We start from the raw sequence: 108,926 nt of genomic DNA on the forward strand, positions 1-108,926 counted from the left end.
CTATGTCGCGCTGTCGGCCGCAGACGCGTCGGCGGCGACGGCCTTCCTGTCCGGCGGCATCGAATCACCGCAAGTGCGTGGGCAATATCAACAGGCACTCGCCGATGCCGCGGCGGCACTCGCCGAGGCGACCGCCGGGGCCGCCGATCAGCAGACCAGGAATATCGTCGCCAAGATCGCCGCCGACCTGCCCGCCTATACCGGCCTGGTCGAAACGGCGCGGTCGAACAACCGGCAGGGCTTTCCGGTCGGTTCGTCCTATCTGCGCGAGGCCTCACTGTTGATGCAGAATTCGTTGCTGCCCAACGCCGAAACGCTCAGCAAGGACCGCATGGCCGCGCTGCGTCAGGATCAGCACGATATCGGCGCGCTGCCGTGGACGACCACCGTGTTGCTGACGCTGGTGCTGATCAGTTGTGGCGGTGGCACTTTGGTCCTGCTGCGCCGCACCAATCGCCGGATGAACCTCGGTCTGGCGGTCGCCGCCAGCGCGACGGCCCTCGCGCTGTTGTGGGTGGTCGCCGCGACGGTCATCGCCGCGGCCGCACTCGATACCGGCAAATCCGGGGCGACCAGTCGCTTCGAAACCCTGACCCGGGCCCGGATCCTGGCCCAGCAAGCGCGCACCGACGAAACCCTGGAGTTGATCACCCGCGGCGATATCACGACCAGCGAAACCGATTTCCGCAAGCACACCAGCGAACTGGCGGATCGATTGACGACGGTAGCGGGACCGGACTCCGCTGCCTCGCGCAGCGTGCTCGGCTGGACCGCCGGACATGCCAAACAGCGCGAGGCCTACGAGGCGGCGAACTATCCCGCGGCCGTGGCGCAGGCCATCGGCACCGGTCCGGATTCCTCGGCGACATTGTTCGCCCAGCTCGATCAGCTGTTGCGCGACAACCTCATCCAGGAACGCGGCGAGTTGCGCGACGGAGCCGACTCGGCGGGTGCGACGTTGACACTCAGCCCCGCGGGAACACTGGTGCTCCTGTTCGGTGCCGCGGCATCGACGGTCACCGGTTTGTGGCCACGGCTGAAGGAGTTCCTGTGAGACGGCGAATCGTCCTGCGGCGGTCCGGTTTCGGATGGATGGCGCTGGTCGCGGTGAGCGCGCTGGTGACCGCATGCGGTTCTGGCATCCAGCCCCCGGCGTCCACGAATGTGGCCGCGGTCAACCCCAAGCCCGATCTCGTCGAGATCACGACGCCACCGCAGAGCGAATCCAGCGGCAATTGCGATCCGGAGGCCACCCTGCGCCCCGGTCCGTTGCCGAGTCCCGGTGCGATGCCGTCGGGTTCGGCGATGGCGGCCATCGTCGCCAATGGCAAGCTGCGGGTCGGGGTGGATCAGAACACCTACCTGTTCGGTTTCCGCAATCCCAGCACCGGACAACTCGAGGGCTTCGATATCGATATCGCCCGCGAAATCGCGCGATCCCTCTTCGGTGATCCGGACCGGATCGAATTGCGTTCGGTCACCGCGGCCGAGCGGATACCCGCCCTGCAGAACAAGCAGGTCGACCTGATTGTGCGCACCTTCTCGGCGACCTGTGAGCGGCGTCGCGATGTCGACTTCTCGGGTGTCTATTACCGTGCGACGCAACGCCTTCTGGCCGTCCGCAACTCCGGCATCCGGACCGGTGCGGATCTGGGTGGTAAGCGGGTGTGCGTCACTCGAGGCACCACCTCACCCGGACCACTGTTCAGCCTGCCCAAGCGGCCCGTCGTCCTGGGCGCGTCCAACTGGACCGACTGTCTGGCCGCGCTGCAACAGGGCCATGTGGACGCGATCAGCGGCGACGATCCGATCCTGGTCGGTCTGGTCGCGCAGGACCGGAATCTGCAGATCGTCGGCGAGGTAATCGGCACCGGCGCGTACGCGGTCGGCATCGCGCAGGGACATCCGGATCTGGTCCGCTTCGTCAATGGTGTGCTGGAACGCATCCGCGGCGATGGCACCTGGCAGCAGCTCTACAACGCCAGACTCAGCGCCCTCGGCCCGTCACCCGGTCCGCCGGACCTGCGCTACAAAGAGTGAGACCATGCAGATACTCACTCTCGCCGAAATCGACGCTGAATTAGCCACCCGCACAAACGAATTCGATGCCATCACCGCCACCCTACTGGAATTGGACAAACATCCCGGCCACACACTGCTACAGCGCTATCCGCCGACCGGTGTTACCGAACAGCGTTGGCTGCCGGTCCGTGCCGCGCTCGCGCTGATGTGGGAGGACTACAGCCGCCTGCAGATCATCCTGGATTCGACGCACAAGGTGCGCGGCGCTCGCACGCGCCTCGACGACGGTGAGCGTGCCGAACTCACCCGGCTGCTGCGCGGGCGCCCCTATGAAGCCGCGCGCACGCCTATACCGATGGCGCAACGTTCGCTCACCGGACCCGCCGAAGAGGTTCTGTTCGTCGGACTCGTCGATACCGTTGATCGAATGCGGGCCACCTTCCCGGAAATCGCCGAATTCTTCGACGCGGTCGATGCGGTGAACAGTCGGGTGATGTCGGGCCTCGCGCCGCTGCAGGACACCCTGGACAAGGCGGGCGCGGGCGGGGGCGAGACCGCGCAGCTGCGCGTGATCGGTGACGGCATCGCCGAATTGCTGAGCCTTTCGGCGACCGATCCGCTAGCACTGACGGTGCCGGAGATCGATGCGCGCCTCGCGGAGTTGTCGGGAGAATTGCGACACCTGGCCACCATCCTCGCCGAACTCGATGCGGTGGGTGCGGATTGGGCCGCGGCGGTCGCCGAGACGCGTAGGCGCTTGGCGGCGCTGCGGGCGACTCGAGCCAGCGCGGCGGAGGCGAGGGCGCAAGTCGAGGCGAAGATTCTGGCGGGTCCGCTGCCGGTGTACGAGGACGACACCGCCGCGCTCGAAGCGGAACTCGATGCGTTATCGGCGAAAACGGGTGCGGCAGCGGATTTGGTGCGGTTGCGGACGCGAGTCGCCGACGCGATCGCCGGGGCGGCCACCGTGGAGGAGTTGGCTCAGGGCCTGCTCGATCGGCGTAGCGAGCTGCGTGGACGGCTGGCCGCCTATCAGGCGAAGGCAGCTCGACTCGGCGTCAGCGAGGACCGAGATGTCCTGGCCTCCAATCAGATCGCGGCGGGTCTGCTCGCGCGGCGACCGTGCGATCTGGCGGCCGTCACCCGGGCGGTCGCCGACTTCCAGCAGATCATCGGGGAGAAATCGGGGCGGGGCAGATGACCTGTAATGAGCCGGATTGCGGCGGCACCATCGAAGACGGATATTGCGTGGTATGCGGCACCGCACCCGCCGAGGCGATCACGGTCTCGGCGGAAATACCCATCCCGCAGAGGGTTTCCAGCGATGGGCGCGCCTGCGCCGAACCGGGCTGCACTGGAGCGATTGTCGGCGGGTATTGCGATGCCTGCGGTACGGCGCCGGCTGAATCACAGCTGGCTACCTGCGCCGAACCAGGCTGTCGCGGAACCATTGTCGACGGCTACTGCGATGCCTGCGGCACCGCTCCGGCCGGGACTTCCGCACTATCGGTGCGCTCCGGAAACACCCGCGCCTCTGGGCGCTCGGTGCGCACCGGCCGGACCTCATCGAAATCCACCGCCCGCGGTCGACTCGGCGCTGGCATGGTGGAGGTGCCGCGAATGCCGCGCATCGACCCCGCCACCGCGGTCCTAACCGATCCGCAGGTCGCCGAGGGAAAACGGTTCTGCGGCAAATGCGAACGACCGGTCGGACGCGGCCATGACGGTACGCCCGGCCGCAGCGAGGGCTTCTGCCCCAGCTGCGGCACCCGGTTCTCCTTCACGCCGAAGCTGAGCAAAGGCGATCTGGTCGGCGGACAGTACGACGTCGTCGGCTGTCTGGCGCACGGCGGGCTCGGCTGGATCTATCTGGCCACCGACCGCAATGTCGCCAACCGCTGGGTGGTGCTGAAAGGCCTACTCAATTCAGGGGACCTGGACGCGATGGCCGCGGCGGTCGCCGAGAAGCGGTTCCTGGCCGAGGTCGAGCATCCGAGCATCGTCAAGATCTACAACTTCGTCGAGCACCGCGGCGCCGACGGTGTCGCGGTCGGCTATATCGTCATGGAGTACGTCGGCGGGACGTCGCTCAAACAGATCCTGCGCGCCCGCCGCGATACCGACGGCAGCTATCTGCCACCGCCGCAGGCCATCGCCTACATCCTGGAGATGTTGCCCGCGCTCGGCTATCTGCATTCCCTCGGCCTGGCCTACTGCGATTTCAAGCCGGACAATGTGATGCAGACTGACGAGCAGCTCAAGCTCATCGATATGGGCGCGGTGATCGCAATGGACGATCAGGACAGCCCCATCTACGGCACCATCGGCTATCAGGCGCCGGAGATCTCCGAAACCGGGCCGACCGTCGCCACCGAGGTCTACACCGTCGGGCGCACTCTCGCGGTATTGCTGATGAATGTGCCGCAGCAGGGCGGACATTTCGGCGCACTGCCCGGCCCGCAGGTCGAACCGCTGCTGGCGAAATACGATTCGCTGCACCGATTCATCCTGCGCGCCACCGACGCCGATCCGGACGCGCGCTTCTCCTCGATGGAGGAGATGACCGATCAGCTGACCGGCGTGCTGCGTGAGGTGCTGAGCATCGATGACGGTGTGCCGCGTCCCGGTATGTCGGCCTACTTCGGACCGCCACGCGGCGTATTCGGCATTCAGGAAGCACCGACGCCGACGAGTATTGTTGCGGCACTGCCGGTTCCGCTGGTCGACCCGAATGACAGCGGTGCTGCGCTCCTGGCGACAACCGGCGGCACCTCACCCGCCGAACTGGAACCAGCTTTCGAGGCGGGACTGCGCTCGGTGCTCACGAACCACGTTGCTTCCGTGGAGATTCCGCTGCGGATTGTGCGCGCCGCTCTAGAAGTCGGCGACCCGACCGATGCGCTGCGCCGACTCGACGAACTCGCCGACACTCTGCCGGGTGACTGGCGACTGGCCTGGTACCGCGGTCAAGCCGAACTGCTCGCGGGCAATATCGATGCTGCCCATGCCGAATTCGATGCCGTGTATGCCGCGTTGCCCGGCGAGGCCGCACCCAAGGTGGCCCAGGCGGCCGTCGCCGAACTCACCGGCGCACAGCCGGATCGGCGACAGGCCGCGCGCTACTACGACACGATCTGGCGCACCGACCACGGCTTCGTCAGCGCCGCCTTCGGACTGGCCCGGCTGCGCAACGCGGACGGCGATCGCGACGGCGCGGTTGCCGTACTCGATCAGGTGGATTCGGCCTCGGCGCTCTACACCGAGGCACGCCTGACGGCCGTGGAGATCATGCTGGCCGACCGCACCCCCGACGAGTTGTCCGAATCGCTGTTACGCGATGCGGGCGGGCGGGTCGAGGCATTGCGGATCGAATCGAAAAGCCGTAGTGCACAAGTGCGGATGCGTGTGCTGGATGCCGCATGGAACTGGCTGCGCGCGGGTAAAGCACCGACGACACATGGGGCGCTGCTCGGCGCCAACCTCGATCAGGACGGAGTACGAACCGGTTTGGAGCGCTGCTATCGCGACCTCGCCCGCGAAACCGAAGATATGTGGACCCGATTCGAGCTCGTGGATCGTGCCAATGCGATCCGGCCGAGGACGACGCTATGACCGCGCCCGAGACCGACCTACAGCCGCGCTGCCCGGAATGCGCGGCGCGGGTCGGGGTGGCCGACCGGTTCTGCGAGGCCTGCGGCCGCCAACTCGGCTCGCGCCGAATCGCGCTGCCTCGGTCGGATCCGAATGCGGCACCGACGTGTGAGGGCTGTGGCGGCACCCGCTACGACGCTGACGGCTATTGCGGCGGCTGCGGTCAATTGCGGCCCCAACCGGATCGGTTCGAGGCCGATCTCGGCGCGGTATATGTGATGACCGATCGCGGTATCGCGCACGCGCGCAACGAGGATGCGGTCGCCGCCGCGGTACTGGAAGACGGGGCCGAGCGCCCGGTCGTCACGGTGATCGTGGTCAGCGACGGCGTCTCCACCTCCGACAATCCGCAGGCGGCCTCGGGCGCGGCGGTGCGGGCTGGCGTCGATGCCTGCCTCACCGCACTGGCCGAAGCACGCTCCGGCACGGCCGTGGTCATGGCCGGGCTCACGGCCGCATCGCAGGCCGTCCGCGATATCGCGACACACGAAGGCCACGCTCCGTCGTGCACCTACGTTTCGGCCATCGTGCGCGGATACGGCGGCGACGGCCTGGAGATCACCGTAGCGAATGTCGGTGACAGCCGGGCATATTGGTTGCAGGGCACCGGCATCGAGCCGATCGCGGGCGGAAATTTGCCATCGACGCGGCTGACCGTCGACGACTCGTGGGCGCAGGCACTCGTCGATGCCGGTGCAATGGACGAGCAGTCCGCGATGCAGGATCCGCGGGCACACACCTTGCTGCGCTGGCTCGGCGCCGACAGCGAGGACAAACCGTGGTCGGACCGATGTGTGAAAACCTTTCACACCACGGGCCCCGGGGTGCTCTTGCTCTGCACTGACGGACTCTGGAACTACATATCCGATCCGGTGGCGCTCGCGCGAATGATCAGCGGGTTACCGCGCGAGGAGGCGGCGCGGACGCTTGTCGAATTTGCACTACGGTCCGGGGGGAGCGACAACATCACCGTCGCGCTGGTGCCGATCGGGCCATCGGTCGATGCAGGAGTTGCACAGTGAGTCCCATTGCGAATACGGGTATTTCGGTAGCGATAGACCAGAACGAATATCTGGCCGAGGGCGCGGGCACGGTCGATGCGGTGGTGACCGTGGAGACGGGTGCGGATTTCGTGGCGGCCGGACCGGAGCCGGAGCGGCTGGAGGTACTGATCATCGACTGCTCCGGATCAATGGCCACCGGTAAGAAGTTCGAAGGTGCACGCCGAGCGACCCTGGCCGCACTCGATGTGCTTAAGGACGGCACCCGGTTCGCGATCATCGAGGGCACATCAGTGGCGCGGCTGACCTATCCGAGCGATAAACCATCGGTGCCCGTCAACCGTGACACCAGGGCAGCGGCGCGCCGCGCACTGGACAAGTTGCGCCCCAACGGCGGCACCGCCATGGGCACCTGGCTCGGGCTCACCCGACAGTTGGCCAAGAAGCATCCGGATGCGATGGTGCACGCCATTCTGCTCACCGACGGCAAGAACGAACACGAGGAACCCGCGACGCTGGCCGCTGAGATCGAACAGTCCGAGGGAATCTTCACCTGCGACTGCCGCGGCGTCGGAACGGACTGGCAGGTGGACGAATTGCGCACCATCGCCTCGGCGCTGCACGGCACGGTCGATATCGTCGCGGACCCGGCTAATCTGGCCGCGGACTTCGCCGCGATGACGCAGACGTCGATGGCCAAGGCGATTCCGGAACTCACCCTGCGGGTGTGGACACCGGCCGGAGCCACCGTCCAGTTCGTCAAGCAGGTCGCGCCGACCATCGAGGATCTGACCGCACGCCGCACCGATGCCGGACCGCAGCTGGGGGAGTACCCGCTCGGAGCCTGGGGGGCGGAGGACCGCGACTATCACGTGCAGGTGCGAGTCGAGCCCGCCGCGCCTGGACGGGAGAAGCTCGCGGCCCGCATCAGTGTGGTCTCCGGCGACGAAGTGGTCGGGCAGGGATTGGTGCGCGCGGTGTGGACCACCGAGACCGAGCTGTCGGCCCGGATCAGCAGGCGCGTCGCGCATTACACCGGACAGGCCGAACTCGCCCAGGTCGTGCAGGAAGGGTTGAGCGCGCGTAAGAACGGTGATGTGGAGACGGCGACGGCGAAGCTGCGGCGCGCGGTCGAGCTCGCTGCCGAATCCGGCAACGAGGGCACCGCGAAGCTGTTGCGCGGTGTGGTCGAGGTCGACGAGCGCAATGGCACCGTGCGATTGCGTGCCAGGGTCGAGGCCGCGGACGAAATGGCCTTGGACGCACGCTCGACCAAGACGGCGCGGGTACGCAAGGAGGGGTAATGGCGATCGCCACCTGTCCGGACGGGCATCAGTCCGTCGCGATGGACTACTGCGATGTCTGTGGTTCGCCGATCGGTGCACCCGCGCCGACGACCGCGGCCGCGCTGTGCCCGTCGTGTGGGTCGCCGAGCACCGGTCGCTTCTGTGAAGTCTGCGGCGCTGATTCCGCGCTGCCGACGCCCGTGCCGCGTGCGGCCGCGCCCACCGAAATCGCCACCGCGGTTTCCGCCGCCGGTGTGCTGACGTGGGTCGCCACGATCACCGCCGATCGCGAGTTCTACGACCGCGTGCAAGCCCGCAAGGGCCCCGACGCCGATCAGGTCGAGTTCCCGGCATTCTATCCCGAACGCCGAATCACCTTGCGCGGCACCGATATCCTGATCGGCAAACACAGCGTCTCACAGGGGCTGCAACCCGCGATCGATCTGGGCATCGCCCCCATCGATGCCGGTGTCTCCCGCGCCCACGCAATTCTGCGCATCGCCGAAAGCGGCATAACCATCACCGATCTCGGCTCGACCAACGGCACCAGCCTCAATGGCAGCGAAGAACTGATCCCCGCCGAGGTGCCGGTCCCACTCCGAAGCGGTGACCGCATCCACCTCGGCGGCTGGACCACAATCATCGTGACCGCCGAAAGCCCCTGAGCGAATACGGCGCGTCCCCATCGGCACACCCGTCATCACCAGCTCACGCCCGGCATAGAGGCTGTTGCCGATCAGGCTCGACAGGCGTCCAGCAGGCGATGGTGATGTCACAGCGGGGACCAAAGCGAGCATGATTGTGCGGCATCAGTCCATCCAGATAGGTGCCTGTGTCACGGCCGAAATCCGCGTTGATTCGGCTGCAGGCTCTATACAACGTTTGCGGTTGCACCGGCAGCGCAACGCGGCGCGACTCAGCGCCCGAGGTTCGGTTCGAGCTCCTGCAGTACCTCGTCGATGCGTCGCATGACATGGGAGCGCCAACCGGCGTCCATGATCGTGCGGGCCCTCTGCTGGAGCGGGTGGTCCGGATCGAATCCGGCGTGTGCCAAGAACAGTCGGGTGCCCTTGCCCTCGGGCTCCAGCGTCCAGGTGATCGTCCAGTTGGCAGCATGCTCGGCATTCGGCTCGGCATCGCGCCAGCCGACGCGCAGCATCCGCTCCGATTCGAAGGCCAGCACCTCGGCCGCGATCACGCCGGAAAAGCCGGTCGCCGGAACAGCTTTCGCGTCGATGGTGTAGCGGTGCCCGACCTCGAGCCGGAAGTCGGATGGCATGAACCACCGTGCGAGCAACTCCGGTTCGGTCAGCGCGCGCCACACCTTCGCCGGTGGGTGCGCAAGGAATTCGTCCACGTGAATAGTGGTCGGATCGTCGGTCATTCTCTCTCCTGTTCCATGGTGTCCAGCAGTTCACGCAGCCCGGTCAACTTCTCGCGCCAGAACCGCTCGAACGGGTGCAACCACTCTTGGATCTCGTACAGCGGGGCCGCCTCGAGCCGGTACAGCCGTTGCCGCCCGACCTTGTTCTCGCTGACCAATTCGGCCTCCCGCAGCACCCGCAGATGTTCGGAGAAGCTCGGCCGCGCCATGTCGAAATGCGCGGCCAGATCGGTCACCGGTTGCGGTCCGCCCTCGCGTAGCAGCCGCAGCACCTCGCGCCGAACCGGACTGGCCAACGCCGCGAAGACCCGCCCCTCGGGCGCCTCGACGGTCACCGGCCCGCGGCGGCCAGAACGAAGCGGTTGCCATCGGGATCGGTCAGCGTGGCCTGACGTCCCCAGGGCAGGTCGGTCGGTCCCTCGACCGCCACACCTGCCTCGGCCAGCGCCGCACAGTCCGCATCGAGGTCGGCGGTTTCGAGGATGACGCCGGTAGAACTGCCGGGCGTGAATCCCTGCTCCGTACTGGCCAGCGTGAACGCGGTCTGGGCGCCCTTTGGTGCGACCTGTAGCCAGCGCACCGGCCCCATCTGCTGATCCACCAGCACCTCGAATCCGAGGGTGTCGACATAGAAGTCCTTGGCCCGTTCCTGATCGGCGACGGGCACGGTAACGACCTTGGCATGGGTGATGTTCACGATCCCGACTATAGGTAGGAAAAATCCTACGCGTCAAATGGTGGCGACTAGGACCGATCGGTCGGTTACTATGCGCGTAGTATGTGGCCATGGGGTTCGAGTGGCCGGACTGGGCGTTCGCGCATTTGATCGGCATCGGACCCCGGGAGGTACGCCAAGTCCTCGAAAGCGCACGGCGCTGGCCGCGGAACGCCGATGACGGGCACGTGATGGTGTTGTCGGTCTGGGGTCGCACGGGCACCGGGCGGCCGCTGATCGTGGCGACGCGCCAACAGGACCAGTGGACCTGGCTGATCATCGGCGCCCGGGAAATGCGCGCCGACGAACTGAAAATGTTCGAGGAGTGGGAACAGGAGAACCGGTGATGAGCGATAAGGATTTCCCGTCCACCCCGGACGAAGTCGCGGCGTTCATGGATCGGCTGACCTTCAGCGACGACCCGGTCCCGCCGGAGAAGGCGCCGCCGCCACTCGCCCCCGGAGACGACATTGTGGTGACCAGCTCCATTCGCATGCCGCTGGAGCTGCACACCCGAGTCAAGCAGCTCGCCGACAGCCGTGGCATCGGCATGTCGACACTGATCCGGGAGTGGATGGAGGCGGCCATCGCCGAACTCGATGGCGACCAGCTCATCTCGCGCGCCGACGCCGTGCGCGCACTATCGCGACTGCATCCGATCCACCGCGCGAGCTGAGTCGGCGCTACGGCGGCCGAAAATAAGTGGCGCTCGGCTGCGATCATGGCGGATATGGAATCCGCCGTCTATCTGATAACCGGCATCCAGGCCGCCGGCAAGTCCACGGTCGCCCAGGCATTGGCGCAGCGGCTGCCGCGCTCGGCGCATGTGCGCGGGGATGCGTTCCGGCGCTTCATCATCGGCGGCCGAGCGGATATGAGTCCGGAGCCGTCGACGGAAGCACTGGACCAACTGCGGCTGCGGCACGCACTGGCCGCGCACACCGCCGATGCGTATGCCGCGGCCGGATTCACCGCCATCATCCAGGATGTCGTGCTCGGGGAGTTCCTGCCCTACACCCTCGACCGCATCCGGACCAGGCCGCGATATGTGGTGGTGCTCGCGCCGAAACCGGCCGTGGTCGCTGCGCGCGAGGCGGGCCGGGCCAAGGTCGCCTACGACGGCTTCACCGTCGACAGCCTGGACGAGGCGCTGCGGGCGCAGACTCCGCGCATCGGATTATGGTTGGACACTTCCGATCTCACCGTGGAGCAGACCGTCGACGAGATTCTCGAGCGGGCCCGACCATTGGAGAGCGAAGTCCCTGCTCGGTGATTGTGTCCAACACCTTGGCGCCTCGTATTCCGACAGCTCGGTGCGCAGCCGCGAACACGCTGTAGCCGAATAGCGATGTCCAGGACATCGACCGGTTGGGGTGCTGTCGAGGAAGGCTGAGACCGCATTCGGACCAGGCCACGATAAAGTATGCACAACAACACGTTTGGACTGGTTCTGGCTTCAACTATCCGGTTCCGGTTGTATGCTTCCCCATCAAGCGAATGGCCTAAACGGGGGGCGGGGGCACAGGGGAACACTGACTTAGCGCCGAATCATCTTGCGAGCAGACCGATCTCGTGACGCGTGCCGCATCTTGCCTTTGAATTCCTCCACACATGCCGTCCTGCGGCGTGCGGACGGGATCCCTTGTCGTGCAACACAAGTGGAAGGAAAATGGTGCGACACGCGCGTCGAATCGGCATGCGATGCTGCGCTGAGGAAGTCCCTGCCTGTCCAACCGGCGATACCCAGCCGTCAAAGAGGACAGGACAATCATGACGCGGTTGATCGATTTCTCCGCAGCTCTCATCGAGCCCGGCAACATCCAGACCGCAGGGTTTGCCGGGGTCGTCGGATACTTCTCCGAGTCGAGACCCGGAACGAATTTCGCCGCCAAACCACTGCGGCGCGACTACTGCGACCGGTTGCGCGCGGCGGGCCTCGAGATCGTCACCAACTACCAGTACGGCAAAGCGGACACGGCCGACTGGCGTGGCGGCTACGACGGTGGCGCCCGGCATGCCGAGACGGCGTTGCGCCTGCACTTCGAGGCGGGCGGCCCCGGCGACCGTCCGCTCTACGCTCCCGTCGACGACAACCCGGGCCTCGACGACTGGAACAATCTCATCGCTCCGTTCCTGCGTGGCTGGGCCTCGGTGGTCGGCGCCGAGTGGACCGGCGTCTACTGCAATGCCCGCTGCATCGACTGGGCTTTGGAAGACGGTGTCGCCCAATGGTTCTGGCAGCACAACTGGTCCGGCGATCCCGCCATCAACGGTGATCACCCCAAGGCGCACCTGCACCAGATCGAGATCGACCACCGCGAGATCGCCGGCGTCGGGATCGACGTCAGCGATGTCCTTAAACCCGACTACGGACAGTGGTCGGCCGCCACCAACACCCGATAACCCGAGGGGGTACATCATGGCGACATCACCTATCACCAAGCAAGACGACCAGACCGGCGTCAGTCCCAACTGCGACTCCCGCGACGGCGAGCAGGTTATCTGGTTCCTGCTGCACACCCAGGAAGGCGACGGCGATGCCCAGTCGCTGGCGCACTACCTGCAGAATGCCAATTCGGGCGTGTCCTACCACTACACCGTGGACAACTCCGGGACAGTGATCGACGTGGTTGATACCGACAATTCCGCGTGGGCCGTGATCAGCGGTAATCCTCGCTCGATCAATCTGTGCTTCGCGGGCTCGCGCGTGGCCTGGACGCGGGATGAGTGGTTCTCGAACATGCGGGCCGGAATCGACTGTGCCGCATGGATCGCCGTGCAGGACGCTCGCAAGTACGGTATTCCGATTCGCACGATCACACCCGAACAACTCGGCAACGACGAGGCCGGGATCGCCGACCACAACGCCTATACCATCGGCAAGCGCGAAGGCACACACACCGATGTCGGCCCCAATTTCCCGTGGGACTACCTGAACTCGAAGCTGGCCGAGTACAGCGAGGCCTGAGCGAGACCTTGCCCGGCCCGGCGCCGTTGCTCGCGGCCGCCCGAGCCAGGCCTGGTGTGCTCGACATCGTTGACCTCGGGTATGACCGTGCCGTCGGACAACCCGCAGATGCCCGCGCCAGCACGATCCCGCCAGCACATCGGTTTGTGTCCGATATCGATGACCAATGCGCAATTGGCGATCCTCGAGCCGGTGCTGCCACTGCCGCACAGCTGGCACGGAACGTGGTCAGCCTGAATTACTCTGCCGCCGTGCGGTGGTGGACTCCGCGGGAACAGGCTGATTTGCCCATTTGCGGACCGCTTCCGCGAACCGCTCGACCACATCGGCTGGGGCGCCGCTGTAGATGGCCGATGGCCCGATGAACGGATCACGTTGCGGCAGTGGTGGATTGCAATCTGTGGCCGGCGATTGGCGGCGGTTCGGCTTTCTGGCGGTCATCGGCCCGCCTGACCGGTGTTCTCCGCGCCCGGATCGGCGTGCAGTTTCCGCACCGGCCACACCCTGTAAGGGAGGGGAATGAGCGGGATCATCAGAGCGGGGATCTGAGCGAGCATTGGGCAGCACCTCTTGGTTGTTCCGTATTGGCAATCTGTTGTCAGGCAGACGATCGGGTGCAGGTGGGGCAGTCGGCGGACGAATCGGTGGGGTGCGGATGTCCCGTCTCGATCAGGCGTATCCAACAGCCGCGCAACATCTCACACGTCCGCACCGTGCAGTCGGCGTGTAAGGCGCGGGATATCTCCCGATGCATCTGGGCCGGTGACATCGCATGGCTCGGATACTGGTGCCGGACGGCATCGGCAGCCATATCAGAATCCCAGATGCGGAACATCGGCCGGGACGAACCGGCCGGCCTCGATGAGCCGCTTCTTCGCCTGCGCCTTGACCGGGCATATCGACGCCTGGCAGTCCAAGTGGCTCTGCATGATTACATGCGCGTATTCGATTGTCATCACGGGCAATTCGCTGTGGTTCGCTACCGGCAGGCCGTGCATGCGGATACTCCGAATGTGAGTGTGGGTATTTGGAATGCCCGGTAGCCGAGGCCGAAACTGCCTGTGCTACAAAGTGGTTCGCTTAGGCAGTGGGTTCATCCCGGCTACCGGGGTGATGCAAGTAGACACCCGGCCTTCGGAAAACGGCATCCCCAATCGCCCGCTTCCGTCGTATTATCGCCAAACTTTCTCCGCGGATACCGCCACGTGAGCGCCACCTGCTGACGGCTTCCAAAAGTCCGGTCACTACATAGTGAGGCTAACGATATGAGCGTTACCGGCAGTACCCTCGCGCGCCGTGCCCTCGGTCGTGAACTGCGCCGATTGCGGACAGTCAAGGGCATGTATCAAGCCGAGGCGGCCAGGCTGGCCGAAACCTCCCCCCAATCGATCGGCCGTATAGAGGAGGGGCGATCGACCCGGATCACCAGCTTTCAGATCAACGCCCTGTGCGATGCCTATGGAGCCACCGACGACGAACGGCGAATCCTGTTGGGCTGGTGCAGGAGGTGCGGGCCGCGCGGGAGCGGGGCGGCGGCTGGTGGCGTTCGTATGCCGATCAGATCACTGGGGACTTCGACCATTACCTGGCTTTGGAGGAGGCTGCGAGTCGATTGACGGCGTGGAAGGTAGCCATTGTTCCGGGGTTGCTCCAGACTCCGGACTATCGCCGTGCGATAGCTTGGGCTGAATCCCCCCGAGCTGCCAACTGAGCAGATCGAGAGGCGAATCGAGTGGTTAATACGGAGGCAGAGACGTCTCGAAGACCCAAGTCTGACTGTGGAGGTCTTGTTGTCGGAGGCCGTCCTCCGCGAAGAGGTCGGAGGCCCAGCAGTTTTGGCGGAACAACTGCATCGACTTGCCGAAGTTGGCGCCTTGCCGAATGTTTCGATACGAGTCGTCCCATTCAACGCCCGCAACCATCTCGGCGTGTTGGTCGGATCGTGCTTCCTAATGGAATTTCCGCCCTTGCCGCAGTCCAAGTTGGTCGAACCGCCGATCGTCTACGTCGAGGGGTACGCCGGTGACTTGTACTTAGAGCGTGAGGAAGAAGTGGGACATTATCGAACTGCGCTCGCCGAGATCGGGCGTGTAGCGTTGGACGAGAGCGAGTCCAGGCGAAAAATCCTGGCGATAGCGAAGGAGTACAGGACGTGAGCGTCGATCTGTCCGGGGCGAACTGGTACAAGAGCAGCCGCAGCAGCTCGACGAAGGAATGCGTGGAGGTCGCACACCTCGATGGGGGCATGGTCGGGGTGCGGGACTCGAAGAACCCCACGGGCCCGGCTCTGGTGTTCAGGCCCGCCGAGTGGGATGCGTTCACGGAGGGTGTGCAGGGCGGGGAGTTCAAGCCGTCCTGAGTAGCGTGTGCATGTGAAATCGTAGGAACCCCAGATGCTTTCGGCATCTGGGGTTCTTCCGATTCAGCGTTCCTCCGCGATCGAAACCGCGATGATCGCTTTGCATGGTGGTGACCTGGCCGGTACCGTCTAGACGAGCTTGCGGGGGCGGGGAAGCCGGTCCGACCCCGGGTCTGGGATGGCACCGGTGCGAGAGGACGAGATGGCTAGCTGCAGCGGTGTGGTCCGGGGTGTGGTTCTCGGTGCGGGGGTGGTTGTACTGGTCTCGGCGTGCAACTCCGGTGGGGACTCGAAGGGCAGCGTGAACAGTGCGTCGTCGACGGCAACCATCGCGGCGGATGTGCCAGCGGGGTTCGATGCGTGTAAAGACATCCCGCAGTCGGTGATTCAGCAGGAACAGCTGATCAAGCCGACGCCGGACATCACAGATAGGCCCGGCGGCTACAAGTGGCGCGGCTGCGACTGGGTTCAGCGTGGTGGCGATGGATACGCTGTCACGATCGACACCACCAATATCACCTTGGCGATGGTGCGTGCGAACAGTCAGTTCACTGTCACCGAAGAGTCCAATGTGGCTGGGCGGGCGGCACTTACCTATCGCCCAAGCGATGATAAGACGGATCAACATGAGAACTGCATACTGATTGTCGATATGAGGGGCGGCAGCCTGGAGGTCAGTATCACCAACCCGCCTTCGGCCAAACTGACTGCCTCCCAGCACTCCTGCGACATCGCCAAGCGTCTCGGGAAAGGGATCGTTCCAGCGATACCTGCCACTCTCTAGACTTGAACGAACTCCGGTCGATCACTGTCGGAAACCCTGGGGGAGGACCACGAACTATGAGCGACTCCACGACATCATCATCGTCGGGCCCGCTGGCCAGCGCGATCAAGGACGCTCAGGACGGCAAACTGACTGTCAGTTTCAGCGACAAAGTGCGTGTCAACGCCGACGAGTTCGTCTACATCGAGCGCGACTGCGAGGCTTTCAAAGAAGAGATCCGCCGACTTCAGCGGATCGCTGAAAGGATCTCGAACCGAAAGAACTGGGGTCTCGGTGAGTCGACGGACGGTATGATCTCGGCCGCCACGCTGGTGGCTCGCTTCCGTGGTAAGGCCAAGATTGTCAATCCAGCCACGGACTCGAACAACAACGTCTACGACATGCTGGAGCAGCACTACCAGATCGTTGACGACATCCAAACCCTGCATCGCACAATCGCCCAGAAATACGTCGAGCAGGACCAAGAATTCGCCGCTGAGTACAACGCGTTGATGGCGAATAAGGAAGCCAGCCAGATCGGTACCCTAAACCAACCAGGCGTGATCTCAGCCCCGGCTGTCGGAGCCTCGAAATGACCGATTCGAACGAGCCCTCGAAGATTGCTGGTGGCGGTGAGCATGTCGATAGTTGGAACCATTGGGAGATTTACAACGCGTTCACTCCGCTGAACACGACCGAGGCTCACGATGGCTCCGGCGAGTATGCGCAGATCGCCACGTCGTGGGCCTCGGCGGCAGAACTTTTCGCCAACCGGATCAATCATTCGAGCTCGGCCGCCTGGGACGGCAATGCCGCGAAGAGTTCGCGGGAAGCGATCAGCAAATACGCCAAGGCCGCATTGGACCTGACAACACCGCTGCAGAACCTCGCAGACCGAGTGTCAGCAGCGGCCAAGGGCGTCAACGATACTCAGAATGCCGTGGACAAGCCGCCGGACGGGGGAACGTGGTACAACCCGAAGAGCTGGAACCTGGGCATTTACCATGGTCCGAATTCCGCTGCGGTGCGCAACGATTGCGAGAGTTCCGCACGGGAAGCCATGCGCAGTCACTACGTAAACACATTCGTTTCGGCGGATAAGCAGATTCCAGTGCTCCCGGTACCGAACAGCCCAACCGATCCGTTGTACAAGCCACCGGAAACCAAGAACGATGGCTACACCCCGGGGACCAGTGGAAACGGTGGCGGTAACCCGACGTCCGGGACCGGTAACCAGGGCAAGGGCGACCAGAACGAAAATTCGCAGCCCGCAACCGATCCGACGACGAACAGTTCGCAGGATCCGTCGTCGACCACTCCCACAAGTACCGATTCGTCGCAGACCCCGTCGAGCACCTCCGGTACCCAACCGAGTTCGGTGACTCCCACGACGAGTACTTCGACGACGCCGAGCAGCTACCCGGGCGGAACGGGCAGCAACGGCAGCGGGCTGGGCGGCACCTCCGGCACCACCTCGGGCAAGCCCGGCAGCAGCGTTCCCGGTACACCGACCGCCACCGGCACGGCAGCCAACGCGGCACGTGCGGCGACCACCAGCACCGGCACCTCAGGAATGTCGGGCATGGGCGGGATGGGCGGTGGTCGTGGCCAATCCAAGGGCGACGACGAGTCCCATCAGCTCCCCGAGTGGCTTCGGAATATGGAGAACACCGAAGAGTTGCTCGGTCCTGCCCCGAAATCTGTTCCCGGCGGCGTGATCGGCGGTGACCACGCCGAACCCGGATCGACACCGAGCTGATCTCCGGCCGCCGGTCGAAGCATCGGTGGCCGGGGCGTTTCCTGCCTGAATTTCGTTGGCTCGCCGCCTGTCCCGAGGTACTTACGCAGTACCCGGGCGGCGCCGAGTCCGCCGCATGATGTTGATTGGATGACCACGATGGCCGAATGGAGTTGGGAACCGGACGATTTCGCGGCGCTCTGGTACAGCGACGCGAACGACCGGTTCCCGGACCCGCTGCGCTATGTCAGCCGTTTGGCCACCAACGATGAGGTCGCCGCGCATCGGGTCGCCGTGCGCACCCGCTACGGTGTCGAGGAAACCGAGCAGATCAACCTCGCCCTGCACACTCTCACCACCTCCGAGCTGCGTATCGAAATCGGCGGTGAATCAACGGTTCTCGGCAAGGGCGAACCCCGTGAATACCGCGTCCTCGGGGCCCGGACCCCATATCACGCGGTGATGCTGACCCAGACCGCCACGGGCGGTGTCGACAGCCCTATCCGCTGTCGGCTGTTCCGCACCGAACAGCTGGCTGCGCGCTTGGCCGGCATTCTGCCCTCGGTTCCTCCGGGCAGCGCTAAACCGGACACCTTCCATGTCGAGGACCTGCGTTCCAGTAACAACGGTCATGGCCGCAATAGTCCGCTGGAACGTTTCGATCGTCTCACTCAGCACCGCTCCGGCGCGGGCGTCGCCGGCCTGCTCGCGGGATACCTGCACAGCCGCCCGGCCCCCTGGTATGCCCTCGGATGGTTCGATGCCGAGGGCGATGGCCGATACGTTCAGCAGCAAACCCGCGAGCACATCACCATCCGCCCCGCCACCACCGGCGATCTCACCAATTACTTCGAAACCTGGATCGACCTGGCCCTGAAACGACTCCACGGCGACGACCCCGACAGCTGGTGATGCGATCGTCGCCGGATTCGGGGTCGCCGTAGTATCGGCCGAAAATCGGGCGGATATGCCCGGGCGCAGATACCGAGGCCCGGTTCCCGCACGCCGGCCCGCTGATGACCCGCCGCGCCATCCTCGGCCTGATCGCCGAGCGCTGAGACGACCTGCTGCGGCTTTCCGGGTCGCTGAAGTGCGGGCACGCCACCGCCTCGCTGCTGGTCGGCAAGCTGTCGGCCTCGGACCGGCAGAACACCCTCGCGGCCGCGCTCGAGGAGCACAGGCGCTGCGCCGCACGAATCGCCTGAACCACAGAGTATTACGGGCTCGCCGTTGAACAGACGCGCCGGGCAGGCCGACACGTCGACGACGAAGTCTTGGCGCACATCAGCCCTGCGCACAGCGAGAATCAACTTCTTCGGCGCCATCGACGCCGAGCTGACCGAGCTCGGCCCCACCGGCTACCGGCTGCTGGAAACCGCTGTCAGCTACGGCAACGAGGAAGCCGTCGGTCGCGCGATCGCGGCCTCTGGGATCGCGCGTGAAGACCTGTTCGTCACCACGAAACTGTGGATCCAGGACTCGCGCAACGGCTCGGCTCGGCCGAGGAAGCCACGAAACGCTCCTTCGACGCCTCTCTGCAGCGCTTCGGCCTGGACTACCTCGATCTGTATCTGATCCACCAGCCCCTCGGCGACTACTACGGCGAATGGCGGGCCATGCTGCACCGCCAAGGCCCCCCACCGACGAGGAAATGAACCGCATCGCCGCCCTCGATACCGGCTCATCCCTGTTCTTCGACCACCATGACACCGACACGGTGCGCTGGCTCACCAGCCGCGAATACAACTGACGAGCCGATACCGTGCGCGCTATCGCGACTGCATCCGATCCAATGCGCGAGCTGATTCCAGCGCCGTCGCTGTCTGCGACACATCGCCGGACGCCGTGGCAATTGCGTGCCGAGTTGCGGCCAGCCGTGCGAGTGCGGCCTCGGTGAAGACCGACAATCCGAGGTCGGGGTTGTATCCGTGAATTTCCTTGACATCGAGTTCGGCCAGGAAATACAGGATCTCCGTCGAGATCACCTGCCCCGGAACCAGCACCGGGAAGCCGGGCGGATAGGGGACCACGAATGTGGTGGACACCAGAGTCTTACCCTTGGCGATCCGTCGCCCGGCGTCACCGAGCAGGATGTGTTCGCGGTCGGAATCCTCATACCCGGCATAGAAGGCCGATCGCATGTCGCCGAACGAGCGGGCGCCGTCGGGACGAAATACGCTATCGAACTCGCTGAAGTCGGGTAGCGCGGGCAGATCCTTGGTGATCTCGTCGACCCGGCGCTGCTGCAGGGCGCGATCAGCCTTTCCGGCCGCACCCTGGCTGCGCTCGAAGTCGGTGGCCACTCGGCGCAGCACGTCGAGCAGGTAGTGCACGCTCGACCAGGTGACGCCGATCGTGAAGATCAGCAGCACACTGTTGATCGAGGTCTTGTTGATCTGGATACCGAACCGGTCCATCAGAACTTTCTCGCGGAACTCGAACCCGTTCATGCCGGTCTTGCCGATGAACAGGGTGACCCGAGTCGGATCGAGCACGAACTGATCGGACCGCCACGCCTCGTTCCACTCCGCCAAGCCACCCTGCCTGACCTGTCGGTAAGAGCTGACTTCGGAGGGCCGGAATTCGTCGGGCACCAGGTCGTCCTCGTCGAGGATGCGGAACCACTTGCCGATCAGCCGGTCTTTGCGGACGCGGTGGCGGAAGACCAGCGCCATGTCGTAGACGTGCCGGACCAGCTGAAAGCCCTCGATGTCGACCTGCCGACGCGCCAAGTCCAACGACGCCAGCAGTTGTTGGTTCGGCGACGTCGAGGTGTGGGTCAAAAACGCCTCACCGAACGCTTCTCGGGCGAGAGCTTTGAAATCCTGGTCGCGGACATGGATCATCGACGCCTGCCGAAGCGCCGACAGCGACTTGTGGGTGGAATGCGTCGCATACACGCGTACCCGCGCGCGCCCGGGGTCGGGAAGCAGACGACGGTTGCTCCACTGGGTGCGGTCGACTCCCTCCATCGACGCACGCCACGCGCGGTATTCCTCGGCGTACCCGGGCGAGGACAGTGTCGACTCGAGTTGTGCGGCGGCAACCATCGCGGTCCGCTGCCGGGCCCACGGCACCGCGGTTGCGAACGCGTACCACGCCTCATCCCACAGGAAGCAAATGTCCGGCTTGATAGCCAGGACCTCCTCCATCACGCGCCGGGGGTTGTAGACGATGCCGTCGAAAGTGCAGTTGGTGAGCAGCAGCATGCGCACTCGGTCCAGCTGTCCGGCCGCCTCGAGGTCCAACAGCGCCTTCTTGATGGTCTGCAGGGATACGGCTCCATAGATCGCGAACGGCTCGAGCGGGTAGGCCTCCAGGTACATCGGGTATGCCCCGGCGAGCACCAGGCCATAGTGGTGCGACTTGTGGCAATTGCGGTCGATCAGAACAATGTCGCCCGGCCGGGTCAGGGCCTGCACAACGATCTTGTTCGCGGTGGACGTTCCGTTGGTGACGAAGTACGTCTGATCGGCACACCATGTCCTCGCGGCTTTGTCCATCGCCGCCCTGATCGTGCCGTGTGGGTCCAGCAGCGAGTCGAGCCCGCCGGAGGTGGACGACGTCTCGGCCATGAAAATGTTGCGACCGTAGAATTCGCCCATATCCTGCAGCGTTTTGGAGTTGAAGATGCTGGCGCCACGCGCGACGGGAAGGGCGTGGAATTGGCCGACCGGCGCGGCCGCATAGGCACGCAGGGCGTCGAAAAACGGTGTGGCGTACCGGCTCCGGAAGCCGGCGAGCACCGTGCTGTACAGGTCGGTGACATCGTTGAGCCGATAGAACGTGCGGTCGTAGACGTTCGGCTCGTCCTGGGTCTCCGCGGCGATCGACTTGTCGGTGAGCAGGTACAGATCGATATGAGGCCGCAACTGCCTGATCCACTCGCCACATTCGACCCAGTTCTGGGTGCGGTCGGTCACGACCACGTCGTCGTTGACGCCGAGCAATGTGGTCATCAACGGCACTCTGTCGCGTGAACGAAGTGGCAGGTCATGCCGGATGATCGCGGCCTGAATCTCGCCGTTCAAGGCGACGGCGGTGATGGCGTCCTCGATGCTCGACACGACAAGCAACTCGAACTGCACATCGTCGGATGCGTCGCGAAGCGCCCGCAGGCTCTGCGCCAGGCTCTCGGGAACCTCGGGCGGGGAATCGTCGCCGAGCAGGACAGTGAAGAACTGCTGGTGTTTGGCCCGCGCCACGAGTTCCTGATCGGCCAAGGGCGCGGACGTGTCGAACACGGCTGTACCGTCGCCGTACTCGGAGAGCAGGCGCACAGCCAGCGACACCTCCTCGGTGAGCCGCACCGTCGCAAGATCGGCGAGATATCCGCGAAACGCCGCCAGTCTCGCCGCGCCTGGGTACAGCCAATACCGCTCGAAGGCGCCGAGACGCTCGAGCAGGCGCCGCACCTGGGCGGCTTCGTGGGTGGTGTCCAGCCCGGCACGGTTGACGTCGGCGAGCCGACGGCACGCGTCGTCGAGCAGATTCCATGTGTCGATTCGCGAGTACGACGGGTTCGCTACCGCCGCCAACGCGGAAACACTGAGCCCTTTCGGGCGCTCGCCGTTTCGGTGCATGTCGTCAGTTTTCGCCGCTCAATCGGTGGGCGAAGCGATTTGTCGAACACGAACGATCAGCCTGGAACATTCCTCGCTGCGAATATTGTCCTCCGCCGTCGATCAAATTCCTAGCTTGCGCTCAGGGTGCCGTGGTGTCGGCGCTGTGTGGGACGCGCTCAGTCCTGAGTCACGGGGCCGGGGAACGGGCCGGAAATCGGCGTCAGCGAGTCGGTGGCCGGCCCCTCGAGCAGGGTGCCGTCGGCGGCGAATCGGGATCCGTGCAGCGGGCAGTCCCAGGATTGCTCGGCATCGTTCCAGCGCACGATGCCACCCAGATGTGGGCAGACCGCGGAGACCTCGGTGGTGGCGCCGTCGACAGTGCATACGGCGGTCGGGCGCAGCCCGTGGCGTTCGACGCGGCCGCTGCCCTCGGCAGGCGCTGCACCGAGGCCGGTGCCGAGCATGCGCAGCCAGCCGAAGGAAAGTTGTTGGGCCACAGAGCTATTGGCGAATACAGCGGCGGGTATCGACTTCAGCTCGCTCGGGCGCCAGCTGGCGAAGGTATCGGCCCACTGCGGTGGTTTGCCGTTGATCCGGCCGGCGAGCGCCAAGGCCGCGGCAATACCGTTCGTCAAACCCCACTTGGCGTAACCGGTGGCGAGCAGGATGTGATTCTGCCCGGGCAGCAGCGGTCCGACGTACGGCAGTTCGTCGACCGGGTGATAGTCCTGAGCGGACCAGCTCTGCAGCGGTTCGGCGGTGGGGAAGCAGCGCCGTGTCCATGCGATCAACTCCTCGACCCGGCGGCTCGCCGCATCCGTGCGCCCCACTACGTGGCCGTTGCCGCCGACCAGCAGCAGATCCGCGCCATCGGGACCCGGGGTATACCGCAGCGACCGGGTCGGCTCGCCCGCGCTGATGAACATTTCGTGCGGAATCGGCTCGGCTACCCGGAAGGCGCTCAGATAGGAGCGCTCGGCAGTGAGCCGGGCGAAGAAACCGCCGCGGTCGAGTATCGGGGTGCCGGTGGCCAGGATGATCGTGCGCGCAACCAGATCGCCGTGCTCGGTTTCGACGACCAACTGGTCGTGTTCGCCGCTGTGCACGCCCTTGGCCCGGGTGGATTCGAAGATCGGCGCGCCGCGCGATTCGATATCGGCAGCCAAACTGGCCAGCAGCGCCATCGGATCGAGCTGGGCCTGGTTGTCTAGCCGGACCGCACCGTGCGCCGGGAAAGGCACCTCCAGTTCCTCGACGAGTGTTGTGGCCAGGCCGGCGGCCCGTGTCGCCTCGTATTCCCTTCGCACAGCGGCCATTTCAGACTTGGACTGAGCGTAGGTAAGCGCCGGGACGCGCTGGATGGGCACGGAATGCTCGGCGCAATACCGCAATAACCATTGCTGCCCTTCGCGATTGGCCTCGACATAGTCGGTCACCGCCCGATCGCCGTGTCGAGCGCGGATCCGCTGCGCTCGAATCCCTTGCAGCAGACTGATCTTCGCCGTGCTGGCACCGGTCGTGCCCGCACCGACGCGCTTACTCTCCAGTACCGCCACGTCGACCCCGCTCTCGGCCAACAGTAGGGCGGTCACCAAGCCGGTGAGCCCGGCGCCGATCACGACGGTGTCGAACCGCAGCCCCGGCGTGAGCCGCAGGCGCGCCGGCACTTCGGCATCGTTCAACCACAGGGACCTCATGCTCCGGCGATAACCGTTGCCGCGCCGCCGAAACATCCCGATACGCGGGCGAGAATTTCCGGAATCCACAAAGAAAATGCGCAGTTCCGATTCAACCGAGAGATCCCGGGTATGCGGCGAATGTCCACCTGAAAACCGATATTTCGGAGGTAGATATCGTGTCCGAGCACAAGAGTGGTCCCCGTGAAGGTGTCGAAGGCGTCGTCGAAGACGCCAAGGGCAAGGTCAAGGAGGCCGCCGGCGCAGTCTTCGGAAAGGACGACCTGCGGGACGAAGGCAAGGCCCAGCAGGATAAGGCGGAATCACAGCGTGAAGCAGCCAGCAAGGAAGCGGCCGCCGAGAAGCAGCGCGCCGAAGCCAAGCTCGACGAACAGCGCCAGCGCGCTTACCAGCAGGGGCAGTGATTATCGATAATCGCTGCACATGAAAGTAATGGGTTGTCGGACAATATGTCCGGCAACCCATTACTTCGTCACCAGAATTACTTCGGCACCAGGATGCCGGTCAAGTCGGCTTTGCGGATAGGGGTGTCCGGATTGGCCTGCGCCCGGCACATAAGTTCGATGGCCGCGATCGAGGCGTCGACGGACTGATCATTGGTCGCCGGCGCATTACCGTTGCGTTCCTGCTCGAGGAATTTGGTCACCGTGACGCGCTGTTTGTCCTTGTCCTGCGCGACGAATTCGTTACAGGGCGTGTCACCGCCCTTGTTCACGGCCTTCTCGGCCTCCTCGCAGCCGCTCGCCAAGACCGCCAGCGCGGCCGCGGCGGCCACCGCGGCGATGCGACCTCGGCCGTTTCCGGTGATTCTCATGATGGATCGCTCCTCCTCGAAACGACGCCGCCGATCGCATCGGCGTCATCCTTCGCATACCCGCCCGTCGAACACCGAATCAGCGGTGCTGGCGATCACCGATCGCGGGGTGTACGCCGACCCGGCGCGGGTACGCCGCCAACACGGAGCGCGAACCCAGGAGCAGCCATGGCGACGACATCGAAAGGCGATGACACTGCCGTGACCATCGATGATCAGGAATGGGATCGCAAAGCCAGGCACGAGACCGAAGCCCAACGGCTGGACCGCAATTGGTCCAATCTGGTGCAGGAACTGCGCGTCGTGCAGACCGGTGTGCAGTTCTTGATCAGCGCCCTGCTGATCCTTCCGTTCCAGGCCGGATTCACCACCTTGTCCGAGCCGATGCGACTGCTATATCTGGGCACCGTCTCCGCGGCGATGGGGGCGACGGTATTCCTGGTCGCGCCGGTATCGTGGCATCGGATCCTGTTCCGGCGACATCGGCTGGGCAATGTGGTGGCCGCGGCCCATCGCTGTGCGATGGCCGGGATCGCGCTGCTCGGCGTCGCGTTGACCGGTGCGACGATTCTGGTGATGGCCACCGTCGCGGGCGCCATCGCCGGTGCGGTGGCGGGTGTGGTGGTCGCGATGCTGTTCGCGTTGGCTTGGGTGATGTTGCCCTGGCGCTGGCGCGACCGCCGCGCTGGCTCGGATGGTTGATTATGGTTGATCTGGGGCACGCCGGCGTGCCAGACTTGTACCGGTTGAGAATTACAGCCGAACCCGGGTTCGAAGCGGTACACCACGCGGGACTCGGCCAGCGGGAGCGCTCAGCGACACGCGACAGTGTGGCGACTACCGACGCAGCGTAGTGATACTCCTCCAACCGTCGCCCTCCTGCCGATCCGATCCTGCCGCCCAGGACCGGTATCTCCGTTGGGAGGTTTGACATGTCAGCCGCTCTTCAGCACCGATCAAACGGTCGGCATCCGGCCGGTGAACGACCACGCAACCGGTTCTGGGCACAGCGGGTCGACCGCCGGAAACAGTGTGTGGTGGTGCGGGCCGAGGGTGAACTCGACGCGGCCGCACTCCCAGAATTCCGCGCGATGCTCGAACGTGCCGTCGCGACCCGGTGCCATGCGGTCGTCCTGGATTTGCGCGCCACCAAATTCCTGAGCATCCGGGTCGCGGCCGCCATCGGCGCGATCAAACAGCACGCCGCGCACGGCGGCCCCGATGTGCGGATCGTCGCGGGTCGCCGGGAGATCGAGCGGGTGCTCGCCATTACCGGAGTACGCGCCGTGTGCTGTGATTTCCCCACCATGCGTGCCGCACTCGACACATAATGAGGTCTTAAGTCCCTGGTCGGGCCGATATCCCGGCACCGAGCATGATCACGCTCCATACTTGCGCTGTGATGGAGAGTGGATCGGTTTCGCCCGAGCAGGCGAAAGCGTTGGGCCGGGTCATCGGCATGGGTAAGGTGCAGAACGTCGGCACCTTTTACTTCTGGTTTGCCGACCAACGGTGGGAGTGGTCCGACGAGGTCGCGCTGTTGCACGGATACGAGCCGGGGACGGTGACACCGACCACCGAACTGCTGTTGTCGCATAAGCATCCCGAGGACCGGGCGCAGGTCGCGGACACTCTGGCCAACTCCATCGAGAATGCGCAGCCGTTCTCCAGTCGGCACCGGATCATCGATACGACCGGTCGCGTGCACCATGTGATTGTGGTGGCCGATCAGATGCTCGACGAGGCGGAAACGGTGATCGGGACGTCGGGGTACTACATCGATGTTACCGAGGCACTCGAGGAGCGGCAGCAGGAAACCCTCGACGGCACGCTGCCCGAGCTGTATGCGGCGCGGGCGGTGATCGAGCAAGCCAAGGGCGCGTTGATGCTGGTCTACGGCGTCAGTGCCGAACAGGCGTTCCGGGTGCTGAGCTGGCGCTCCCAGGAGACCAATATCAAACTGCGGGCACTGGCCGCACGGTTGGTCGCCGATCTCGGCTCGCTGGCCGATTCGATGGCCGATATGCGCACGCGGTTCGACCATCTGCTGTTGACTGCGCATGAACGGATCGAGGCCGACTGAGTCGAATCCACACCGGTTGTGATGTTTCGATCGTGACCGGCCGGGTAAGTCGCGAATGGCCCCCGACCCGAAGGCAGGTTCCGGTCGGCTCGGAGGAAAAGAGGTGGTGATGGGCATGGGGGATTGGAGTTCCCAGTCCGCGGCGGAGAAGACGACGACGATCGGGGTACGCATCCCTGCCGAGTTGGAGCAGCTGACCATGCTGCGCGCGCTCGCCGAAACCGTTGCGCTCATCGCGGATTTCGCGATCGATGAAGTGGTCGATATCCGGCTCGCGCTCGATGAGGTGGCCACTTCGTTGATCCTGGAGGCAACACCAGGCTCGACCTTGCACTGCGATTTCACCTACAACGATCACGAAATGTTCGTGCGCGTCGCCGCGGTCGCGGTGTCGGAGAAGGTGGTCGGTCAGGCCGGATTCGGCTGGCACATCGTCCGCACGCTGACACAGTCGATCTCGGCGGCGCAGGAGCCGTTCGACAGCGCGGTCTCCGGATTCCCGACCGTCGTCGACTTCAGCTGGGCACGGAGTGGTGATGGCGGCTGATTCGAGAGCGCACCGCGACAGTTACGACAATATAGAGCCGCTCTTCGAAAAGATCGCCGCCATCGACCCGGCCGATCACCGTCGAGAACTGTTGCGCGAGGAGTTGATCGGCCGGTGCCTGCCGCTGGCCGAACACATCGCGCGCAAATTCTCCGGGCGCGGGGAGAACTTCGACGATCTGCTGCAGGTGGCCCGATTGGGTCTGGTGCAGGCCGTGGACCGCTTCGATGTGTCGCGTGGTTCCTCGTTCCTGTCGTTCGCGGTGCCGACGATCATGGGCGAGGTGCGCAGGCATTTCCGGGACAACACCTGGGCGGTTCGGGTGCCACGGCGCACCAAGGAGATCCAGCTGAGCATCGGTCCGACCATCGAGGCGTTATCGCAGCGGCTCGGTCGGCTGCCCAAGGCCCGCGAGATCGCCGCGGAACTGAGTGTGGATCTGGTCGAGGTCACCCAGGCGCTCATCGCGGGCAATGCCTATCAGTCGAGTTCGATCGACGCGGTGGCCGGTGACGACATCGAGAACGCGCCGCAACCGCTGCTGGACAGCCTGGGTGAGGAAGAGCCCAGCTACCAGTATGTGGAGGACTATCTGGCGGTTCGGCCGCTGATCGAGGAACTGCCCGACCGCGAACGCGAGGTGCTGGTCATGCGGTTCTTCGAGTCCAAGACCCAGTCCCAGATCGCTGAACAGCTCGGCGTTTCGCAGATGCACGTCTCGCGCATACTGTCCAGAACGCTCGGTAAGTTGCGCGACGACGCACTGCGCGACTGATAGCGACGGTAATACATTGTCGCGCAACGTCTTTCGTAGTGATCGGAGCCACGGTTTGCCCGGCGTCGCACGCGGGTACGCGAAGAGGAACCGGACTATTGATGCCGACGCGCAAGGAGGTCGTCATGAACGATCAGCGACGACCGGCCACCCGAGATCCGTACAGCGGACCGGGGGCTTCGAGGTCGCTGAAGAAACCGCCGGAATCAGTCGTTCGTGGCGAGGGCCCGCAGCAGCCCGGGCGCTTCCTCGTCACCCGCAATCATGAAGTGATCCGGCGGTGGGCCGAGCAGCGCGGTGCGCGCCCGGCCACCATGCCAGGCAGCGAATACGGTGGTCGCCTCGGCGTCCTGCGCTTCGATTTCCCCGGGTATGGCGGCGCGGTGCTGCGCGCGGTGGGTTGGGACGAATGGTTCGCCACCTTCGATGCGCGTCGGCTGATGTTCCGCTATCAGGAGCGCAGGGCCGATGGCGGGCCGAGCAACTTCAACCGGCTGGAACAATCCCATCGCGACGAGTGGTGACACTGGCCGAAATGTGTCGCATGTCACGTTCAATTTGCACAAATCGGGTCCTCATGCGCAGGGTGGAGGTAGCCGGACGCTAACCGACTTCCCGTGACCTGCCGTTTACCAATTGGTCGGCCGGGGTATTCAAGCAGTTGGCAAAGGTGCTCGAAGGCGGACTTTCGCGTCGGTTCTGGGTACGCGAGTCTCCGCGTCGCGTCGCGTCCGCGTGGTTGCAAGGGATGAGGGCTTGACCGCAAACCTGATGATCGTTGACGACGACGAAGTGGTACGTGGCGCACTGCGCACGGCCATGGAAGATGAGGGTTACGACGTTGCCGAGGCACAGGAGGCCGAGGACGCGCTGACGTATCTGCGCAACAATGGTGCTCCCGATGTGATGATCGTCGAACTGATGCTCGGGGACATGGACGGCTTCGATTGCATCAGGGAGATCCGCCGCGAGCACGACGTGCCGATCATTGTGGTCAGCTCGCGTGATGACACCCATGATGTGGTGGCCGCACTGGAGGCCGGTGCCGACGACTACGTCACCAAGCCGTTCGAGATCAAGGAGATCTCCGCGCGCATGCGGGCGCTGCGCCGGCGCGCGCGCCTGACTATGGAGCGCGAAGCGCCGCGCGAGGCGGTACTCGACGCACACCCCGACGGGCCGCTGGTGCTGGATCGCGACGGTGGTGCGGTGCGCCGCGGTGAGGATGAAATCCGGCTCACCATCACCGAATTCAAATTGCTCTGCGAGCTCGCCGAATCGCCCGGGCGGGTGCTCAGCCGCACCGTTCTGCTCGAAAGAGTATGGGACGACGGCTTTTTCGGCGATGAACGGATCGTCGATGTTCATATGCGCCGCCTGCGCACCAAAATCGAGCTCGACGCCTCCGATCCGCGCGTCGTAGTCACCGTGCGCGGTCTCGGCTACCGACTCGATCTGCAGCGGTGAGCAGTGTGACCGACGCCGCAATGGCACCGAAGTATGACGCTGCCTGCGGTTGTTTTCTTTTCGTAATACAACCGCAAAGAGATCGACAGGTTCACCTCAAAGTTGCTTCGTAAGCCTGGATAAGTAATGCAGACCGGACCAGGGAGACGTATGTCACTGCACACCTTGTCCACCACGACAATCGAACCATCGGTCACCGAATATCCTTCGGCCGTACCGATTGCCGGAGCGCACACCCAGCCGGTGCTGCGCCCGCCGAGAGTCGGTGACGCGGCCGAGATCTGGCGGATCGCCAAGGATTCGCAGGTCCTCGACACCAATTCCAGCTACGCCTACCTGCTGTGGTGTCGTGATTTCGCGAGCACCTCGGTGGTTGCCGAAGTCGGTGGCCGGGTCGTCGGATTCGTGATCGGCTACCTGCGTCCGCAGGCCCCGCAGACGGTGTTCGTCTGGCAGGTCGCGGTGGAGCACGAACAGCGGGGACGCGGCCTCGGCGTCGCGCTGCTGGAAACGCTGCTCGACACCGTGGCCGGCGCCGGTGTTTCGGCACTGGAGACCACGATCGCACCGGACAATCCGGCCTCGATCGCGATGTTCGCCTCGGTGGCGCGTCGCCGATCGGCCGAGCTGACCAAGCAGCCCTTATTCGATTCCGAACTCTTCCCGGACAGCCACGCTGCCGAAGACCTCTATTTGATCGCCCCCACCGCCCGAAAGCAGGAGGATCGACGTTGATTACCGCCGAGACGACCATTTTCGAGGAGCTCGAATCCAATGTTCGTGGCTATTGCCGCGCCTGGCCGACGGTGTTCACCACCGCGTCCGGGAGTTGGTTGCGCGCCGAGGACGGGAAGGAGTACCTCGACTTCTTCGCCGGAGCGGGAGCGTTGAACTACGGCCACAACAATCCGGTGCTCAAGCAGCCGCTGCTGGACTACATCGCCGGTGACGGGATCACCCACGGCCTGGATATGTCGACCGTGGCCAAGCGCGGGCTGCTGGAAACCCTGCGCGATACCGTGTTCGCGCCGCGCGGCCTGGAATACAAGGTCCAGTTCCCCGGCCCGACCGGCGCGAACGCCGTCGAAGCCGCGCTGAAGTTGGCCCGTAAGGTCACCGGACGCGAGACGATCATCAGCTTCACCAACGCCTTCCACGGCATGTCGCTGGGTGCGCTGTCGGTGACCGGCAATGCCGCCAAGCGGGCCGGCGCCGGTGTGCCGCTGGTGCATGCCGCGCATATGCCCTATGACGGCTACTTCGACAACACCACCGCCGACTTCCAGTGGATGGAGCGGGTGCTCGACGACACCTCCTCCGGTTTCGATCGGCCCGCCGCGGTGATCGTGGAAACGGTGCAGGGTGAGGGCGGAGTGAATATCGCACGCCCGGAATGGCTGCGGCATCTGTCCGAATTGTGCACTGCGCGCGGAATTTTGCTGATCGTCGACGATGTGCAGATGGGCTGCGGCCGGACCGGGCCGTTCTTCTCCTTCGAGGTCGCCGGCATCACCCCCGATATCGTGACGCTCTCGAAGTCCATCGGCGGCTACGGTTTGCCGCTGGCGCTGGTGCTGTTCAAGCCGGAGCTCGACGTCTGGGCGCCGGGTGAGCACAACGGCACTTTCCGCGGTAACAACCCGGCCTTCATCACCGCACAGGCCGCGTTGGAGCACTTCTGGTCCGACGGCACTCTGCAGGCCTCGACCGAGGCGAAGGGGCAGCGTATCGGTGCGGCCCTGACCCAGGCGGCCGAGTACTTCCCGGGCATTTCGACGCGGGGTCGCGGACTGGTGCACGGTGTGGTTTTCGACGATCCATCCCAGGCGGGCAAGGTCTGCCAGGTGGCCTTCGAGCGTGGGCTGCTGGTGGAGACGTCCGGTTCGCTGGACGAAGTGGTGAAGTTGTTGCCGCCGTTGACGGTCACCGACGAGGAGGTCGAGCATGGTCTACGGGTGCTGACCGGCGCGATCGGCACCGTCTGTGGACAGGAGCGTTGAGATGATCGTGCGCAGCACCGCGGAGATCACCGGCACCGAACGCGATGTCGCGGGTCAGGGCTGGCGCAGTAAGCGCATTGTCCTCGGCGGCGACGGCGTCGGATTCTCCTTCCACGAGACCAGCATCGAGGCCGGGACCGTGCACGAGTTCCACTACCGCTACCACGTGGAGGCGGTGTGGCTCATCGAAGGTGAAGGGACGCTGACGGATCTGGATAACGGCGTCAGCTACGAATTGGCGCCGGGCTCGATGTACCTGCTCGACGGAAACGAGCGCCACCGCCTCGAGGTGCGTACCGCAATGCGGATGATGTGCGTGTTCAACCCGCCGGTCACCGGGCAGGAGATCCATGACAGCGATGGCGTCTACCCGCTGGTCGCGGCCCAGGTAAGCGGATAGGAGGAGCAATGACGTTGGTGCAGACCGACGATCGCTACCCGACTCGGCTCGTCACGGCGGGCGGGCACCGAGACCGGACCGATCCCACGGTCTGGGGCGCGGTCGATTCCGAGGAGTTGGCCACCTTCGATGCCAATGGTTTCGGAATCGTCGAAGAGCTGTTGACACCCGCCGAGGTCGCCGAGTTCAGTGCCGAAATCGACCGTCTCGCCGGTGATCCGGCGTTACAGGGTGATGACCGGGTGATCGTGGAGAAGGCCTCGAACCGGGTGCGTTCGGTCTTCGAGGTGCACCGGCTCAGCAGCGCGATCGCCGATCTGGTGCGCGAATCCCGGGTGGCGGGATTGGCCAGGCAGGTGCTCGGCTCGGATGTCTACATCCATCAGAGCCGGGTGAACTACATGCCCGGCTTCCGCGGCACCGGTTTCTACTGGCATTCGGATTTCGAGACCTGGCATGCCGAGGACGGTATGCCCGCACCGCGTGCGGTCAGCCTGTCCATCGCACTGACCAACAACTACCCGATCAACGGCAGCCTCATGGTGATGCCCGGCTCGCACCGCACCTTTGTACCGTGCACCGGCAGCACTCCGGCCGAGCATTATCGGGAGTCGTTGCAGGAGCAGGAGATCGGCGTACCGACGCACGCGGATATCGGTGCGCTGGCGAACCGGTACGGCATCACCCAGTTCACCGGCAGCGCCGGATCGGCCCTGCTGTTCGATTCGAACATCATGCACGGTTCGTCGAACAACATCACGCCGTTCCCGCGGTCGAATATCTTCCTGGTGTTCAACAGCGTGGAGAACGCGCTGGTGCAGCCGTTCGCCGCGCCGGCGCCGCGACCGACGTATATCGCGAGTCGGGACTTCACGCCGGTCTAGTTCCGCCTGCGACGCAACCGGTCTCGGGCCGCCTCACCCGAGACCGTTTGCGCGCGTATGTCTTTGGATGCACGTACTGCTGGTGTCAGCCATAGATGTCCAGCGTGACGGTCAGCGTCGCCAAGCGGGTCGCGAGTCCTAGATCGCGGGCACGTCCCTGGATGTCCGTGCGATCCTCGGCGGGCAGCTCGGCCCACAGCTCGCCGAGACGGGCCTGGGTGTCGGCATCGGCCTCGGACAAGATCCGCAGCAGTGTCGACCACAATCGGCCCTTGGTCGCGATGCCGGGTATCGCGGTCAGGGTTGATTCGGGCAATTCCAGTAGCTGTGTACCGACTCGACGTTGGATCTCGGTATCGGTGCGCTCGACCAGGTCGAGCAGGCCGCGCCACAGAATCGGATCGCTGCATCCCGCGAGCGCGGCGACCAGCGCCGCCATCGCCGCTGGGTCCGCGGTGATCGGGTTGGCCGCCAGCGTATCCAGGGCCGATGGGCTCAGGTAGGCGGTGAAGCGGAGCATGTCATTGATCGCGCCGTGCTCGATAAAGGTCGCGGCGAGTTCGGTAATGGCTGCGGGCGGGCCGATATCGAGCAGGATGTCGCCGAGTGCTTCGATCACATCCTCGTCGCAGCGGGCGAAAACCGATACCGCCGCCAAACGCAGCTCGGTGGAACCGGCGAGGACGGCACGGAGGATATGCGGTACCCGATTCAGCGGCCCGGACAGCAGTTGGCGCACGATCGCGCTGATATTCGCGCCCGAGTACGCATAGGCCGCCGAGAGGATCAGGCCCTCGTCATCGGATACGCCCGCCTCGATCGCACGGACGAGTTCTGTCGTCGCGAAGCCGAGGAACGGACCGGCCGTGACATAGTCCTTGCGGCGCAACAGTTCGTTGGCGACCTGCACGACCGGTTCCGGCGGCGCGACCTGGGCGAGCCGGCCGATGGTGCGCGGGTCGATATACGGCGCGCAATCGGCGGCATATTTCGGGTCCAGCATGCGGAGGGCTTCCGCGGCCTTCTTGGGATGTTCGATTCCCACCGCACCAGCAGCGCGTCCGCCAATCATCGGCGGAACGACCCGCTGCACCAGCGGTATCGAAACGCTCAGCGGGATGATCGGTACCAGCTTGCTGAGCCGCCCGAAGGTCGCGGAATGGTCGTCGAAGAGGACGCGCGCGATGCGTTGTTGCAGTTCGTGCAGTTGTCCCGCGCCGAGTTTCTCCAAATGCGACAGGCGTTCGGCGGGGACGTGCAGTGTACGGGCCAGCAGCACCAGCTGCGCCCTGGTCACCAGGTCCGTCATCAGCCGAGCCGATTCCCGAACATGACCTTTTTGGCCGCGGTGCTCAGCGGCCAGGGCAGTGCACCGACCAGTCCGTCGACGGCCTCGGCGAGTCCGGCCGTCTCGGCCCTGCGCGTGTCGCGGAACATGGTCAGCAATTCCGCCGATTCCGCCTCGGAGAGTTGATCGAGGGCCGCGACGGGGCCGCCCAGTTCGTGTTCGAGATCTGCTCTGGCGGTCATATTCGCTCCCGGTTCCCCAGGCCTCGCGCAATGACAGTGCACGAAGCACCTCTAGATCACATTCTGCAGTGCCACCTGGCCCACCGGACCCGCTTCGCTGGTATCGCCCGCCTGGCAGTCTTCCGGCAAGCGCACCGCCGGTCCGGCTGGTCGACGGTCGGAGCCGTGGCGCGATCGGATACGACAATGCCGCGGTGGTCGAGTGGATCTATGCCAGATTGGACCGGTGACCGAGGCATGGACCGGTGACCGAGGCTATTCGGGGCACCGACCTTGGTCATCGTCAATGGCGAGGATTCGCCGACGGTCATCACGTCGTGCACGCTCACGCTCTTCGACGGCTACACCGACGCCACGCCGCCGATCGAATCGGCGGGCATGCTCATCCAGCCGGGCTGATCACCGAGCGACAATGTGCTCCAAAGCGGCGAGGTCCTGTTCGAGCATCCGGAACAACCAATAGATGGCGATGAAGGCCAGCGCGCTGCCCACACACAGCACACGCAGCGGCACAATGACCGCCGGAATATCCCCGGCGGGAATGAAAGTCGCGCCCGCGACGCCGAGCAGCGGGACCGCGGCAGCGATGGCGAGGAAGTAGGTACTGGTGCGGTCGAGTTGGCGCAGCTGGGTGTCATCGGCGGCACCGAGTCTGCCGTGCGGCAAGAACATCGGGTAGACGCTGCGCACCGCATAGAAACTCACCAGGAAATACGGGTAGGCCATGGCGATCGCGCCGCACACGATCTGGGTGATGAAGAAATGCACATACGCTTCGGCGGTGAGGTGATTGCCGGAGACCTGCACCGAGACCGGGACGACGACACCGGACAATACCCATAATGCGAAGCAGATCAACACATTTCGGCGACCGAGTTGCAGAGTATCGCAGCGGGCGCGCGCCAGCGTAGGCGCATCGTAGGACTTGCCCTTGCGTAGCCCGCGCGAGATGGACCACAGATCGGCCAGCAGCACATTGGTGAGGATGATCCCGACCAGGAAGCAGATGCCGTAGGTGGTGACGGCGAACTGGTCGAATCGGTGCTGCGCCTGCGCGTCCAGTTTGGCGATGATGAGCGTGCGATTGTGGTTGTAGCTGTACAGGATTGCCAGCGCGTTCGGACCGGCGATGGCCAGCGCCATGATCGGGTGCATGAGCACTCGGGCGCGCAGTCGCCAACTGTGCGGCGGCGGGTCGACCAGGTCACGGGCGCGCGCGTGCAGGCAGACATCGAATTGCTGGGCCATATCCGCACCGCGCGCCCACCGCTTATCCGGATCCGGGTCGAGCGCACGCACCAGTGCGCGGCACAGCGCTGCGGGGCAATCGGCCGGAAGGTCCTGATACGGCAGCGATTTCGGACTGCCCGAGCGGCGGTTCAACATGCCGTCGAGTGCGGTGCGATCGCCGCCGGTCACCGTATCGTCGTCGAAAGGTTTACGGCCGGTAAGCAATTCCCACAGCATGACGGCCAGGGCGTAGAGGTCGCTGCGGGTATCGAGGTCGGCGGCAGTCGTCGATTTGTCCGGATGCACGGCGGCCAACTGCTCCGGTGACATATAGGCCAGCGAGCCGCCGAAATACGCGACCGGGCTGTCACCGGAGACATTGCCGCTGAAGCTGATATTGAAATCGGCGAGTTTCGGGATGCCCTCGGCGGTCAGCAGCACATTGGCCGGTTTGATATCGCGGTGCAGCACCCCGCAGCGTCCGGCGTAGTCCAGCGCCTGGGCCAGCCTGCGGCCGAGCCAGGCAATGGTCTCCGGCCAGGACAATTCGGCCAGTTCGGCACGCACGGGCGATTCGCTGGGGCGGATCTCACCCTTGTCGGCGAGTACGGAGTCGATGACATCGAGCAGCAGTGCGCCCGACCGCTCGGCCGCCGGGGTATTGCGCACCCGCTCGAGCACGGTGAATAACGTGCCGCCCGGCACGTACTGCATATACAGCAGGCGCAGGCGGCGACTCTCCAGGACGCGCTGGTCGAAGACCCGCACGATGTAGTCGTGGTCGAGCTGGGCCAGGGTCTGTGGTTCGGCGCTCTTGTCCTGGGAGATCTTGACCGCGACGAGTCGCTGCATGGAGCGCTGTCTGGCCAGGAACACCCGCGCGAACGCGCCACGCCCCAGTCCGGTCATCAGGTCGAAGTCGTCTATTTTCTGGCCGACGTCGATCTCGTCGAGGTTCACCGGATCGGTGTAGACGGACATCAGAGTGCTGCGGTAATCGTCGGTGGCCAGCATCTGCGAGAGTTGCTCGGCCTGTTCGGGATAGGCCGCGGTGTATTCCTCGACATCCACCGAAGTACCCGCGCGCCTGCGGACGTGGAACTCTTCGTAGATGAGATCCGGCGGCAGTGGCCAGGTACGCAATTCCGGCAGATCTTCGACGTACTCGGCGAGACGCTTCGGCTCGGTGCCGCGCATCCAGCGGTTCGCCAGATCGACCTTGATCAGCTCGATCAGCGACACCCGGCGGATGGCGGGGGAGTCCGGTAGATACGCGGGCAGATCCGGCGGTGTATCGGCCGCCCGCCAGGCATCCGCGAATCGCTCGACGACCTCGGCGACTCCGGTGCCACGTGAACCACCCGGCGAGCGGTCCGCAGCGACCGTCGCCCCCGGAACCGGCGGAGCGGGGTGCGCCATCTGCGCATCGTAGCTCCGCCGATACCCCGATGGCGGCCGAGTTGGGCAACTGATTTGCTAGCTCAATGCCTGGTAGAGGGTGAGCCAGCGGTCAGGGGAGACGAGGCCGACCGGTTCGTCGAGCGCGATTCCGGCAATGGTGCAGGCCGCTCGGACCTGGCGGGTGGGATAGGCCAGGCGCAGTGTGGTCGCGAGGCAGCCACCGAGGCCGGAGAAGCCGAGTTCCACGAGTTGGCGGTAGCCGCGGAGTTCCCTTGGCGCGAGTAGTGGTTGCTCACGTCTGCGCAGCCGCAGGGCGGCGGCATCTACCCGGGGGATCGGACGGAAGCGGTCGCGGTGCACGCTGATGCCCATTTCCATTGTCACGGTGGGCCATTGGGTGACAGTCAGTTTGGTCCAGCGGCCGTAGTCCCCGGCGTATTTGCGGGTGAACTCGCGTTGGGTCAGTAGTGTCGCCGAGGTGAGCTCCGGTGCCGCGAGACACCAGCGCAGAATATCGGTGCTGGCGGCGAACGGGATATTGGCGACAACAATGAATCGAACGCGAGGCGGGGTGATTTGGCGAATATCGGCGTGGTGCACCTGAATTCGACGGTCGCGTGCATAGCGTGCACGGAGTTTCTCGGCGTAATGGCGGTCCTTTTCGTAAGCCAGGATGTGGTGTGCGTAGTGCAGGAGATGACCGGTGAGCATGCCGTCGCCGGGGCCGATCTCCACGACGAGATCATCGGCACGGATACCGGCGGCGCGTACCAGCCTTCGGGCGACGTGGGTGTCGGTGAGGAAGTTCTGCGACAGCTGTTTGCGGGTGCTGTCGGAGCGGATTCGGGCATGCGGCAGCGAACGATTGCGGGACATGGGTGTCCTCCGAACGGAGTGGTCGAATCAGGAATGTGTGATTCGCCCGGACCCGTGCCGGAACACTATGGGGCGCAGCCCATCTCAGCGCCGTGAGAAATCGATCAGATCGATCCGGCGAGGGGAGCAGCGCAGCGCGCGGGCAGAGGCCGGGCCGCCGCGCGGGGCCGCACGTAGTACGCGCAGACCACGCGCGCTCCGTTCAAGCCAGGACTGCCTCCCATACGGGCAAACATAGAGCACGCCGGGGTTGTCCGCGACTGATTTATCGCGCCCGTCGCTGCGATTCCGAGGCCATCAGCCACAGCGCGACGGCAGTGTCGGCCCCGGATACCCGAGCCGATGGAATTGGTCTGGTCGCCGAGCCGCGCGCTGAGAATCCCGTCGCCTGACGTGGACTCAACGCGCCGATGGCCGCCAGGGGACCAACTGGCGGCATCGAATCCCGCTGACACTCAGCCCGAAGTTACCGATTGATCGTGTTCGTCGGTCTTCTCCTCGGCTGCGCAGGCTCGCCACATTTCGGCTTCGGCGTGGTTGCCCTGACGTTGGAGGAGCTCGGCGAGTCCGGTCATGGCCCGTGATTCGCGGCGATCGGCCGCAGTGCGCCACCAGCGCTCGGCATCGCCGAGTTCGCCACGATTGAACAGGACGACGCCGAGGTCATAGGCCGCCCCGGCGTGCCCCGCCTCGGCGGCTTGCGCCCACAGACCGCACGCCTGTTCCTCCTCGCCGCGTCCGAACATGGCGACGCCGAGATCGTAGAGGGCGGCGCGATAGCCGCGGTCGCCGTCCTTGGTGCGCTGCCGCGAGTTCGGCTGCTCGGGCTTCGGCTGCTCGGGCTTCGGTGGTTCGGGCTTCGGTGGTTCCGAGAGCGGGGCGTGGTCGGAATCCGCTACCCGTTCCCGCACCACCGGAGCCTGCTCGGCAACCGATGGTTGCATCAACCCGGTACGCGCGGGATGCAACGGCGTGGTCTGCTCGGCTGCTGGGAGCTCGGGGCGGGCGAAAGCCGTTTGCGGTGATTCCGGGAACCGCACCGATTCGAGGTCGGGCGGTGTCGGCTGCGGCTCAGGGGGTCTCGTCTGCTCTTGGGTAGCGGATACGGCTCGCTGCGGCTGAATCGGTGCCGTCGGCTGCGCGGATCCGTCCTGTCGCTGTTGCGCGGGCTGCGACGGTTGGGACGCTGGCACGGGGGCAGCGGCCGCCGGGGTCGGGACGGAGGCAGCGGGCGAACTCGCGGTGTCCACCTCGAGCACCAGGTTGGCGAAATTGGGCGGTCCCTCGCCGACGCTGCACCATAGGACGATCCGCCCGGTCGGTGGTTGTTCGATGAGGATGCCGTAGTTGCCCGACCAGGATTTTTGTGCGCCGAATCCGTCGACCCAGACCGGAGTCAGCGAGAACAGCGCGCCCGGATCGGTCGGAACCACCTCGAAAGTGACGCCGGCGGCGAGGGCATCGCTCCACACGTCCACCCCGGCCAGGCGTCTGCCTTCGATGCCGATGTGCCCGTCGACCACTGACAGCCCGATGCCGTGTCCGCGCAGACCCGCGGGCGGTGCCGCGGACAGTAACTTCATGGTGACCAGGATCGGCGCAGCCCCGACCTGCTCGGTATACATCGGGTAGATCAGGCTGCCGTTCCAGGTGATCGGGTCGGCGGATTGATACCGGGCGGCCAGCGGTAGGTTTTCCGGCGAATTCTGGGCATACCAGTGCGAATACGGCTGATTCATATCGCGCCCCGACCTTTCACCGATGCTTCCTCGCCCCTGTCTACGCGGTCCGGCCGCTAACACCGTACCTGCCTCTGATCTGGTGGCTATCTCAGTCCCGATCCGATCGCATGCGATCGAGCGCGAACGTAGCGCCGAGAAGTTCCTCGCCCGTCCTGGTACCCATTTCGAGTCCGTCGAAAGCTTGCACGAGTCTGCGTTCCTCCCAGTGGAAGTGCGATTCCAGGATGGCGGCCAGCCCGTCGAATTCGCGCCGGAGGGTATCGGCATTGTCCGGCCTGATCGAGTCGAGCAGTTCGGTCAGTCTGCGCAGGATATCTGCGACCAGTTGGTGGTCGGTGCGCAGTTCGGCCAAAACCGGTGCCAATTCGGGGAACTGGTCGGCTAGTGCCGGAAAACCCGCAGTGTCCTCGCCGGTGTGATGCCTGGTCAGCGCGGCGCAGAATGCCGTGCAGTGCGCGCGAAGTCGCATCGGCCGCAGTTCCGAACCGGTTGCATAGGCGGTGACATCCGCGCGGATTCTGCTCAGTTCGGTTCGCAGCCAGTCGTGTATCGCCACCAGTTCCTGTCCGAGGGCACGCGCCCGGTTTGCGTCGAGGTCGGTTGATGCCATGAATCGTCTCTCGCTCGAGGAAGACGCACAGGCCGTGCGGCTCCGCGAAGGGGGTTGGAATGCGGCGGGGCCTCGATGGCCCGCTCGACCTCAGTGCGAGCGCGAAAGTGGATGCACGGCGGACTCCTCGATCACGGTGCCTCCATGCCGATCGCCGTCCACCCGGCGCCGCCACGCGACACATCCACTGATCTTGCACCCTGAAAGGCGCGACGATCAACTCGAGTGTTTTCGAAGACGTTGCGCGCCATGCGATATTCAGACCGTGCCGAGCTGGCAACGGCAGGCATTTATATGTAACTCACGGTTACATATAAATCGGGTTCTGCGGAATTCGAGTGCCAGAGCGGCGATGTGGTCATCATACCCGGTCCCGGCCCGCGATGCGCGGTGACCGCGCAACTCGACCCACCGATGGAATGCATCCGTGGGTCGATTCGAACAGGCGTCAGACGCCGACCGTCTCTTCCATTTCCTCCTCGGTCTCTACCGGTCGCTGCGCGCGGACCGCAGCGGCGGGCGCGGGGGAAATATGCCGTTCATATCGCGCGGCGACCACCAGTAACACCGCACCGACCGCCAGCCACACGAACAGGCTCGCGATGCGACCGCCGAAACCCGCACCACCGTCGAAATACAGCAGGCTGCGCGCACCCTCCACGAAACCCGCTCCGTTCCAGAAGGCGTGCAGCGAACCGAAGAAACCGTTCTGCAGTTCGGGACGGTAGATGCCGCCGGAGGTGGTGAAGTTGAGCATGACGAACAGCACCATCAGCGCGAGCGTGGTCCAACGCTTCAAGAAGGTGTGCAGTCCGATGCCGACGGTGATGATGCCCGCCGAGTACAGCCAACCCATCGCCCATATCGTCGCATAATCGTGATCGACGATATGGAAGACCGGTGCGGCCACCGCGATTCCGATAACGCTGACCATCAGCGAGGTCACCAAGCCGATTACCGCGCGCACCCACATGGACAGTCCCGCGCCCGCCGCACCGATCGCGGCGACGCTGCCGTAGGAGCCGATACTCAGGGCGACCAGCAGGAAGAACAGGCCCTGTCCGGTGGGGTCGCCACTGGCGGTCGGGGTGATATCGGTGACCGTCATCGGCAGTCCCTGTGTCCCGGTGACCTGCCGGAACACCAGCTCGACCGCCATGGCGGTGGTATCGGAATTCGCCTTGGCCACAAGTAGTTCGGGATGTTGCGCGTTGGGAATGTACGCGCCGGAGAGCGTGCGGTCGCGCAAATGCGCGGTCGCATCATCGCGGGTGGGCAGCGTGACGACCTCGAGTGCGTCACCGGCCTTGTCCTTCATGGTCTGCGCCAGCACCATGTCCTGCGCGGATGCGCCGACCACGGCCACCTTCAAATGGTTCGGCTCGGGCTGATGGAACGCACCCAGATAGGCAAGCCCCATGCCCAGACACATCAGCAGCGGGGTCAGCAGATGTCCGGCGACATGGCGTAGCTGGTGCGAGCGCATGAAGGTCAACTCCTAACAGTTGGTAAATACAACTATCACTGTTGTATCATACAACTGATGTATAGTGCAACCATGGCCAGTGAACCGCGCTCCGCGTCGATCCACATCATCCAGCGCGAGCTGACCGCCTTCGCCCGGCGCGCCCGCGGTCGCGCCTCGGAGCTGCATCCGGAGTTGTCGCTGGTCGCGTCGAGCATCCTGGATCTGGTTATCGAGCGCGACGGCTGTCAGGCGACCGATCTCGCGGACCATTTCGTGCTCGACAAGTCCACGGTCAGTCGGCAGGTGGGTGCGTTGGAACGCTTGGGCTATCTGACTCGGGAGGTCGATCCGGACAACCGGCGCAACCACATCCTGCGGCCGACACCGGAGGGTCGGCGGGTCGCGGGGGCAGCCGAACGGCGTCGCCATCAGGAGTTCGCCGAGCGCTTGACGGCATGGAACGACACCGACATCCAGCGTTTCGCCGACTACCTGATCCGCTACAACACCGCGAAATAGCCGCGCGAATTCCATAGTCCCCCTACGTAATTCCCATAACGCCAACTACCAAACCAAGCGCTTGCTACGCTCACTCGATGATCCCCACGATTGTCTGGGGCACCGGCAATGTCGGCCGCTCGGCCATCCGCGCCGTCGACGCACACCCGGCGCTGGAACTCACGGGCGTGCTCGTCCACAATCCGGATAAGGTCGGCCGCGATGCGGGCCGGCTCGCGGGGCTCGACTACGACCTCGGCGTCCCGGCGACCGCCGATATCGAGGCCGCCCTGGCCGCGGGACCTCGAGCTGTGGTGTACGCAGCTTCGGGTGATATCCGCCCCGATGCCGCGCTCGCCGATATCGTCCGCGCCGTCGAGTCCGGCGCCGTCGTCGTAACACCGGCGCTCTACGCCCTCTACGATCCGCGCAGCGCCCCACCCGAAATGCGCGATCCGGTGCTCGCGGCGGTCGCGCGGGGCCGTGGGTCCCTGTTCGTCTCCGGTGTCGATCCCGGCTGGGGCAATGATGTGCTGCCGCTGCTGATGAGCGGACTCGGCGGCACCGTGGAAGCGATCCGCTGCCAGGAGATATTCGACTACACCAGCTACGACCAGCCCGATTCGGTGCGCTATCTGGTCGGCATGGGCCAACCGATGGACTATCTGCCGCCGATGGTGGCGCCCGGCATCCCGACCATGGTGTGGGGCGGCCAGATTCGATTGATGGCGCGTGCGCTGGACGTCGAACTCGAGGAGATCCGCGAAACCCTGGACCGGCGCGCGCTCGATACCACGGTGAACACCGAGCGGATGGGGGAGTTCGCGGCGGACACGCAGGGCGCATTGCGATTCGAGGTGCAGGGGATCGTCGAGGGCGAGGCGCGCATCGTCATCGAGCACGTCACTCGGATCCACCCGTCCTGCGCGCCGGACTGGCCGAGGCCACCGGACGGCGAGGGCGCGCACCGTGTGCTCATCGAGGGCCATCCGCGCATCGAAATCACCATCGAGGCCGCCGACGAGGACGGAAACCGTGCCGCGGGCGGCAATGCCACCGCGGTCGGTCGATTAGTGAATGCCATCGACTGGCTCGTCGACGCCGAACCCGGACTCTATGACGCGCTCGATGTCCCACTGCGTCCCGCAGTCGGCAAGCTCGGAAGGAAACATTCATGATCATCGACATCCCCGAGGGCAAGGACCCGATCGGTTACGTCTGGGGCGAGATGGTGCCCGGCATCGGCCTGGCCGCCTCGAACTTCTCGCTGTCGGTGTATTCGCATTCGACCCTCGGACTGCGCGAATTCGAGGCGGCGCGACTGAAGATCGCCCAGGTCAACGGCTGCATCTTCTGCCTGGATTGGCGCACCGAACGCGACGGCCAGAAGGTGGAGCCGGAGTTCGCGGACGCGGTCACCAACTGGCGCACCACCGACCTGTTCGACGAACGCACCCGACTGGCCGCCGAATACGCCGAACGCTACGCCACCGATCACCACAATCTCGATGACGAGTTCTGGGAGCGAATGCGAGCGCAATACAGCCAGACCGAAATCGTCGAATTGAGTATGAGCATCGGATCGTGGCTGGCCTTCGGACGCCTCAATCATGTGCTCGGTCTGGACGCGGTGTGCGTATTGCCCGGCCATTCGGCGTAGGCGAATACCTTTGTCCCAGAGATGGATACGAACAGCGTCGGCACGAATTATCCAGTGGCGCTGATTATTTCATTACAACGGTACCCAATCTACGCCATCGAGGCGGCTCCAATCGTCGCAGGCCCAGTCCCAGATGAGTTGGGCGACGGTTGCGCCGTCGCTCAGCGTGGCGCCGAGGCGTTGGTTGCGGGCCGGGTGGTGTAGTTCGAGGGTGTAGTCGGTCGGGGAGTTGCGGCGGGTCTGGATGAAACTCTTTGCGTCGTTTCCCTTTTCGGCGATCAGGAAGGGGGTGGTGGCGAGCAGATGGAGTTGGCGGACCCAGTCGAAAATCTCGCGCTGGGTCAGTGAGGAATATTTGCGTTCACCGCCGATATCGATCGAGGCGTAGCGGCGAATTTCGGGGCTGGTCAAGGTGTTGGTTCGCGCATCGTAGATTTCGTATGCGAAACCCGCGATGAGGGCTTCGATGAGCTCGCGTACCCGCGGTGCGGCGTAGTCCATGGCGGAGCCGCGCGTCCTGCGGCGATCCACGCTGTCGGCGGCGGTCACCCGAACCGAATCTCCGGCCGCCTCGATCCGCAGCCTGGCATGTCGGGCCGCGGCCGGGATTCGGCTGTTCCAGCCGTGTAGTCCGGCGATGACGGTCTGGTAGAGGTGGTCATCGGCGGGTTGCCCGCGTCTGGATCGAAAATAAGGAAGTACGTCCCCCGGCGATGCCGCCGCTCCCGCGGGTAGCACCACGAACTCATAGCTCATCAACCCAATTTAACTCGGCCCCCGACACATTCGCCCGCCCTGTTTTCGACCCGAACCGCACTTGATAGGCAAGTATTTACTTGCCTATAGTGTGGGGGTGAGCGGTGATGTATTCAAGGCGCTGGCCGACCCCACGCGTCGGGCGATCCTCGACGAACTGGCCGATCGCGACGGACAGACATTGTTCGAGCTCTGCACGCGGCTCACCGTGGGGCACCAGCTCACTTCGAGCAGACAGGCGATATCGCAGCATCTGGATGTGCTGGCGGCCGCCGGTCTGGTGACCACGCGCCGGGACGGCCGGTACAAGTTCCACCATCTGAATCGAGAACCGCTGCGGCGGCTCACTCACCGTTGGCTCCAGGAGGACCCATGATCCGTATCAATATCACCAGTGTTCTGGTCGATGATCAGGACAAGGCATTGCGCTTCTACACCGAGGTGCTCGGCTTCGTGAAGAAGACCGAGGTGCCACTCGGCGAGGCGCGCTGGCTGACGGTCGTCTCGCAGCAGGAACCGGAAGGCGTTGAACTGCTGTTGGAGCCCGATGGGCATCCGGCGGTCCGGCCGTTCAAGGAAGCGCTGGTCGAGGACGGGATTCCGTTCACCTCGTTCGCGGTGGACGATCTGTACGCCGAGTACGAGCGGTTGCGCGGGCTCGGCGTGCGATTCACTCAACAACCGCTCGATCAGGGGCCGGTTGTGACCGCGGTGCTCGATGACACCTGCGGCAACCTGATTCAGATCGCCCAGCTGAAAAGCTGAGACTCAAGCCGTTCGGAGTATTGCGTCGGCGAGGAGATCCAGTTGGCGGCGTGCCTGCAATGAGCCGATGCGCAGCACCAGATGCTGTGCACCCGCATCGAGGTACCGTCCGAGCCAGTCGACGCATTCTTCGGCCGAACCGCCGAAATAGGCTTGGATCGTGGACATTTCGTCGAGCGAGCGGCGGTAGTACCGGCGGACGTAGCCGTCGAGTTCGGTGCGCGCAGCGGCGGAGTCCGGGTTGATATTGATGGTGGCGTAGAGGGCTGGGGTGATGTTGCGGGTGGTCTTCTCGCGCAGGGTATGCCATGCGCGGGCGTAGGCTTCCGGGTCCGGTAGGAACGGCAGCCAGCCGTCGTAGTGGCGGGCCACCCGTTCGAGCACCCGCGGTGTGTCACTGCCCGCCAACCACAGCGGGGGACCCTCTGGGCTGGCGGCGGGCAGGGTGCGCTTCAGGTCGTCGAGTTGCCAGTAGCGGCCGTCGAATTCTGTTCCACCGGACCAACTCCGACGCCAGATGGCCACCGTTTCGTCGAGCCGGCCGACACGTTGGTCGAAAGGTACCCCGACAGCGGCGAATTCGTCGCGGCTCTCGGGCAGCGGGAATCCTGCGCCGAGACCGAGGATCAACCGACCGTTGCTGAGCTGGTCTACGGTGGCGGCGGTGTGGGCGCCAAGCAGTGGATGACGCAACGTCGCGGTGAGTGCGGCGGTGCCGAATCGGACGCGCGTGGTAGTCGCGGCGACGGCGGCGAGTAGCGGCAGTGGATCGACTCGGGTTCGCGCCAGCGGCGAATCGCCGATCCACACCGAATCGAACCCGGCATCCTCGGCGGCGCGCGCGAATCCGACCAATCCGGCGGCATCATGTTCGCCGGTCATCGAAGTTTCGCGGCTGGGTAGCAGCAAGCCGATCTGTGTCATACCGGCGATCTTCACCCCCGTTGCCGAATCGGGGCAATTACCTCGAAGGTAAGCGACCTAGCGTGGTTCGAGCTCGGATTGAACGAGATCGTCGGGGAAGGCATACCGCCGAAACGCCCAGTACCGGAACGCCATGGCGAGCAGCACGCCCAGAATCTGGCCGGTAATGAAGTTCGACACGGCCTGGGTGACCGGACTGACGTGCGGCACCCGGATATCGAGCACATACAGCGCGACCGCCTGCGGCAACAGCGTGACACCGATACCGAGCGCACTGATGGCGAAGAACAGCGCCGCCTCGTGGTGCCGCTCGCGACCGCCCCTGGTCCGGAACGACCACTCGCGATTGAGAACATACGAAACGATGGTCGCGATCAAGACACCGAGCACGCGCGCGGTGAGCGGCTTCTCACCGAGCACGGTCAACTTCAGCGCATAGACGATTCCGGTGTCGATGAACCAGGTGATCCCGCCCACCACGGCGAACTTGAGCAGTTCACGTCGCTGGATCAGATACGACCGGTACGGCTCCGGGATCCGGTCGAGCGCAAGCTGGACGAAGGACACGCCCCGCACTATATCCAGCAAATCTGTCACCTCACGTTTTCGACCGGCGATGCCGCCCTAACCCAAGCATGCCCGCACCCGCCGCGCCAGGAAAGTCACCTCGACGGTTTCGGGCGCGCCGCGTTGGTCAGCGTGGCAGTGCTGGTCGTGGCACTGTGTCTTACCTGACCCCATAGTCGCAAGGAGGAGCGCTCATGGCCGATGCAGGCAATTGCGGTGTTGTGCTGACCGCGGGCAAGGCGCAGGTCAGCATCGACCCGGAGAATGGCGGGCGGCTGAGGAGTTTCCGGGTCGGCGATCTGGAGCTATTGCGGCAGGGCGCGCGGTACGGCGCGTTTCCGATGGCGCCCTGGTGTGGGCGGATGGGATCGGGGCAGTTCCGGAACGGCGCAACGTTGCATCAGCTGCCGATCAACGCCGATCCGCACGCAATCCACGGCACCGCCCGCGACAGGGCCTGGCATGTCCTCAGCACAACGGTATCCACCGCCGCGCTGGGCTGCGAACTCACCGACCCGTGGCCGTATCGCGGGCGTATCACCCAGGAGTTCCAGCTCACCGAGCACTCGATCACCCTGACCATGCGGGTCGAAACAGCGGGCGAGTCGTTTCCGGCTCAGGTCGGTTGGCACCCGTGGTTTCTGCGAAATCTGGGCTCCGGCAAGGACATCCAACTCGACTTCACCCCCGCCTGGCAGGAGGAGCGCGGCCCCGACTATCTCCCGACCGGACGCCGCATCGGCCCACAACCCGGCCCCTGGGACGACTGTTTCGGGATGCCCGATGGCACTGCCGTGACCCTGACCTGGCCGCACGCTCTCGAGCTGACCATTACCAGTCCCGCCGAGTGGGTCGTCGTCTTCGACCAACAACCCGAAGCCGCCTGTGTAGAGCCGCAATCCGGTCCGCCCAACGGCATCAACACCCATCCACGTCCGGTCACCGCGAGTGACCCGTTGGAACTGTCCACCACTTGGGCGTGGCGTCTGCTCGACTGAACCCTATGCGCCGTCGATCTCGGCGGCCACGCCGTTGAGGATCAGCTCCAGCGCGAATACGAAGTCCTGGTCGGCCGCATCGGTATCGCCGTCCGACGGCGATTCGAACAGCGGACTGGCGAACAGTGCGGCCGCCTCGGGGAAGCGGTCCGGATCGACGAGGACGGCGAGCGTGCGGCGGTAATTTCGATTTGCCTGCACCTCGTCGAGACCAGTGCCGCGCCGCGCCGCGGTGATCTGCTGGGTGAGCAGACTCGCTTGCCGCACATGCCCGCTCACCAGCGTCAGGATGCCGACCTTGGTCGCCCAGTCGAGTCCGGTGTCGGCGAGTGCGCGCAATGCGGCATCCATCCAGCCGATCGTGTTCGGACCGCGAGGCGGCCCGGAGATCGGTAACTGCGGCAACCACGGATGCTCGGCGTAGACCGCGCGCATCGCGTGTGCCCACTGCCGCATCCCGGCCCGCCAGTCGAGGGATCCGGTCCCGAGATCCGGTGTCGGACCGGTCGCGAAATCGGCCATCAGCTCAAAAAGTTCATCCTTGGAACCGACGTGGCGGTAAAGCGCCATTTTCGTGAAACCCAGTGTCTGCGCGACCTTCAGCAGCGTGACCTCGCCGAGCCCGGCGCGATCGGCGAGGTCCACCGCGGCGCGCACGACCCGGTCGACGTCCAGTTCCGCCGGTCGTCCGAGCCGCGCGGGTGCCGGGAGTCGCCAAAGCCTGCCCAGGTCGGCGGGCACCGCCTCGTCGGCCATGGCCTTACCTCCTCGGTATCGCCGATGCTTCTGCGGGATATTAGTCCGAGAGATAGTATATGGTAGATAGTATCCCTCAGATACTATCTATTTGCGGAGAATGTAATGACCGATCAGCTGGTCGCCTCCAGATCGCGAGTACACGACGTCGACGCCATGCGCGGTTTCGCCCTGTTGGGCATCTTCATCGTCAACATCACCTTCATGGCCTCGGGTTATCCCGGCAATCTGGTTACCGACCCCGCGTACACCTCCACCCTCGACGACGCCGTGCGTGCACTGTCCGAGGTCTTCGTCGAGATGAAGTTCTATCTGCTGTTCTCATTCCTGTTCGGCTACAGCTTCACCCTGCAGATGGAGTCGGCGGCCGCAGCGCGAGCCGCCTTCGAACCACGGATGCTGCGCCGCGTCGGGGGCCTGTTCGTCCTCGGTGTACTGCACATCGTGTTCCTGTACGCCGGCGACGTGCTCACCACCTATGCGGTGGCGTGCTTGGTGTTGTACTGGATGCGGCGGGTCAGCGACCGAACCGCATTGCGCGTTGCGGCGATTCTGTACGGCTTGGTCGTGGCGAGCCTGCTGCTCGGCGCGGTGTTTCTGGATGCGTCGGCACTGCTGCCCTCGACCGCCGAGGCGCAAGCCAATGCCGAGCACGCGACCCAGGCCATGCTCGGCGGCTGGAGCGAGGTGATAGGCGAACACCTCGACGGCCTCGGACTCCTTGTCCTGCAAGCCCTTACCCTGCAGGGACCGACCGCGTTGGCGATGTTCCTCCTCGGCATGGTCGCGGGCCGGCGCAAACTGCTCGCCGAGGTACACGGCGACGAACCGATCCTGCGTCGAATCCAACTCATCGGCTTCCCCATCGGCCTCACAGGCAGCATCCTCTTCACCATCGGCGGCGGCACCGGCCACACCCTCCCGGTCGCAATCAGCGTCGCCACCGCACCCCTGCTCACCGCCGCCTACGTCGCGACTCTGCTCCGCGCAATGCACAGCCCTCGCACGTCTTTCGTCCGCACAGCCTTGGCCCCCGCTGGCCGCATTGCCCTCACAAACTACCTCGCCCAATCGGCCATAGGCCTACTGATCTTCACAGGAATAGGCATCGCCGCCGCCGGCACCTTCTCCCCCCTCGCCACCATGACCACAGCTCTGTTCGTCTTCACCCTCCAACTAGCTCTGAGCGCACTCTGGCTCCATTGGTTCCGCTACGGCCCCGCCGAATGGACCCTGCGCTGGATCACCAACGCCCACCGTCCCACCTGGCGCAGAACCCCACCCGAAGCGCTGCTGAATCAACCATGAGGCCGGCAAGAATGTCGGGGTGACGCAACGAGCGGAGGATAAACTCCTAGTTCTGGTCAACGGGATACCCGGCTCAGGTAAGTCGACATTGGCGGCTCTGCTTGCCCGCATTTTGGATGCGCAGCTGCTCTCCAAGGACACCGTGAAAGAAGCCTTGGCGGAATGCATTTCCCGACCCGATGCCGTGCCGTCGCTCGGCGCGATCGCGATGGAAGCTGTCTGGGCGATGGCTACAGCGATACCGCAGACGGTGGTGGTCGACTCATGGTGGTTCCGGCCACGCGACCTCGAGTTCGCGCGAGCGGGCATTCACCGAGTCGGCGCCGATCGGGCGATCGAGATCTGGTGTGACGCTTCGGTGGAAACGGCGCGGGCCAGGTATACGCAGCGGCAGCGGGCTGCGGTGCATGACGATGGGCTTCGCCTTGTGCGCGATTGGGACACGTGGGCCGAGCACGGCCGACCGTTGGAACTGACCCCAGTGATCCATGTCGATACCACGAAGCCGACAGATACCGCTGGCCTCGCCCGCCAGATCGAGACGACCGCAGCTTCGGTTCATCCGACCCGAGCCGGCGCCCCCGCGCGGTCAGCGACGCACGGAGGAACTCCGGTGAGAGTGCTGCCGTCGCGGAATTGTGACTCCGATCAGCCGCGCTGAGGGATCGGACGATCAGGCGGGGATGGTTGCGGGGAGGCGGCTCAACGCTTCGAGGGCGGCGGTGGTTGTTTCGGGGGTGGCGGGGAGGAGAGGGAGGCGGACGGTAGGGGTCGGAATGCGGCACTGGGCGGCTAGCGCGGATTTGATGACTACCGGGTTGGGTTCGGCGAAGAGGGCTGCGGACAGGGGGGTGAGACGGTGGGTGAGGGCACGGGCTTCCTGGACGGGGCCGTCGCGCCACAGGTCGATCAGAGTGGCGAAGGCCGAGGTGGCCAGGTGCGCGGTGGCGAGGATTGCGCCCGGGGCGCCGAGGGCCAGCAGTGCGGCGGCGTGCAGGTCGTCACCGGCCAGGACGGTGACGTCGGGTGGGAGGGTTGCCATGAAAGTGGTTGTGGTGTCGTCGATGCCGCCGACGGCGTGTTTGAAGCCGATGATGTTCGGGATGCGGGCGAGGTCGAGGAGGGTGTCGGCGCCGAGGATGCGGCCGGTGCGGTGGGGGATGTTGTAGACGATGAGGGGGACCGGGCTGGTGGCGGCCAGGTGACGGAAGTGCGCGAGGACGCCGGCTTCGGAGGGGCGGGTGTAGTAGGGGACAACGGTGAGCGCGGCAGTGACAGTGGAGCCGAGGGTGGCTAGTGCTTCGGCCGAATCCGCGGTGGAGTTCGTTCCCGCTCCGGCGATCAAGGGGGCGTTGCGTTCTCGGCAGACGCCGCCGCAGATATCGAGGACGCGATGGCGCTCTTCGGGGGTCAGAGTGGCGGTTTCGGCGGTGGTGCCGAGGGCGACGATGCCGGTTGCACCCTCGTCGAGTACCTGATGAGCCAGGCCCGCCAGTGTGTCGGCGGCGAGTTCGCCGTTGGCGGTGAACGGTGTGATCAGGGGGATGAAGAGGCCGGTGAGCGTCATGGTCTCAAGCCTGGCCCGCCGCGATACGTCAGGTCCAGTTCGCGTTTCTTCCGTTGAGCATAAGCTGAACTGATGCTCGACGTTCGAAAGCTACGCCTGCTGCGCGAACTGGCCCATCGCAAGACGATCGCGGCGGTCGCGGAGGCTATGAGCTACACGCCATCGGCAGTCTCCCAACAGCTGACCGCGCTGGAGCGGGAAGCAGGAGTACCGCTGCTCGAACGGACCGGGCGACGCGCCACTCTCACCCCCGCCGCACTCACCCTGGTCGAACACGCGGAGACGATCCTCGCGGCCCTCGAACAGGCCACCGCCGATCTCGCCGCCTCCCGCGCAACACTCACCGGAACGCTGCGCATCGGCGCTTTCCCGACGGCCGTCGCCACGATCCTCGCCCCCGCCCTGGTCGCACTGAGCCACGACCATCCGCGACTGGAATTGCTTGTGACAGAACTGGATCCGATTACGGTCCCGGACGCACTCCGCACCGAAACCCTCGACGTCGCGCTGGTCCAGGAATACGACTACGTACCCGCCGAACCCGATCCCGCCCTGGACACCGAGCCGCTCCTCGAGGAGACCATCTACCTGGCCGCCCCGACCGCCACACCGCTCGAAGACCACCGCGACGCCTCCTGGATCGTCGGCACTCCCGGCACGCTCTGCCACACCATGACGATCCGGGCCTGTCAGGCGGCCGGATTCACCCCGCGGGTCCGCCATCACGTGGACGACTTCAGCACCGTCCTCGCCTTGGTCGCCGCCGGTCAGGGCGTTGCCCTGGTCCCCGAACTCGGCGCACTGACCCCACCGCCGAACATACTGCTCACAGCCCTATCCACCCGACGCAAAACCCTTCTGGCCTACCGGCGCGGTACCGGCCGACACCCGGCCGTCGCCGCCGCCCGAGCCGCCCTACGCACCTCTGCCACCACGATTTCCAGCACTCTCGGCAAATAGGGGTGCCCATGCGCCCGACCAGCCCACAACAATTCCACCCGATCTCGATCGGTGCGATCCAATCGCCGTGCTAGGCGACCGACTTCCGCAACGCCGCCAATTCGTCCCCACGCGGATCACTCACCACACCCGACTCCGGACTGTCGAAGATCTGCACCAGCCGCGAATCCTCCTCGAAGCGCGCCCACCCTGGATCACCCGACTCGGCGAAAGCCACCCACGCCGAATGGATTTCATCGGCGAGCGGTTGCGGCGGATTGGGACCGGTCAGGGTGCGCGCGCCCGCGAGTGCGTCGAAGACGAACGGCACCTCCAGAACGTGACAGGCACCGAGCCCCTCGATACCGGATGACCACGCGAACTCATAGGCGTAGCTCGGCGCGCCCGCGGCGGCGATCGACTGAGCGATCCGCAAGGTGTCCGAGCGGAAGGCCCGATCGGTAATGATCGCGGCGAACACATCCGCCGCCGAGGCGCCCGGACGATTCGCACCGTAGATATCCCCGAGCCCGGGATCGAGTCCGTAGCGGGTGAGCACGAAAGGCAGGGTCTCTGTGGTGATCCCGGCTGCGATACCCGTCGGCACCGTAAAGAACCGGAACTCCTCGGCGGTGCATCCGGCGATGAGCGGCACGGCCCGATCAGGTTGCGCGGCAAGCACTTTGACGGGTTGCCCGTCGAGCACCTCACCATCGATCACCGGAAGCAGACTCATGATCCCCATCCCGTTGGCAATGATCGAGGACCCCCACCGCGCCGGATCCGGATCGCTCATCAGCGCCAGCGCGAGTGTATCCTGCGCCGCGCGCAGCTCATCGGGACCCAACTCGCCGAAATCCGCCGCGGTGGGGCTGATACCGAGACTCGTAGCCAATTCTCCGGCGAGTTTGCGCGCATCCTCGACGGCCACCGCGGCGGATCCATTGCCGCTCTGCATGATCGCCTGCCGGAACAACCCACGCGAGAGCGGCGAAGCCATCAGCGTCGCCACACTCATTCCACCCGCCGACTCCCCGAATACGGTGACCCGGTTCGGATCTCCGCCGAAGGCCGTGATGTTTTCCTGCACCCACCGCAGCGCGAACAACTGATCGTGTAACCCCCGGTTCAGCGGTGCGTCCGGCACCGCAGCGAAGCCGGATATACCGAGCCGGTAGTTGATCGAGACCAGCACGACCCCGTCGCGCGCGAACGCCGCACCGTCGTAGATCGCCCTGGCGTTGGATCCTCGGGTGAATGCGCCGCCGTGAATCCACACCATGACCGGCAGTCCGGCACCGCCCGGATCCGGTGTCCACACATTGACATTCAGATATTCCTCGCCCGGTATCCCGTCACTGCCGATCAGCGCGTGGATCGGCGGGGGATAAGGGGTCTGCACGCAGGTCGCGCCGTGGGTGAGCGCATCACGAACTCCCTGCCAGTCCGGCACCCGCGTCGGCAGACGGAAACGCGCGGGACCGACCGGCGCCGCCGCGTACGGAACGCCGAGGAATGCGGTGATCCCCGCGGTCGTCCGACCGCGGATCTTGCCACCGGTGACGGAAACAATCGGTTCCATGAGACTCCTTCGCTCGACTCGATTCTCTACGCAGCCCCCCGCGTCGGACCACGGTTTCGAGCACCTCGCAGAACTTCCGGAATCTCTTCGGCATCGGACTCGGCCTCGCCGGCGCACGTTCGCTGGTCCGCCTACGGTGGAGGTGTGCTCATTCGCTCAGGCGATACCGTCATCGGCGCATGGGGCGTCCCCGGCGCCGCGTTGTCGCAGACCGACCACGAGATCGCCGTGGCCGCCATCGATCAGCTCGACTGAGGCGGGTTCCGGCGCGATGCAAGGCGCATGCAAGGCGATGTAAGCCAGCCGCAACCGCCCATCTGCAGAGTCGAGTTCATGAACGAGACATTCGATGTGGCCGTCGCCGGTGCCGGACCGGTCGGACTGATGCTGGCCTGCGAACTTCGCCTCGGTGGCGCCGAGGTGCTGGTGGTCGAGCGGCTGGCCGACCCCGATATGACCATCAAGGCCGCTGCGATCAATGTGCCCACTGCGCAGGCGTTCTACCGCCGGGGCATGCTGCCCGACCTGCTCGAACAGCAGAATGCGACGGTGCAGCGCATCCGCGCGGCGGGCATGTTCCCGAATGCCGCGACCCAGCGTCTGCCGATCGCTGGTCATTTCGCGGGCATCATGCTTCGCGCAGACGAAATCGACTTCGACGACCCGGTTTTCGCCGAACTCGGCCCGGGCGCCGAGGCGGTGCTGGTGGCCCAGCAGGCCATCGAGGCGATCCTGGCTCGGCGTGCCGACGAACTCGGGATCGAGATCCGGCGCGGTGCGGAGTTGACCGAATTCGACGATGACGGAACCGGTGTCACTGTCCGCCTCGCCGACGGCACCGTCCGCGCGAACTGGTTGGTCGGCTGCGACGGCGGCCGCAGCACGGTCCGCAAGCTGGCCGGATTCGATTTCCCGGGTCTGGACCCGGAGATCACCGGCCATCAGGCGGTCGTCGAAATGACCGGCGCGGAGGGCTTGCGTCCGGGCTGGAACACCACCCACACCGGGATCTACACCAGCGGTCCGACACCGGGCCGGATCCTGACCGTCGAACTCGACGGCCCGCCCGCCGACCGGACAACCCCGGTCACCGCGGCCGAATTGCAGGCCAGCCTACGCGCGGTGTCGGGTGTGCCGGTCGAGATCACCGCAGTGCATTCGGCAACGCGATTCACCGATAACACCCGCCAGGTCACCGACTATCGCAAGGGCCGGGTGTTGCTCGCCGGCGATGCGGCCCACGTGCATTCGCCGTTCGGTGGGCAGGGACTCAATCTCGGCATCGGCGATGCGGTCAACCTCGGCTGGAAATTGGCCGCGGTGGTGCGCGGCGATGCGAGCGAAACCCTGCTCGACACCTACACCGCCGAACGTCATCCCGTCGGCGCATGGGTGCTGGAGTGGACCCGCGCACAAGTGGCGCTCATGCGACTCGACCAGCGCAGCAAGGCATTACGCAAAGTGATGACCGATCTGTTGGCCACCCGCGATGGCAGCACCGCGATCTTCAAGAGGATCTCCGGTGTTCTGCACCGCTACGACCTCGGCGGTGGCCACGAGCTGATCGGCGCGGTCGCACCGGATATCGAGCTGTCCGATGGCAGTCGGGTCGGTGCGCACTTCGCCGATGGTCGGGCGATTCTGTTGGATCTGACCGATTCCGCGCAGCTGCGGACGATCGCCGCAGCGTGGTCGGATCGGGTACGCGTGGTGACCGCGAAACCCGTTGCACCACGCAAGCTTTCGGCAATGCTGATTCGACCGGACGGTTACGTTGCCTGGGCAGCGGATTCCGGCGATCGCGATGGACTTGCCGAAGCGCTGTGCCGCTGGTTCGGCGACAAATCCTGATCGGCTGGTGCCGGCCCGGCGATCAGGGACCGGGCTGGCACCCTCGGAGCATCAGGCCTCTTGGCGATACACCGCGACGACCGGAATCACCCGAGACGTCTTCGCTTGGTACTCTCCGAAACCCGGCATGATCTCGACCATCCGCGCATACAGCTCATCGCGTTCGGCACCGGTCACCACCTCGGCCTTCGCCGTATAGCTTTCGGTACCGAGTTCCACGGTGAATTCCGCATTCGCGCGCAGATTGTGGTACCAAGCCGGATGCTTATCGGCGCCGCCGTTCGAGGCGATCAGCACGATTCGCTCACCGTCAGGGAGATAGACCAGCGGGCTGGTGACCTGGCGACCGGATTTGGCGCCGATCGTCGTGATCAGCACCATCGCCGCACCCTCGAACATGCCGCCGACCTGGCCCGCATTGGCGCGGAACTCATTGATCACCTGCGCGTTGAAGTCGTTCACTGCACTCCCATCGGTTGTTTTCCGCACCAACCCGCGGATAGCGCCGGAAATTCCGCCCCGCTCCTTGCCGGACCAGTCGGGGCAGAATACAGTACGTCCGTACGGTTTGGTTGAATCGACTTGGAGCTGCCGATGTGGGATCCCAAGAAGTACCTCGCCTTCGATGACCACCGCTCGCGTCCATTCTTCGAACTACTCGGCCGGATCGGGGCCGAGAATCCGCGTCGCGTCGTCGACCTCGGATGCGGCCCAGGACATCTCACCACTTCGATTGCCGAGCGCTGGCCAGGCGCGGTCATCGAGGCATCGGATTCTTCGCCCGAAATGGTCGCCGCGGCAAGGGGTCTCGGCATCGACGCACAACTCGGGACGGTGCAGGACTGGCAACCGGCACCGGATACCGATGTCGTGATCAGCAATGCCGTATTGCACTGGGTCCCGACGCACACCACTCTGCTGCCCCAATGGGTGCGCGCGCTGCCTGCAGGCGCCTGGCTCGCGCTGCAGGTGCCCGGCAACTTCGACGCACCGTCACACCGCGCGATTCGCGAACTCGCGAGCCGCGAAGAATGGCGCGACCGGCTCACGCCCGCGGGCATACTGCAGCCGCGGGATGTTCTCGACCCCAGCGGATATGCCCAGGTGCTCACGCTCACCGGTTGCGCGGTCGACGCATGGGAAACGACTTACCTGCAACGGCTCTCGGGGGAGAATCCGGTCCTCGAATGGGTCACCGGAACCGCCCTGCGCCCGGTGCGCAACGCACTCGACGACACCGGCTGGCAGGAGTTCACCGCACAGCTGGCGCCACTGTTGCGCGCGGCCTACCCGCGCCAGCTCGACGGCACGACCTGGCTGCCGTTCCGGCGGGTCTTCGCCGTGGCACACAAGGACGGCTGAGCCCTGATTATACTTCCCGGCTATAGCTCAGGCGGCAATCCCTACTTCGGAAAGGTTTGCGATGGTTCCCAGCGTTCTCCCCTGTGCTTGCGGTCCGGACTGCCGGTGCGGTTGCCAGGATGGCGGCAAATGCTCATGCGGAGATATATGCCAACACGAATGACCGATCGATGCTCCCGAATTCGGGAGCATCGATTCGTGTTCAGGCGGTGCCCGGCGCGACGAACATGAAGCTCTTCTCCTCGACGCGTTGCTTGATCCGCCACCGGCCATCGACGCGAGCGAAGGTGTCGTGATACCAGAGCCCGCACAGCATCAGACTCTGCCGACCTTCGCCGGTCGAGACCAGCATCGGGTTGTGACACATGGTGCGCGCGGTGGCGGTGTCGCCGTCGACGGTGATGGACGAATTGCTGATCAGATGTTGAAACGCAAGGAAATTCGGCATCACGCCGGCGAGGAACTTCTTGGTGGATTCGAGATCACCGACCGCGCCGCCCATGGCCGAATAGTCGATATGCGCATCCGCGGTGAAGATCTCGTCGAGCAGATTCCACTGATGGGTGTCTACCGCATGTGAGTACCGGACCATGAGGTCCTCGATCTCCATGCGGTCGGAAATCTCCTGTAGGGACAGCATGGTGCCTCCGAATTGCCGACACATCGTTCCGGCGGTGGCGCGGAACTGTGGGTCAGGGTAGCGGTTGGTTGCGCGGCGAATGGGATATCAGTGCGGTACGGCGTCGCGCACCCGCCCGTCCGCGTCGTGCAGTAGTGCGCGGGCCGCCGACACGTCGACTCCGGTCAGGCGCATGACGATAGCGGTTTTCACTTGGCCGTCGGCGGCATCCAATAGGGCCGCGGCGGTGGCGGAATCGGTTCCGGTCGCCTCAGCGACGATGCGGCGCGCACGGTCGACGAGTTTGGCATTGGTGGGCTGCACATCCACCATCAGGTTGCCGTAGACCTTGCCCGACCGCACCATGGCGGCGGTGGAGAGCATATTGCACACCATCTTCTGCGCCGTGCCTGCCTTCAACCGGGTGGAGCCGGTCAAAACCTCAGGTCCCGTATCGATTTCGATGCCGACGTCGGCGTAGGTGCTGGCTTCCGCGTTGCGGTTGCAGGAGATCGCGACGGTCGCGGCACCGATCGAGCGGCCGAATCGCAGCGCACCGATGGCGTAGGGGGTCCGGCCGCTGGCGGCCAGTGCGACAACCACATCGTCGCTGGTAAGTGCGATGGCGGACAGGTCGGCGGCGGCCAGCGCGGGATCGTCCTCGGCACCTTCGACGGCGCGCAGCAAGGCGACGGGTCCGCCCGCGATTATGCCGAGAACCTCGCCGGGATCGGTGCCGAAGGTCGGTGGGCATTCGGCCGCATCGAGTACGCCGAGGCGGCCGCTGGTGCCCGCGCCGAGGTAGATCAGTCGACCGCCGTGCCGCCGTGCCGCGACGATCAGCTCGACCGCTCGTGCGATCTGCGGAATCGCCTGCGCCACAGCCGAAGCCACACCGGCATCCTCGGCGTTCATGGTGTGCAGCAGCTCGTCGATCGGCATCGAATCCAGCATGCTGGTGCGTGGATTCGACGCTTCGGTTGTCAGCGAACCGATTTCGGTCACCGCGACACCGGGTAATTCATTCGGCCTCCTTGGTTCGACGATCGGCTACCGCCTCGTAGGTGCGCCGCAGCGCCCTTGCCGCCGACGGCGTGCGTTGCAGGACGCCGACATACAGCGCATCGACGATGAGGAGCTGACTCATACGACTCGCCATTGCCGCGGAACGGAATCCGTCCTCACGTCCGGCCACGAGCACCGTGTGCGCGGCGGTATTCGCGAGTCCGGATCGAGCCCCGGCCGTCACGGCGACAGTGCGCACGCCCGCGTCGGCGGCCCGGCGCACGGCTTCGACGATAGCGGCGGTCTCACCCGAATGCGAGAACGCGACGGTTACATCACCGGTCTGGAGCAGGCTGGCCTGCACCAGCGCGTCATCCTCGGATGTGCATGCGCCGCACCACATTCCGATGCGGGTCAGCTTCTGCGCCATATCCATCGCGACGAGTCCGGACGCCCCGATGCCGACCAGATGCACCCGTCGCGCGCCCACCAGTGCGTCGACGACGGCTTCCATGGTCGCGGGATCGGCGAGTTCGGCGGTCGCCATCATGCCCTCGGTTTCGAAGGCGGTCAGTTTGTGCAGTACCTTCGATAAAGGGTCGTCGGCATCGATATCGGTGGCGAATACCGGCGCGTTGTCGTCGCCGCCGACCGCGGCCATTGCCAGTCGCAGCTGCGGATAACCTTCGTAGCCGAGGGTTTTCGCCAGTCGGACCACCGCGGAGGTGCTGGTCGCGGATCGCTCGGCGAGCTGGCTCACTGTGAGCTGTGCGGCGGCAGCCGGATCGTGCCGGATCACCTGCGCGACGCGAAGTGCGGTCGGGGTGAGTCGTGGTAGCGCCGCCAGCAGGCGAGTGCGTACGTCGTCGGAATCGGGCATCGTTCACCCCGCCAGCGTGAGTCGTCGGGGCATGGTTACCGGCGCGCCGGGCAGTGTGAATCCAGCCGCACCCGGGGTGATGGAACCGAGCACCGCCGCGCGACTCGCTCCGGTACAGGCGGGATGGCTACCCGCCAGACCGTGTGCGGTGAGGAAGCCGAGCACGGCGAATGCGGTGGCCTCCTTCGCCGCCGACGGTAGGCCGAGTTCGTCCGATGTACGCAATTTCGTGGGGCCCAGAGATGCGCCGAGCATTGCCATCAGGGTGGGATTGCATGTCCCGCCGCCCGACGCGACGACCTCGGTCGGGCGCAGTGGTGCGAGGGCGTCGGCGATGGTGCGGGCGGTCAGCGCGGTCACAGTGGCGACAATATCGTCGGCGGAGGCCGCGGGGCCGTCCAACACGCGCTCCAGGTAGCTGCGGTTGAACAGCTCCTTGCCGGTGGACTTGGGGGCCGGTGCGCGGTAATAGGGTTCCGCGAGAAGGGTTTCCAGCAGATCGGTATCGATGTCGCCGCGGGCGGCACGTACTCCGTCACGGTCTAAATGCTCGACACCGCCCGTGCACAATTCGACGGCCGCATCGATCAGCGCGTTGCCAGGTCCGGTGTCGAAGGCGACCGGCTTGTCGCCGGTGACTGTGACATTCGCGATCCCGCCGATATTCAGCGCGGCCGCGCGTTCGGGACGTCCCGCCAGCCACAGCAGGTCGAACAGCCCCACCAGCGGTGCGCCCTGTCCGCCTGCGGCGATATCGCGCGAACGAAAGTCGCTGACGACCGGCAATCCGGTGCGTTCGGCGATCCATGCGGGCTGACCCAGCTGCAGCGTGCCCTTTACCGCACCGTCGCTCACCCAGTGGTAGACGGTCTGCCCATGGGAGGCAACGAGATCGGCTGTGCTGCCGAAGAACTCGTACATTGCCGCCAGAGCCGCATCGGCGAAGGCCTGGCCGATCGCGGTATCCAGACGGCACACGGTCGCCATGTCCATGGCATTGGGCGGCAAGGCGGCGATGAGTTCCGAGCGCAGTTCGTCGGGATACGATCGGCTGAGCTGTCCGACGAGTCGCACCTGAATCGTCGTGTCCCGCAATACGATGTCCGCCCCGACGGCGTCGATCGCATCGTGCGAGGTTCCCGACATCAACCCGATGACGCGCACTAGGCCACCACCGCAACAGGTTCCGGCTCATCCGGTGCGGACGCCGAGTGGAACAGGCTCGCGATGCCGCCGACGATCAATGTCACGAGTACACCGATCGGCACCAACCACTGTGCCGCGATCCCCTTTTCGACCACCTTCCCGGCGACGGTCACATCGATCTTGACCACCCGCACCACGAATGTCATCACGATCACCGTGGCAATGAAGGCGACGATCGCGTCGAACTGGTTGGCGCGCGCGACCAGTCGCCCGAGCAGGAACGCGCCGAGCAGCGCACCGTAGGTGTAGCCGGCGATGGTGAGCGCCGTCAGGTACACATTGCCCGTCGTCGCACTGAAACCCATGGCGAACAGCGCCATCAGCGCCGCCCACACCAGTGTCATCACGCGCGCCAGACGCAGCAGCGTGGCATCGGCGAGCGTACGTCGGGAGAAGCCGCGAATGATATCGGCGACCGTCGAATTGGCCATGGAATTCAACGCCGAGGACAGCGACCCCATTGCCGCGCCGAGGATTCCGGCGACCAATAGCCCGGAGACCACCACCGGCAACCCGTGCAGAATGAAGTTGGGATACAGACTGTCCGCGCTGGCCAATCCGAGTTCCTTGGCCGTCTTGCCGCTGTTGTATGACCACAGCAGCACACCGACCAAGGAGAACGCGGCGAATTGGATGGCCACGAAGATGCCCGAACCGATCATCGCCTTCTGACTGTCGCGCAGCGACCGCGTCGCCAGAATCCGCTGCACGATCAGTTGATCCGAGCCGTGCGAGGCCATCGCGAAGATCGCGCCGCCGATAACCGCGGTCGGCAGGGCGAATGTGCTGGTGAGGATGTGCGCGAGACCGAAATCGGTATCGAAGACGCGGAACTTGCCCGCATGCAACGCATCCGACCAGCCGGAGGCGCCGACATGGCCGGTGAGCACACAGATCGCGATAAGTGCACCGGTGAGGTAGAGGCCCATCTGCAGCGCGTCGGTCCAGATCACCGCCTTGATGCCGCCGAGGTAGGTGTAAACGACGGTCAACAACGTCAGCGCCACGATGATCGCGTCGTAGCCGAAGTCGAGTCCGAATTCGCTGAGCAGCAACTTGATCGGAATGGCTGAGGCGAACAGTCGCACACCCTCCGCGAGCAGCCGGGTGAACACGAAAGTCACCGCGGCCACGCCCTGCAGATAGCGACCGAAACGAAGCTCGAGGTACTGGTACGCGCTGACGAACCCGCCGCGCTTGTAGAGCGGGATCAGCACGATCGCCACCACCGTGCGTCCGATGATGTACCCGATGGCCAATTCGACATTTCCGAAGGCCTGATCGGTGTAGGCGCCACCCGGAATCGAAATGACGGTGAGCACACTCGTTTCGGTGGCCACCACCGACAAACACACTGTCCACCACGGCATACGGCCCTCACCGACGAAATAGTCGCTGCTGGACTTCTGTTTTCCGGACAGCCGCAGGCCGATCCACGCGACGGTGACGAGATAGACGACGATGACGGCAAGATTGAGTGCGTTCAACGCAGCTCCCCGGTGACGCGGCGGACTGAGTGCAATTAAGTGTCAGTGGTCACGCATGTCCTGTCAATAAGTGTCAGAGATTCGGGTGACCAGCGCTTCGAGCGCGGTGGTCGGGTCGAGGCCGAGCAATGCGGCACCGTCGATCGGATCGCCGATCGGATCGCGGCGGTCGATCGCGTGCGCGATCCGGTGGTCGAGCGGCTCCAAGAGTGGCGCGCCGAGCTTGGTGAGACCGCCCGTGATCGCATAGGGGACCGGTGGACGAATTCCGGATCGTTCGATCGCGGCGAGGACGGTGCGAGCGAGTGCACCTGCAGCGGCTGCCATGATCGCGGCCGCGATATCGTCGACAGCGGCGGCTACGAAGGGTGCGAACTCGGCGGCGATCAGGGCCGGATTATCCTGTTCGCCAAGATATTTCGGCAGTGCTTCCAGTTCGATGCCGTAGCGTTCGCGGGCCTTCTCGGTCAGGATCGTGCGTTGCCCGCGGCCATCATGGGCACGTAGTGCGGCGCGTAGACCTTCGAGGCCGATCCAGCCGCCGCTGCCCTCATCGCCGAGTTGCGGTCCCCACCCGTCGACTCGGGTAAACCCGCCGGCATCGTCGACGGCGGTCGCGACGGCCCCGGTTCCGATAGCCAGCACGACACCGGGGGATCCTCCCAGCGCCCCGGCGTGTGCGGTGACGGCGTCGGAAGTCACGGCGACCGCTGCCGCGCCGGGAACCTCCGCCAACCGCCGGGCAAGTGCCGCCGCCGCGTCCGGTGCCGATGCGGCACCCGCCGCGCCGACAGACAGCGTGAATGTTGTTGGTAGCGAATCGATCTGCCTTGTCACCGCGTAGATCGCACGCTCCGCCGCAATGACACCCGTCGCGTATGCCAGCCCCGGCGCACCCGGTGCTTCCGCATAGCCGACCTGACTTCCGTCGACGCGCAATGAACCGCGACAGCCCGTCTTGCCGAGATCGATCGCGAGAACATGGCTGGTCATGGGAACATCTTTACCCTGTGCTCGGCGAGATTGAGGCCATCGCTGAGTGTCGACGCCGCGACGAGCAGACGAGTTCGGCCTCCGAGTCCTTGACCGCTGCGTCAGCATCGAGGACCACGTCGATGCGATCGGGATCGACAACGATCACGCCTTCCTCCTCGGCGAGGATCAGGTCACCGGGGGATACCTCGACGCCACCAGAGGTCACCGGAGTCTGTAGCTCACCGAGTTGTGCGGTGGTGCCCGCCACAGGCGTGACGAAGCGGCTCGTTGATCTCGGCGGATTTCCAGCAAACTATTGGCACACCACCGTATGATGCGTCAAGAATTCGGTTTGCCCTGCTGCGATGACATCCAGGAGGTCATGCGCGTGGAAGACAACCGATACCTGGCCGAGGACGAAACGGCACGCGAAATGCGTCGCAGAATAGCGCTGGCGCTGCCCGCATTGGGGCTGATGGAGCCCGTTGTCTGGAACGGCTCGAACGGTAACGCAGCCGAGCCGTTGACCGTCGAATTCCCGACTGTCCAAGACCGGTCCCCGGGGCCGGGCACCACGATTCACGGCTTGGCCGACCTGAACTGGCAGCCTGTACCCGGCGCACCACCGCAAAGCTTCGAAACCGCCGACGTGCTCGGTTCCTATCGAACCCCCGGCTTCTACGCGAGCTATGCCCGCTGGCACCCCGGTTGGATGAGCGCCCCGCACGCCTACACCTTCGATCGCCACGCCGTAATGCTGTCGGGCGTATGGACGGTCGGCGCGGGCCCCACCATCGACCTCACCGCCACCCTGCCCATGTACCCTGGCGAATTCGCCACGCGCACAGCGGGTACACCGCACTACGACGGAACTTTGGGCGACAGCCCGGAGCCCGCGGTTTTCATCCTGTTCGGAATCGGGCCTGCCGTACCGATTCCCGTGGACCCCGCGCGGCCGCTGTTCGTCCGCATCTAGTCGCGAACCAGGCGAGAATGAGTGTGTGGCCGATCGTTGATGCGGAGGTTCGGTGCGACTGAATGCGAAACTGGCGCGGGAACGGTTCATGGCAGAACCGGTAGCCCGACTCGCCACCGTGTCCACCGACCTGCGTCCACATATCGTGCCGATCGTATTCGCGGTCATCGACCACATCATCTACAGCGCCGTAGATGCGAAGCCGAAGACGACAACAGCCTTGCGCCGCTTGGCGAATATCGCCGCGAACCCCACCGTAGCCGTGCTCGCCGACCACTACAGCCAGGACTGGACGCACCTGTGGTGGACCAGAGCCGACGGCACCGCGCGAATCGTTGACGCCCCCGAAGCCGAGCAAGCCCTGGAGCTTCTGACCGCACGGTATCCCGTCTACCGCACCCAGCCGCCCCCCGGACCGGTGCTGGCCGTCGACGTCACCCGCTGGTCGGGCTGGTCCGCGAGCTGACCTGTCGATCTACTCGCCTCGCGCAATGGACGTAGCCGTTCCTGCCGAGTCACACCACGGATCGTGAAAGCATGGGATCACCGGTCGAGAGGGGACACGCGTGGGGCAGCTGGAGGGCAAGGTAGCAGTGATCACCGGGGGCGCGCGCGGTCAAGGGCGTTCGCATGCGGTCACTTTGGCCGCTGAAGGCGCCGACATCGTGCTGTGCGATATCGCCGAGCCGATCAGCAGCGTGCCGTATCCGCTGAGCTCCGAAGACGATCTCGCCCAGACCGTCAAGCTCGTCGAGGAGACCGGGCGGCGCTGCCTCGCGGTACAGGCCGACGTGCGCAGCCGCGCGGCGATGGACGGGTTGGCCGAACGGGCCGTCGCCGAATTCGGCCGGATCGACATCCTGCTCGCCAACGCCGGTATCGCCTCGGGTGCGGCCATCGCCGAGATGGACGAGCAGATGTGGCAGGACATGATCGATGTCAACCTCACCGGCGTCTTCCACAGTTTCCGTGCCGTGGTGCCGCATATGATCGAACGCCGGTGGGGCAGAATCGTTGCCACCTCGTCCATCGTCGGCCGCATGGGAGCGGCGAACTCGGGCCACTACGCGGCAGCGAAATGGGGTGTCATCGGTTTGGTCAAATCGCTTGCCCATGAAGCAATTCCGCACGGCATCACCGTCAACGCGGTACTACCGGCCGGTGTGCGCACCGATATGATCATGAATCCGGCAATGTATTCGGCGATGGTGCCCGATATCGAGAATCCCACCCTCGAGGATGTGGAGGCGATGTTCGCCTCCGGTCCGCCGAATGGCGACCTCATTGTGCCGCAAGAGGTTTCCCAAGCAATCCTACTTCTGGTCGGCGAATCCGGGCGCCACTTCAACGGCGAAGCGATCACCATCTCCGGTGGCATGAGCGCGGGCACCATCTGACGCGCGCCGCAAATCAACCGAAGTCGCCCTTTACGTCGACTGAACACTCCCGCCGGCGCGACTAGTCACCCAACAGCTGCCCGTCTTTTTCGTCGGTGCGAGGTGTAGGCCGCCCTGTGGGACTGACCGCAAGTGGTGACACAGCGCCGTCCGACGCCGTACTCTCTGAGTACGGAACGCGTTGATCAGCGAATATTCGGACATCATGTCCGCGAAGTACGTGACCACCACACGTCGAATCGAATATCCGAACTCTCCGCCGCATCACCGGAGCTGGGCGCGCCTGTCCCGACACCACGGCCGCACCGATCGGCGTTCGCGTTTCAACCCGCATGAGGTCCGGAGCCTGGACAACAGGACGAATGGCAAACCAACAGCTCTCGTTATCGGAGGTGGATGATGGCCAGGAAGTTCGAGGGGAAGGTCGCGCTCGACATACGTGATTCGGTCCCCGATTGGGGGCCTTACGCAGAGCCGACGGCGCCGCGGGGCGCGCCGAATGTGTTGTATCTGGTGTGGGACGACATCGGGATCGGCACCTGGGACTGTTACGGCGGTCTGGTCGAGATGCCGAATATGAAGCGCATCGCCGATAGCGGTGTGCAGTTCACGCAGTTCCACACCACCGCCCTGTGTTCACCCACACGCGCCTCCTTGATGACCGGCCGGAATGCGACCTCGGTCGGTATGGCGACCATCGAGGAGTTCACCGACGGGTTCCCGAGTATGTGTGGGCGCATACCGGCCGAAACCGCGCTGTGCTCGGAGGTTCTCGCCGAGCGTGGGTGGAATACGTACGCGGTCGGCAAATGGCATATGACTCCACTGGAAGAGGAGAATCTGGCCGCATCCAAGCGGCATTGGCCGCTGGGGCGTGGGTTCGAGCGATTTTACGGTTTCCTGGGCGGCGAGGCCGACCAGTGGTATCCGAATCTGGTGTACGACAATCACCCGATTTCGCAGCCTTACCCTCCGGAAGACGGATATCACCTGTCGAAGGATCTGGCGGACAAGGCGATCGAGTTCATCCGCGATTCGAAGGTGGTTGCCCCCGACAAGCCGTGGTTCACCTACTTGTGCCCGGGAGCCGGGCATGCGCCGCACCACGTACCACGGGAATGGGCCGACAAGTACCGCGGCCGGTTCGACATGGGCTATGAGAAGTATCGCGAGATCGTCCTGGAGAACCAGAAGCGCATGGGTCTGGTGCCGGAGAACACCGAATTGTCGCCGATGAATCCGTATTCGAATGTCACCAGCGCGGACGGCAAGCCGTGGCCGGCGCTGGATACGGTGCGGGCGTGGGATTCGTTGTCGGAGGACGAGAAGCGGCTGTTCCGACGGCAGGCCGAGGTATTCGCCGGATTCCTGTCCTACACCGACGCGCAGATCGGCCGACTACTGGACTATCTCGAAGAAAGCGGCCAACTGGACAACACCATCATCGTCGCCTTCTCGGACAACGGTGCCAGCGGCGAGGGTGGGCCGAATGGCACCGCCAATGAGATGAAGTTCTTCAACGGCTACATCGACACGATCGAGGACAGTCTGGGCAAGCTCGACGAGCTGGGTTCGCCGACCACCTACAGCCACTACAGCATCGGCTGGGCGATGGCGTTCAACACCCCGTACAAGCTGTACAAGCGATATGCCTCGCACGAAGGCGGCATCGCTGACCCGTGCCTGATGTCATGGCCGGCCGGTGTGGCGGCCCGCGGCGAGGTGCGCCACCAGTACCTCAACGTCTGCGATGTCACCCCGACCGTCTACGACCTGCTCGGCATCACACCCCCGGATACGGTGAAGAACGTACGACAGCGTCCTTTGGAAGGCATCAGTTTCCGGGCGCTGTTCGATGACGCGAACGCGGACGTCGGTAAGCACACGCAGTTCTATTCGATGCTCGGCACGCGCGGGATCTGGCAAGACGGGTGGTTCGCCGACACCGTTCACGCGGCATGTCCGTCCGGCTGGGGGCATTTCGACCAGGACCGCTGGGAACTGTTCCATATCGAGCAGGACCGCAGCCAGATGCACGACCTGGCCGATGTTCATCCCGAGAAGCTGGAGGAGCTGAAGGCGCTGTGGTTCTCGGAGGCGGAGAAATACAACGGCTTCCCGCTCAACGATCTCGACGTCATCTCCATGATGACGCGTCACCGCCCGACGTACGGTGCGAATCGGGACAGCGCTGTCTACTATCCAGGCGTCGCGGATGTGGGCCCCGGGGCGGCGCTGGAGATTCAGGGACGGTCGTTCGCGCTGCTCGCAGAGGCGACGATCGACAATGCCGATGCCGAAGGGGTGCTCTTCGCTCATGGCGGCCGACTTGGTGGACACACCCTCTACGTCAAGGACGGCCACCTTTGTTACACCTATAACTTCCTCGGTGAGGAAGAGCAGACCATCGTCTCCGATCGAACGGTCCCGCTGGGCGACCACATCCTCGGCATCCGGTACGAGCGCCACGGTACCCGCCCCGATAACTTCACACCCACCGGTGAGGCCGTCTTGTACATCGATGAGAACCCGGTCGGCTCTCTCGATGACATGCGGACCCAGCCCATCGTTTTCTCCGGCGTCGGAGAAGGAATCCGCGTCGGCCGCGACAGCGGTCAGTCCGTATCCGCGAGCTACCGCTCACCGTTCCCGTTCACCGGGGGAACGATGCACCAGGTCATCGAGGACGTGAGCGGCAAGCCCTACCAGGACCTGGAAATGGCGGCGGCTGCGGCATTTTCGCGCGATTGAGGCGGCGATCCGTGGCTACCGCAACCCGTCACGATGTCCGGCGAGGCATGGTCCGGATATCCGGCGGCAGCTTCGCGATGGGATCGGAGGACTTCTTCCCCGAGGAGCGGCCGGTGCACCAGGTGCGGGTCGATTCGTTCTGGATCGATCCGCATCCGGTGACCAACGCCGCGTTCCGACGCTTCGTGAAACAGACCGGATACGTCACGGTCGCCGAACGTACTCCCGCGGCCGAGGACTACCCGGAGGCGGAGCCGGAGAACCTGATTCCGGGGGCACTGGTATTCCAACCCACCAAGGGACCGGTGCCATTGGACAACTGGCGCCGTTGGTGGCGGTATGTGCCCGGCGCATGCTGGCGCCACCCGCGCGGGCCCGGCAGCACACTCGACGGGCTCGACCGCCACCCGGTCACCCAGGTCGCCTACGAGGACGCCACTGCATACGCGGCCTGGGTCGGTAAAAAGCTGCCGACCGAGGCCGAATGGGAGTATGCCGCCCGCGGCGGACTGGACGGGGCCACCTACGCCTGGGGCGAGCAGTTCGAACCCACCGGCCGGCGCATGGCCAACATCTGGGTCGGCGCATTTCCGTGGCAATTCCACCCCGGTCGCGGGCAGACCGGGACGCCCGGCACCACAGCGGTCGGGACTTATTCACCGAACGGCTACGGTCTGCACGATCTGACCGGCAATGTCTGGGAGTGGACTGTGGACTACTTCCGCCCGCAGCACCCGACGCCGACCTGCTGTGCCCCACACAATCCGCGCGTGGACACCCCCGAACCAACAGCGCCGCAACGATTTCCACGCCGCATCATCAAGGGCGGATCGTATCTGTGTGCGGCCGACTACTGCCTTCGGTACCGGCCCGCGGCCCGACAAGGTCAGACCGAAGACACCGCTACCTGCCATCTAGGCTTCCGGTGCGTCGCGCACGACGCACCGGAAGCATGAAATTGCTTCCTCGACCGGCTAGCCGGTCCTCGACCGGCTAGCCCAGTTCGAGCGTGCCGAGAATCTCAGATGCACCAAACGACGCTACCGAGCGGGAAACACAACACGACCGAACCGGCCGGAGTGGCGGATGCCGACGGTGATTCGGCAGAAGCTGCGGGAGCTGCGAGGACTAGCAGAGGCAAGGCCATAACAGTGGCGGCAACGGTTTTGACTGTCTTATTGGACATTTTTCATCCTTCAACTAAAGGTTTGAATCGAGAATTATTCTCAACATCCCCGTAGTCGCCCTGTTGGGCCCATACGCACCTTTTGTCTGGTACGCCGAATTCGGTGATGTAGACCCCGACGAGCTCTATGAAGTCCGCGAACCAGGCGACGCTGCCAAGTTGCCGGAATCAAGCTCTGAATGCATCACGTGCCGATCGAATGCTGCTGGCACGCGGTTGGTTGCTTGGTGAAGTTCACATGATTTGCCCCGGATGGAGCACATCCTCCGGCGAGGCCGACAGTTGCTTCATCGGCCGGACCGAACAGGGACGCCATCTGGTAAACGGTAAGGCGTCAAGTAGAGCTTACCGCTGGCTACCACACGAATCGGTGGAAACTGGGGAACATTTCGAAGACAACTCTCCGATTTATGACGAGGCCCCGAGGCCGAGTCGCCCTCGGTCGCCGTGGTCGGAGCTCCGTTCGGCAGTTCGATCGCCACACCGACCCCCAGTGTTCGAGCTATATCAGGCTATTGTTCGGTCCACACCGCTAGGTTTGCGGGCATCCTTCGCAGCCGGTGATGTATCGATAGGGGCCAACGCGTGACACTGACCGAAACCGACCCGCGCGTCGAACGCGACCGATCAGGGGAGCGGGGCAGCGACTACGCCAGGTTGTCTCGCCGAGTGCGACAAGCGGGACTGCTCACCCGGCGGCTGCGCTACTACGGTGGGCTGATCGCGGTCACGGTGGTGGGGCTGGCCGCCGGATGGACGGCGTTCGCACTCATCGGTGACTCGTGGTGGCAGCTGGGCACCGCGGTGTTTCTGGCCGCGATCTTCGCTCAGTTCGCCTTCCTCGGCCACGACGCCGGGCATCAGCAGATCTTTCGCACCCGCCGAGCCAATCAGCTGTTCGGCATGATCTGCGGGAATCTCGGCATCGGGTTGAGCATCGGCTGGTGGGTCGGCAATCACAACCGGCACCACGCGAACCCCAATACCGAGGGCGCCGACCCCGACATCATGGGCGTGCTGGCACACTCCGATGTGCGGGCGCGGGCCAGCCGCGGCATCCGGCGGCTGATATTCCGATACCAGGCATGGCTGTTCTTCCCGATGCTGTTGCTCGAAGCGGGCAGCCTGCACACCGCCAGCGTTCGAGCCGTGGCACGACGGGCGACGCCGTACTGGGCTTGGGAGGCCGCGCTACTGTGCGCCCACGCGATCTTGTATCTGTCCGCGGTGTTCCTGGTGTTGTCCCCGGCTAAAGCGATTGCCTTCCTCGTCGTTCAGCAAGGCCTGTTCGGGTTCTACATGGGGTGCACTTTCGCACCCAACCACAAGGGGATGGCCGTACTGCCCACACCTGGTTCCACCGACTTCCTGCGCCGTCAAGTGCTCACATCTCGCAATGTCCACGGCGGGTGGTTGACCGATGCCGCCCTCGGCGGCCTGAACTACCAGATCGAGCACCACCTGTTCCCATCCATGCCCCGGGCCAACCTGCGCCGAGCCCAACCGCTGGTCGCCGCATTCTGCGCTGAAATCGGTGTTCCCTATCGCCAGACCAGCCTGTTCGGCTCATACGCCCAGGCGCTACGTCACCTGCACACCGTCGGTCGATCGGCCGGCGCGGCCTCCTCGTCGCGTTCGACGAGCTGATCGATTCCGGACAGCCCGGCAGTCAGCACATGAATGAACTTCGCCGCTGGTCCAGCCGCTCAACTAGCAGCCCGGCGAACCACACTGTTGGTCACTAGCCCTCCTCGCACTCGATTCCGGCCTGCATCGATGCCGACGACACGAACACCCTGCCAAGTAAACAACCTTGCGTAGTGTTTGCGCAGAATATCGAGTAGCCGATACTCGCGTGCGTCGGTTTGTTCGAGCGCAGGATTTTCGTATGACGCTTGCGATATTCGGCGTGGGCTTCCGCCGGGGTTGACACACGGTGGTGTAGCCCAATGTCCAGGGTCTTTCTCAGTCACTCCAGCCGGGACGATCGCGAAGCGATCGCCCTCAAGACGTGGCTGACCGCAGCCGATCCAGGCCTGACCGGTGAGATTTTTCTCGATCTGGACCGACAGACCGGAATTCCGGTGGGCGTGCGGTGGAAAGACGCGCTGCGCCGCGCGAGCGACCGGTGCGAAGCGGTTATCTGTCTCGTTTCCGATAATTGGGACGCATCGCGCGAATGCAAAGTCGAATACCGCCACGCCGAGGACCTGAACAAGCCGATCTTCGCGGTTCGGTTGCAGCCTTTGACCGGTCGCGATATCACTACCGAATGGCAGCGCTGCGACCTGTTCGGTGACGGTCCGAAAACGGAGATCGCGGTGGACGGTGAGTCACCCCCGGTGCGACTGCTCACCGATGGTCTACTGCGACTCCGGGACGGTTTGCGCGCGGCCGGGATAGGGGCAGATACCTTTGCTTGGCCGCCGCCGGACGAACCGGACCGGACACCGTATCGCGGCTGGCAGCCACTGGAACAGGTGGACGCCGCAGTGTATTTCGGGCGCGACACCCAGGTCGGTCGCGCTCTGAATGCGATACGGGGAATGCGCAATTGCGGCGAGGGTCAAATGTTCGTCATTCTCGGGCCGTCGGGCGTCGGCAAATCGTCGTTCCTGCGGGCGGGCTTGCTACCGCGCCTGCATCGCGATGACCGGCATTTCCTGCCGATGGGCATCGTCCGGCCGCAACGTAACGCGCTCACCGGCGGCAGCGGATTCGCACACTCGATTCACGACCTACGCGACAGCATGGGATTGCACACACCCAGCCTCGGTGCGATCAAGGAAGGAATTCGGGATGTCACCCGTCTGTGTGCATGGCTGACCGAGGCGCAGCAGGCCGCCAAGGATCGCATTATCGACGCGACCGACAACGTGCCACCCACGCTCGTATTGCCGATCGACCAGGCCGAGGAACTATTCGGCGTCGACGCGGGTGAGCAGGCAGGCGCCTTCCTCGGTGTGCTCGCAGAACTGCTCGGCGCGGACGACGCGCTGCCGATGATCGCGATCGCGACAATTCGCTCCGACCGGTACGAGCCACTGCAGACCGCGCCGCAGTCGGCCGCCCTGGAGGTCCGCCCGTTCGATGATCTGAAACCTATGCCGCAGGCTCAATTCAAAGAGGTGATCTGTGGACCTGCTCGACGCGCGCGGGAATCCGGGAGCCGACTCTCGTTTGCGCCCGACCTGGTCGACCGACTGCTCGACGACTGGTCGCGCGGCGCGGATACGCTGCCGCTGCTCTCCCTCACGCTGGCACGGCTCTACCAGGACTACGGCGACGCAGAGATCACACTCGCCGAGTACAACGCGATGGGAGGGCTGCGCCGCGTCGTGCAGTGCGAGATCGACGAGCTGCTCGCCGCGGATCTCTCAGCCAGGCAGCGGCAATTGAAGGTGCTGCGCACCGCGTTCGTACCGTGGCTGGCGACGATTAATCCGGACAACGACCAGCCGATGCGGCGCGCGGCGCGTTGGTTCGACCTGCCGTCGGAGAGCCACCCGCTGCTCGAGGCGTTCATCGCCAGGCGCCTGCTGGTCCGCGACGAGCGCGACGGCGAGGTTGTTGTCGAAGTCGCGTTGGAAAGCTTACTGCGCCAATGGGATACGCTCGCCACGTGGCTGCGCGAGCAGTCCACCGACTTGAAGAACGCCGACGAGTTGGAACGCGCGGCGCACGCCTGGAAAGCCAACGCGCGCAGCGACGAATGGCTGCTCGTCGGCAGCCGACTCGATGATGCCGAATCCCTCGCCGCCGAACCGGGTTTCCGGGAGCGGCTCAACCCGACGCGGGAATTCCTGCTCGCCTCCCGGCGGTGTGCAGACGAGCGCGTCGAGGCAGACCTGCGGGCGGCGCGGGAGCGTCAGGAATCCGCGGAGGCCTTGGCGGCTGCGGAAACTCAGGCCAAGGAAAAGGCGCAGGAGTACACCCGGGTGCTGCGACGGCGGTCGCAAATACTGCGGGTGGCGTTGGCGTTAGCGGTAGTCGCGGCGTTGGCCGCCGGATTCTTGTTCCTCAAAGCATCGAGAGCGGAGAAAGACGCGACCGCGCGCAGCCGGGATGCGACCGCGTTGGCACTGCTCGCGAATTCGCAACTGATGCTGTCCGGTTCGTATCCGGGCGTCAACGACGACGTGCTCGCCATGCAGAGTGTGCTTGCCGCGCGCAGTTTTCCGAACCGCAACAACGGCGAATACTCGTTGCTCAGCGCCGTGAATCAGCTACGCAACCTGCGCAAGATCATCCCCACCGGCGGCGGCGACCTTCGCAGCGTCGATTTCAGTCCCGACGGCACGCGCGTCGTGTCCAGTCATGGTGAGCACATCCAGCTGTGGGACGCCGAAACCTGGAAGCCCATCGGCGAGTTCATGACCGGGCACACGCGGGAGGTGATGCAGGTCGCGTTCAGCCCCGACGGCAAACGCATCGTGACCGCCAGTGTCGACAACACATTGCGGCTGTGGGATGCCGAGACCCGCCTGCCGATCGGCGAACCGCTTCGCGGACACGAAGCACAGCTCACCAGCGTCGCGTTCAGCCGGGACGGCCGCCGAATCGTGTCGGGCAGCTCGGACAAGACGCTACGAGTGTGGGATGTCGAATCCCGCCAGCAGTTCGGTGAGCCTATGCGCGGACACGAGAGAGAGGTGATGAGCGTCGCGGTCGGCGTCGATAACACGGTCGCGTCAACAGGTTTCGATGGCACGGTTCGGCTGTGGGATATCGAGTCCCGTCAGCAGATCGGCGAGCTGATACGCGTACCCGGAGAAGAGTTCAGCAGTGTCACGTTCAGCCAGGACGGCACCCGAATCGCAGCGAGTGGTTCCGAGACCACGATCCGGCTGTGGGATGCCCATACCCGCCAGCCGATCGGCGAACCGCTGCGCGGCCACACCGCCGCTATCGAGCGAGTGGTGTTCAGCCGCGACGGATCCCGGCTCGCCTCGGCAAGCGACGACAAGACGGTGCGGCTGTGGGATACCGCGACCGGCCAGCCGGTCGGAGAACCGTTGGTGGGACACGAATTCGCGGTCAGCGCGGTCGCCTTCTACCCTGACGGACAGCGTCTGGTTTCCAGTGGCTTCGACGAAACGCTGCGCGAATGGGACGCCGCTGGCGGACAGGTTCTCCGCGGGCACAACGGGGGAGTTCTCGCCGCGGAATTCAGCCCGGACGGCACTCGGATCGTGTCCGACGGTGTCGATGCGACGATACGGCAGTGGGATGCCCGTACCGGGGCACCTCTGGCTGCGGTGATCCCGATCGAGGGCGTGCCCGCATGGCACTTCAGCCCCGACGGCACGCAGATCGTCACGATCTCTACCACCATGCTGCGACACTGGGACCTGGCCAGCGGTGCTCCGGTCGGGAACTCGATCGCCATACCGCCGGACACCAAGCGTCTGGCATTCGGCGTCGCCGACCGAAAACTCGCGACGGACAACGGCACTGATATCCAGATACGCGACATCGACACGATGCAGCCGATCGGTGTTCCAATTCGACAGCCCGCGTTGAATGCCTTCGAATTCAGCCCCGACGGTCGACAATTCGCCACCGGCGGCCGGGACTGGAGTGTCCGCCTCTGGGATACGAACTCGGGCCAGCAGATCGGTAAGGTCCTGAAAGGCCAAGGCTGGGTCAAGGACATAGAGTTCAGTCGGGACGGCCACACGCTCGCCGTCGCATACCAGGACAAGACGGTACGGCTGTGGAACGCGCAGACCGGAGATCCCATCGGCGATCCCATGCGGACCGATGGCTGGGTAAGCGACCTCGCGTTCAGCCCCGACGGCCGAACCATCGTCACCGGAGGTGAGGACAGCACCGTTCGTTTGTGGGATGTCCAGAAGCACAGTCAGATCGGTTCTGCCCTCATGGGACACACCCAACCGGTAACGCATGTGGAGTTCAGCCCCGACGGCAAGGATGTCGTGTCGACGAGCTACGACGGAACCATCCGTGTTCGGCCGGTCCCGACCGCATCAACAGACATCTTGTGCGACAAGATGACCTCCAACATGAGCCGGGAACGCTGGAACTCCTGGGTCTCGCCGAAAATCCCTTACCACAAACTGTGCCCGAATCTGCCGATCAAGGGTGAGGAGGGCAAATGACAGTGGCTTCCGATGACGAGCTGGTGAATGCCCTCTGGGAGAGGCGGATTCGCTGGTCCCATGCGGCCACCCGGATGAAACTGCGGATCGACCGACTCCGGCTGACGGTGCTGTACCTGAGCAGTTGGGGAGCGATCGCGGCCGCACTGACGGCTACGGTGCTGCGGCAGTCCGGGCTGAGCTCGCGCATCGTCGCGGCCACCGGTGCGGCGGCACTGGCAGGTGCCACCTATGTCGGAGCACAGTTACTGACCTCGGAAGCGGTCCGGCGCTGGACCCGCGCGCGGGCGGTATCGGAGGGAATGCGACAGCAGATCTTCAGGTTTCGCGCGATTCCGGGCACAGTCGCGCAGCTTCGCGCCGAAGTCGAAGAGCTCGAACAGGCCGCCGAGGACCTCCTGTGCTTCCTCGAGGAGGCGCCGCCCGTGGGACCCGCACCTGGGCCGCTGACACCGGAGCAGTATGCGAGCAAACGCGTCGAAGGCCAGATCACCAATTACTATCGCCCGACCGCTCGACGGTATTGCGCGCGAGCACAATTCCTGCGTCGGGTCGCCATCGCACTGGGGCTGATCGCCACGATGGCGGCGTCGGTCAGCACCGCGGTCAGCGCCGACGCCGCCACCCGAATCGCACCATGGATAGCCGTTTTGACCACACTCAGCGGTGCGCTGGTCGCCTATCTCGCAAGTAAGCGATATGACTTCCTGGTCATCAGCTATCTCGCGACCGCCAACCGGTTACAGCGACTGCTCGACCACTGGCGAACAGCGGGATCCCCGACCGGTCCACCGCAGTGGTCGGAATTCGTCGACGACTGCGAGAACACCATCGCCGTCGAAAACGAAAGCTGGCTGGCAAAATGGGCCGACGCTCGCTGACCATTCGAGCGAGGTCGTATCAACTGTCGGGCTGTTCGATGAACTCCGGGTAGACCGTGAAATGGCGGACCGTGCCTGATAGGTCGGGGAGTTCGACAGGTGTCGTCCATGTTCGGAAGTTGTCGTAGCAGTCGCTGTACAAGTATTGGTGGTCGGTATAGGCGTCGAAATAGATTCGCCAGCCGCCGCCGGGGAGCGCGATGATGCACGGTCCTTCGACGGGCGCGCCCCAACCGGCCCAATCGTCGTTTGCCACAAAGGTGTACGGGCCGAGCAGATGATCGGCGACGGCGAGTTCGATGTATTTGGTGGATTCATTCTTGGTGAAGGCGTAGTAGCGCCCAGCTGCGCGGACCACGGTGGTGTCGATATAGCCGTAGGAGGTGTTGTCGGGCTGGGCCAGCCCGATCAGCGGCCTCGGTGCGCTCCATGAGCGCAGTTTCGGGTCAGCGGTGGTCAGGTGCGGTGTGAACCGGTAGCCGTCCGACAACGAGACGATGACACTGATGCTTCCGTCGGTGTCGATGAACCACTCCGGCGCCCAGGTCGATGTCACGCCCGGCAGCGGCACCATGATGTCGTAGAGATGACTCCAGTTCAGCCGGTCCGCGCTGTAGGCGAAACCGATGGTTCGCCCTTCCCAGCCGGTGGTGTAGGTGAGGTAGTAGTAGCCATCGATATTGCGAAAGACGCTGGGGTCGCGCAGCAGACCCGTCGGCGGCCGGTAGGCGGGCCCGCTCAGCTGCCGGAAGGTGATCGCATCGTCGGATTCGTAAACATACAGATCGGTTTCGCTGTCATCGGTGAACGCGGTCATGGTGTATCGCGGCACCGAAGGTGGCCGCTGCGCGGCCGCCGCGTGCCCGGCGGCAGGTAGCGCCGCAGCCAACGCCAGCAACGATCTTCGGCTGAGCACCATCCGCTGATTGTGCCGCGAAGTCGACTGAACATTTGCCGACACGCCGACGGGGTATGCGAGGCCTAACAGCCAAGGCCCGCGGCACCTTTCACGCGAGGCCGACACGGCACGCCCCGCTTACCCTGCTGGACGCTACTCGGCCCGCTCAATCGCCTCGATAAGAGATAAGGAGTAGTCGCCTACCCGTGTCCGCAGCTATGCGCAGTCCGACAATGAATACGCAGGTCGAAGCCGGTCCAGGCGGTAAGGCACAAGCCAATGATCTGTCCGCTCAACCGTGCGGAAACAAGTTGAATCGACAGCGCCACAAGCGTTTTCGACAGATAAGACGCCCGGGTAACGTCGAGCGGCCGAACGGTCCTGGTAAACCTCGACTCCGCGCTGGCCTTCGCCGCGCCCATACTGGCCCGCCCATCCAGAATCAGCCGCCGCACAGCACCCGAAACGGAGCAGAAAATGCGATACCCAACAGCGTGCATCCTCCCACCCGACCTACTGCAGTCGGTCGCGCGTGAACTTCCGCCGGAACAGCGAGCAGAACTGCTTGCCTCCATGGATCTGGACAACAGCATCCGAATGATGCGGGCCGAAGCCGTCGGCCGACAGGGACCACGACCGCAACAGGCCGTCGGCGCGGTATCGAACGGTATACCGCAGCGATCGATCTTCGACCAGCGGCATTCCACTGCGATGGTGCCGGGCACGCTTGTTCGAGCCGAAGGTCAGCCGCCGGTTGCCGACCCGTCGATCAACTCCGCCTACGACAACTTCGGCGCCACCTACGATTTCTATTGGAACGTATTCCAACGCGACTCCATCGACGACCAGGGCATGCCGATCGCCGCTATGGTGCATTTCAGCGCCAAATACGACAACGCGTTCTGGGATGGACAGGGACACATGTTCTTCGGTGACGGAAGCGGCCAGATATTCACCGACACCACCCGCAGCCTCGACGTGGTCGCGCACGAGTTGACCCACGGGGTCACCCAGTTCGAGGCGAATCTCACCTATTCCAACCAGTCCGGCGCACTCAACGAATCCTTGTCCGATGTTTTCGGATCGTTGGTGCAGCAGTACCACCTCGCCCAGACCGCGGATCAAGCCGACTGGTTGATCGGTGCGGACATCGTGGGACCGCTGCTGTCACCTGCATTGCGATCGCTGAAGGCCCCCGGCACAGCCAACCCTCATGACAACCAACCCGCCGATATGTCCAAATACGTGCAGACCACCAGGGACAACGGTGGCGTCCACATCAACTCGGGCATCCCGAACCACGCCTTCTACGTGCTCGCCACCACGCTGGGCGGGGAAGCGTGGAAGACGCCGGGAACAGTCTGGTACGACGCGCTCGTCGACCCCGGGCTCAAACCCAACGCCACCTTCGGCAACTTCGCCGCTCTGACGTTGAAGCAGGCCCGCTACCGTTTCGGAAGGGTCAGCAATGAAGCGCACGCGGTGGAATCGGCATGGGATGCCGTGAAAGTCACGCTGCGCTGAACCCGACGGCCACGAATACCATCGTGTCTATGGCCACATCCGACGTACGTCTCGAATTCCGGCGAAGCGGCGGCCTCGCCGGAATAGAGATGACGACCTCGGTCGACGCGCGCGATCTGCCCGCCGAGCAGGCACCGGTCATCACCGACCTGCTCAACAACACATTGCCCGAGCGGAACACACCGACACACCGTCCACCGATGCCGGATCAGTTCGACTACGAACTCACCGTCACCGACGGCCATCGGAGCAGCACCTATCACTGGACCGACATACAGATCCCCGACGCGGCACAACCGCTGATCGCCGAACTCGCTGAACGTTCCGAACCGGAGCCGACTATCTGAAGCGGATCGCCTGACAAGAAGGCAGCCACCGTAGGCGGCTCGAGCTGTGGCCCATCAGTTCAGGAATCGGTATCGGCCGCGCGGAGTTTCGCCAGCAGGGGTTCGGCGGCCTCGGCGAGGAATCGGTCCTGTTGTTCGTCGCCGATTTCGACGACAGCGATGTCGGTGAAGCCAGCGTCCTGGTAGGGCCGCACCGCCGCCACGATGGCGTCGAGATCGGGACCGCACGGGATCGTCTCGGCGATATCTTGCGGGCGCACGAACTGCGTCGCGGCCGCGAAACTCGCCGGCGTCGGCAGGTTCGAGTTGACATCCCAGCCGCCCGCAGACCACCGGAACTGTTCGTGGGCGCGCTGGATTGCTTTGTCGCGGTCGGTATCCCAGCTGATCGGCAGTTGCCCGGTCACGCGGGACTTCGCCGCAGCGGAGTCGTTCGCGCGCACGCTATGCCATGACCGAACGAGTTCGGCATCGGGACTGGTGCTGACCATCTCGTCGGCCAATGGGGCGAATCGCTGCACCGATCGTGGTCCGGATACCGCGACCGCGATCGGTACCGGCTGGTCCGGCAAGTCCCAGACCTTAGCGGCGTCGACTCGATACCAGTCGCCGAGTCGGCTGACCGTCCCGCCCGCGTGCAGATCACGAATGATGCCGATGGCCTCCGCGAGTCGCTCCAGCCGTTCCTCGAGCCCGGGCCAGCCCGCACCGATCACGTGTTCGTTGAGGCTCTCGCCGCTTCCGAGCCCAAGGGTGAACCGCCCTTCGGCCAGGATCTGCAACGTCGCCGCCTGCTGCGCCACAATCGCGGGGTGGTAGCGCATGGTCGGGCACGTCACGTAGGTCATCAACGGGATTCGCCGGGTCGCCTGCGCGACGGCCCCGAGGGTGGTCCAGGCGTTCGGGGCGTGTCCCTGCTCCTCGAGCCACGGTGCGTAGTGGTCGCTGCTGACCAGGAAGTCGAATCCTGCCTGTTCAGCGGCGACCGCATAGCGGACGAGCTCGCGCGGGCCGCTCTGCTCGGTCATCAGTGTGTATCCGAATCGGGTCACTGTCGCTCCTTCTCGCTCGGCGGTGGATATCGGTGGGCTACCCGTCTACCGCGTAGTTATCGGTGACGCTTTCCACGCATACGAGCAAGGGCAAGTCGTGACCCGGCAATACCCGCCTCGGATCGACAGATGCTTGCTCGGCACCGCGGGCAACCGCCGCAGACGTCAGAGCGAGGCGTCGTCCATTGCCTCGCGCACCATGTCGAGGGCGACTTCGACCGTGCGCCTCAGCACATCTTCGGGTTCGCCATCGAAGAGCTCATGTCGTGCCCAAGTCCCACCCTCGCCGTGGACCGCCAGCCATACCGACCCCGCCGGTTCACCGTCCTGGGGATCAGGGCCGCCGACCCCCGTCACAGCCACAGCCACGTCCGCGCCCAGCAATTTCCGCACGCCGATCGCCATGGCTCGAGCCGCGGTCTCCGACACGACAGGTACGTCGGGAACGCCCAGGACCTGCCGTTTGACATCAGCACTGTAGGCAACCACCGCACCCCGCAACCACCGCGCCGAGTCCGGGGCAGCGCCCAATGCCGCCGACAACTGCCCGCAGGTCAACGATTCCGCAACCGCCACCATCCGTTTCGACCGCATGGCGACCGCGGCAACTCGGCTCGCAGACTCATCGATTCTGGACATCGAAACCACCCTATCGGTTCCGGCAGACCTTCCCCGGTCCTTCCAGCACTGGGCGGCCGGCGGTTACACGTTGGCCGTGGTCTTCGCCGGCGGGTGTATGACGCCGGTGAAATTTCCGCTGGAGAGGTTGTAGGTGTGCTGGCGTACGGCGTCGCCGGAGTTGCCTTCGATGGTGGTGATGCTGTTGCCGTTGCGGGCCACCACGACACCGATGTGGTGTTGGCCGCCGAAAACGACGAGGTCCCCGGGGCGGGCGCTGGACATGTCGCTATCGGCCCAGCCCTTACCTGCGGCGTCGGACCAGACGCTGGGCACGTAGTTCTTGTTGCTCCAGCCGACGTCGATGCCGGACTGCTTCCACACCCAGGTGGCGAAGGACGCGCACCATGCGTCATCGATGTTGTAGGGGCGGTTCACGTGGTTGGTTCCGATTTCGGTGACGCCGAGTTCGTTCTCGGCGAATCCCTTGATCTTGTCGATAGTGCTGGAGTCGGCGGGCGGCACATAACTGTGGCCGGACCACGGTGTCGTCAACGGCGCCGTGGTCCCACCGTAGCTGCTGCTGATCGGGTTGTCGGGGACGGAGTTGTTGATGTGATCGGCATGGCGCTGGATGTCGGTCGCGGCGTCACGCATCCGCTGCTCTACTGTCGCGGCGGCGGTGGCGCATGCGGTCCGCAGCGGGCCCTCCACCGATTCCGGCCAGTATTCTCTGCCTGCCGGGTCGACGCGGGGTCCGGGTGTGTTCTTTGCGTCGTCGATGGTGCGTTGGAGCCGGTTGACCGCTGTCTCGATGTCGTCATATGCGTCGCCCGCCACGGAGTATGTTCCGTAGGTCGAGCTGTCGACACCTTCGTCGTTCGCGTCCATCGAGGCTTCGATGTCGCGCAGCGCGGAGACGGTTTCGTTGTGGTTGGTGGTCGTGATCGACTGATTCTTGTCGTCGATAATCTTGTTGTCGCGCAGTAGTTTCACGAATTTCGGGGCCCTGGACGGAGTGCCCGCGCCCAGGTTGTCGACATTGGCTTGGATCGCAGCGCGGGTGGCGCGGACGGCGCTTTTGAGCGTGTCCGATGCGTAACCGGGAACCGTCAGCTCGACGACTTTATAGTGGTCGACGGTCGGGCTCATCGCAGCGCCTCGTTGTCGCTCGGCTGTGGACCAACGAATAGCGACATCCGTAATCCTCTACTCCCAGGGACCGACGCGATTCGAGTATCGGTCATTCCCAGAATCGGGAAATGATGATCCAACATCCTTGCCCGGTCTTTCGGGTTGTTGACGCCGTCTTTCGCCTGGCGCCCAGGGGAGGGCGGCTCGACGCAGAGGATGCGTGGATCTAAATCCATTGGGCCAGAGACTTTCTGGGCAACCGACCGACGTTTTCGGCCTTCGGCTACCTGAATCGAGCTCGGCTCAGCCGTTGGCGAGCGCGTGGTCAGCGAGTGCGGCGATGACCGGTCCGAGTGTTCTGGCGTAACCGACGGTGAGGTGGTTGTCGTCGCGGTACACCAGGTTGTCACCGATGATGAGGGGGCAGCGGGCGGTCGTGCAGAACAGGGCGGTCAGATCGGCGTACTGGCCGCCGCCGGCGATGGCTGCCGCCTGCTCGGCCCCGATACCCGCATCATCGACCGCGACCGGCCGGGCCGGCGTGCATGCCGCCGGATCGTCGATATGTTCGGATAGGCATACCGGCACGGTGGCGTGCGGATCGGGGATCGGCCCGAGCACGAGGACCGCCGCTCCCGTCGCTCGCAGCTGGCCGACCAGGCGGTTCAAGCTGTCGACCCAGGCCTGGTCGTAAGAGACGAAGCCGAAGTCGGCGCCGTAGCGCCGGGACATGCTCAGCACGATCAGGCGGGGGCGTTCGGCCCGCAACCGGGACAGGATCTGGTCGCGCCACTGCTCGCATTCGGTGTACTCGCGGCCCAGATAGGGACTGGTGATGGGCAACCCGAGCAACGGACAGGTGACCTTGGCCATGGTTTCCAGCCGCCAGTGCCGCTGCGCGGCGATCGGCTCGAACGCCGGATGCCACATCGCGGCGTGTGAATCACCGACGAGGGCCACTGTAGTGGCCGAGTCCGGATCGCCGGAGGCGCACTCGGCCTGTCCCACCTCACGCCACGATCGCACGCAGCCGTCGACGAACACGCCCGCCTTGTCGCCGGGCGCGTCGGCCAGTGCGGGGCTCAGATTCGAAGGGACAGCTCGGATTTCGGCCGAAGCAGCGACTGCGGCCTGCGTCTGCGCGGTCAGCTGCCGGACCGCCGCATCGCGTGCGTCGGCGCTGGGAGCGGCCGGTACCGCCGGCGTAGCGAGTGTGAGAGCCGCGGCCGCCGCGCCACGGCCGACCGGGACAGGTACGAGCATCAGCAGCATCAGTCCCGCACAACCGGCGACCGCGGTGATCGCGCCGCCGCAGGCGAGGCTGCGTACGGCTGACCCTCGCAACGGGGCGGCGAAGCGAACCGGATTCTCGACCAGCCACAATGTGAGCATGGCGAGTCCGCCTGCCGTCATGACCGCGCCCATAGAGCCACCCAGTCCGAGTTGGTGACCAAGCACGCGCGGTGCCAGCAGTAATACCGGCCAGTGCCACAGATACCAGGAGTACGACAGGCGGCCGATGGCCCGCATTACCGGCAGCGCCAGTACGCGACCAACCCCGAATCGTGTTTCCCCACAACCCGATACGATCACCAGGGCAGTACCGAGAACGGGGAGCAGTGCCGCAGCGCCGGGATACGGTGTCGTCCCGTTCAGGTGGGTACATGCCGCGACGATCAGGACCAGCCCGATCCATCCAGCAGGGGCGGCGACCGCTTTCGGCAAACGCGACCACGCAGCGGTCGACAGCGCGACGATGCCGCCGGTGCCCAGTTCCCAGGCCCGCGTCGGCAGCGAGAAGAACGCCCACGGTGGCAGCGTGCTGGTCCAGATCAGCGAGATCGCGAAGGAGAGCGCGGCGGCTACCGCAACAACGATCAGGTACGGGAACACAGCTGCCGATCCGATTCGGCGGCGCCGCGCGAACCAGGCCGTTACCGCGATCAGTACGGGCCACAACAGATAGAACTGCTCCTCCACACCGAGCGACCAGAAGTGCTGAAACGGCGATGGAGACGTGCCGCCCGCCAGGTAGTCGGTGCCGCGTAGCGCGAGCCGATAGTTCCCGGTATACAAGGCGCTGGCGATCCCATCGCCGAGGACCTGGCGAGCCTGCAGCGGCGGCAGTAGCACCGCCGCGCCGATCGCGGTGGCAACCACCACGACGCCCGCCGCGGGCAGCAGACGGCGGGCCCGTGCGCCGTAGAACCGCACCAGCCCGACAGTGTCGGCGGAAGCTGCTTCCCGCCAAAGAATTCCGGTGACGAGGAAGCCGGAAATGACGAAAAAGACATCGACACCAACGAATCCGCCCCCGACGCCGGGCATGTTCACATGAAAAAGCACAACGGCCAGTACGGCGACTGCTCGCAACCCCTCGATGTCGGGCCGAAATGTCGCGCACGGTGTCGCATTGAGCGCCTGATCAGCCTGCCGATCTAGCAATCCGTCGCTCGCCGCCACCGTCATGCGCGGCATTGTTACCGATCCCGCCAGCTATGTCACGGCAACTCACCGCGCACCAAGCTGCCCGACCTCGATCTTTCGGCCCCACACGCGATGAAATTCGGTTGCGACCGTGCTCTGCCGCTGAACCAGAATGTTGGCTATAGTTATACATAGTCAGCCAAGATGGGGTCGATCAGGAAGGCAGACATGACCAGAATCGAAGGCGCTATCGCACTGGTGACCGGCGGGCAGCGCGGCCTCGGCCGCGCGTTCACCGCCGAGCTCCTGGCGCGTGGCGCGGCCAAGGTCTACGCCACCGCCCGCAAGCCCGAGGCGGGCGATGACGCCCGCGTAGTGCCGCTCGAATTGGAGGTTACCGATCCGGATTCGGTTGCGGCCGTGGCAAATCGGGCCACTGACGTAAACATAGTCATCAACAATGCGGGTGTACTGCGCCCTGCGCCGCTACTGCATGCCGAAATGGCCGATGTGGCCGAAACATTCGAGACCAACGTCTTCGGTCCCCTGCGCATCGCCCAAGCCTTCGCTCCTATCCTCGCCGCCAATGGTGGTGGCGCACTGGTGGATATCCACTCCGTGCTGTCCTGGAGCTCCGGAGCCGCGGCCTACGGTGCGTCCAAGGCCGCCCTGTGGTCTGTGACCAACTCCCTGCGCATCGAATTGGCGGCGCAGGGCACCCAGGTCATCGGCGTCCACCTCGGCTTCGCCGAGACCGACATGGTGAAGGCCATAGATGCCGCCAAACTCAGCCCCGCCATGGTCGCCGCCGCAGTCGCCGATGGCCTGGAAGAGGGGGCGAACGAGGTCCTCGTCGATGAGTTCACCCGGCAGGTGAAGGCCTCCCTGTCCGGTCCCGTCGAGAACCTCGTTCTTCCCTTCCGTCGCTGACACATCGCTTGGCCCAAAGGAATTCACCATGCCGCTCTGGCACATTTACCACCCCGCGAACACCTATACCCCCGAGGACAAGCAAAACTTCGCCCGGGACATCACCACCTACTACGCCCGCTTCGGTCTGCCGGAGTTCTATGCCGTAGCTCTGTTCCACGAACTCGCTGCCGACTCCTTCTACGTGGGCGGCAAACCCACCGCCGCCTCGGTGCGCATCACCATCGACCACCTCGCCCGTCAACTGGACGACCCCGAAATGCGAAAACGCATGACCCGAGGCCTCGACACGCTCATGGCCCCTTACACCCACGATCGCGGCCTGTACCTCGAATTCAATATCAACGAGGTCGCCCGCGACACCTGGATGATCGCCGGCCTCTTCCCGCCACCGGTTGGGAGTGATATCGAGGAGACCTGGGCAAAGGAAAACAAGCCTATCCCGTACTGAAGTCGCCCGCAGGCCGTCTCGCCGCGATCAGCGCGGCGAGACCGGTACCGAATGCTGTGGGCGGGGTCGGCCGTTCCTCACTGGCTCACGACGCTCTTGGCGCCCACCATGCGCACCATGCTGAGGATCGGCAGTCCGATCACCAAATGTTCGATCGCGGTGGAGATACCGATCCAGAGGTGGCTCGACAATGCCAGTGGAATGATCACCGCCGCGGCGGTGAGGATTCCCACGATCCAGTTGAAGAACAATTCCGGTGAGGGAGTGCCCAGGCGCAGCAGATACCAGAGCACCCCGGCCAGCAGCGTGCAGATGAAGGCCACGGCCGCGAACCAGTACGCGTCCTGGGACATGGGGTTCCACACCCCGAACTTGCCGCTCTCGGTCACCCGGGTGGCAATGATCTCGATGATCCAGGCGCACAGCCAGCCCGCGAGCGCGGTCACCACCGCCGCCGCGAACACACCACCAACGAACATACCGATGTTGACGTCAGGACCCTGCTGTGGTCGAGACTGCCGGTCCGGATAATCAGACTGTTGATACCTGCTGTATCCGTTGTCTTGGCTGTATCCGTTTTCTTGGCCGTAGCCGTGATCTTGGCCGTAGCCGTGATCCTGGCTGTATCCGTGATCCTGGCTATACGCCGGGTCACGGTAGTTCCCCGGCTGAAAACCGGATTCGTAACGTGCGGTGTGCTGGTCGCGCGGATCCCTGGGGTTCAACCGCCGATCACCTCCGTCGAGAGCATGCGTGTGCGTCGAGTGTAGGGCCGCCGCGAACAGGCTGCTGCCCGCTTGTCTGTTCCGGCATTCCGTTCACTCGGGGTCGGCACAGCTTGACATACGTCATCGGCGGTAAGGGAAGGCGACACCGGGTGAATCGTGGATCTCGCACGATTCGCGTGATCGATCCAAATCGGAACACGAACGGGTGCTTGATGATTCATCATGTCGCGGGTGTCCTGATCCTGGGCCGATGGCGTCCGGTTCCCGCACTTGGAGGGTCTGCGGATCGAGAGCTTACAACGCGGGCAGCCAAGCGGCCGAAGGCAACTGCCGCGCTAATCGCGCCAGACGGGCGGGCGCTTCGCAAGGAAGGCCGCCATCCCTTCGCGGGCGCCGGGAAGTTGGGCGGCGGCGGCCATGACTTCCAGGGCGAGGGCGTAGGCATCTGCTTCGGGGCGGTCGAGTTGGCTGTAGAGGGTGTGTTTACCGAGGGCCTTGCTGGCCCGGCTGCCTCGGGTAGCGCGGGCGAGCAACTCGTCGATGGCGGTGTCCAGCTCGCCGTCCGGCACCGCTCGGTTGATCAGGCCCCACTGCTCAGCGGTGCGGGCATCGATCGGGTCGCCGGTGAGGGCCAGTTCCATCAGGCGTTTACGGCCGACGGAACGCGCCACCGGCACTGCGGGAGTGTGGCAGAACCAACCTCCCTTGCCGCCGGGGAGCGCGAACCCGGCCGATTCGGCGGCGACGGCCAGATCACATGAGGCCACCAGCTGGCAGCCGGCGGCCGTGGCCAGACCGTGCACCCGGGCGATCACCACCTGCGGCACCGACTGCATGGTCGACATAAGCTCGGTGCACAGTGTGAGCAGTTCCCGCACACCGAGCAGATCGCGGGCGGCGACGTCGGCGAAATCATGTCCCGCGGAGAACACCGGGCCGTGCGCTCCCAGCACTATCCCGGTGGCGTCGGTCTCGCCGGCGGCCCGGAACGAGGCGAGCAGTTCGGCCAGATGCTCGCCCGACAGCGCATTGCGCCGCTCCGGCCGATTCATGGTGATGCGCACGGTGGCGCCGTCCCGCGCGACCAGCACATGCCGATTTTCCAAGGCGGTCATATCTCCACCGTAGATCTGCGGGCAACGAGACGACACCTCCGGAGTGATCCAGAACAGCCCGGACGAACGGACTGCGGACCGCTTCGTCGACGCCGCCTCAGCAGTGCCTATCTGCCCACGACAGTGGGACCAACCTCAGCGCTGAACCGGGCTAGGTATGCGGTAGACCCAGAAGCGCGGGGGCGGTGATCATTTCGTGCGAGGTTTGCTGATGGCGTCTTTGGCGCGGTCCATCATGGCCGCGAATGGTCCGACGAGCAGATTCGCGCCCGCCGACTCGACGCCGGCGTGCGGACGTGTCGGCGCCATGGCTTCGGCGAATTTCACCGCTTTGCGGAGACGCTCGAGCTCATCGGGTTCCAGCTGGGAACGCAACCGGTTGAACTCCTCGTGCTCCTCGTGTTCGGCATGTGCGAGCACCCCGTCGCGCAGGGCCGCAAGCTTGGCGTCGAACTCGGGAGAATCGATATCGACCGCCTCGATATCGGCGAGCTGGCGCTTGGCTTTGTTCTCTTCCTCGAGACGCGCCTGAATGATGTCGGCGCCGTCATGAACTTCTCGCCGGAAGCGTGGGTGGACGATTTCTTCCTCGGCGGTTTCGTGGACCGCCAGCAAGCGGCGCAGTTCGTAGAACTTCTGCTCCCGCTGTTCCGCCGTTGGGGCCCGCTCGACCTCGGCGAACAGTTCGCGAATGCGCATGTGCTGCTCGATCAGGAACGTGACGACATCATCGGTGGTATTGATCGACGTTGCTTCCACGATCGTCTCCTTGGACAGGTAGTACGGTCAGCGCGAATTGCGCTGCTGCCGCCTTACCCCTGGAAGGGGACGGCAAACACCTCGCAAGCTGGGTCACCTCGTTTGCGTCATGTGTGTGCACCGCCGCGAAGCCAGTCGGACCAGGGGATGCCCCAATCGCCGTTCTGCCAGATGTCGAGCGGGTCGCCGCCGGTGTTGCGGACCTCGACGACGTCGCCGGAGATGACGAAGTCGTAGAACCATGCGGCGTCGTCGGGGGAGATGTTGAGGCAGCCGTGTGAGACGTTGGTGTTGCCTTGGGCCCACATGCTTGCGGCCAGTTCGTGAACGTAGATTCCGTCGTGGCTGATACGGACCGCATGGTTGATACTGGTGCGGTAGCCGAGTCCGGAGTTGGTGGGCAGGCCGTAGCTGGCGGAGTCCATGATCACCGGGTCTTTTCGGTCCAGCACGGTGTATATGCCCGGTCGGGTCCAGAACGACATGGCTCTGCCGCCGATGGTTGCGGTGCCGCCCCTACCCATCGATGTGGGCATGGTGCGCACCAGGTTTCCGTTGTCGAAGACCTCGATCTGTTTGGTGTCGTCGTCGGCGATCGCGACGTGCGCGGGCCCGATGATCACCGACACTCGTTGGTCGCGCAGGCCGTAGCGGCCTTCGCCGAGCGCGAGGCCGAACAGTTCGGCCGCGACCGTGACCCTGGTTCCCGGTGCGTGATAGTGCTCGGGCCGCCAGTGTGCGTTCTGATCGTCGAGCCAGTACCAGGCACCGGCGACGGCCGGCTCGGTGGTGACCTCGAGATGAGGTTCTACGGCTGCCCGATCGACGGGTGCGTCGAAATGGGCGACGAGCACGAAACCTACTCCGTAGGTGTCGTTTTCGGCCAGCTCGACGAGATTGGCGGAGCGCAGGGAGACGTCGACGAGTTGTTGGGGTCGCACCGTGGTGCAGGTTGTCGTCGCGGTGACGTCGCCGGTTTCGCCGTGAGCCACGGCTTTCGCGGTGTAGGTATGTCCGTAGCCGAGTGGTTCGGCACTGGTCCAGCTTCGGTTATCGGGTGTCGATGCGCCCGGCAGTGATCTGCCCGTTTCATCGATCCATTCGACCCACCGCAGCGTCCCGTCCGTCGCGGTGATAGTGCCCATGCTGCGCGCTTGGACATCGTGGGTGCCAGGTGGGGGATCGAATCGGATTGTGGCGGATTTGGGTGGCGGCGCGGGTTCTCGCACCCACCCGCATCCGGCCAGGGCCAGGCCACCCGCACCGGCGAAGCCAATCAGCAGCCGACGACGTCCCAATGCCACCGTCTATCTCCCTTCTTCGGGGTGCTGGGCGGACCTCTGTCCGTCAGCATGCGGCAGCGACGCGCCGGCTGAGACACCGACGACCAGCATCTCCACCGATCCGTCGCACAACCGATACCTTTCGGCGATCGATACGACGGTCATCGGCGGTCTGTGAAACCCCAGATGGTCACACGGTCCCGCGACAAGTCTCCCCAGGAGCGTTGTTTGGCTATCCGAATGTGGGTTATCCGCCAGAAGACCGGCTGGAACCAGCAGGCCGGGCACCTTCGAACAAAGGGGCCGCAATCATGGGCACTGTAGACAAGGCAAGGAATAAGGCTGACGAACTCTCCGGTAAGGCCAAGGAGAAGTTCGGCGAGGCAACCGACGACAAGGACAAGAAGCGCGAGGGCAAGGCCGATCAGACCAAGTCCAACCTCAAGGATGCAGGCGAGAAGGTCAAGGATGCCTTTCGCGACTGACTTGTCCATGAGTGCACGTTCCATCTCGGCCGAACGCATACGCGGCGGCATTCGGGACGAGCCCGTAAAGGAGCCGATATGAGCACTGTGGCCGCGACCGTCGATGTCGAAGTACCGGTTCGCACCGCCTACAACCAATGGACGCAGTTCGAGACATTTCCGCAGTTCATGGTCGGTGTAGAGGCGGTAGACCAACTCGACGACAAGCACACCCATTGGCGTATCCACGTTGGACCGGCGACCCGGGAATTCGACGCCACCATCACCGAGCAGCATCCCGACGAACGTGTCGCGTGGAAGTCCGACAGTGGTCCCGACCACGCGGGTGTGATCACTTTTCATCGTCTGGACGACACCCACACGCGGATCACCGCGCAAATGGAGATCGATCCGGAGGGATTCGTGGAGAACGCCGCCGATAAGCTCGGCGTGCTGAAGCACCGCGTCAATGGCGACATGCAGCGCTTCAAGCAATTCATCGAAGGCCAGCAACATGAAACGGGCGCGTGGCGTGGGGATATTCCACGCCCTGACGCTCGATGAACTCGGATTGTCTGACCGCTCGCGCTCTACGCCCGCTCTTCGAAACGTTGAGATGCCGCACCCAGCGGCATTTCTTCCAGTAGTACGAACGCGAGCGGGTCCGGGCTCGAATGGGTCTGTCGCCCTTGCCGGTCACGCGTTGGCCAGCAACACACGATCGAGCTGCAACTTCGATAAACGGGGGTGTACATCCTGGATCCTGAGGCGTCTACTGGAATATGTAGTACACGGGTTGATCATCGTGGCTGTGCGACTCCCGTGGCCGTGGCAGGGTGTGCGTAGTGACGCGTGCTGGCATTACGCGCATGACCGATACCAGCACCGAAGGGTTTCTGAGGCCCTTCGAGTACAGCAGCGAAACCAGGTAGCAGGCCATGATCGTTCTCGGAATCATTCTTCTTATCGTTGGATTCATATTCAGCATCCCGATCCTCTGGACCATCGGGATCGTGGTCCTCGTCATCGGCCTCGTGTTATTGCTGTTGGGGTCGACGGGCCGCGCCGTCGGCGGGCGACGCCATTACTACTGACCCTGGATCGCGTTCGCGCGCTGATCCGATCGCCACCATCGCCTGAGCACGCTCAGCGTCGGCGGCCACCGACCTCATGTCAGAGCCAGCTCCACGTGTCGTCCGCCCGCCCTGCAACACCGTCGAACAGTGATGCACGGCCCGACCGAACGCATGAGCACTGTCAACTCGACGTGCTCAGCACCGCGATGTCGCGCGTTCCTGGCCAGAATTGGGGCATCGCGTTCACTCTGCTTCCAGGCGTGAGCTGGAATGCACCGTGTTGACGCCCGCGATGCCGACGGGGGCGTGACTGAACAGCCGCATGGGACGGAAGTCCTCGCGATTGTCGTCGCTGGTGAGGATCAGCCGGATGCGGTGTCCGCGGCGGAACCGGCGGGCGTTGGCCACTAGCGGGATGCGGTATTCGACCGGCTTGCCCGCAGGGACGGGATCCCGCGTTTTCATCGGGAGGACCGGCTTGCCTGTCTCACTCGCGTCCACGTCGACGTGGCGCATGCTGGCGCGCAGCCAGCCCTGAGTGACGTCGGCGGATTTGCCGGCCGGAGGGCAGATCTGGAGGTAGACCGCCGGTGAAATGCGCGACCGCAGGGCGAGGTGCAGCGCGGACAAGCTTATGCGGCGTTGCGATGTGGACGTTCGAGTGTGTTCCGCGCGCGTTCCAGTACCTGTTGTGGCTCGAAGTGGTCGGCCTGCCACGAGTCGGTGCCGATGCCCACCTTGCCGCGCCAGGCCCGCACGATCTTGACGTGCACCGGCCATCGCACGAATCGGCGCATGTCCTGCTCCGATTCCCACACCGTGATGGATCCGCCACGCCGCGCGGTGGGGTTCCCCCACAGCCACAGGCCCACCGCGCCCTGCATGACCGGCCAAGTGTTCCCCAGTTCGAGCCCGATCTCATAGATACTGCGGACTTCCTCCTCGGACCGGGCCAGGAAATCGGTCACGCTGACGAACACATGCCCGGAAACGTCCTGGCGCGGACCGGGTTTCCATGGCATGAGCACGATGCCGTCCGCGAATGGCTGTTCAGGAAGCTCAATAGTACGCACATGCGTATAGTACGCACACGCGTACCATTATGGGAAGAGTGTGGTTCGAACTCAGCTGATCCGCGCAGGGGAGTGGAACCACGGCAGCGGCCGATCCATATGCGGGACGGTCCAGCGGGTCGAGTTCACCGCGTCGGGCCGTGATCATTGCCGGACGTGGCGAAGTCGGGATTGCGCGAGGACACTGAAGGTGTAGTAGCGCCGAATTCGACTCCAGGAGCAATGTGATGGCACCCGACAGGCCTTTTGGAATCGATCCGGAAGAATTCGAACGCGCGTTGCGAGAGGCGGGGATCGAATTCCGCGACCTCCTCGCAAAAGCCGGCGAGTACATCGATCGCACAAGCGTGAGTACGCTGGCGTCACTGCTGGGTCAGTTCGGTCAGTCGGAGCGTACGCGGCCACCGAAACCGGAGGGCGAGACCACCGGCGAGACCGGCAGTGGAGTGTGGGTCATCTACAGCATCGATGACGCCGGCGAGGCCAGGGTCGAGCAGGTTTTTCCGAGTGAACTCGAGGCCTTGCGTGCGCATCGCGACAATACCGACGAACGCCGTCGCGTGCGGTTCCTGCCCTATGGTGTCCCCGCAACCGCGCTGGGCACCCAAGTGCGCAGCTCTGATTGATAGCGGCGCAATAGACGAGCAGTCCGTGTCAGCGACTCATGTAATTCGGCGTGCGGCCAGGCTCATAACGCCCGGTAAGAGAAGGCCGAATCGTCGGTATCGAGATTGCCGGTGACGGCGCGCAGTCAGTTAACGGCGGAAGCGAGGGGATCGTCGTGGCGCGCGGCATATTCGGCCTCTGTCTCAGGGATGAAGCGCGCGCACCTCGAGTACCTCGTCGAGTGGTCGTCGTGGTGTCGGGGCCGGTTCGCTTTCCTCGGGCGTAATGCCGATGCGGATCACGACCTGGGGCACGTCCGGGTTGGGAATCAGGTCGGCGAGTACCGAACGGCTGGCGACAAGTTCGGTGATATGGGTGAGCGCGCAGGTGGCCAGGCCGCGGGCGGTGCATTCGAGCAGCACCTCCGACAGTGCCTCGCCCGTACGCAGCCATTGTGCAGGCGATTCACCGAGGATGCTGAGCACTACCAATCGGGACTGGTCCTCGAGCTGGCCGCGGCGCAGCGAATAAGGCGCGGATGGAAAGCTGCGGCCGACATCTACCCTCGCCGCCTCGGCATCCGATGCCAGGGCCACCGCGGGGACACCCTCTTTGACATCTGAATGTCCACTCCACCAATGCAATTCGGTCTGATACGGCATATCGTAGCGGCGCAACGCGGTGGCATGATCGGTGGCGGCGGCGACCCGGAATCGCTCACTGTCGGCGACCTCGTCGACGGCCACATGATGTGGTCTCGCCAATTCGCGAATGGCGTCGAATGCCTCGATCCAGCCGGGCGGAGCCAGCATCGGTAACCGGTCGGTGCGGCGTCGGCGAATGGCGCGGATCCGGGCGGCGGTCGTATTCAGCGAGCCGGGCCACGGCCGGAAATCGAGCGTTGCCAAATGCGCCGGCAGATTCGAATCAGGGGTCCGGATTACATCGGCGAACCAGCCCATCGACAGGAATGCCAGACGGGCATGGTCGAGCACGGCACCGCAGCTGATCACCAATTGCCTGCCGAACGGATCGGCCGACCGCAACAGTCGATCGGAATCGCTGAACAGTTGCAATCGCTCACCATCGAACACCCAGCGCCACGGTTGGGTATTGTGCACCGACGGGGCCCGACAGGCGAGCATCAGCGCCATTCGCACAGTGCGCAGCTCGGGAGTGTCAGCACGATCGCTTGCGTTCATCCCTCGAGTCTCGCGCTCGCCCCCTTACCTCACCACGGCCACTGCGCACCCATTCGGGGGCCAATGGTCACCGCGCATGAGGTCCTCGGTCAACCGGTCCGGGCACCTCGGCGCGGGGCTCGCGCTATTGCGCACCTTTGCCGGTGGATGCCGGAAGATGTTGTGCGCATACGGCTTCCACGAATTCGCCGACGGTGGTGTCGGGCAGGCTTCGGGATAGGTCGGCCTCGGTGATGATGCCGACAAGCTTGCCCGCCTCGGTCACCGGAAGTCGTCGGATCCGATGCCGCTCCATCATTGCCAGCGCGGCTTCGATATCGGTGCCGATGTCGACGGTGCGTAGACCGTCGCCCTGGGCCATTTCGCCCGCAGTGGTCGTGCGGGGATTCGCGCCGGTGGCAATGCATTTGACGACGATGTCCCGATCGGTGACGATCCCGACCGGATGTCCCTCGCCATCGCAGATCGGCAATGCGCCGACATCGAGCTGACGCATCCGCTGCGCCGCGTTTTCCATGGTGTCGCGGACCGTAATGCACGCGACGTCGGGCTGCATGATGGCCTGTGCGGTTGTCATGGCTGGCTCCTTTCCGAATGGACCTTCGCGACCATCATGGACAGGTCGAAGTGGATTAACGAGGGCCGATAGTCACCACTGACGGGGGAATCGACACTGGTAGCGGCGAGTCCGCAGCGTCGGTGTGATAAAGCCGGAGTCCTCGATTCAGGGGACCTTCGACCCTGTTCAGCGCTGTTGCGCATGGAGAGACTGCTGAGGTCGTCTGCCGAAGAGGAGGTTGTCTGGTGAGTACGTCCGAGCTGTGGTCGACCAGGGTTGTGCGAGCGTGAGCGAGTTCGCTGCGACCGGCTATCCCGGGCACGCGGTTGTCGAGCTCGATCGCACGACGGCATTGGACCTGCTCGCGACCATCCCGATCGGTCGAGTGGTGTTCAGCCGCGATGCATTGCCGGCGATCCGTCCGGTAAATCATCTGGTCGAGGTGGACGGCCGCATCATCGTGCGGACCCGTCTTACGTCCATGCTCACCTCGGCAGTGCGTGGCAACTCCGATGTGGTGGTCGCCTACCAGGGCGACGAGATCCACCCACACCGCCGCACCGGCTGGTCGGTCGTGGTAACCGGGCTCGCCCGCCCGGTCACCGATCCCGAGCGCATTGCCCGCTACGAGCAACTGCTGCGTCCCTGGGTAGACCAGGTGACAGATTCCGTCATCGAGATCGAGCCCTCGATCGTGTCCGGCATCCGGCTCGTCGACAAGGCCGCGTAATGAAAATCGCGCTGATCATGAGACTGCTTCCGGTACCGATCAGCAGCGGGCGGGTACGACTCGGTCGTAGTCATGAGTCCTGTCCGACCGGCCGACTCATTCCGCGCCATTCCCGGTCCAGCGCCGCATAGCGGCGGATGCGCATTAGCGAGCCGGTGCCATAGCCCAAAAGGGCTGCACCACTCCAGATTACGGCGAGCACCGTCGTGCCGATGCCGATGCCACTGTTGGCGGCGTTGATGGGGCGCACCGGCGGCGTGGTCACTTTGCCATTGCCGTCCAACCACACTCGTACCGCATCGCCCGGCGCGGACTTGTCGGGTACCTCGCTGGTCGTCGTACCGGAGCGGTCGTTCTGATTCCAACGTACGGTCGCGTCGAATCGTTCGGTGGTCGACCCGTAGGCGTCGACGGTCACGATCCGTACCGGCTTCGTCGTAATAGTCGCTGGCACAGCGACTTTCGTCGCGTTCTCGACCCGGATCCGGCTTGCGGCCGCGGTGTAGCCCGCGGTACCTGCCGCCCCCGCGACCGGCACTGCGACAAGCATGACAATGACCGCGAACAGCCACACCAGTGCCTCGACTCGATCCGATAACCGCATCAGCGAACTGGTGTGCCACGGTCGTCGCCGCCATAAGCGGGTCGGCATGGACGGGTATTCCGACACTTCGATCACCTCGTACCCTGTGTCGGGGCGTCCGGTTCGGATATCGATTCCGCGGCCCGGTCCGGATGCGACAGCTCATCTTCGACGATCAGCCAGTCTCTTGGTTGTGCGTGCATGACCGGACCTGCGAGTAGTTCAGGCTGCCTGCGCAGGATGCGGACGAGGAAGTAGCCGGTGACGGCGGCCATTGTGGCGGCCATCAACAAGCCGCCGCCGATGCCGATCAGCACCACGAGCGCCGTGGACTGTCCGGGCTGCCACAGCGGGCTGGTGAACGCGATGAAAACGAACAGCCCGGCCAACCAGGCCAGGGCGGTCGCACCGATCCAGCGGCCCGCACCGACTACAAAGTGGCGCAACACAAACCACTGTGCGACGCCGAGTGACAAGAGCAAGACGATCCCGCCGACCGCTGCTGTGGGCACCAGCACCCATGGCGACCACGTATCGAGTCCGGCACCGGCCAGCACCGGGACCGCACCTATCGACCAGGCCACCAATGCCCCGAATGCGGTGGCGCGAATCCAGTCGCCGGAACGCATTCCGGGCACCGCCGACCGCAACACCGCGGCTTGGAACCAGCCGAGCACACTGCCCTCGACCACGCCGGCCATCAGCAGCGCGACGGCAGCGACGACCGGCGCGGCATCGCGCACCAGCGCGCCGGTCACCGCCGGTGCCGCGAAGCCGAGCAATTCACCCGACGTCACACTCGTGAACCAGCGCCGCCACAGTCCCCACCGTTGCTTCTTCTGCACGTGCGCAGCGCCCATCATCGGCTCGCGCGCAGCAGACAACTCGATCACAACGAGAGGATCGGTCGTCGGCACCTCGGCGCGAGGAAACGCCGTCTGATAGATCGCTGCCGCTTCCTCGCGCTGCAGCGAATCGGGTTGTGCCACATGCCCCATACCGCGATACCACCGCCCATCGAGCCACACCGAAAGCGGCCGGGGTGAACAGAAGTTGCGCCACCAGGTCTTTGTGTCGGCGCGAGCGACCCGGACGACCACGTTGTCGCCCGCGCGGGCGTAGGACACGGGTAAGGCGATATGACGACCCGAGCGCCGCGCCTGATATCGCAGTTCGCACAGGTTGTTCCGCAGTACGTGGGCAAACGGGGAGTGCAATGCCGACAACATCACGGATGCGCCGAATCCCGGTGCCTGATATCGAGTCGCGCTGGTCGTCATATGTCAATCGTCACGCCGTCGCGTGCTGCGGCGACAGGACCGAATGGCACCGACGCCGCAGCCGTTGGCCCTCGAGAGTCGCGGTCCCGGGCCATGAGCATGCTGTCCGAGGCCTGCGTGTGATAGCCCCAGGCCCCCGGAATATGCCACTACCTCGGCCCGCGGCAGCGTACATACTCGCCTCCGATGTTGCGGAGATCGACCGGGCCTGCTGGTCGACGACACCGCGCAGGTCGCCAGACAGCTCAGATAATGCTCGGCGACCGGAACCGCTGCCAGGTCTTCCGAATCGGCGGCCCATGACCGACAGGCATGACCGGCTCGTATCGTAGGCCGCCGTGGACCGGATCCCCGTCGGTCAGTCCTGGGGGCGGGCGATGATCACGGGGCAGTCGGCCGCATGCAGGACGGCCTGGCTGGTGGAACCCAGGGTCATGCCGGCGAAGCCGCCGTCGCCGTGACTGCCGACCACGATCAGTTGTGCGCGTTCGGCGGCGGCGAGGATGCGCTTGGCGGGACGGTCCTCGGTGACCACTCGTTGCACGCGGACCTCGGGGTACTTCTCGGTGTAACCCGCCAGACTTTCGGCGAGCAGTTCCTCGGCCTCGTTCGCCATATCGTTGCGGGGGATATAACGATTGAATTCGGACCAGGTGTGCACCGCTACCAGGGCCGCGCGGCGCCGCGACGCCTCATCGAAGCCGACGTCGAGGGCCCGGATGCCGTCCGGGGAGCCGTCGACACCGACCACGACCGGGCCGAGCGCCCGCTCGGGCGCCACGGCCTCCGGAATCACCGCGACCGGGCAGTGCGCATGCCGGGCCAGCGAGGTGCTGACCGAACCGAGCAATCCGCGCCGAAACGCGCCGAGGCCGCGGGTACCGACGACCAGCAGTCTGGCCTCCTTCGATCGGTCGCACAGCACGGGGATGGGCGGTGCCTCGACAACGAATGTCTCGATATCGATCGGGTGGATCGAATCCGATACGGCGACAGCGGTTTTGCGTGCGAGCGCGACCGCGGCGGCACCGGCTTCGCGATAGACGTCGTAGTCGATCTGGTTAAAGGCGATACCCGGTCCGTAGTCGACTGGTGCGCCGATCGCGTAGATGATGTGCAGGGGCGCGCCGTGTCGGGCCGCGTCGATGGCAGCCCACCGCACGGCGTCGACGGAATCGGCGGATCCGTCGGCGCCGACGAGGACGGGCGGATTGACGGTATTGGTGGACATGGATTTCTCGACTTTCTGGAGCGGAATCAGCGCGGGCGTCCACGTCGGCACCGACAACCACTGCGGCCGAAGCGATTCGGTGCGCGCTGCTATGCGGGTGAGTCATGGGCTGCCTTCGGGTCCGACAATCGGATACCCGTAGGTTAGGAACTCCGGGAGGGCAAGCACGCCTGTCCAAGGTCACGAATCCGAGGGCCGAAAGGCTGCGCTGTTCGCCCTGCCGCTATCTGCCTGCCGCGAGATATTTAGGGCAGCGGCGCCGACCAGCGCATCACCGTGCCACCTCCGGGGCGGTTCTCGATGCTGAACGTGCCGCCCGCGTCCTTCGCCCGTGCCGCCATATTGGCCAATCCGCTGCGCCGCGCGATGTCATCGGGGACGCCGATACCGTCGTCGGTCACCTCGATGCTGACATCGTCACGCACTTTCAACTCGACCGCTACGGTGCTCGCCGACGCATGCCGCACCACATTGCTCACGGCCTCGCGCAATACCGCCTCGACATCGTCGGACAGCGGCGGCGCGAGTACCGTCACCGGACCGGCCAACCGAACGGTGGTGCGCAGCCCGGAATCCGCCGTCATTTCGACGATGATCCCGTGCAGGTGCTTACGATATTTGGAGGAATCCGCGGTGGTATTGCTCTGCAGATCGAAGATCGAATGGCGAATGTCCTGCACGATCGCCTGCACGTCGTCGATCGTCTCCATCAGCCGAGACCGCACCTCAGGCGCCCGGGCCCGCTGCGCGGTGCCCTGTAGGGACAGACCGACGGCGAACAGACGCTGGATGACGTGATCGTGCAGACCCCTGGCGATCCGATCGCGGTCGGACAGCACATCGAGTTCACGCATACGCTCCTGGGTATCGGCCAGTTGCAACGCAAGCGCGGCTTGGTCGGCGATGGTGGCCATCATCGTCTGTGCCGCGACGTCGAGTGGGGCCGCGGCGGCAGGGCGCAGGGTGGTGAGCACTCCGATGACAGTACGTCCGGCTCGCAGCGGAAGTATCAGCGTCGGACCGAATTCGACAGGGACATCAGGGAACGGGTTGTGTGCCAGTTTCTGGACCGACAACATCTGTCCTCGGCGAAAAACCTCACCGGAATTCGACGCCGCTACCGGCAGGCGTTGGCCGGTGAGTGCGTCGGCGTCGATCCCGGCAGCCGCGACCACCACCAACTCGGTGACCTCATCGGCCGGTATATCGGGATCCTCGGGCCGGGCGATGAAGGTGCACGATGATTCGGTCAGCGTCAGGGCTCGCTGGACGACGAGTGCGAGGACCTCGCTCGATTCACCGGCGACCAGCAGTTCGGTAGCAACATCCCTGGTCGCTTCGAGCCACTGCTGGCGGTCGCGGGACTGCTCGTAGAGACGGGCGTTCTCGATGGCGATGCCCGCGGCAGCGGCCAACGCCTGCACCACTACCTCGTCGTCCTCGGTGAACTCCAGTCCGCCCGCTTTCTCGGTGAGATAGAGGTTGCCGAACACTTCGCCACGGACCTGGACCGGAACGCCGAGGAAGGTGTGCATCGGCGGATGGTGTTCGGGAAAGCCGACCGAGGAGGGGTGATCCGAAAGATTGGTCAGCCGAATGGGTTTCGGTTGCTCGATGAGCAGACCCAGCACCCCGTGCCCGCGTGGCAGATCGCCGATCAGGACGCGGGTGCGGTCATCGATGCCCTCGTACACGAATTCGGCGAGCTGATTGCTCATCGGATCGGTCTCCCGAACACCCAGCGCGCCGAATTCCGCATCGACCAGTTCGATGGCGGTGTGCACGATCGTACGCAGCGTATTGTCGAGATCCAGACCGGCCGTGATGACCAGCATGGCCTCCATCAACCGATCCATCCGGTCGCGCGCATCGACGATCTGCGTGATGCGGTCTTGGACCTCGATAAGCAGTTCACGCAGCCGCAGCTGAGACAGGGTCTCAGTCACTGGTGGCCTACTGCTGTGGGCCGCCCCGGGCGACTGGCGTTCCATACCGAACATTCTTTCACGGTCGGCCCACCGAATTCGGTCGACGGCCACGAATCGACCGGTAGGTCGCCTACTGTTCCTGCTGGTTCAGTTTCGAGGCCAGTACAGCTGCCTGCGTGCGGCGTTCGACACCGAGTTTGGTCAATAACCGCGAGACGTAGTTCTTTACCGTCTTCTCCGCCAGGAACATCCGGCTCGCGATCTGCCGATTCGTCAAACCCTCACCGAGCAGGGACAAAAGTGCGCGTTCCTGTTCGGTAAGGCTCGCAAGCGGCCCGGTCTTCGCCTCCGCTTCCGCACGCAGTTTCGCCATCAGCGCCGCAGCGGCCCGGTTGTCGAGCAATGATTTGCCCGCGCCGACCTCACGGATCGCATCGATCAGCTCCAGGGTCGTGATGTCCTTGACGACGTAGCCGCTGGCTCCGGCCAGGATGGCGTTGAGCATGGCCTGCTCGTCGGTGAACGAGGTGAGGATCAGACAGCGCGGCGCCGAATCGGCGGACAGCAGTTCACGGCACAGTTCGATGCCGTTGCCATCCGGCAGGCGGACGTCGAGAACGGCGACATCGGGACGCAGCGCGGGAATTCGGGCGAGTGCCTGCGCGAACGTACCCGCTTCGCCGACCACCTCCAGGTCTGATTCCAGGGCGATGAGGTCGCCGATACCGCGGCGGACGATCTCGTGATCGTCAACCAAGAACACCCTGATCATGTCTTGCACCTCTCGCTGCAACCGAACTCACTCAGCGTACGGAGCCGCCCGCTTCGGTGTGTCGGCATTGGACCCCACCCTGGTGACCAAAGTCCCTTGATCCGTCCGATTCGGCTGCCGCGCGGCCGTCGGTCCCACTCTCGGCCGATGAGCCGCCCGAAGTCCCGTCAAGAGGGGCCGTCGTGCTCTTATCGGTGGCGCCGCGTCGGTGAGACCGTTGGTCGAAATCGATGAAGGAAGGCGACATGGACCACGGATTGCCCGATGACAGCACTGTCAACACAGCACTGGCACTCGCAGTGCGGGCGCCGTCGGTACACAATGTTCAGCCGTGGCGGTGGCGGGTCGGTGCACGTTCCATCCACCTGTACCTCGACCCTGCGCGTACACCGACCGGGACCGACCCGGATCAGCGCGATCTAGTGCTGAGTTGTGGTGCGGCACTACATCATCTGCGCATAGCGTTCGCGGCGCTCGGCTGGTCCGCGGTGGTGCATCGGCTGCCGAATCCGGCGGATCCGAACCATTTGGCCGCGATCGAGTTGGTGCGGCATCGGCCGACATCACTGGATGCCGCATTGAGCGCGACGATTTCGAGACGCCAGACCGACCGCAGGCATTATTCGTCGTGGCCGATCCCGCATGGATATCTGGGGCTGGTGACCGAACGCGCCGCAACACTGGGTGCCATCGTGACGCAGGCCGGCGACCGCCCACGCGAGGTGCTGGTAGAGACAATGCGCACCGCAGCCGCCCGGCACGCCGACGATCCGGAATATCGCTTCGAATTGGTGAATCGGTCCGGCAGGCACAGCTCGGACGACGGTGTGCCGACCAGGAACGCTTTTCGTGCGCGACCGCGTGATGAACTGTCGGCCCGCGAGTTCGCGGCACCCGCGTCAGCCGACGGTGCGCACGAACCCGATTACGCCGAACTGCTGGTGATCAGCACATCGGCCGACAATCGGCTTTCGCGGTTGCGCGCGGGCGAGGCGATCAGCGCGGTGCTGCTGACCGCCACCAATATCGGCCTGGCCACCTGCCTGCTCACCGAACCGCTCGAGCTTGCGGACCTGCGCCGCAGGGTGCGCCACGAGGTGCTCGACGACATCGCACAACCGCAGGCGATCCTGCGGGTCGGCTGGCTCCCGACCAGTGCACTGTCGTTGCCGATGACACCGCGACGGTCGGTGGCCGATGTGCTCGACCCGTTCGAGTCGGCTGCTGCCGGCTGATCCCCGACCACCGAACCCAGTCGCGCAGGCGCCGCTAAGCCGATGCGGTGCAACGCTTTACGATCGCATCCAAGGCCGCGGCCAAACCAGCGCGGGCCTCCCGCGCGATCGGCCGCAATGCGGGCTGTCGCGTATGGACGACGAGGATGTCCGGGTCGACGACTTCGACGACGGTGGCATCGTTGTGGGTGCGCACCACCACATTGCAGGGCAGCAGTAGACCGATCTCCCGGTGGATGTCCAGTGCCCGGTGCGCGAGCTGCGGGTTGCAGGCGCCGAGGATCAGGTAGTCCTCCATGTCGACGTCGAGTTTCACTCGTAGGGTGGCGCGCACGTCGATTTCGGTCAGGACGCCGAAACCCTGTTCGGCCAAGGCCGCACGCACGATGGCAACAGTGTCGGCGAACGGGGTGGGCACCCGCACGAGGAGTTCGGCGGGCGCGACCGGAATGCGGATCTCGGTGACCAGGTCGCGCGCATCGACGACCTCGTCGGGAGCAACCAGGTACACCTCGGTCGGCGGTCCCACGGGTTGGAACGACGAGGTGCGCAACCAGTTCTCCAACGCTCGGTACGCATCGCCGATGTGCTGATAGTCGCCGCGATGGGTGGTGCGGGCGAACAGGCCCGGCTCGGTCCGACGCACCATCGCCTGATCGCCGTTGTCGCCGATGGGCCCGATGGTGACCGGTAGATCGAAGTCGACCTCGGTCGAGGTGTCCGCGCGGAGGTCACCGAGGTAGGTGGTCGATGGCGAACCGACCGGAGCCAGGCCGGTGGTGGTCGCCAGTTCGTACAGCGCCCGCATCCCGGCATCAATATCGTCGCCCGCGTGGTCGGCGCGGATGGCGCGCCGCAGTTCGAGAACGGTCTGCGGGGATGCTTCATCGATCAGGATGCGGTAGGGCATCGGAGTATCCTTCGGTCTCAGACCCGATTCGTGAGGCGATCGAGTTCGGTATGCGCCAAGCGCTCACCCCAGGTTCGAGCGCGTTCCAATTCACCTTGGGCGAGGGGGCCCTGCATACCATCGACCAGAAAGTCCACCGGATCGTCGGCGAGCTCATATCCCAAGCGCCGCAATCGTTTTCCAGCTCCACGTGCGGCCGATCCCGGCAGCCACCACGGGTTGGCGGCTTTCGTGCCGAAGGCCGCGGCCCGGGAACCCCGGGGGACCGGCAGCGCCGCGTCGAGCCATTCGCGGATTCCGATATCGACCGCGATCGGCGCGTCGGTCTGCTCCGCGGCATCGCGGCGGGTTCGCGTGCGACTCAGTCCGAAGGCGTGGGTGGGTCCGCCGACCACCAGCAGACCGATTGCCGGCTCCGACATCTCCGCGGCGGCGGCGACGCAGAGCAGCTCCACTTCGGCGTATGTGCGCAATCCGTCGGCGATCGCCCGGGCGACGGCGGCGGTATTGCCGAACATCGATTCGTATACGACCCGTGCCCGCATCTCAATCTCCCAAGTTACCTATGACCTGCGGAAATAATTTCGACACTACGTCCGGACCGCAGTGGCGCACAGAGCCGAACCGACACTTCCCGAGTGACCTTCGACCGTCGACGGAAATCCGACGACGGGTGCAAGCATGAGACCGCGAGCAGGGGCCACTCGACCCATCCGGGAAATGACCTTCTTCTCTGCTCGTGCCACTGTCGAAGCGCCATGCTCGAGTACATGGCTGACGAAAGCGCTTTGCACTCGAAACAATCCGATGCGCCGATCCTCGCGGCCGTGGATGCGTCGGCGAATTCGTATCAGGCGGTCGCGTGGGCGGCGGCCGAGGCCGCGATGCGTCATCGCAGGCTGCACATTCTCACTTCGGTGGGAATCCAGATGGGTTACGGCCCCGGTGTGCTGCTGACGGAATCCGACACCGAGTGGCTGCGTCGCGACGGCGAGAGCATCCTGGCCGAGGCCACCCGCCTCGCACGGATAGCCGCACCCGACGACAATCTCGCCATCACCACCGAGGTGACCTTCGACCTGATCATTCCGACACTGATCGAACGCTCCACGCACGCCCACATGCTGGTAGTCGGCAGCTGCGGTCGCGGCGCGTTCCAGCGCGGATTACTCGGCTCGGTGACCACCGCCGCCACCCATCACGCCCACTGCCCGGTCGCGGTGATCCACGCGATCGCGGCGATCGATCCAGTATCGGCGACCCGACCGGTGCTGGTCGGGGTCGACGGCACACAGAACAGCACGCCCGCCATCGAACTCGCCTTCGAGGAGGCATCGCAACGCAACGTGGACCTGATCGCCCTGCACGCATGGAGCGACACCAGCGCGGTCGATCTGCCGCTGGTCAACTGGGAGACCGCACGCGTTTCGGCGGAGGCGGTGCTCGCCGAAAGCCTCGCGGGCTTTGCCGAACGCTATCCAGATGTGAAGGTGCATCGAATCGTGGTGGCCGACAGATCGGTTCGCTCGTTACTCGACGCATCGGCCGACGTCCAACTGGTCGTCGTCGGCTGCCGTGGCCGTGGCGGATTCGCCAGCATGGTCCTCGGTTCCACCAGCAACGGACTACTGCATTCGGTGGAGGTGCCGATAATCGTGGTGCGTTCGAACTGAGCTCGAGGCGAGAGCACGGGACCAGCCTCTCCCCAGAAGGAAACCCCTGATCAACGGCCATCCATGGGTAGCTTGCCGGACACCTCTAGTGCCGATCGGCCCTCAATCCAGGGACCGGCGGCCCTGCCCGGATATGACTACCCGGCAATACGGTGGACGACAATGTGACCCACGAGCAAGGCAGCCGCAAATGACATTGGTGAGATCCGAGAACACCCTCGCCGACTTCGTCGAACCAATCGATGCGATCGTGCACCTCAGGCAAGACTTTCCCACCGTTTCGACCGAGGCACTGTCTGCCGCCGTCAACGGTGCAGAGCGAGAGCTGAACGACGTGCCGCCCGAATGGCTGCCCGAACTCGCCGAACGATTGGCGTGGTGGCGTATCAGAACAGCCACCACGGCCTCGCGTTCATGGACTCCGGGTTCGTATACCACTGGCTCGGCGGGTCAATAGTCGTAGTGCAGCGACCGTGGAAGGTGCCTGCCGAGGGTTGTGGGCGGTCCCGGCGTGTGCGGCCGCGCCGCCGAGCGGCAGATCCGGTCGGCTCCGATTACGGGACGATGGTATTCGACTGTGCGGCGGGTAGACCGAGTGATTGCGCGATGGTCGCGGACCAGGCGCGGATGGCGCCCCAGTCACGCAGATCGCCGTAGCGGCCACCGCCCATCAAGCGATACAGCATCCTGGCTTTCAGCGACACGCCGACGTGTTCGTAGTGTCCGGAGAACGCCTGGTATTCCCGCGGCGCTATCGAGTCGCGCAGCGCGGCGATCTTCTTCGGCACAATCCGGCCGATTCGGCTTCCGATGGGGCCGCCGAGCGCGGGGCCGAGGCCGACACTGAAGAGCCAGACATTCTTTTTCCGCAATACCTCCCGGTGCGTTCGCACGAAGGTGACGGCCGCGGGTAGGAAGTCCATATCGTGGATCGCACTACCGAGCACGACCGTGTCGAAGCGGGACAGCTCCGGTGCGTGCTCGGCGTCACTGAGCTCCACCTCGGCGCCCTGCTCGTCCAGCTCTGCGGCAATGAACTCAGCGATATCGCGGGTCGATCCCTTTTCGGTCGCGTATACGACCGCGATGCGAGGTGCGTTCGATTCCATACCCTCAGCGTCGCGCAAAAGCCCGACCGCTGGTCAGAGCCGTGATACCCGCCGGTCGAGGACCAACGGCCCCATTCAGTGCGTCGCTGCGGCGGGCCCGTAGCGGCCTTAGCCGGTGTCGGCGACCGACGGAGCAGGAATCGCCACCAGAGCTCACCCAGAGTCCCGAAGGCGAGCAACGCAATCGCACCGATCGCGACGGTCGTCTAAGCACTCGCCGAATTGCCGTTGGCGTCGGCGACCGCGGACAATCTCGACCAGCTGCGCGTCGATACGGAGCGGGTGCCGAGGACGCCACGCGGTCTGGGCGGGGGCGCCCGCTGTGGCGCTGGCCAACTCCACTGAACGGACAAAGATCATCGCGTACGACGCCCTTCGGTCAGTCGGGCACGGGTTTGTCCTGACTGCGGCGCGCGTCCAGTTCGACCACGCTGTCCCGGTGCGGCAGGCGGCGGGCGGTGGCGTGGGCCAGCAGTTCGGCGATGCCTTCGCGGATGCCGTCAGCGATGACCTCGATATCGGGTGTGGTGTCGTAGTCGCCGGTGATGCCGAAGGCCAGGTTGTCGCCGTAGCTGAGGATGGCGATCGCGGTGCGCAGCCGCATGGCGATCGGTATGCACGGCAGCAGTTCCAGCACCTGACTGCCCTGCATGGTCAGCGGTCGCCGTGGGCCGGGCACGTTGGTTGCCAGCGCCCCGACGCCGCGCTGGGGGAATCGCGCCGCGAGCCGGACGGTCCATGCGAAGGGGGCGAACGGGAGCCGCGCGGCCAGCGCCAACATCGAATTCTCGGCCTGCGCCCCGCCTTTGGACTTGTGCTCGGCCATCCGGTCATGGATTCTGCCGAGTCGTTCGACAGGGTCGGCCATGTCGATCGGCAGATGTGGCAGCAGGACCGAAACCCGGTTGTCGAGTACATATTTCGCGTCCGCCGGGCGCATCGACACCGGCACCATGATGCGGAGTTTATCGCTGGTCGGCGCCTCGCCGCGGCGGGTGAGCAGGGTCCGGTAGGCCGAGGCGACCGCGGCCAGCACGATGTCGTTGACCGTCACACCGAACGCCGCGCTGATATCGCGCACCTCGGCGAGCGAGGTACGCACGGCAACGTATCGACGCTGTTGTCCGATGGGCCCGTTCAGCGAGGATTCGGCAGCCGGGCTGATAGCGGCCATCGCGATCGGGGCAAGGCTGCGCAGCGTGCCGGCAACGAAGCGGGGTGCATCGAGCGGTATCCGCAGGGTCTTGACCGTCCAGTCGAATAATCCGGCCGCAGTATCGCTCTGGTGATCCTGTCTCGGCGCGCGAGTGGGCGCCTTGTCGGCGGGCCGGTCGCAAAAGCCCTCGAACAGCGAGATGCCCGAGACCCCGTCGACGAGGCTGTGGTGTGCTCGCACGATCAGCGCCCAACGGTCATCGGCTAGATGTTCGACGACGGTGCACTGCCACAGCGGATGGTCGCGGTCGAGCCGCTCCGCGAGTTCGGTCGCGATCAGCTCGAACAGCGTCGCCTCATCGCTCGGTTCGGGCAACGCGGCCCATCGGATATGGCGCGCCACATCGAAGTTCGGATCGTCTTCCCACACCGGTGCGACGAGGTCCAAGGGGGCGCGCCGGACCCGCTGCCGCAGCCGGGTGTTGTCCGCGAGTCGCTCAGCCATCGCTTCGGTGAATTCGGCTCGCTTCGGTGCGGTGCCGGAAATGATGGCGACCGCACCGATACCAAGGCTGATATGCCGGTCGGAATCCTCGAGTTCCATGAACCCCGAATCCAGCGGATGTAGTTCGGTCATACCGACCACCTTCGGCGGCAGCCGCCAACCATCACTGTGGTCGCCTGAGAAACTGCCTCTGCTACACCTCGATTGTCGTGATATCCCGGCTGCTCGTAGCAGATGCGAAGGTAACTCACCGAGGTGACCGTCGTCATGAATTCTGGCCGACCCGGCCGTTCATCCCGCGCCATTCCCGGTCCAAGGTCGCGCGGTCGCACGCGTCGGCCGCAGCAGATCACATCGGTCGACCCGATTGTCTCTGCTGCGCTGAGCGGTCCATAGGTGGTGTCCGGCGGGGCAGGTCCTTGCACGGCAACGCACCATTGCGGGTGTGGAGACGCCGCGCGCTCACTTCTCCTTGTGTGGTGGGTTGAGCTTCGTGGCCAGTACAGCGGCTTGGGTGCGTCGTTCGACGCCGAGCTTGGTCAACAGCCGGGAGACATAGTTCTTTACGGTCTTCT

116 protein-coding genes and 3 pseudogenes (1 of these 119 running past the window's edge) are annotated in these 108,926 nt (G+C 64.8%); 67 read left to right on the top strand and 52 right to left on the bottom strand.

Annotated features, from left to right (window positions below):
* The 7 genes in view from AB0J47_RS26415 to AB0J47_RS26445 are tightly spaced (at most 4 nt apart) and all read left to right on the top strand, a layout consistent with a single transcriptional unit that may run on beyond the window.
* Positions 1-1,054, top strand: the 3' portion of a protein-coding gene (locus tag AB0J47_RS26415; protein ID WP_364351329.1) for a hypothetical protein. 221 nt of this gene lie to the left of the window's left edge; the window shows 1,054 of its 1,275 coding nt (coding positions 222-1,275); its start codon lies off the left edge, out of view; it ends in the stop codon at positions 1,052-1,054.
* The gene (locus tag AB0J47_RS26420) at positions 1,051-2,040 is read left to right on the top strand and encodes a glutamate ABC transporter substrate-binding protein (protein ID WP_364351332.1); all 990 of its coding nucleotides are present in this window, start codon (positions 1,051-1,053) and stop codon (positions 2,038-2,040) included. The genes AB0J47_RS26415 and AB0J47_RS26420 overlap by 4 nt, the downstream gene beginning before the upstream one ends.
* Positions 2,041-2,044: 4 nt before the next feature.
* On the top strand, positions 2,045-3,223 hold the full coding sequence (locus AB0J47_RS26425; RefSeq protein ID WP_364351335.1) for a hypothetical protein: 1,179 nt from the start codon (positions 2,045-2,047) through the stop codon (positions 3,221-3,223).
* Positions 3,220-5,634 (top strand): tetratricopeptide repeat protein, encoded by a 2,415-nt coding sequence (locus tag AB0J47_RS26430; RefSeq protein ID WP_364351338.1) that lies wholly within the window; start codon positions 3,220-3,222, stop codon positions 5,632-5,634. Before AB0J47_RS26425 ends, AB0J47_RS26430 begins: the two co-directional genes overlap by 4 nt.
* Positions 5,631-6,695, top strand: coding sequence for a phosphatase (locus tag AB0J47_RS26435; protein ID WP_364351341.1), 1,065 nt, complete (start codon positions 5,631-5,633; stop codon positions 6,693-6,695). Before AB0J47_RS26430 ends, AB0J47_RS26435 begins: the two co-directional genes overlap by 4 nt.
* Complete coding sequence (locus AB0J47_RS26440) at positions 6,692-7,978, top strand: VWA domain-containing protein (RefSeq protein ID WP_364351344.1); 1,287 nt, start codon at positions 6,692-6,694, stop codon at positions 7,976-7,978. Before AB0J47_RS26435 ends, AB0J47_RS26440 begins: the two co-directional genes overlap by 4 nt.
* The gene (locus tag AB0J47_RS26445) at positions 7,978-8,625 is read left to right on the top strand and encodes an FHA domain-containing protein (protein WP_364351347.1); all 648 of its coding nucleotides are present in this window, start codon (positions 7,978-7,980) and stop codon (positions 8,623-8,625) included. Before AB0J47_RS26440 ends, AB0J47_RS26445 begins: the two co-directional genes overlap by 1 nt.
* A 251-nt stretch (positions 8,626-8,876) precedes the next feature.
* Here the strand turns inward: AB0J47_RS26445 and AB0J47_RS26450 are convergent, their stop codons facing one another.
* From AB0J47_RS26450 to AB0J47_RS26460, 3 genes are read right to left on the bottom strand one after another with little or no spacing between them, the layout of a single operon-like run.
* Positions 8,877-9,344 carry an SRPBCC domain-containing protein gene (locus tag AB0J47_RS26450; RefSeq protein WP_364351350.1) on the bottom strand — a complete coding sequence of 156 codons (468 nt, stop codon included), beginning with the start codon at positions 9,342-9,344 and terminating at the stop codon, positions 8,877-8,879.
* Positions 9,341-9,679: a metalloregulator ArsR/SmtB family transcription factor gene (locus AB0J47_RS26455; protein ID WP_364351353.1), complete on the bottom strand. Its 339-nt coding sequence runs from the start codon at positions 9,677-9,679 to the stop codon at positions 9,341-9,343. The genes AB0J47_RS26450 and AB0J47_RS26455 overlap by 4 nt, the downstream gene beginning before the upstream one ends.
* A complete protein-coding gene (locus tag AB0J47_RS26460; protein WP_364351356.1) occupies positions 9,676-10,041 on the bottom strand; it encodes a glyoxalase superfamily protein in 366 nt (121 codons plus the stop codon). The genes AB0J47_RS26455 and AB0J47_RS26460 overlap by 4 nt, the downstream gene beginning before the upstream one ends.
* Positions 10,042-10,130: 89 nt before the next feature.
* Here AB0J47_RS26460 and AB0J47_RS26465 point away from each other — a divergent pair, with 89 nt between their 5' ends.
* The 5 genes from AB0J47_RS26465 to AB0J47_RS26485 all read left to right on the top strand — a co-directional run bounded on the left by AB0J47_RS26465 (position 10,131) and on the right by AB0J47_RS26485 (position 13,027).
* Positions 10,131-10,406, top strand: coding sequence for a hypothetical protein (locus AB0J47_RS26465; protein ID WP_364351359.1), 276 nt, complete (start codon positions 10,131-10,133; stop codon positions 10,404-10,406).
* Entirely contained in the window at positions 10,406-10,735 is a 330-nt protein-coding gene (locus tag AB0J47_RS26470) for a hypothetical protein (protein ID WP_364351362.1), read from the top strand. Before AB0J47_RS26465 ends, AB0J47_RS26470 begins: the two co-directional genes overlap by 1 nt.
* A gap of 45 nt (positions 10,736-10,780) precedes the next feature.
* Positions 10,781-11,332, top strand: coding sequence for an AAA family ATPase (locus AB0J47_RS26475; RefSeq protein WP_364351365.1), 552 nt, complete (start codon positions 10,781-10,783; stop codon positions 11,330-11,332).
* A gap of 497 nt (positions 11,333-11,829) precedes the next feature.
* Positions 11,830-12,462 carry a DUF1906 domain-containing protein gene (locus tag AB0J47_RS26480; protein ID WP_364351368.1) on the top strand — a complete coding sequence of 211 codons (633 nt, stop codon included), beginning with the start codon at positions 11,830-11,832 and terminating at the stop codon, positions 12,460-12,462.
* A gap of 16 nt (positions 12,463-12,478) precedes the next feature.
* Positions 12,479-13,027, top strand: a complete 549-nt coding sequence (locus AB0J47_RS26485) for an N-acetylmuramoyl-L-alanine amidase (protein WP_364351371.1) — start codon at positions 12,479-12,481, stop codon at positions 13,025-13,027.
* A gap of 812 nt (positions 13,028-13,839) precedes the next feature.
* Here the strand turns inward: AB0J47_RS26485 and AB0J47_RS26490 are convergent.
* Positions 13,840-13,983 (bottom strand): hypothetical protein, encoded by a 144-nt coding sequence (locus tag AB0J47_RS26490; protein WP_364351374.1) that lies wholly within the window; start codon positions 13,981-13,983, stop codon positions 13,840-13,842.
* Positions 13,984-14,292: 309 nt separating this feature from the next.
* On the opposite strand from AB0J47_RS26490, the gene AB0J47_RS26495 reads away from it, so the two are divergent.
* From AB0J47_RS26495 to AB0J47_RS26540, 10 genes and pseudogenes are all read left to right on the top strand, one after another.
* Positions 14,293-14,643 (top strand): helix-turn-helix transcriptional regulator, encoded by a 351-nt coding sequence (locus tag AB0J47_RS26495; protein WP_364351377.1) that lies wholly within the window; start codon positions 14,293-14,295, stop codon positions 14,641-14,643.
* The gene (locus AB0J47_RS26500) at positions 14,640-14,738 is read left to right on the top strand and encodes a Scr1 family TA system antitoxin-like transcriptional regulator (RefSeq protein WP_364351380.1); all 99 of its coding nucleotides are present in this window, start codon (positions 14,640-14,642) and stop codon (positions 14,736-14,738) included. Before AB0J47_RS26495 ends, AB0J47_RS26500 begins: the two co-directional genes overlap by 4 nt.
* Positions 14,728-15,183, top strand: coding sequence for a DUF5753 domain-containing protein (locus tag AB0J47_RS26505; RefSeq protein WP_364351654.1), 456 nt, complete (start codon positions 14,728-14,730; stop codon positions 15,181-15,183). The genes AB0J47_RS26500 and AB0J47_RS26505 overlap by 11 nt, the downstream gene beginning before the upstream one ends.
* A complete protein-coding gene (locus AB0J47_RS26510) occupies positions 15,180-15,386 on the top strand; it encodes a DUF397 domain-containing protein (protein WP_364351383.1) in 207 nt (68 codons plus the stop codon). Before AB0J47_RS26505 ends, AB0J47_RS26510 begins: the two co-directional genes overlap by 4 nt.
* A gap of 202 nt (positions 15,387-15,588) precedes the next feature.
* Positions 15,589-16,170, top strand: coding sequence for a DUF3558 domain-containing protein (locus AB0J47_RS26515; RefSeq protein WP_364351386.1), 582 nt, complete (start codon positions 15,589-15,591; stop codon positions 16,168-16,170).
* A gap of 56 nt (positions 16,171-16,226) precedes the next feature.
* Positions 16,227-16,745 carry a hypothetical protein gene (locus AB0J47_RS26520; RefSeq protein ID WP_364351389.1) on the top strand — a complete coding sequence of 173 codons (519 nt, stop codon included), beginning with the start codon at positions 16,227-16,229 and terminating at the stop codon, positions 16,743-16,745.
* A complete protein-coding gene (locus AB0J47_RS26525) occupies positions 16,742-17,908 on the top strand; it encodes a hypothetical protein (RefSeq protein ID WP_364351392.1) in 1,167 nt (388 codons plus the stop codon). The genes AB0J47_RS26520 and AB0J47_RS26525 overlap by 4 nt, the downstream gene beginning before the upstream one ends.
* 129 nt (positions 17,909-18,037) lie before the next feature.
* Positions 18,038-18,799: an ESX secretion-associated protein EspG gene (locus AB0J47_RS26530; protein WP_364351395.1), complete on the top strand. Its 762-nt coding sequence runs from the start codon at positions 18,038-18,040 to the stop codon at positions 18,797-18,799.
* A 74-nt stretch (positions 18,800-18,873) separates the two neighbouring features.
* A pseudogene (locus tag AB0J47_RS26535) lies at positions 18,874-19,258 on the top strand (Tn3 family transposase); the annotation flags it as partial.
* A pseudogene (locus AB0J47_RS26540) lies at positions 19,244-19,482 on the top strand (aldo/keto reductase); the annotation flags it as partial. The pseudogenes AB0J47_RS26535 and AB0J47_RS26540, both read left to right, overlap by 15 nt.
* Before the next feature lie 174 nt (positions 19,483-19,656).
* On the opposite strand, the gene AB0J47_RS26545 reads toward AB0J47_RS26540, so the two are convergent.
* Positions 19,657-22,470: an aminotransferase class I/II-fold pyridoxal phosphate-dependent enzyme gene (locus AB0J47_RS26545; RefSeq protein ID WP_364351398.1), complete on the bottom strand. Its 2,814-nt coding sequence runs from the start codon at positions 22,468-22,470 to the stop codon at positions 19,657-19,659.
* A 158-nt stretch (positions 22,471-22,628) separates the two neighbouring features.
* Positions 22,629-24,134 carry an FAD-dependent oxidoreductase gene (locus AB0J47_RS26550; protein ID WP_364351401.1) on the bottom strand — a complete coding sequence of 502 codons (1,506 nt, stop codon included), beginning with the start codon at positions 24,132-24,134 and terminating at the stop codon, positions 22,629-22,631.
* Positions 24,135-24,307: 173 nt separating this feature from the next.
* Between AB0J47_RS26550 and AB0J47_RS26555 the strand changes: the two genes are divergently transcribed.
* On the top strand, positions 24,308-24,553 hold the full coding sequence (locus tag AB0J47_RS26555; RefSeq protein ID WP_364351404.1) for a CsbD family protein: 246 nt from the start codon (positions 24,308-24,310) through the stop codon (positions 24,551-24,553).
* Between the two features lie 77 nt (positions 24,554-24,630).
* On the opposite strand, the gene AB0J47_RS26560 is transcribed toward AB0J47_RS26555, so the two are convergent.
* A complete protein-coding gene (locus AB0J47_RS26560) occupies positions 24,631-24,963 on the bottom strand; it encodes a hypothetical protein (RefSeq protein WP_364351407.1) in 333 nt (110 codons plus the stop codon).
* A 168-nt stretch (positions 24,964-25,131) separates the two neighbouring features.
* Here AB0J47_RS26560 and AB0J47_RS26565 point away from each other — a divergent pair, with 168 nt between their 5' ends.
* The 11 genes from AB0J47_RS26565 to thpD all read left to right on the top strand — a co-directional run bounded on the left by AB0J47_RS26565 (position 25,132) and on the right by thpD (position 33,119).
* Entirely contained in the window at positions 25,132-25,665 is a 534-nt protein-coding gene (locus AB0J47_RS26565) for a DUF6328 family protein (protein WP_364351410.1), read from the top strand.
* Positions 25,666-25,895: 230 nt separating this feature from the next.
* Positions 25,896-26,294, top strand: a complete 399-nt coding sequence (locus AB0J47_RS26570) for an STAS domain-containing protein (protein WP_364351413.1) — start codon at positions 25,896-25,898, stop codon at positions 26,292-26,294.
* A gap of 128 nt (positions 26,295-26,422) precedes the next feature.
* Positions 26,423-27,046: a PAS and ANTAR domain-containing protein gene (locus AB0J47_RS26575; protein WP_364351657.1), complete on the top strand. Its 624-nt coding sequence runs from the start codon at positions 26,423-26,425 to the stop codon at positions 27,044-27,046.
* 115 nt (positions 27,047-27,161) lie between these two features.
* Positions 27,162-27,593, top strand: a complete 432-nt coding sequence (locus AB0J47_RS26580) for an anti-sigma factor (protein WP_364351416.1) — start codon at positions 27,162-27,164, stop codon at positions 27,591-27,593.
* Complete coding sequence (locus AB0J47_RS26585; protein WP_364351419.1) at positions 27,583-28,368, top strand: RNA polymerase sigma factor SigF; 786 nt, start codon at positions 27,583-27,585, stop codon at positions 28,366-28,368. The genes AB0J47_RS26580 and AB0J47_RS26585 overlap by 11 nt, the downstream gene beginning before the upstream one ends.
* Before the next feature lie 125 nt (positions 28,369-28,493).
* Positions 28,494-28,892: a hypothetical protein gene (locus AB0J47_RS26590; protein WP_364351422.1), complete on the top strand. Its 399-nt coding sequence runs from the start codon at positions 28,494-28,496 to the stop codon at positions 28,890-28,892.
* 232 nt (positions 28,893-29,124) lie between these two features.
* Positions 29,125-29,835 (top strand): response regulator transcription factor, encoded by a 711-nt coding sequence (locus AB0J47_RS26595; protein ID WP_364351425.1) that lies wholly within the window; start codon positions 29,125-29,127, stop codon positions 29,833-29,835.
* Between the two features lie 150 nt (positions 29,836-29,985).
* Complete coding sequence (gene ectA, locus AB0J47_RS26600) at positions 29,986-30,570, top strand: diaminobutyrate acetyltransferase (RefSeq protein ID WP_364351428.1); 585 nt, start codon at positions 29,986-29,988, stop codon at positions 30,568-30,570.
* Positions 30,567-31,835, top strand: coding sequence for a diaminobutyrate--2-oxoglutarate transaminase (ectB, locus tag AB0J47_RS26605; protein WP_364351431.1), 1,269 nt, complete (start codon positions 30,567-30,569; stop codon positions 31,833-31,835). The genes ectA and ectB overlap by 4 nt, the downstream gene beginning before the upstream one ends.
* Before the next feature lies 1 nt (position 31,836).
* Positions 31,837-32,235 (top strand): ectoine synthase, encoded by a 399-nt coding sequence (locus AB0J47_RS26610; RefSeq protein WP_364351434.1) that lies wholly within the window; start codon positions 31,837-31,839, stop codon positions 32,233-32,235.
* Positions 32,236-32,243: 8 nt separating this feature from the next.
* The gene (gene thpD / locus AB0J47_RS26615) at positions 32,244-33,119 is read left to right on the top strand and encodes an ectoine hydroxylase (protein ID WP_364351437.1); all 876 of its coding nucleotides are present in this window, start codon (positions 32,244-32,246) and stop codon (positions 33,117-33,119) included.
* Positions 33,120-33,204: 85 nt separating this feature from the next.
* Here the strand turns inward: thpD and AB0J47_RS26620 are convergent, their stop codons facing one another.
* Both AB0J47_RS26620 and AB0J47_RS26625 read right to left on the bottom strand, forming a co-directional pair.
* On the bottom strand, positions 33,205-34,428 hold the full coding sequence (locus AB0J47_RS26620; RefSeq protein WP_364351440.1) for a hypothetical protein: 1,224 nt from the start codon (positions 34,426-34,428) through the stop codon (positions 33,205-33,207).
* Positions 34,428-34,649, bottom strand: coding sequence for a hypothetical protein (locus tag AB0J47_RS26625; protein WP_364351443.1), 222 nt, complete (start codon positions 34,647-34,649; stop codon positions 34,428-34,430). The genes AB0J47_RS26620 and AB0J47_RS26625 overlap by 1 nt, the downstream gene beginning before the upstream one ends.
* Before the next feature lie 273 nt (positions 34,650-34,922).
* Between AB0J47_RS26625 and AB0J47_RS26630 the strand changes: the two genes are divergently transcribed.
* A complete protein-coding gene (locus AB0J47_RS26630) occupies positions 34,923-35,048 on the top strand; it encodes a hypothetical protein (protein WP_364351447.1) in 126 nt (41 codons plus the stop codon).
* Here the strand turns inward: AB0J47_RS26630 and AB0J47_RS26635 are convergent, their stop codons facing one another.
* The 5 genes from AB0J47_RS26635 to AB0J47_RS26655 all read right to left on the bottom strand — a co-directional run bounded on the left by AB0J47_RS26635 (position 35,049) and on the right by AB0J47_RS26655 (position 41,994).
* Positions 35,049-37,298 (bottom strand): serine/threonine-protein kinase, encoded by a 2,250-nt coding sequence (locus AB0J47_RS26635; RefSeq protein ID WP_364351450.1) that lies wholly within the window; start codon positions 37,296-37,298, stop codon positions 35,049-35,051.
* A gap of 57 nt (positions 37,299-37,355) precedes the next feature.
* The gene (gene erm / locus AB0J47_RS26640) at positions 37,356-38,156 is read right to left on the bottom strand and encodes a 23S ribosomal RNA methyltransferase Erm (protein WP_364351453.1); all 801 of its coding nucleotides are present in this window, start codon (positions 38,154-38,156) and stop codon (positions 37,356-37,358) included.
* A 455-nt stretch (positions 38,157-38,611) separates the two neighbouring features.
* On the bottom strand, positions 38,612-39,895 hold the full coding sequence (locus tag AB0J47_RS26645) for a hypothetical protein (RefSeq protein WP_364351456.1): 1,284 nt from the start codon (positions 39,893-39,895) through the stop codon (positions 38,612-38,614).
* Between the two features lie 91 nt (positions 39,896-39,986).
* Positions 39,987-40,508, bottom strand: coding sequence for a hemerythrin domain-containing protein (locus AB0J47_RS26650; RefSeq protein ID WP_364351459.1), 522 nt, complete (start codon positions 40,506-40,508; stop codon positions 39,987-39,989).
* A gap of 448 nt (positions 40,509-40,956) precedes the next feature.
* A complete protein-coding gene (locus AB0J47_RS26655; protein ID WP_364351462.1) occupies positions 40,957-41,994 on the bottom strand; it encodes a hypothetical protein in 1,038 nt (345 codons plus the stop codon).
* 57 nt (positions 41,995-42,051) lie between these two features.
* Here AB0J47_RS26655 and AB0J47_RS26660 point away from each other — a divergent pair, with 57 nt between their 5' ends.
* The 3 genes from AB0J47_RS26660 to AB0J47_RS26670 all read left to right on the top strand — a co-directional run bounded on the left by AB0J47_RS26660 (position 42,052) and on the right by AB0J47_RS26670 (position 44,134).
* A complete protein-coding gene (locus AB0J47_RS26660) occupies positions 42,052-42,495 on the top strand; it encodes a MarR family transcriptional regulator (protein ID WP_364351465.1) in 444 nt (147 codons plus the stop codon).
* A 77-nt stretch (positions 42,496-42,572) separates the two neighbouring features.
* On the top strand, positions 42,573-43,652 hold the full coding sequence (locus AB0J47_RS26665; protein WP_364351468.1) for a dihydrodipicolinate reductase: 1,080 nt from the start codon (positions 42,573-42,575) through the stop codon (positions 43,650-43,652).
* Entirely contained in the window at positions 43,649-44,134 is a 486-nt protein-coding gene (locus AB0J47_RS26670) for a carboxymuconolactone decarboxylase family protein (protein ID WP_364351471.1), read from the top strand. The genes AB0J47_RS26665 and AB0J47_RS26670 overlap by 4 nt, the downstream gene beginning before the upstream one ends.
* A gap of 72 nt (positions 44,135-44,206) precedes the next feature.
* On the opposite strand, the gene AB0J47_RS26675 is transcribed toward AB0J47_RS26670, so the two are convergent.
* Complete coding sequence (locus AB0J47_RS26675; RefSeq protein WP_364351474.1) at positions 44,207-44,890, bottom strand: hypothetical protein; 684 nt, start codon at positions 44,888-44,890, stop codon at positions 44,207-44,209.
* Positions 44,891-44,987: 97 nt separating this feature from the next.
* Here AB0J47_RS26675 and AB0J47_RS26680 point away from each other — a divergent pair, with 97 nt between their 5' ends.
* Together AB0J47_RS26680 and AB0J47_RS26685 are read left to right on the top strand one after the other, a co-directional pair.
* A complete protein-coding gene (locus AB0J47_RS26680; RefSeq protein ID WP_364351477.1) occupies positions 44,988-45,266 on the top strand; it encodes a metalloregulator ArsR/SmtB family transcription factor in 279 nt (92 codons plus the stop codon).
* The gene (locus AB0J47_RS26685; protein ID WP_364351661.1) at positions 45,266-45,655 is read left to right on the top strand and encodes a VOC family protein; all 390 of its coding nucleotides are present in this window, start codon (positions 45,266-45,268) and stop codon (positions 45,653-45,655) included. Before AB0J47_RS26680 ends, AB0J47_RS26685 begins: the two co-directional genes overlap by 1 nt.
* A gap of 3 nt (positions 45,656-45,658) precedes the next feature.
* Here AB0J47_RS26685 and AB0J47_RS26690 read toward each other — a convergent pair whose 3' ends face one another.
* On the bottom strand, positions 45,659-46,579 hold the full coding sequence (locus tag AB0J47_RS26690; protein ID WP_364351480.1) for an LLM class flavin-dependent oxidoreductase: 921 nt from the start codon (positions 46,577-46,579) through the stop codon (positions 45,659-45,661).
* A 57-nt stretch (positions 46,580-46,636) separates the two neighbouring features.
* Complete coding sequence (locus tag AB0J47_RS26695; RefSeq protein ID WP_040690789.1) at positions 46,637-47,146, bottom strand: GtrA family protein; 510 nt, start codon at positions 47,144-47,146, stop codon at positions 46,637-46,639.
* A gap of 194 nt (positions 47,147-47,340) precedes the next feature.
* On the opposite strand from AB0J47_RS26695, the gene AB0J47_RS26700 reads away from it, so the two are divergent.
* Positions 47,341-48,144, top strand: a complete 804-nt coding sequence (locus AB0J47_RS26700) for an aldose 1-epimerase (protein ID WP_364351483.1) — start codon at positions 47,341-47,343, stop codon at positions 48,142-48,144.
* A 3-nt stretch (positions 48,145-48,147) separates the two neighbouring features.
* Here the strand turns inward: AB0J47_RS26700 and AB0J47_RS26705 are convergent, their stop codons facing one another.
* Positions 48,148-48,900: a TetR/AcrR family transcriptional regulator gene (locus AB0J47_RS26705; RefSeq protein WP_364351486.1), complete on the bottom strand. Its 753-nt coding sequence runs from the start codon at positions 48,898-48,900 to the stop codon at positions 48,148-48,150.
* A 105-nt stretch (positions 48,901-49,005) separates the two neighbouring features.
* On the opposite strand from AB0J47_RS26705, the gene AB0J47_RS26710 reads away from it, so the two are divergent.
* Entirely contained in the window at positions 49,006-50,208 is a 1,203-nt protein-coding gene (locus AB0J47_RS26710) for a DUF418 domain-containing protein (RefSeq protein ID WP_364351489.1), read from the top strand.
* Between the two features lie 19 nt (positions 50,209-50,227).
* A complete protein-coding gene (locus tag AB0J47_RS26715) occupies positions 50,228-50,869 on the top strand; it encodes an AAA family ATPase (protein WP_364351492.1) in 642 nt (213 codons plus the stop codon).
* A 12-nt stretch (positions 50,870-50,881) separates the two neighbouring features.
* On the opposite strand, the gene dapA is transcribed toward AB0J47_RS26715, so the two are convergent.
* Complete coding sequence (dapA, locus tag AB0J47_RS26720; RefSeq protein WP_364351495.1) at positions 50,882-51,775, bottom strand: 4-hydroxy-tetrahydrodipicolinate synthase; 894 nt, start codon at positions 51,773-51,775, stop codon at positions 50,882-50,884.
* A 72-nt stretch (positions 51,776-51,847) separates the two neighbouring features.
* On the opposite strand from dapA, the gene AB0J47_RS26725 reads away from it, so the two are divergent.
* Entirely contained in the window at positions 51,848-52,735 is an 888-nt protein-coding gene (locus tag AB0J47_RS26725) for a LysR family transcriptional regulator (protein ID WP_364351498.1), read from the top strand.
* A 70-nt stretch (positions 52,736-52,805) separates the two neighbouring features.
* On the opposite strand, the gene AB0J47_RS26730 is transcribed toward AB0J47_RS26725, so the two are convergent.
* On the bottom strand, positions 52,806-54,296 hold the full coding sequence (locus AB0J47_RS26730; RefSeq protein ID WP_364351501.1) for a carboxylesterase family protein: 1,491 nt from the start codon (positions 54,294-54,296) through the stop codon (positions 52,806-52,808).
* An 81-nt stretch (positions 54,297-54,377) separates the two neighbouring features.
* Here AB0J47_RS26730 and AB0J47_RS26735 point away from each other — a divergent pair, with 81 nt between their 5' ends.
* Together AB0J47_RS26735 and AB0J47_RS26740 are read left to right on the top strand one after the other, a co-directional pair.
* The gene (locus AB0J47_RS26735; RefSeq protein WP_364351664.1) at positions 54,378-54,551 is read left to right on the top strand and encodes a heme-binding protein; all 174 of its coding nucleotides are present in this window, start codon (positions 54,378-54,380) and stop codon (positions 54,549-54,551) included.
* 78 nt (positions 54,552-54,629) lie between these two features.
* Positions 54,630-56,147 carry an FAD-dependent monooxygenase gene (locus AB0J47_RS26740; RefSeq protein WP_364351504.1) on the top strand — a complete coding sequence of 506 codons (1,518 nt, stop codon included), beginning with the start codon at positions 54,630-54,632 and terminating at the stop codon, positions 56,145-56,147.
* A gap of 51 nt (positions 56,148-56,198) precedes the next feature.
* On the opposite strand, the gene AB0J47_RS26745 is transcribed toward AB0J47_RS26740, so the two are convergent.
* Positions 56,199-56,609 carry a nitroreductase family deazaflavin-dependent oxidoreductase gene (locus AB0J47_RS26745; RefSeq protein ID WP_364351507.1) on the bottom strand — a complete coding sequence of 137 codons (411 nt, stop codon included), beginning with the start codon at positions 56,607-56,609 and terminating at the stop codon, positions 56,199-56,201.
* 132 nt (positions 56,610-56,741) lie between these two features.
* Between AB0J47_RS26745 and AB0J47_RS26750 the strand changes: the two genes are divergently transcribed.
* Positions 56,742-57,509, top strand: coding sequence for a trans-aconitate 2-methyltransferase (locus AB0J47_RS26750; protein WP_364351510.1), 768 nt, complete (start codon positions 56,742-56,744; stop codon positions 57,507-57,509).
* 202 nt (positions 57,510-57,711) lie between these two features.
* On the opposite strand, the gene AB0J47_RS26755 is transcribed toward AB0J47_RS26750, so the two are convergent.
* The 7 genes from AB0J47_RS26755 to AB0J47_RS26785 form a co-directional block, all read right to left on the bottom strand.
* Positions 57,712-58,149 carry a nuclear transport factor 2 family protein gene (locus tag AB0J47_RS26755; RefSeq protein WP_364351513.1) on the bottom strand — a complete coding sequence of 146 codons (438 nt, stop codon included), beginning with the start codon at positions 58,147-58,149 and terminating at the stop codon, positions 57,712-57,714.
* Between the two features lie 87 nt (positions 58,150-58,236).
* A complete protein-coding gene (murQ, locus tag AB0J47_RS26760) occupies positions 58,237-59,133 on the bottom strand; it encodes an N-acetylmuramic acid 6-phosphate etherase (protein WP_364351516.1) in 897 nt (298 codons plus the stop codon).
* Between the two features lie 16 nt (positions 59,134-59,149).
* Entirely contained in the window at positions 59,150-60,013 is an 864-nt protein-coding gene (locus tag AB0J47_RS26765) for a MurR/RpiR family transcriptional regulator (protein ID WP_364351519.1), read from the bottom strand.
* Positions 60,014-60,016: 3 nt separating this feature from the next.
* Positions 60,017-61,177: an anhydro-N-acetylmuramic acid kinase gene (locus tag AB0J47_RS26770; protein WP_364351522.1), complete on the bottom strand. Its 1,161-nt coding sequence runs from the start codon at positions 61,175-61,177 to the stop codon at positions 60,017-60,019.
* Positions 61,177-62,706: a sodium:solute symporter gene (locus tag AB0J47_RS26775; protein ID WP_364351525.1), complete on the bottom strand. Its 1,530-nt coding sequence runs from the start codon at positions 62,704-62,706 to the stop codon at positions 61,177-61,179. Before AB0J47_RS26775 ends, AB0J47_RS26770 begins: the two co-directional genes overlap by 1 nt.
* Before the next feature lie 63 nt (positions 62,707-62,769).
* Positions 62,770-63,699, bottom strand: a complete 930-nt coding sequence (locus AB0J47_RS26780; protein WP_364351528.1) for a BadF/BadG/BcrA/BcrD ATPase family protein — start codon at positions 63,697-63,699, stop codon at positions 62,770-62,772.
* Between the two features lie 10 nt (positions 63,700-63,709).
* Positions 63,710-63,949, bottom strand: a complete 240-nt coding sequence (locus AB0J47_RS26785; protein WP_364351531.1) for a hypothetical protein — start codon at positions 63,947-63,949, stop codon at positions 63,710-63,712.
* 120 nt (positions 63,950-64,069) lie between these two features.
* Between AB0J47_RS26785 and AB0J47_RS26790 the strand changes: the two genes are divergently transcribed.
* The 8 genes from AB0J47_RS26790 to AB0J47_RS26825 all read left to right on the top strand — a co-directional run bounded on the left by AB0J47_RS26790 (position 64,070) and on the right by AB0J47_RS26825 (position 76,994).
* A complete protein-coding gene (locus AB0J47_RS26790) occupies positions 64,070-64,657 on the top strand; it encodes a hypothetical protein (protein ID WP_364351534.1) in 588 nt (195 codons plus the stop codon).
* A 58-nt stretch (positions 64,658-64,715) separates the two neighbouring features.
* Positions 64,716-65,123 (top strand): TIGR03668 family PPOX class F420-dependent oxidoreductase, encoded by a 408-nt coding sequence (locus AB0J47_RS26795; RefSeq protein ID WP_364351667.1) that lies wholly within the window; start codon positions 64,716-64,718, stop codon positions 65,121-65,123.
* A 100-nt stretch (positions 65,124-65,223) separates the two neighbouring features.
* A complete protein-coding gene (locus tag AB0J47_RS26800) occupies positions 65,224-66,054 on the top strand; it encodes a mycofactocin-coupled SDR family oxidoreductase (protein ID WP_364351537.1) in 831 nt (276 codons plus the stop codon).
* A 399-nt stretch (positions 66,055-66,453) separates the two neighbouring features.
* Positions 66,454-68,805 carry an arylsulfatase gene (locus AB0J47_RS26805; protein ID WP_364351540.1) on the top strand — a complete coding sequence of 784 codons (2,352 nt, stop codon included), beginning with the start codon at positions 66,454-66,456 and terminating at the stop codon, positions 68,803-68,805.
* Between the two features lie 47 nt (positions 68,806-68,852).
* On the top strand, positions 68,853-69,761 hold the full coding sequence (locus AB0J47_RS26810; RefSeq protein WP_364351670.1) for a formylglycine-generating enzyme family protein: 909 nt from the start codon (positions 68,853-68,855) through the stop codon (positions 69,759-69,761).
* 815 nt (positions 69,762-70,576) lie between these two features.
* The gene (locus tag AB0J47_RS26815) at positions 70,577-71,638 is read left to right on the top strand and encodes an acyl-CoA desaturase (protein ID WP_364351543.1); all 1,062 of its coding nucleotides are present in this window, start codon (positions 70,577-70,579) and stop codon (positions 71,636-71,638) included.
* 302 nt (positions 71,639-71,940) lie between these two features.
* Positions 71,941-76,113 carry a TIR domain-containing protein gene (locus AB0J47_RS26820; RefSeq protein ID WP_364351546.1) on the top strand — a complete coding sequence of 1,391 codons (4,173 nt, stop codon included), beginning with the start codon at positions 71,941-71,943 and terminating at the stop codon, positions 76,111-76,113.
* Positions 76,110-76,994, top strand: coding sequence for a DUF4231 domain-containing protein (locus tag AB0J47_RS26825; RefSeq protein WP_364351549.1), 885 nt, complete (start codon positions 76,110-76,112; stop codon positions 76,992-76,994). The genes AB0J47_RS26820 and AB0J47_RS26825 overlap by 4 nt, the downstream gene beginning before the upstream one ends.
* A 19-nt stretch (positions 76,995-77,013) precedes the next feature.
* On the opposite strand, the gene AB0J47_RS26830 is transcribed toward AB0J47_RS26825, so the two are convergent.
* Entirely contained in the window at positions 77,014-77,913 is a 900-nt protein-coding gene (locus tag AB0J47_RS26830; RefSeq protein ID WP_364351552.1) for a glycoside hydrolase family 43 protein, read from the bottom strand.
* Between the two features lie 456 nt (positions 77,914-78,369).
* On the opposite strand from AB0J47_RS26830, the gene AB0J47_RS26835 reads away from it, so the two are divergent.
* Positions 78,370-79,416: a M4 family metallopeptidase gene (locus AB0J47_RS26835; protein WP_364351555.1), complete on the top strand. Its 1,047-nt coding sequence runs from the start codon at positions 78,370-78,372 to the stop codon at positions 79,414-79,416.
* Positions 79,417-79,445: 29 nt separating this feature from the next.
* Positions 79,446-79,763 (top strand): protealysin inhibitor emfourin, encoded by a 318-nt coding sequence (locus AB0J47_RS26840; RefSeq protein WP_364351558.1) that lies wholly within the window; start codon positions 79,446-79,448, stop codon positions 79,761-79,763.
* A gap of 59 nt (positions 79,764-79,822) precedes the next feature.
* Here the strand turns inward: AB0J47_RS26840 and AB0J47_RS26845 are convergent, their stop codons facing one another.
* From AB0J47_RS26845 to AB0J47_RS26860, 4 genes are all read right to left on the bottom strand, one after another.
* Entirely contained in the window at positions 79,823-80,815 is a 993-nt protein-coding gene (locus AB0J47_RS26845; protein WP_364351561.1) for a TIGR03557 family F420-dependent LLM class oxidoreductase, read from the bottom strand.
* 165 nt (positions 80,816-80,980) lie between these two features.
* Positions 80,981-81,454, bottom strand: coding sequence for a CinA family protein (locus AB0J47_RS26850; protein WP_364351564.1), 474 nt, complete (start codon positions 81,452-81,454; stop codon positions 80,981-80,983).
* A gap of 63 nt (positions 81,455-81,517) precedes the next feature.
* Positions 81,518-82,585 carry a CHAP domain-containing protein gene (locus AB0J47_RS26855; RefSeq protein ID WP_364351567.1) on the bottom strand — a complete coding sequence of 356 codons (1,068 nt, stop codon included), beginning with the start codon at positions 82,583-82,585 and terminating at the stop codon, positions 81,518-81,520.
* A gap of 285 nt (positions 82,586-82,870) precedes the next feature.
* The gene (locus tag AB0J47_RS26860; protein ID WP_364351570.1) at positions 82,871-85,036 is read right to left on the bottom strand and encodes an acyltransferase family protein; all 2,166 of its coding nucleotides are present in this window, start codon (positions 85,034-85,036) and stop codon (positions 82,871-82,873) included.
* Between the two features lie 186 nt (positions 85,037-85,222).
* On the opposite strand from AB0J47_RS26860, the gene AB0J47_RS26865 reads away from it, so the two are divergent.
* Positions 85,223-85,924, top strand: a complete 702-nt coding sequence (locus AB0J47_RS26865; RefSeq protein ID WP_364351573.1) for an SDR family oxidoreductase — start codon at positions 85,223-85,225, stop codon at positions 85,922-85,924.
* A 28-nt stretch (positions 85,925-85,952) separates the two neighbouring features.
* A complete protein-coding gene (locus tag AB0J47_RS26870; protein ID WP_364351576.1) occupies positions 85,953-86,375 on the top strand; it encodes a tautomerase family protein in 423 nt (140 codons plus the stop codon).
* A 77-nt stretch (positions 86,376-86,452) separates the two neighbouring features.
* Here the strand turns inward: AB0J47_RS26870 and AB0J47_RS26875 are convergent, their stop codons facing one another.
* The 4 genes from AB0J47_RS26875 to AB0J47_RS26890 all read right to left on the bottom strand — a co-directional run bounded on the left by AB0J47_RS26875 (position 86,453) and on the right by AB0J47_RS26890 (position 90,281).
* Positions 86,453-87,100, bottom strand: coding sequence for a hypothetical protein (locus AB0J47_RS26875; protein WP_364351579.1), 648 nt, complete (start codon positions 87,098-87,100; stop codon positions 86,453-86,455).
* 338 nt (positions 87,101-87,438) lie between these two features.
* On the bottom strand, positions 87,439-88,218 hold the full coding sequence (locus tag AB0J47_RS26880) for an enoyl-CoA hydratase-related protein (protein ID WP_364351582.1): 780 nt from the start codon (positions 88,216-88,218) through the stop codon (positions 87,439-87,441).
* A 189-nt stretch (positions 88,219-88,407) separates the two neighbouring features.
* Entirely contained in the window at positions 88,408-88,977 is a 570-nt protein-coding gene (locus AB0J47_RS26885) for a hemerythrin domain-containing protein (protein WP_364351585.1), read from the bottom strand.
* A gap of 107 nt (positions 88,978-89,084) precedes the next feature.
* Complete coding sequence (locus AB0J47_RS26890) at positions 89,085-90,281, bottom strand: Ig-like domain-containing protein (protein ID WP_364351588.1); 1,197 nt, start codon at positions 90,279-90,281, stop codon at positions 89,085-89,087.
* Positions 90,282-90,571: 290 nt separating this feature from the next.
* Between AB0J47_RS26890 and AB0J47_RS26895 the strand changes: the two genes are divergently transcribed.
* From AB0J47_RS26895 to AB0J47_RS26905, 3 genes are all read left to right on the top strand, one after another.
* Complete coding sequence (locus AB0J47_RS26895; RefSeq protein WP_364351591.1) at positions 90,572-90,745, top strand: CsbD family protein; 174 nt, start codon at positions 90,572-90,574, stop codon at positions 90,743-90,745.
* 78 nt (positions 90,746-90,823) lie between these two features.
* Complete coding sequence (locus tag AB0J47_RS26900; RefSeq protein WP_364351594.1) at positions 90,824-91,288, top strand: SRPBCC family protein; 465 nt, start codon at positions 90,824-90,826, stop codon at positions 91,286-91,288.
* A 374-nt stretch (positions 91,289-91,662) separates the two neighbouring features.
* The gene (locus AB0J47_RS26905; protein ID WP_364351597.1) at positions 91,663-91,818 is read left to right on the top strand and encodes a DUF6131 family protein; all 156 of its coding nucleotides are present in this window, start codon (positions 91,663-91,665) and stop codon (positions 91,816-91,818) included.
* A 225-nt stretch (positions 91,819-92,043) separates the two neighbouring features.
* On the opposite strand, the gene AB0J47_RS26910 is transcribed toward AB0J47_RS26905, so the two are convergent.
* Both AB0J47_RS26910 and AB0J47_RS26915 read right to left on the bottom strand, forming a co-directional pair.
* Positions 92,044-92,430 carry a CocE/NonD family hydrolase C-terminal non-catalytic domain-containing protein gene (locus AB0J47_RS26910; RefSeq protein WP_364351600.1) on the bottom strand — a complete coding sequence of 129 codons (387 nt, stop codon included), beginning with the start codon at positions 92,428-92,430 and terminating at the stop codon, positions 92,044-92,046.
* A gap of 2 nt (positions 92,431-92,432) precedes the next feature.
* Positions 92,433-92,873: a hypothetical protein gene (locus tag AB0J47_RS26915; RefSeq protein WP_364351603.1), complete on the bottom strand. Its 441-nt coding sequence runs from the start codon at positions 92,871-92,873 to the stop codon at positions 92,433-92,435.
* Positions 92,874-93,100: 227 nt separating this feature from the next.
* Between AB0J47_RS26915 and AB0J47_RS26920 the strand changes: the two genes are divergently transcribed.
* Complete coding sequence (locus tag AB0J47_RS26920) at positions 93,101-93,499, top strand: hypothetical protein (protein ID WP_364351606.1); 399 nt, start codon at positions 93,101-93,103, stop codon at positions 93,497-93,499.
* Positions 93,500-93,682: 183 nt separating this feature from the next.
* Here the strand turns inward: AB0J47_RS26920 and AB0J47_RS26925 are convergent, their stop codons facing one another.
* Positions 93,683-94,681 (bottom strand): hypothetical protein, encoded by a 999-nt coding sequence (locus AB0J47_RS26925; RefSeq protein WP_364351609.1) that lies wholly within the window; start codon positions 94,679-94,681, stop codon positions 93,683-93,685.
* Positions 94,682-94,805: 124 nt separating this feature from the next.
* The gene (locus AB0J47_RS26930; RefSeq protein ID WP_364351612.1) at positions 94,806-95,258 is read right to left on the bottom strand and encodes a CBS domain-containing protein; all 453 of its coding nucleotides are present in this window, start codon (positions 95,256-95,258) and stop codon (positions 94,806-94,808) included.
* A 268-nt stretch (positions 95,259-95,526) separates the two neighbouring features.
* Between AB0J47_RS26930 and AB0J47_RS26935 the strand changes: the two genes are divergently transcribed.
* Positions 95,527-95,970, top strand: a complete 444-nt coding sequence (locus AB0J47_RS26935) for a pyridoxamine 5'-phosphate oxidase family protein (protein WP_364351615.1) — start codon at positions 95,527-95,529, stop codon at positions 95,968-95,970.
* A gap of 70 nt (positions 95,971-96,040) precedes the next feature.
* On the opposite strand, the gene AB0J47_RS26940 is transcribed toward AB0J47_RS26935, so the two are convergent.
* The 5 genes from AB0J47_RS26940 to AB0J47_RS26960 all read right to left on the bottom strand — a co-directional run bounded on the left by AB0J47_RS26940 (position 96,041) and on the right by AB0J47_RS26960 (position 101,764).
* Entirely contained in the window at positions 96,041-96,574 is a 534-nt protein-coding gene (locus tag AB0J47_RS26940) for a hypothetical protein (protein ID WP_364351618.1), read from the bottom strand.
* 71 nt (positions 96,575-96,645) lie between these two features.
* Positions 96,646-97,833: a hypothetical protein gene (locus AB0J47_RS26945; protein ID WP_364351621.1), complete on the bottom strand. Its 1,188-nt coding sequence runs from the start codon at positions 97,831-97,833 to the stop codon at positions 96,646-96,648.
* Between the two features lie 358 nt (positions 97,834-98,191).
* Entirely contained in the window at positions 98,192-99,064 is an 873-nt protein-coding gene (locus AB0J47_RS26950; RefSeq protein WP_364351624.1) for a universal stress protein, read from the bottom strand.
* 245 nt (positions 99,065-99,309) lie between these two features.
* Positions 99,310-101,055 carry a GAF domain-containing protein gene (locus AB0J47_RS26955; RefSeq protein WP_364351627.1) on the bottom strand — a complete coding sequence of 582 codons (1,746 nt, stop codon included), beginning with the start codon at positions 101,053-101,055 and terminating at the stop codon, positions 99,310-99,312.
* Between the two features lie 67 nt (positions 101,056-101,122).
* A complete protein-coding gene (locus AB0J47_RS26960) occupies positions 101,123-101,764 on the bottom strand; it encodes a response regulator transcription factor (protein WP_364351630.1) in 642 nt (213 codons plus the stop codon).
* Positions 101,765-102,009: 245 nt separating this feature from the next.
* Between AB0J47_RS26960 and AB0J47_RS26965 the strand changes: the two genes are divergently transcribed.
* The gene (locus AB0J47_RS26965; RefSeq protein ID WP_364351633.1) at positions 102,010-102,999 is read left to right on the top strand and encodes an NAD(P)H nitroreductase; all 990 of its coding nucleotides are present in this window, start codon (positions 102,010-102,012) and stop codon (positions 102,997-102,999) included.
* 34 nt (positions 103,000-103,033) lie between these two features.
* On the opposite strand, the gene AB0J47_RS26970 is transcribed toward AB0J47_RS26965, so the two are convergent.
* The 3 genes and pseudogenes from AB0J47_RS26970 to AB0J47_RS26980 form a co-directional block, all read right to left on the bottom strand.
* Positions 103,034-103,423 (bottom strand): DUF302 domain-containing protein, encoded by a 390-nt coding sequence (locus AB0J47_RS26970; protein ID WP_364351673.1) that lies wholly within the window; start codon positions 103,421-103,423, stop codon positions 103,034-103,036.
* Between the two features lie 30 nt (positions 103,424-103,453).
* A pseudogene (locus AB0J47_RS26975) lies at positions 103,454-103,909 on the bottom strand (GyrI-like domain-containing protein); the annotation flags it as partial.
* Positions 103,910-103,926: 17 nt separating this feature from the next.
* Positions 103,927-104,454, bottom strand: a complete 528-nt coding sequence (locus tag AB0J47_RS26980; RefSeq protein WP_364351636.1) for a flavodoxin domain-containing protein — start codon at positions 104,452-104,454, stop codon at positions 103,927-103,929.
* Positions 104,455-104,679: 225 nt separating this feature from the next.
* Between AB0J47_RS26980 and AB0J47_RS26985 the strand changes: the two genes are divergently transcribed.
* Both AB0J47_RS26985 and AB0J47_RS26990 read left to right on the top strand, forming a co-directional pair.
* Entirely contained in the window at positions 104,680-105,582 is a 903-nt protein-coding gene (locus AB0J47_RS26985; RefSeq protein ID WP_364351639.1) for a universal stress protein, read from the top strand.
* Between the two features lie 190 nt (positions 105,583-105,772).
* The gene (locus AB0J47_RS26990) at positions 105,773-106,039 is read left to right on the top strand and encodes a hypothetical protein (RefSeq protein ID WP_364351642.1); all 267 of its coding nucleotides are present in this window, start codon (positions 105,773-105,775) and stop codon (positions 106,037-106,039) included.
* Positions 106,040-106,136: 97 nt separating this feature from the next.
* Here the strand turns inward: AB0J47_RS26990 and AB0J47_RS26995 are convergent, their stop codons facing one another.
* From AB0J47_RS26995 to AB0J47_RS27005, 3 genes are all read right to left on the bottom strand, one after another.
* A complete protein-coding gene (locus AB0J47_RS26995) occupies positions 106,137-106,691 on the bottom strand; it encodes a flavodoxin domain-containing protein (RefSeq protein ID WP_364351645.1) in 555 nt (184 codons plus the stop codon).
* Between the two features lie 379 nt (positions 106,692-107,070).
* A complete protein-coding gene (locus AB0J47_RS27000) occupies positions 107,071-108,483 on the bottom strand; it encodes a wax ester/triacylglycerol synthase family O-acyltransferase (RefSeq protein ID WP_364351648.1) in 1,413 nt (470 codons plus the stop codon).
* 330 nt (positions 108,484-108,813) lie between these two features.
* Positions 108,814-108,926 (bottom strand): LuxR C-terminal-related transcriptional regulator (locus tag AB0J47_RS27005; protein WP_364351676.1); only part of this gene is annotated, 113 nt, incomplete at its 5' end.

Origin of the sequence: Nocardia sp. NPDC049737, from assembly GCF_040674755.1 — a bacterium.
Taxonomy (GTDB): Bacteria; Actinomycetota; Actinomycetes; order Mycobacteriales; family Mycobacteriaceae; genus Nocardia.

Coding starts and splice junctions, on each gene's coding strand:
- AB0J47_RS26425 (WP_364351335.1), top strand. CDS start 2,045: ATGCAGATACTCACTCTCGCCGAAATCGACGCTGAATTAGCCACCCGC.
- AB0J47_RS26430 (WP_364351338.1), top strand. CDS start 3,220: ATGACCTGTAATGAGCCGGATTGCGGCGGCACCATCGAAGACGGATAT.
- AB0J47_RS26435 (WP_364351341.1), top strand. CDS start 5,631: ATGACCGCGCCCGAGACCGACCTACAGCCGCGCTGCCCGGAATGCGCG.
- AB0J47_RS26445 (WP_364351347.1), top strand. CDS start 7,978: ATGGCGATCGCCACCTGTCCGGACGGGCATCAGTCCGTCGCGATGGAC.
- AB0J47_RS26450 (WP_364351350.1), bottom strand. CDS start 9,344: ATGACCGACGATCCGACCACTATTCACGTGGACGAATTCCTTGCGCAC.
- AB0J47_RS26465 (WP_364351359.1), top strand. CDS start 10,131: ATGGGGTTCGAGTGGCCGGACTGGGCGTTCGCGCATTTGATCGGCATC.
- AB0J47_RS26470 (WP_364351362.1), top strand. CDS start 10,406: ATGAGCGATAAGGATTTCCCGTCCACCCCGGACGAAGTCGCGGCGTTC.
- AB0J47_RS26475 (WP_364351365.1), top strand. CDS start 10,781: ATGGCGGATATGGAATCCGCCGTCTATCTGATAACCGGCATCCAGGCC.
- AB0J47_RS26480 (WP_364351368.1), top strand. CDS start 11,830: ATGACGCGGTTGATCGATTTCTCCGCAGCTCTCATCGAGCCCGGCAAC.
- AB0J47_RS26485 (WP_364351371.1), top strand. CDS start 12,479: ATGGCGACATCACCTATCACCAAGCAAGACGACCAGACCGGCGTCAGT.
- AB0J47_RS26490 (WP_364351374.1), bottom strand. CDS start 13,983: ATGACAATCGAATACGCGCATGTAATCATGCAGAGCCACTTGGACTGC.
- AB0J47_RS26495 (WP_364351377.1), top strand. CDS start 14,293: ATGAGCGTTACCGGCAGTACCCTCGCGCGCCGTGCCCTCGGTCGTGAA.
- AB0J47_RS26515 (WP_364351386.1), top strand. CDS start 15,589: ATGGCTAGCTGCAGCGGTGTGGTCCGGGGTGTGGTTCTCGGTGCGGGG.
- AB0J47_RS26520 (WP_364351389.1), top strand. CDS start 16,227: ATGAGCGACTCCACGACATCATCATCGTCGGGCCCGCTGGCCAGCGCG.
- AB0J47_RS26525 (WP_364351392.1), top strand. CDS start 16,742: ATGACCGATTCGAACGAGCCCTCGAAGATTGCTGGTGGCGGTGAGCAT.
- AB0J47_RS26530 (WP_364351395.1), top strand. CDS start 18,038: ATGACCACGATGGCCGAATGGAGTTGGGAACCGGACGATTTCGCGGCG.
- AB0J47_RS26545 (WP_364351398.1), bottom strand. CDS start 22,470: ATGCACCGAAACGGCGAGCGCCCGAAAGGGCTCAGTGTTTCCGCGTTG.
- AB0J47_RS26560 (WP_364351407.1), bottom strand. CDS start 24,963: ATGAGAATCACCGGAAACGGCCGAGGTCGCATCGCCGCGGTGGCCGCC.
- AB0J47_RS26565 (WP_364351410.1), top strand. CDS start 25,132: ATGGCGACGACATCGAAAGGCGATGACACTGCCGTGACCATCGATGAT.
- AB0J47_RS26570 (WP_364351413.1), top strand. CDS start 25,896: ATGTCAGCCGCTCTTCAGCACCGATCAAACGGTCGGCATCCGGCCGGT.
- AB0J47_RS26575 (WP_364351657.1), top strand. CDS start 26,423: ATGGGTAAGGTGCAGAACGTCGGCACCTTTTACTTCTGGTTTGCCGAC.
- AB0J47_RS26580 (WP_364351416.1), top strand. CDS start 27,162: ATGGGGGATTGGAGTTCCCAGTCCGCGGCGGAGAAGACGACGACGATC.
- AB0J47_RS26585 (WP_364351419.1), top strand. CDS start 27,583: ATGGCGGCTGATTCGAGAGCGCACCGCGACAGTTACGACAATATAGAG.
- AB0J47_RS26590 (WP_364351422.1), top strand. CDS start 28,494: ATGAACGATCAGCGACGACCGGCCACCCGAGATCCGTACAGCGGACCG.
- ectA (WP_364351428.1), top strand. CDS start 29,986: ATGTCACTGCACACCTTGTCCACCACGACAATCGAACCATCGGTCACC.
- AB0J47_RS26610 (WP_364351434.1), top strand. CDS start 31,837: ATGATCGTGCGCAGCACCGCGGAGATCACCGGCACCGAACGCGATGTC.
- thpD (WP_364351437.1), top strand. CDS start 32,244: ATGACGTTGGTGCAGACCGACGATCGCTACCCGACTCGGCTCGTCACG.
- AB0J47_RS26620 (WP_364351440.1), bottom strand. CDS start 34,428: ATGACGGACCTGGTGACCAGGGCGCAGCTGGTGCTGCTGGCCCGTACA.
- AB0J47_RS26625 (WP_364351443.1), bottom strand. CDS start 34,649: ATGACCGCCAGAGCAGATCTCGAACACGAACTGGGCGGCCCCGTCGCG.
- AB0J47_RS26635 (WP_364351450.1), bottom strand. CDS start 37,298: ATGGCGCACCCCGCTCCGCCGGTTCCGGGGGCGACGGTCGCTGCGGAC.
- erm (WP_364351453.1), bottom strand. CDS start 38,156: ATGTCCCGCAATCGTTCGCTGCCGCATGCCCGAATCCGCTCCGACAGC.
- AB0J47_RS26645 (WP_364351456.1), bottom strand. CDS start 39,895: ATGAATCAGCCGTATTCGCACTGGTATGCCCAGAATTCGCCGGAAAAC.
- AB0J47_RS26650 (WP_364351459.1), bottom strand. CDS start 40,508: ATGGCATCAACCGACCTCGACGCAAACCGGGCGCGTGCCCTCGGACAG.
- AB0J47_RS26655 (WP_364351462.1), bottom strand. CDS start 41,994: ATGCGCTCGCACCAGCTACGCCATGTCGCCGGACATCTGCTGACCCCG.
- AB0J47_RS26660 (WP_364351465.1), top strand. CDS start 42,052: ATGTATAGTGCAACCATGGCCAGTGAACCGCGCTCCGCGTCGATCCAC.
- AB0J47_RS26665 (WP_364351468.1), top strand. CDS start 42,573: ATGATCCCCACGATTGTCTGGGGCACCGGCAATGTCGGCCGCTCGGCC.
- AB0J47_RS26670 (WP_364351471.1), top strand. CDS start 43,649: ATGATCATCGACATCCCCGAGGGCAAGGACCCGATCGGTTACGTCTGG.
- AB0J47_RS26675 (WP_364351474.1), bottom strand. CDS start 44,890: ATGAGCTATGAGTTCGTGGTGCTACCCGCGGGAGCGGCGGCATCGCCG.
- AB0J47_RS26690 (WP_364351480.1), bottom strand. CDS start 46,579: ATGACACAGATCGGCTTGCTGCTACCCAGCCGCGAAACTTCGATGACC.
- AB0J47_RS26700 (WP_364351483.1), top strand. CDS start 47,341: ATGGCCGATGCAGGCAATTGCGGTGTTGTGCTGACCGCGGGCAAGGCG.
- AB0J47_RS26705 (WP_364351486.1), bottom strand. CDS start 48,900: ATGGCCGACGAGGCGGTGCCCGCCGACCTGGGCAGGCTTTGGCGACTC.
- AB0J47_RS26710 (WP_364351489.1), top strand. CDS start 49,006: ATGACCGATCAGCTGGTCGCCTCCAGATCGCGAGTACACGACGTCGAC.
- dapA (WP_364351495.1), bottom strand. CDS start 51,775: ATGACGCTCACCGGCCTCTTCATCCCCCTGATCACACCGTTCACCGCC.
- AB0J47_RS26725 (WP_364351498.1), top strand. CDS start 51,848: ATGCTCGACGTTCGAAAGCTACGCCTGCTGCGCGAACTGGCCCATCGC.
- AB0J47_RS26730 (WP_364351501.1), bottom strand. CDS start 54,296: ATGGAACCGATTGTTTCCGTCACCGGTGGCAAGATCCGCGGTCGGACG.
- AB0J47_RS26740 (WP_364351504.1), top strand. CDS start 54,630: ATGAACGAGACATTCGATGTGGCCGTCGCCGGTGCCGGACCGGTCGGA.
- AB0J47_RS26750 (WP_364351510.1), top strand. CDS start 56,742: ATGTGGGATCCCAAGAAGTACCTCGCCTTCGATGACCACCGCTCGCGT.
- AB0J47_RS26755 (WP_364351513.1), bottom strand. CDS start 58,149: ATGCTGTCCCTACAGGAGATTTCCGACCGCATGGAGATCGAGGACCTC.
- AB0J47_RS26765 (WP_364351519.1), bottom strand. CDS start 60,013: ATGCCCGATTCCGACGACGTACGCACTCGCCTGCTGGCGGCGCTACCA.
- AB0J47_RS26780 (WP_364351528.1), bottom strand. CDS start 63,699: ATGACCAGCCATGTTCTCGCGATCGATCTCGGCAAGACGGGCTGTCGC.
- AB0J47_RS26805 (WP_364351540.1), top strand. CDS start 66,454: ATGGCCAGGAAGTTCGAGGGGAAGGTCGCGCTCGACATACGTGATTCG.
- AB0J47_RS26810 (WP_364351670.1), top strand. CDS start 68,853: ATGGTCCGGATATCCGGCGGCAGCTTCGCGATGGGATCGGAGGACTTC.
- AB0J47_RS26820 (WP_364351546.1), top strand. CDS start 71,941: ATGTCCAGGGTCTTTCTCAGTCACTCCAGCCGGGACGATCGCGAAGCG.
- AB0J47_RS26825 (WP_364351549.1), top strand. CDS start 76,110: ATGACAGTGGCTTCCGATGACGAGCTGGTGAATGCCCTCTGGGAGAGG.
- AB0J47_RS26830 (WP_364351552.1), bottom strand. CDS start 77,913: ATGGTGCTCAGCCGAAGATCGTTGCTGGCGTTGGCTGCGGCGCTACCT.
- AB0J47_RS26835 (WP_364351555.1), top strand. CDS start 78,370: ATGCGATACCCAACAGCGTGCATCCTCCCACCCGACCTACTGCAGTCG.
- AB0J47_RS26840 (WP_364351558.1), top strand. CDS start 79,446: ATGGCCACATCCGACGTACGTCTCGAATTCCGGCGAAGCGGCGGCCTC.
- AB0J47_RS26850 (WP_364351564.1), bottom strand. CDS start 81,454: ATGTCCAGAATCGATGAGTCTGCGAGCCGAGTTGCCGCGGTCGCCATG.
- AB0J47_RS26855 (WP_364351567.1), bottom strand. CDS start 82,585: ATGAGCCCGACCGTCGACCACTATAAAGTCGTCGAGCTGACGGTTCCC.
- AB0J47_RS26860 (WP_364351570.1), bottom strand. CDS start 85,036: ATGACGGTGGCGGCGAGCGACGGATTGCTAGATCGGCAGGCTGATCAG.
- AB0J47_RS26865 (WP_364351573.1), top strand. CDS start 85,223: ATGACCAGAATCGAAGGCGCTATCGCACTGGTGACCGGCGGGCAGCGC.
- AB0J47_RS26870 (WP_364351576.1), top strand. CDS start 85,953: ATGCCGCTCTGGCACATTTACCACCCCGCGAACACCTATACCCCCGAG.
- AB0J47_RS26880 (WP_364351582.1), bottom strand. CDS start 88,218: ATGACCGCCTTGGAAAATCGGCATGTGCTGGTCGCGCGGGACGGCGCC.
- AB0J47_RS26895 (WP_364351591.1), top strand. CDS start 90,572: ATGGGCACTGTAGACAAGGCAAGGAATAAGGCTGACGAACTCTCCGGT.
- AB0J47_RS26900 (WP_364351594.1), top strand. CDS start 90,824: ATGAGCACTGTGGCCGCGACCGTCGATGTCGAAGTACCGGTTCGCACC.
- AB0J47_RS26905 (WP_364351597.1), top strand. CDS start 91,663: ATGATCGTTCTCGGAATCATTCTTCTTATCGTTGGATTCATATTCAGC.
- AB0J47_RS26920 (WP_364351606.1), top strand. CDS start 93,101: ATGGCACCCGACAGGCCTTTTGGAATCGATCCGGAAGAATTCGAACGC.
- AB0J47_RS26925 (WP_364351609.1), bottom strand. CDS start 94,681: ATGAACGCAAGCGATCGTGCTGACACTCCCGAGCTGCGCACTGTGCGA.
- AB0J47_RS26930 (WP_364351612.1), bottom strand. CDS start 95,258: ATGACAACCGCACAGGCCATCATGCAGCCCGACGTCGCGTGCATTACG.
- AB0J47_RS26940 (WP_364351618.1), bottom strand. CDS start 96,574: ATGCGGTTATCGGATCGAGTCGAGGCACTGGTGTGGCTGTTCGCGGTC.
- AB0J47_RS26945 (WP_364351621.1), bottom strand. CDS start 97,833: ATGACGACCAGCGCGACTCGATATCAGGCACCGGGATTCGGCGCATCC.
- AB0J47_RS26950 (WP_364351624.1), bottom strand. CDS start 99,064: ATGTCCACCAATACCGTCAATCCGCCCGTCCTCGTCGGCGCCGACGGA.
- AB0J47_RS26955 (WP_364351627.1), bottom strand. CDS start 101,055: ATGGAACGCCAGTCGCCCGGGGCGGCCCACAGCAGTAGGCCACCAGTG.
- AB0J47_RS26960 (WP_364351630.1), bottom strand. CDS start 101,764: ATGATCAGGGTGTTCTTGGTTGACGATCACGAGATCGTCCGCCGCGGT.
- AB0J47_RS26965 (WP_364351633.1), top strand. CDS start 102,010: ATGGACCACGGATTGCCCGATGACAGCACTGTCAACACAGCACTGGCA.
- AB0J47_RS26980 (WP_364351636.1), bottom strand. CDS start 104,454: ATGCGGGCACGGGTCGTATACGAATCGATGTTCGGCAATACCGCCGCC.
- AB0J47_RS26985 (WP_364351639.1), top strand. CDS start 104,680: ATGGCTGACGAAAGCGCTTTGCACTCGAAACAATCCGATGCGCCGATC.
- AB0J47_RS26990 (WP_364351642.1), top strand. CDS start 105,773: ATGACATTGGTGAGATCCGAGAACACCCTCGCCGACTTCGTCGAACCA.
- AB0J47_RS26995 (WP_364351645.1), bottom strand. CDS start 106,691: ATGGAATCGAACGCACCTCGCATCGCGGTCGTATACGCGACCGAAAAG.
- AB0J47_RS27000 (WP_364351648.1), bottom strand. CDS start 108,483: ATGACCGAACTACATCCGCTGGATTCGGGGTTCATGGAACTCGAGGAT.